The organism is Streptomyces sp. TRM49041 (assembly GCF_008271805.1).
In the GTDB taxonomy this organism is placed as follows: Bacteria; Actinomycetota; Actinomycetes; order Streptomycetales; family Streptomycetaceae; genus Streptomyces.
In genome coordinates this window covers 57,672-147,438 of the sequence record NZ_VSRY01000146.1, presented here as the reverse complement: position 1 = coordinate 147,438, position 89,767 = coordinate 57,672, and the positions used below count along the sequence as shown (strand labels likewise).

The following is an 89,767-nucleotide window of genomic DNA, read 5'->3' as shown; positions in this document are numbered from 1 at the left end:
GTACTCCAGTCGCACTTTGTGATCTGAGGGGCAGTGGAGCCTGGAGGTCATGCGAGGGCGGCAAGGCGTTTCTTGTAGTGGTGCCAGCGGGAGCGGGCTTGGTGGCGGCGTCGCCAGGCGGACCATTGCAGGTGGAAGGCCATGCGGCGGGCCGCGAGGGTGGTGGGCAGGTCCCGCAGAAGGGCTGTGAAGAGCTGGAACAGGCGGCGGGCCTCCGGGACGGTCAGGGCGATCTGGCCGAAGTCCTCGGGTGGTTCAGCCTCGCCGTCGGCGGGCAGGACCGGGGCCGGGTGCACGCGCCGGTCCAGGCTGGAGATCACGGCGAGCAGGGCGAGCGCGGCCATGGCGAGCACGATGTGCCGGCGCCAGGAGCGGTAGCGCCGGGCCTGGGTGTGGTCCAGTCCGACCGCGTCCTTCCCGTCGGCGAAGTCTTCTTCCACCGCCCATCTGATTCCGGCGATCTTGACCAGGCCGGGCAGGGCCATCGACCGGCCCTCGGGCACATACGCGTAGAAGAAGGCCAGGTCGGTGGGGTCGGCGAGGGAGCGTCGGACCAGCAGATGATGCCGGGGGCTGCTGGTGGCGACCTGGGCCCAGTCGTAGACACGCGGGCCCTTGGCGCCCTGTCCGCACGAGATCCGGTTCCACGCCCGCTTGGGGATCTTCTTCGCCGCGAGCAGGTCGGCCCGGATCGGTCCGACGCTGGTGGGCACCTGGAAGTTGACGCCGACGGCGAAGACGTAGCCGATGCCCTGCTCCTCGAAGAAGCCCCGCAGCTTGGTGCTGCGGCCGTAGACCTCGTCCCCGGCTGCCCAGTCGATGACCAGCCCCGCGGCCACCGCGCGGCGGGCCTGTTCCAGGGCGATCGCGGTCTTGGTGTGGAAGGTGAAGTCCCGTCCCAGTCCCGCGCGTTCGCATCGGTCGGGGTCCTTGGTCCAGTGCTCCTGGACGTACAGGTCGCCGTCGATCAGGCAGTGCCCCAGGGCGCTGGCGTAGGTGCAGTACACCGCGACCACGGCGTTGCTGACCTGCCCGGTCGTGCCGGTGTACTGGCGGCCGACGCCGGCGGTGACGCTGCCCTTCTTCTCCTGGCCGGTCTCGTCGAAGACCAGCACCGCGCCGGGCGCGGCCAGGTGGCGCACGGCGAAGCGCCGCACCGCGTCGCGGGCGGCCTCCTCGTCCCACACCGCCTGGTAGAGCAGGCGTTGCATCCCGAACGCGCGCGCCGCTCCGGCCTGCTCGGACAGGGTCCAGCAGTTCTTGCGTGGCAGATCGGCCAGCAGGCCGCGCACGTACGCCGCAGCGTGCGCCCGCGGCTCACGGCGGGCGAACAGCGGTGCCAGTTCGGCGGCGAGCTCGTCGAACTTCTCCTGGAACAGCGAGGGATCTATGCTGACGGCAGAGGCCCCCTGATCTTCATGTTGCGTCACAACACCATGATCAACAGGGGGCCTCGCCCATGCCCCGGCGCCCCCACGTCACCCGTCGCCCCGTCAGATCACGAAGTGCGACTGGAGTACCGGGCCAGCCCATCTCCGGTGAACGCGCCCACACGCTTACGGCCTGGCTCCCCCCCAGACTGAGACAGAAGACACATGCGGTCCTGTTATCGGGCCGCCGTATCGCGCAGGAGGCCACCAACCGTAACCAGCTGGCCGGTAACGCCACTTGGTTCCCTTGAGTTTGTCGGGAGCCCTTGTTCAGGGTAGCCAACAGCCAGCAAGCGGTGTCGAGTTTATGTTTAGTCCCGCACCCACGGATCGCAATCCACGGCCGAGTCTATAACTGAGTCTGATGTTCCACCTACGCCGCAGGTGCTCCAGCTTTCTGATGAGTTCGGTACCCACTTCCGGAATTGCCTAGCGATCCAAAGCGCGGACGCGGCAACCCGCACACCCAAGCCTCCGACAAGAAAACCACGATGGGCCACCTCACCACCAGGCCACAGCCGCTCGGAGCCATCGACCGAGCAACGAGTACCCTGACCCGGCGAGAGGTCAAATCGGCGATAGATAGGGAAAAGGATTTGCTTGACTTCACAGAACTCCCAAAGGATGGCGAAGGGTTCGAACTGCTCGTGCGTGACGTGGCTATGCTCTTGGGCTTCAAGGCACGCTGGTCCGGCAGGGGTCCTGACGGAGGACGGGATCTCCTCCTTGAGGAACCAGGATCCCCACTTCTGGGCGGGAAAATCCGCTATTGGCTCGTCTCTTGCAAGCACATGGCGCACGCCAACGGAGGCATGGGCAGATCCGTCGGACTCGATGACATAGGAGCGGACGGCGGCATCATTGACGCGGTGACTCAGCATCAAGCCCAGGGATACCTGTTGGCCTGCTCCACACAGCCGTCCAGCGCCGTGGTCACACGTCTGGAAGCCATCGAGCGGAACAAGGGCATCCCTGTGCATGTCTGGGACAGCGCCGATATAGAACGCGCCCTTGATACCGAGAAGGGATGGCCCATCGCTCAGCGCTTCCTACCGAAGAGCGCGGGAGGTTGGCGAATCATCAACACCGGCGAATCTAACGAGTTCACCGGAGTGACTCGGGGCTACTACATCAAGTTCGCGAATCGCGATGGCAGTCGCCTACATACATCAATCATGGACGACTGCTTTGACCTCATCGAGTCCGTACAACTCCCCGAGAGGGATGAGCTACGGCCGCGGGCGGTCTACTACGACGACAGGTACACGCGACTCTACTGGCAGCTCGACTATCTCCATGAACGTCTTGCCGACGATCCCGCTATCTCGGAGCCCTCAATGCGACGTTATGCAAAGCACCTTGTGAAAGTCTTCGACCAATCCGACACAATGATGGGTGTAGACATCGACTTCCTCATCAGAGCGCGCAGCGTGTCACGTCACAGTGATTCGTATGACCCAGACCACTACACCTTCTACAAGAAAGTACGCCCCGAACCATTTGGCCCATGGGGCTATTGACGAGCGCGTGCATGGCTGGAGGGGGCGCGTCGACGAGCCCCCAGGCGCACTCCCGTTGACAGGTACCAGAAGCCCACCGGCCATCCGTTGAGCAGGGCCCTGATCTCTACCAAGGCCAGGGATGGGACGGCCGCAAGACAGAGGCCGCACTGATCAGAGCGCTGCGGCCGACCCGAGGCGGGGCGTACACCTGGGGCGTTGAGCATCAGCTCTGGGTACATGCGGCAGTGGGACCTCCTCGCCGGAGCACAGCGGTCGGCACAGCGCGGCTCGAGCTGCCCCTCTCCCATGGCTCGCTGAGGAACTGAGCAGGTGAGACTTCACTTTTGACCGACCCTCTTGCCAGCCGGGCCGGCGGAGTGGGGAGACGTCCGCTGGGCGGCGCGCGTGGTTGCCTAGCCGTCGCTTTGCCCTGGGAGAAGTTCAGCAATCGACCAGGAGAGCGCTGTGAGGTCGGCGACGGCCCGGGGAAGCCGCGGATAGCGGTCCAGTTGGCGCATCTTCTGCATCAGGGCGAAGCCGTCCTCCGCCGTGACGAACCCCGCCTTCACAGCCAGCTGCATCATGTCGAGCGTCTCCGCTGTCATGATGCCCTGTCCGGTTGCATACTCCAGCGCGGATTTGTCGTCCGATATCCACCATGCACCGGAGAACTGGGGCCAATTTTGGATGATATGACAGGTCACAGCCTCGCCAAGGTGCTGCTGTTGCCTGTCGGCCTGGCCACCGAACACGGCCGTGCGGAGGTGCTGGACGTTCTGCACGTCGTCCGGGCCAGCGACTCGGATTGCTTTGCCAAGCCAGCCCTGCTGTCTCAGGTCGTGCAGGGGAGGAAGCTGTTGCGCCGACTTACGAGCCTCGCGTGCCACAGCCTCGGTCCACCTGCCGCGGCCGTCCAGGACCGCGCGCAGCAGATCGAGCCGTTCGACGGCGGCGAAGTTGCACAAGACGGTGTTGTCCGGGAACAGGAAGTCGGTCATACGGCACCGCCGTTGTCCCGTTCGGACGCAAGCTGGTCTCTGAGGTCGTCGACGCCGACGCCGAGCAGCGATGCGTACGGACGCAAGGTCGTCTTGCCGGCCTCATAGGCAGCGCGTGTGTCGCGTACAAGGAGTCCAGGGAGCCTCTTCCCCTCCGAGGCCGCAACTCGCCGGTCGAGTTCCTCTTCACGACCGGCGACGATCGCGGCCTCGCGGACGGTCATGCGCTTGTAGTAGTCACAAGCGCCGGCGTCGATCACACGCAGATTGAGCAGTCTGTAGGCCAGGGTCTCAGGGCTGACCATGAAGTCACAGCACAGCGTGCCAAAACCTTCCCGGGTCAGCCTCGCGGCGCCGACCGCTGCGCGCAGGGTTTGCTCGGGCAGTAGGAAGACGGAGGCGAAGGCGTTCGCTCGCTGCTCGCTCGGATCGTTCTTCTGGGCCCGGTCGAAGATATCGCGATCGAGGTGGACGTCTTGGTCGTCGTCGGCGAAGAGGTGCCCGAGCTCATGGGCGAGGGTGAAGCGCTGACGTGCCGGGTTGGATGCCGTACTCAGGAGGATGAGCTTGGCTCCTTGGCCCATGGCAGCGAGGCCGTCAAAGCCGGAACCCAGCTGCGCGACAGCAACATCGGCTCCGAAGACCACCTCGATCAGGTCCGGCAGGCTGCCCTGGGTCACTGATCGCCCCTGGCGCTCCAGCACCCTCAGAGCTGATTTCGCCAGTGCCTCGCCCTGGGCGGCGTAGCTATTGCGGGAACGCGGTGGCGGGGAGACGGGCCGCCAGGGCTGCGGATAGCCGAGCCTGTCCAGATCGGCGCGCCGGGCAACGTAGTCCCGGGCGGCTGCCAGGGCTTCGGCTGCCTTTCCCGTGGTGGTTCTCGCTGCCACGGCTAGCGGGGGTTCGGCTCCGGTGAGCAGCCAGTCCATGGAGACGTGGAATTCATCGGCAATGACCGCGAGGTCGACGGCTGAGAAGGGGCTCGTGCCGCTGAGGCACTCAGTGAGCTGCTCGGCGTCGAGGTCGACCTGGTCGGCGAAGTCGTGGAGGCTCAAGCCCGATTGGTCGATCAGGCTTCTCACGCGATCGGAGATGCTGGACACTCGTGGACAGTAGTCCGCCGTCTGCGCAGTTCACAAGCCGCATCGTGGGCGATCTCCCAGGTCGGAGCGGGAACCGGCTACGACTCGGTGCAGGAGTTGTGACGGTCTGGCCCTATCTGACCCTTACCTGCTCATACAGGGTGCCTTCCGCCTCGCTCATCTCCCGCTCGACGGTGTCGGTGAGCGTTGGGTTGTCGATGAGGACACCGAATTCGACGTTGTTGTTCTCCGCGCTCCACGAGAAGTTGGCGCTGGTCACGAGGAGTAGGTGGTGGTCGATGGCGAGGAATTTGGCGTGGTTGCGGACCTGGGTTCCGTCGAAGGTCTTGGTCCGCCACACCGCGGCGGGTCTCAGGTGCTCGGCGACCTCCGTGGTGGTGGGTGCCCGGTACGCCGCTCTGTCGTCTGCGGCCCTGGTATCCACGTAGACGCGTACGGCGACCTCGGACCGCTGGGCGGCCTTCCGCAGGGCGGTCCACAGGCCGGAGGTGCGCTGGAAGTTGAAGGTGGAGCAGGTCACTGTGTGGCGCGCGTTGTCTACGAGGTAGGAGACGGAGGTGGTGAGCGGCCCGCTCTGGACGAGGTGCCCGGGCATGGTCCACAGGGGAGTGAGCGTCGTGGGCAGCGTGCGCGCTCCCTCTACGGCGCGCAGGAGCGGGATGAGCTGGAGTGCTGCTCCTGGTCCGGTGACGACCGCTTGCAGCAGGGTGCGGACCTCTGCCCGGTGGCCGACGGCGATCACCTTGAGCGCGGTGGTGAGCGTGTCGCCGTCGGCGAGTCGGTCGGCGACGCCTTTGGCCTCGGTTCTGGTGAGAAGCTGACCGAGGCGTCGGGCGGCGTCGGATTCACTCATGGGCCGAGAAGTACCCGAAGTTGCTCCCGGGCAGGTCGATGAGGAAGCGGCGGTCGAGGAAGCGGTTGGCGCGCTCGCAGGAGGTTTCCGAGGCCATGACGCAGCAGTGGCATGCGGCGCCGTGGAGGAAGTCCTCGGGCGTCTGGGGGGTGCGCATGGAGCAGATGGGGTCGGAGGAGCAGCGGCGGGCCTTGTGGAGGGCGCCGGCGACGACTCGTTGGAGCCGGGTGGGTTCGCTGAGCTGGACCAGGCCGCCGAGGGTGCCGTCGCTGTCGGACGCGGTGGTGCAGATGAGAAGTCCGGCCGCGGGCTCGCGCCCTTCGGCGGTGGGCCACGCATATAGGCGTTCACTGAGGCTGGCGGCGGAGTAGCCGCAGGTGAGGGCGAGTTCGCGGATCAGGATGTGGGCGAAGGTGTGGACGAGCCAGTAGCGCGGTGGCTTGAGCCGGCTGTCGGGGTTGACATGGACTGCTGTCTCGGAGAACCGTCGCTCGAAGTTCCTGTGGTGCGCGGCTCGGTGTGCCTGCCAGAGGTCGGTGTCCAGGATGCGCGTCTCCCAGGCCGCAACGCGGTCTTCGTCGAGCTGGAGGAAGATGCCTTCGCCGCGGTCCTCGGTCGCCACCGTCCATGTCGGGCGGGGCGTACGTGTCAGGGGCGCCAGGCGGCGCGGGAGGTCTCCGACACGGTCCATGTCGTCGATCCGCGTGAAGCCGACGAGCGCGTTGACCTTGCGGAGCTTCTCGACGGCCAGGACGCGGGTGATCTCGGGCTGGAGCTCCTCGCCTCGTTGGCGAGTGGCCAGGGTAAGGCCGCTCTTGGGGTCTTCGACCCGGGTTCCGAGGATATCCGGCAACAGGTAGCGCCATTCGGGCACCAGCAGGTCGACCGGGTCCCAGTCGCGGATCTGCTCTTCCTGTTCCTCTGGCGTGGCCGGTGGGGCGCAGGCGGCTTCGACGGCCGCTTCCAGCTCGTGGTCGGACAGGCCGGTGACATCCACCCGGTCGTCGAGCAGGTCCCGGATCATGTCGAGGTGCTGCCGGTACTTGTGCAGCTTGTCGGCGAGTGTGGTGCGGATCCGGTCGGCGAGATCGCTGGCCTTCTCCTGCTGGGATTCGGGCATCACGATGATCGACTGGGTTGCGGGGAACCACAGGTTGGAAGCGCCGACCAGCATGAGCTTCGTGTCAATCCCGCAGCCCCTGGGCTCGAAGGCATCCAGGTGTGGGTGCCGGCCTCGGCACTTGGGCAGCTTGTCCTTGCCGCTCTCGCTCTGGGCCTCGTTCATCGGTCGCCGCATGTCGCAGGCCGCGCATTCGATGACGGCTGATGCACCCTTGCCTGCCGTCCGGTCGACCATCTTCAGCGGCGGGACCTCGGCCTGGCTGCACGGCTGTCCGTGGTGCACCCACAGCTCATACGGGAACTCGTCCAGGTGCCCGTCGGCGCACGCCAGTAGATATCGGGCGGGGACCGCGGTGCGTCGCATCGGCTTACGGCTGCGGTTCCCGGACCGCCCAGTGCACTTGGTGTGCTCGAAGGTGGCCAGGTCCGTACGGAACGGGTGGGTGTTCTTGTAGTCGAACTGGGAGAGCATCCCGAGCATGTCGCAGCCGGTGCACCGCAGCCACTGAGGGAACACGCGCGCCGGCACACCGAGGTCGTTGCCCTCGGCGGAGCGGCTGTTCTTCTTCGGCTGCCAGGGGTGCGGACGCAGCTGCACATCGGGCGAGCGCAGCATCATCCGGACGACTTCCCGCAGCCGCGGCGCGTGGATCGTCGGCGGCAAGGAGTCGCGTCGACGCCAGATCCGTTCCCAGTCGTCCAGGCCGGTGGGCATGACCGTGAACTGCGGCAGATCCATGATCGACCCAGGGCCGTAGGTGTAGAGCAGGGAGGAGGGGCGGGCCGAGCCGACCTTGGCACGGTTGTGCTTGGCCTGCTTCTCGGCTTCCTCCTCCAGGTCGCCGAGCGGGTCGACGGCCTTCGTCGCGTCGTAGAGGAAACGCGTCTCCTCGGTCATGACTTCTCCTCCGGCATCACCCACTGGGGCGCGTTGACAGGTGCGATGTACACCAGTCGTTCCTTGATCGGGCTCACCAGGAGGTTGATCTCCGGCTGTACCTCACGCATCGAGTTGGCCACGATGAACGGCGGCGCGTCGCGGGTGTCGATACGGGACTTGGCGTTCTCCGCGCTCATGATGAGCGCGTCGTGCCGACTGTCGTCCACGACCTTCTCGTAGACCAGCGCCTTGCGCAGCTCCTCGAGGTGTTTGCGGCGCTTGCCCCACTGATCCAACCGGTTCTCCAGACGCTGCCGGGCCCGCTGGGCCGCGTCCTCGTCCCCGGCAGAGGCGACCCGGCGCACCAGGGCCTCGATGAGCTCCACGGCGAAGTGCCGTTCGGACTCGATCCGGGCCGCGCCGTCCTCCGGTGACAGCCCACGGGTACGTACGGCCTGCAGTACGCGGGCCGCGCTGACGAGCACGCCGTCGAGGCCGCGCTCCAGAGAGGTCACCGAGAACGGCGTCACGGACAGCGCCTCAACCTGGGCGTAGAACGTCTCGTGGTAGTGCCGGAACGCCTCGAAGTGGGCGAGGTCGCGGGGCCTCGCCCAGTTGCCGAGGGAGACGACCAGGCCGGGCCGGTCCCCGTCGCGGCCGACTCGGGAGGATGCCTGGATGTACTCGGCCGTGTTCTTCGGCTGGCCGACCACCAGCATCAGTCCGAGCCGGGTCACGTCGACGCCGACCTGGAGCATGGAGGTCGCCAGGACCACGTCGTACGGGTTCACCTCCCGTTCGGGCGCGCGAGCCTTCGCCTCCCGCAGGGCGCGCCGGTTCCGCTTGCCGGCGGTGGAGTCGAAGCCGGGGTCGAACGGCAACGCCATCTGGTCCAGAGTGGAGGTGATCTCGGCGCTGGACACCCGTGAGGTCAGCTCGGCCACGTTCAGCGTCCCGAACTCGGCGCCGGTCCGGCGGGGCAGTTTGGACCAAGGGCGGCCCTTCGCCAGCGCGGTCTGGATGTCGTCGCCCATGTAACGGGCCATACCGGCCAGTTCACGGGTCGCGCTGAAGTAGCCGACCAGGGTCATGTACGGGTCGGCCGCCTTGCCCGAGCGGTCGATCAGCAGTTGCCCACCCGCCATGAGGACCTCGGCGACGCGGATCTCCGCCGTGGTCAGACGCACGCCGGTCGTGCTGATCCCGACGTAGCGTCGGCCCGGCGCGGTCTCGGAGGCTTCGATCTCCTTGGAGAAGAAGGTGTTGCCGGCGTCCAGCACCTGGGGCGGGAAGATGGTGACGTCCCGCCCGTACAGGGCCCGCACCTGCTCGGGCGCGTTGCGGGCGGTCGCCGTGGAGGCGACCAGCAGCGGTCGGGCTCGGCCTCCGTCCTTGGTGCGCCAGTCGGTCATCAGGTCAATGGCCACTTCGAACAGGCCCACCGTCGTGCCGAGCGCCCCGGTAATCAGGTGCAGTTCGTCCTGAATGATCAAGTCCGGGGGGCGCAGCCGGGTCGCCGGGTGCACGGCGGCGGCCGGTAGACCGTCCTTGCGCGGATGCTTGCTGCCATCCTTGATGTCGCAGTGCGCATAGTCCGGGTGCACCAGGCCGTGGCGCTCGCAGCGCCGCGAGACATACCCGAACAGTGACGCCGCCTCGCCCTCGCGCGCGAGGCGGGCGAACTTGTCGACTGTGGCGATTACGAAGGCAGGAGCGAGCCGGTAGATCTCTTCATCGACGGTCAGGACCGGCAGTCCTTCGGGGACCTCGCCGCCGTCGGAGAACGGGCACTCGGCCAGCTCGTCGCCGCAGTACACGTACACCCGGCGCCGGGCCCCGTCTGCCCGCACGTCCCGGGCCTCGATCCGGGTGCCGCACCACGGGCAGCGCTGGATCTGCAGGACCGTGAGCCGGTAGCCGCGGCCCTGATTGGCCTTCTGTAGCTGCTCGGCCGCCTCGTCGTACCGCTTCGGGCTCACATCCGTACCGACCCAGAGTCCGATACGGAACGGCTCGTCGCCCCAGGTCGCCGGGTCCGCCATCCGGGCCCGCTCCGCCGCGCACACCAGCGTGGTGGCACGCTGGAACTGCTGGGCGGTCAGCAGCCGCAGCGTGTACCGCATCAGCACGGCCACACCTGAGTGGCCGTCCAGAGGCCCGTCGAACGCATCCACTACACCCTGCCGGCGCCGAATAGCGAAGGTGTAGGCGGCCAGGCCCAGGTATGCCTCCGTCTTGCCACCACCGGTGGGGAAGAAGAGCAGCTGCGCCTTGGCCAGATCACCGGAACGCTTCTCGGCCGCCGGGTCCGACAGCAGCGGCAGCTGCATCAGGACGAAGGCGAGCTGGAAGGTACGCCAGGAGTGCGCACCGGGTCCCTGCTCCAGGACGGCGTCGCGGGCTTCATGGAGGCTCTGCCGGCTGTCCTCGGACTGGTTCGCGCGCCTCTGAGCGACCTGGGACTGGATACGCTGGTCGGCCATCACGCGGTTCATGAACCGGAAGCAGAGCAGTGCCTCCTCGTCGGCCAGAAGGTACTTCAGTCCCTCCGCGAGCTGCCGCTGCACCTTGCGTGCTTCCTCGACCGCGTCGAGACCCTCCTGGCGGAGGTGCTCGGGCAGCGCTTTGGCGCGCTCCTCCTCCCCATCCAGCCAGGAACGGTAGCCCTCAACGATGGGCAGAAGGCCGGCACGCAGCTCGTCGGGGGTGGCCTCCTCCAGCTTGCGCATGTCGAGCAGGGCCGCGGCGATCTCCTCGGCCGCCGTCTGCGGCGTCTCGCAGGTCGGCAGCCACGTCGTCCACACGCTGCTGGCCTTGCGTGCGTCCTTGGCCACTTCCCAGTCCACCGAGCAGGTCCGCCCGACCGCGAACTCCAGCCGGTTGCGGTACTGGAGCCGCAGGCGACGCAGCTCGTCGTCCGGCTCCTCGCGGGTGTCCAGCAGGACGTCGTTAACCGGCAGGAATACCGCCACTCCGCCCGCCGCCGAGACTTCCAGCTTGGTCTGATAGAGCCATGCCTCCACCGGGATCTTGCGGGGCGTCTCCCGGTCGTTGCACAACGCGATCTCGATCAGACGGCACCCGCGCTCGGCGTCGTCATAGCGGTCCACGCGCAGCACGATCTTGTCCTTCAGCACGAACGTGGTCGTGCGGGAGGGCGTGAGGTCGGCGACTGTGATCGTGGTGCTGATCTCGTGCGGTTTGCGCTGGTAGCGGCGAAGATTCGAGACGGGCTCCCCGCCCTCCCCCTTCTTCTCTTTCACCGGCTCGTACGTGCCCCACGAGGCGGTCACGGTGAACGCGTCGAGGTCGTTCGGGACCTGACAGCGCAGGCCCATGGACGCCGGGATCATCAGCCCGCGCTTCTGCGGCTGGTCCTCGACCTCGTCCTCATCCGCGCCCGCGCTGCTCTCGTCCACCGCAGTCACGGGCACGCCCCGGCTCTCGGCGGCGTCCACAGCGTCACCGACATCGCTCGCGGCGTCGCCGGAGTCCGTCTGGGTGGGGTTGTCCTGGCCGACGGTGAGCCGGACCGGGGCGATCCGGCCCACCAGGTACGCCGAGTCCGGCACACCCTCGAGGATCTCCTCGGGGCCGCCGGCCGGGCCGAGAAGCTCACGCTCCAGGACGTCGACGAGGTTCTCGCGGACAGTCCAGGAGCGCTCGTCGGGGTCGAGGGCGAGACCGTACACCTGGTCCTGCGGGGCCGCGGGCTGCTGCGGCTGCTGTGCGCGTCCGGTGGTCACTCGTCGCCCTCTTCCTTGTCGCCTTCGCTCTCGCCATCCGTGAGCACGACACCCCGCTGCATCGCGGCACGACGATGATTCTCCTCCAACAACCGGTCCAGAATCTCCACACGGGCAGTCGGGCTCACCGTCCAGCGCTCCATCTGACGGTAGGTGTGGAAGCCATGGTCGAGCGGGACACCGTCCCAACCGTAGGCAGCCATAACAGCCTGGTCCAGCTCGACGTGAATCTCACGGAGACGGGCAACGTCAGCGTCTGCGGAATCAGCAACATCGGGATCGTTGACCAGGTTGTAGAGCCTGGTCAGACTGAGATCCCGACGGAGCATGATCTCGCGGCGCTCGGTATCAAGAGTGCGTCCCATGCCGGTGACGTAGTCCGTGCGCTTGGGACGGGGGAAGGTATCAAACACGTCCGAAGGGGTGTATCGAAAACGAGTCTCCAAGGTTGAGCCGTACTTGACCGCCCATGTCTGATGCAGCGACGAAGACAGCACCGCTTGATCGGCGTACGAGTCGCAGGCGAAAACAACGACTTGCTCGCTGGGGACATTCCCTGCCCGAATCCGCAGCGGCATTACCGACTTGCTGACACGCGCGACCGCCAGCACTTCGTCTAGGTCGGTGATGGCCTCCCGCATCGCAGGGCGCTTCTCGCCAAACTGCCACCAGTAGTCCCTGTAGACCTTGCGGTTGTTCTTGGCCCTCTCCAGCTTCACCTGTTCCAGGATCCGCTGATACGGCAGCTCGTACGCCTTGGCTGCCTCCTCCGACCGGTCGTTGAAGTCGATGACCCATCGCGGAGCCGAGCTGTCCGGGCGGGAGTTGAGGTCTTCACCGTTGAGATACGGGAACAGCACGTCCTCGTTTCGCGGGTCGGCCTCAATCCACCTCGCCGCCTCCTCGGGCTCCAATACGAAGCCCATGCCCAGAACGATGCACCCTTGGAAGGCAACGCCGTCGTTCTCCGCCAGCCGCGCAGGGTCGCCGTCCACACGACCGCCCGGCTCCAGCAGCGTAGAGATCCGCTCCGCCTTGATCCCGTCCGCGATCCGAGGTACCGCCGCGTCCACCGCACCGCGGCTGCCCCACACTGCCGCGTACTCCAGGTTGGCGCTGGCCGCTGGCCAGGAACGGCTCTGGATCGACTGGGTGATCGTGAAACCCTTCGCGGCCAGCTGGCCGAGGCCAACCTGTCGGGTGTCTCCCTGGGCGACCGTATTCGTCGCGATCAGGCCAAGCCCGCCTCGTCGCGAGAGAAGTTCGTAGGCGCGCAGGAAGAAGTACGCCACAAGGTCGGCGCTGCCTTTTCGTCCGCCCGCGAGGGTGTGGACGAACCAGTCGCGGACGTTGGTGCCCATCGTCCCGGTGAGCTTCTGCCCGCCCAGGAACGGCGGGTTGCCGATGATCGCGTCGAACCCGCCGCGCGCCATGATGTCCGGCACGGCGAGGATCCAGTGCAGCGGTTTCCAACTCGCATAGTCCGTGGTGACCGTGGGGGTAAGTCCAGACTCGAGGATGGAGTCGAGCATCGTTCGGTCCGGCTCGTCGCCCCCGACGGGGTAGGCGAGCTCGACCGCGATGCGCAGGTTCTCGTATGACTCTCGCAGCTGCTTGCCTGGTTTGCCGCCCCACTTCAGCCCGGCGCCGATTACGGCGTCGGCTACATCGGCGAGTTGTTCGGTGATCTTCTGATACTCCCGCCACTGGCGCCGCTTGGTAGCGGCGGAGCGCTGCGGGTCGCTGTCGTTCACCTCTGTGGCCAGCTGGCGGCGCAGGCGGGCGGCTTTGTCCAGGATGGCGTCGACGTCGAGGGCGAACATGCTGATCCGCTCGTCGGCTGCCTCGGGCCTGATGTGAAGGTCGCGCAGCTGGCGTGCGCTGGTCAGGCCGAGCAGTGCGTTGCCGTGGAGCACCTTGTCATCGACGAAGGAGAACGGCAGCTTGGGGTCGAGGGAGACCAGCCACAGTGACAGCTTGCACATCTCCACGGCCATGCCGTTGATGTCCGCGCCGTACAGGCAGGTGGCCACGACCGTCCTTATGGCGTGGACCTGGAGCTCATGCGGAGTCCGTCCGTACGCCACACCCTCGCGCTGCCACGCCTCGACCAGCCGGTCGGCCAGGTAGCGGGCCGCGGCGACCAGGAAGGCACCCGACCCACACGCGATGTCGGCGATCCTCAGATCCAGGATCTCGTCGGAGGAGATTGGCTGCCACGCGTCCTGGTCGGCCGTCTGGTGCGGGCCGGGCGAATAGACGAGCGGTTCAAGGGCGTGCTGTACGACCTCCTCAGCGAGCGAGCGCGGTGTGTAGTGCGCGCCGGCCGAGGCCCGTGAAGGGGTTTCCACCAGGAGGACACCGCCGGGCTCGACCACGAGGGGCCGGTTGCGCAGGTCGCGGCGGATGATGCTGAGGAAGGGGCGCAGCCGATCGCGCAGGTTCGGGTCGTCGGTGAGGTCGTGCAGGGCAATGTCGGCGTCGTCGAGTGTGTCGCCCGTCTTGAGGGCCTTGGTCAGGGCGGCCTTGCTGGATGGCTTGGCTGCCGGCTGGTTCTGCTTGACCCAGGTCAGGATCGCGTCGGTGAGGGCGGCTTCCGTGCGCTTGGTCTCGGCAAGGGTTTCGAGGGCGGTGAGGGGGATCTCCGGTTCGGAGCCGGCGCTGCCGGTGAGGCCGACGACGACCTCGTCCACGTTCTCGCAGGAGTAGCCGAGTAGGCCCTCGTAGATGTAGCCGATCTGTTCGACGTCGATGTCGCGGAAGGAGATCCTGCGGGCGCCGCCGGTCAGCTGGGCGATCTGGACGGCGCGCAGCACTTCGAGCATGACGCGGTCACTGACCATGATGGCCAGCGAGCCCTGGGAATTGCGCGCGGCGAGGAAAGGGAAGCGGGCGGGGTCAAAGAGGGATCCGCCGTATTCGGGCAGGCGCAGGTCCTCGAAGGTGGCTCCTCGGTAGAGGGCCTGGGAGGTGGCCAGGAGGCGGTGCCAGGTGAGGGAGGTGGCGTCGAGGGCCTGGTCGCCTTCCTCCTTCTGCCGGGCGTCGAGCTGGTCGAGTTCGTCGCTGACGCCGTAGCCCATCGCGAAGAGCTGGTTCTCGGGGAGCAGGCCGCGTTCCTCGGCGAAGAGGAGGAAGACGACGCGCATCATGACGGTGACGGCGGCCTCGTAGACCTCGCCGCGCCGTGTCGGCAGGGGGTCGGGCTCTCCGCGGCGTACCGCGTCCAGGCCGCCTTCGGAGAGGGCTTGGACGATGAGTTCGACGGCGCGGCGGACCTGGGTACCGAGTGCTTCGGTAATCTTCTCGGCTGCCGTGACCGATTCGCCGAACAGCTCGGTGAGCCGGTCCTGGGGCTTGCCGCCGATCAGGCGTTTGCGCTGGAGGAGCTCGATGAAGGCGTTGCGGGCCTGGGGTTCTTCGATCCAGGTCTGGGCGTCCACGATGCCGGAGGCGACCATGGTCTGCGGGCGGGCGCTGACGATCGCCCACCAGCGGCCGTCGGTGACCACACCGATGGTCACGCCGGAGGTGCGCAGCAGCTCTTCCATGCGGTCGATGGGGCTGGCGGACCAGCCGTCGGTGAGCGGGTCGCGCAGGGAGTCGACCGGGTCGGTGACCAGGACGAGGGCCCCGACGGTCTCGCCGTGGAGGAGGGCACCGTCGGGGCGGACGGTGACGGTGTAGTCGGGTGAGCGCACCTCGGCGTTTGTCGGGGCGGGGACGGTGTAGGAGGTGGCCCAGCGCAGGCCCTGGCGCAGGACGAGGTCCACCCAGCTGTCGCGGGCCTCGCGGTACAGATCGAGGGCGGCCTCGTCGTCCTGGTGGGTGTCCCAGTGCTCCCATGCCTTCTCGAAGGCGGGCTTGGCGTCCTTGAGGGTTGCGAGCGCGCGGGCGTCGGGCTGGGGAATGCCCTGGGGCCAGGCCCTCTCAAGCGCGGGGACCGCGAGGAACGGGCCGTCGGAGTCGACCAGTTCGAGCCAGGCGCGGTGCAGGTCGGCGGTGGTCGGGGCGTACTTCCTGCTCATGCCTCAACCGCTCCGTTCTTCGCGTCTTCGGGGGTCAGGGCGAACACGACGGCGGCGGCCGACACGTACGGCCGGATGTCGCTGTAGCGCTCGCGGATCGAGGCGATCTCGCGTGCTTCCTCGTCGCCCAGGCTCTCCAGGCGCTCGTTCATGTGGTGCAGGTCCCGGCGGCGTTGCTTCTGTTGGTCGTCGGTGAACAGAAGCTCCTCCTCCTGGGCCCGGATTGCCTGCTCCAACCGGTCGCGGGACTCCAGCAGGTTGACCCGGAACGCGCCGAAGATCTCGCGGGCGCGTGCGATGTCGGTCTCCTGGCGCCGCTTGAGTGATTCGGTGACCTTCTCCTGGCGGCTCTCGCTCTTGCGTTCCATCGCCTTCAGCAGCCGGGTGCGCAGCCGCGCGCTGTCGTCCTGCCACAGGGTGGCGAGGTGGGCGCGTACCTGGTCATCGGCCAGGACCAGGTCCTCGGAGTCGAGGGTCTCGTCGAGAACCTGCTCGACTTTGGACTCGGCGAGCGCCTGGCCGCGCAGCCGGATGCCGGTGAGGAAGACCTCTTCGTGCAGGCGCAGGCCGCCGCGGCCGACGAGTACGAGCCGGGATACGGCCGCGACGCAGGACTCGGGCAGGCCAGGTGTGACGACGGCGGTCACGCGGTTGACGGGCGCGTCCACGCTGAACAGGGCGCCGCGCAGGGTACGGGTGGCGCGCTGCATGAGGGCGTGGCCGAGGTGGATGTGCACGAGGTCCGTGCGTCCCCGGGCCGCCTTGTCGTCGAAGGTGATCGGCCGCGGAACGCCCGGTTCGAGACGGGTATCCAGGCCGCGGAGCGCCGGCTGCCAGGAGCGGCCCAGCCTCGGAACCTCGAACACCTGAGCATCGGTGTCCTCGTCACCGATCTCCACCAGCGGTGGCTGGGCATCCAGGGTGAGCGCGGTGTCCACGACACGGCGCGCGTTGGCCGGCGTCAGGTGCATGATCACTTTGCGCTCTTCGTATGTGTCGGTCAGCTCGGTGAGCTGTCGGTTCAGCTCGACTCCTCCGGCCAGCGCCTCGTTCATGGCCTCGTCGCCGTCGTCCGGTGCGGTGGGACGCGGCTTGCGTGCGATGCCCGTCGGGCTGAAGTGTTCTTGCACCTCGGCGTCGATGACCTGGTTCACCTGCCCCAGATCCTGGGTTGCCGTCCCGACCTTCCTCGCGATGATCGCCATGAACTCCATGTCGGCCGCGTAGGTCGAGGAGGAGGCCAACGGCTTGAAGTGGTAGATCTCGGGGTTCTTTGTCTGTCCGTACCGGTCGATGCGGCCGATCCGCTGCTCCAGGCGGGAGGGGTTGAACGGGATGTCGAAGTTCACCAGGCGATGGCAGTGCGACTGCAAGTCGATGCCCTCCCCCGCGGAGTCCGTGGCGAGCAGCACCCGCACCGGGTGCTTGTCGGGGCTCTCCGTGAACCGTGCACGGATCAGCTCGCGCTGCTCGACCGGGGTCGATCCCTGGATCGTCTCCAGTACGTCCTTGTAGCCACGCTGCCGCAGAACACCGGCGATCCAGTCGAGTGTGGCGGCGTACTCGGTGAACACCACGACCCGCTCGTTCGACCAGGTCCGGCCATCGGGACGGCAGTGCGCGTCGAGGAAGGCCACCAGGGCCTCCAGTCGGGAGTCCGGCTTGTGCTCGTAGCCGAGCCCCCAGTCGACCAGCGAGGCGGCCTCGCTGATGATCGCAGCGGTCAGCGGGTCCGCGCCCTTGGAGTGCCGCAGCGCGGTGAACTCGGGGTGCTCGGCCTCGCCTTCCTCCTCGTCGGACTGACCGCTTCCGAGGACTTCGGTGTAGTAGTCGTCCTCGTCCATCCCCAGCTGCCGGTCGCCGACCGCCGCTCCCTCGTACAGTTCGAGGGTCCGGGCGAACGACCACGGGCTGGAAAGGAAGCGCTTCTTCAGCAGCATCGCGACGATGTCGCCGCCCTTTCCCTTGCCCTTGGCTCGGGCAGCCTCTGCCAGCAGCCGCGCCAGCCGCTCGAACTGCTCCTGCTCCTCCTCGGACGGCGTGAACGGAATCGTCTTCAGCTTGCGCGGCTTGAAGCCCTTATCCGGCAGCTCGCTCTTCAGACGCCGGACGCGGACCTCCTTCAGCGCCTTCTGGTCGATGGCGGCGCCACGGGTGAATCGTCGGCTGTCGATCATCTCCAGGAGGGCGGTGAACGACTCCGAGTAGCCGTTGTGCGGCGTGGCGCTCAGGAACAGCCGGTGCTCGCACGCCTCCGCCAGCTTCTTCGTGGCAGTCGTGCGGTGACTGTCCACCGCGTACCCGCGCTGTCCCGGTGCCGTCGTCGGGCTGGCCGGCGCCACGTGGTGCGCCTCGTCGACCACCAGCACGTCGAAGGCGAACCGACGGGCGCTCGATGTCTTGCGGACATCGGCAAGGACGTCGCGCAGCAGGCGCTGGGCCCGCAGTGACGGCAGCCACGACATGCTCACGATCACGCGCGGGAACAGGCGGAAGGGGTTCGCGTTCAGCCCGTGGCTGCGCCGTACCTTCGCCATCAGCTCGCTGTTGACGATCACGAAGTCCAGGCCGAACTTCTCCCGCATCTCGTCCTGCCACTTCAGCGACAGGCTCGGCGGGCAGACGATGACCACGGTCCGGGCCCGGTGGCGCAGCAGCAGCTCCTGTACGACCAGGCCCGCCTCGATGGTCTTGCCCAGACCAACGTCGTCGGCGAGCAGGAGGTTCGTGCGGGAGGACTGCAGCGCGCGGCGAAGCGGCTCGAGCTGGTACGCCTCGACGTTCGCACCGCTGCGGAAGGGCGCCTGGTAGGAGTTCGCGTCCGCCGACGTCACCGCGCCCCAGCGCACCGCGTCCACGAAAGCGGCCAGCGTGTTCGGGTCATCGAACGCGTCCGGCCGCACCGCCTCCGGCAGGCCCTGGTCGGGCTGCAGCGTGTGCCCGACCTCAAGCTCCCAGACCACGGTCAGCTCCTGGCCAAGCCGGTCCTCATCCAGTGACTGGAGACTCACGACGTGGGCGAGACCTGGAACTCCCTCATCAGCGGGGCTCCGCGGCAGACCCTGCCGGCGGACATCCGACACTGCCCAGGTCGAGCCCCGAACCTTCACCACCTGCCCCGGTTCCGGAACCGGCGGCAGCGCCACAGTCCGCTCGGTGCCACCCTCTGCGCCCTGCGGATACTCCGTAGCGGTCGCCACCTGACGAGACTCCTTCATCGACGCAATCCCAACCAGACATCGCGATCACCCTAGATGATCAATTCCAAGTCAGTGGTCGTAGGCGGTCAGTGAGCGTAGGACGGGCTGTCCGGTGTGGTCGTTGTGCCAGATCGCGGCGGTCAGCGCGAGGATGCGCTGCATGACGCGGGCGATCACGCCGCCCGTTGTGCGGCCTCGGTGCTGTTCGAGGTCGAGCTGTCCCTTGAAGGTCTCGTTGACCGACTCGATGACCTGCCGCAATGGTTTGAACAGGGCTCCGCCGGGCCGCTGCCGTTCGCCCTTGCGGGCCGGCCGCAGCAACTGGATGTGCAGCTGGGTAAGTTCGCGTTCGAAGTCGCGGCCGAAGTAGTTCTTGTCGCCGATCAGTGTCTGGCCGGGCCGGCCAGCGACGAGGTGCGGTTCGGCCGCGAGCAGGTCCAGCAGGGTTTCGCGTTCGTCGGCCTTGGCCCCGGTCAGGACGAACGCGACGGGCAGGCCCTGGAGGGTGCACACCAGGTGCAGGCGCAGGCCCCAGAAGAAGCGGCTGTGACTGGCGCAGTACCCGTACTCGGCCCATCCAGCCAGGTCGGAGCGTTTCACGGTCTCCCGCGAGCGTCCGCACTCCACCGGCGTGGAGTCCACGATCCACACGTCATCACTCCATACCGAGGTGTCGGCGGCCAGCAGCCGGGTGACCCGCCGCAGCAGCGCGGCGGCCTTGCGCAGGCGCTTGTTGTAGCCGGACTGCTGCGGCAGGTACGGGAAGAGGTGCCGCAGGTGACCGCGGGCGTGGCGGAGCCACCTGGCCTCGGAGGTGAAGCCGAGCATGGCCTGCATCATCGCCAGCGTGACCAGCTCCGCGTCGGTGAGCTGCGGGGCGAGCCCGACGGCCGGACGCCATGGCGCCAGATGCGGAGACGCTTTCAGCAGGTCGTCGGTCTTCACATAGAGTGCCGTCGCGAGGGTGTCCAGGTTGTTCGTCACAAAGCGATCTTGGGTGCCCTCGTTTTCGTCTCCGTCGGCACCCCTTGACCTTGATCATCCGGTGAGTCTTGTCCCACCACCGGTACGCAGAAAGGACCGTGGCATGTCCAGCGACCGTCTCATGCGCATCCGCAGCGCCGAGTTCCAGGCCATGGCCGAGAGGGTCCTGCAAGTTACCGAGCTCACCTCCCGCCTGAACGTCCTGCCTTTCGAAGACGAAGCGGGCAAGGCGGAACTGCTCGAGCAGATCCTTGGCAAGCCAGTGCCGCCGAGAGTCACGATCTATCCGCCCTTCTACACGGACCATGGCCTGAACCTCGACCTCGCCGAGCGCGTCTTCATCAACCAGAACTGCACGTTCCTGGACTATGCCGGGATCCGGCTCGGCGAGCGCGTGATGATCGGACCGAAGGTCACGTTCATCACCAGCGGCCACCCGGTTGATCCCGAGGAGCGGCGGCTGCACCTCACCGGCGCACCCATCGACGTGGCGGAGAATGTGTGGATCGGTGCCGGTGCCACGATCCTGCCCGGCGTCAGCATTGGCCGTGACGCCGTGGTTGCCGCTGGCGCGGTCGTGGCCGATGACGTTCCGCCGGCAAGCTTGGTGACCGGTAGTAAGGCAACCGTGCACCGAAAGTGGTGACGGTCTCTTCGGGGCCACGCCGAGCCTAACTGCGGGCAGCCATAACCACATCGGAAGCCTGGAGTCTTCCCCCGAAGCAACTGACTCCAGTCCAAGGTGCAAGAGCCCCTCCGCTCGCCCCCCGACCCCCTTGGAATTGATCATCTAGGGCGCGTCGCGCGACAGCGAGATGACTTAGGGAGATCACCGACGCACCAGTATCCTCGAAACCGAGGTATGGCCGCTTGGACTCCCCTAGATCGCCCGCCCTGACGGTGGACATCCGTGCCGCGGCGGTCCAGGACCACCGCTACGCCCCCGTGACAACTGCCCAGCACAACGTTGCCCACTCCGAAAGCCCGAGGGACAGAGACTGGGCTTACCCCGCATTGTGGACACTTCTGAGAAGCGGATCTTCGGGTCCGTGGAAAGGATGTCCTCATGGGTACTGCGAGGTACTCGGAGGAGTTCAAGCGGGACGCGGTCGCGCTGGTGGAGTCCAGTGGGCGGCGCATCCCGTCGGTGGCGCGGGAGCTGGGTGTCAACCCGGAGTCGCTGCGCCAGTGGGTCGCGCGCTCGCGAGCGGAAGCGGCCACGTCTGGGGCGGGCGGTGAGGGCCCGTTGAACCCGGCGGAGCGCGAGGAACTGCGGCGCCTGCGCAAGCAGGTGCGCGAGCTGGAGAAGGAGATCTTGAGGAAGGCAGCCGCGTATTTTGCCAAGGAGATGGGTCGATGACCGGCCGCTGGCGGTTCATCTCCGACCACCGTGACCTGTACGGGCTACAGCGGCTGTGCCGGGTGCTGGACGTGTCAGCGTCCGGCTTCTACCGGTGGATCTCCGCGGCAGCCGTCCGGGCCGCCCGGAAGGCCGCCGACGAGGACCTGGGTGCGCGGATCGAGCAGATCCACGGAGAGTCGAGGCGCCTACGGCGTCCCCAGGATAACGCGGCGGGTAGGAATCTCATCTCGGGGAGCCGCGCAACCGCGTCCCTGACCAGGGCGCGGTCCCGATCGGTGACTTGGCGATCGCCAGGCAGGAGTCCTGCGACAGCCTCCCACCGTCCTGCGGGTGTGCCCAAACCCTCCCGACCCGGGCCCGGTCGGCCACCCGGCTCGAAAAACCGCAGGCCAGCACCACGGCATGAACCCGGGAAGACCGTGAAGCGAGCCGAAACCCTCACCGAACACGTCCGCCTGAGACAGCAGCGAGGTTAAAGATCAAGCCAATGCCTCACGAACTGCAGCTGCCGTGACCGAAAATTATGTTGACTGGTTCGCGGCGGCCTGCAAGCGTGATCATCATCGGCCGGGGAATCGCGGAGATGGACCAACCCAAAACTCTTGGGCAGCCTTAGGGGGACCTTTGGAGCGGCAGGATGGATTCCTGCCGCCCAAGGCTGCTCTTGTTCACGCCATTGGAGGGGTGCCCTGACTGCCCACATGACTGACGCGGTGCTCGCAGAATCATCGAGGGAGATTCTCGAGCAGTGTCCGACACCGACGTCCACCACCGGTCTTGTGATTCGGAGATCCGACCAGCGGATGTTCGAAGGTCAAGCCGAGTCGGCCATTGACGTCCGGAAGTCGCTCCACGTGGAGGAGGTTCCGTTGCCGGACCTCGCGGCCGACGAGGTGTTGGTCGCCGTCATGGCGTCGGCGATCAATTACAACACCGTCTGGTCCGCTATGTTTCGGCCGATCCCCACATTCCGGTTTCTTGATAAACTTGCTAAAGGAAATCCCGACTTCGCCCGCCATGCAACCGACCAGCATGTTCTGGGTTCGGATGCGGCCGGAGTCGTCGTTCGAGTAGGGCCGTCCGTTCGTCATTGGCGCGTCGGCGATCACGTCGTTGTAGGCACCCTGCATACGGATGAACAGGATCCGATCACGCAATGGGACGGGATGCTTTCCACGTCTCAGCGCGCCTGGGGATTCGAGACGAATTTCGGCGGCCTCGCCCACTACGCGATCGTCAAGGCGACTCAACTGCTCCCCAAACCCGCTCACCTCACCTGGGAAGAGGCGGCCTGCAACACCCTGTGCCTGATGACGTCGTACCGGATGCTGATCAGCGATCGCGGTGCCCGGGTCAAGATCGGTGACTTGGTGCTGGTGTGGGGTGCGACCGGCGGTCTGGGGGCTTACGCGACCCAGTTGGCGAAGGCGGCCGGCTGCCAGGTGGTCGGCGTCGTCAGCAGCGCGTCGAAGGTGGAACTTGCGCGGTCGATCGGATGCGACCTCGTCATCAACCGCTACGACGCGCCCGGTGCCGACGGGCTCTCGTCCCTTGAGGGTTGGCGGTGGCTGGGCAGCCGAATACGGGACCACTTCGGCGAGGACCCACACTGCGTCTTCGAGCACGTGGGCCGGCCGACCTTCGGTGCCTCCGTCTACCTCGCTCGTCGCGGCGGCACAGTCGTCACCTGCGGTTCGAGCCACGGCTACGTGCATGAGTTCGACAATCGTCACCTGTGGATGAATCTGAAACGGATTATCGGAAGTCATGGTGCCAACTACCAGGAGGCAGCCGAGGCGAACCGACTGGTGCAAATGGGCCGGATCATGCCGGCTCTCTCCGAGGTGCATCCGTTGACCGAGTCGGCGGAAGCAGTCCACCGGGTGCATCGAAACGTCCACATCGGCAAGGTCGGGGTGCTGTGCCTGGCCCCCAGTGAAGGCATGGGCGTCACAGACCCCGAGCTTCGGGCCAGCATCCCGGCGGAGCGGCTCCGCCTTTTCCGCAGCGACGGTCCGACCGTCAAAGGCGCATGACGATGTCTTTTGTGGACCTGATCGTGGAGACAATCGAACAGTGTCCGGACGTCGTCGCCGTGCGGGACTCGAAGCGGGCACTCACGTTCCGTCAGCTCGGCGGGCTGAGCGCGGCCCTCGCCGGGTCCATTCAGGACACCGCCGGATCCTACGAGCCCGTCGTGATCGACGTGCCGCGCTCGGTGGGCATGGTGGTCGCGAGCCTCGCCGTGCTGCGATCGGGGCGAGGGTGCGTCCCTGTTGACCGCACCCAACCGACGCGGCGGACCGAGACGATCCTCGCGAACACCGGTGCGCGCTATGCGATCCGCGAAGCGGAGCCGGCCGACGGCGGTGCCCTGGAGTTCGACGTCACCCCGCTCCCCGCCGCGGGCCACCGGTCCAACGACCGCGCGGACGAGCTGGCGTATGTACTCCACACCACCGGATCGACCGGAGAGCCCAAGGGCGTGGCGATGGGACGCGGGCCCCTGTCGGGTCTCGTGGATTGGCATGTCCGCACCGAGGGCAGCTCCACCGCCCCGCACACAGCGCAGTTCGCGGCCGCCACGTTCGATGTCGCCTGGCAGGAGATCCTCACCAGCCTGGCCCTCGGCGGCACGCTGCACATCGTCCCCGACGACGTGCGGCGGGACCCCGCCCGCCTGCTCGACCATCTCGCCGTCGTCGGCATCACCCGCGTGTTCCTCCCCACGGCCATCCTGCAGGCGGTGGCGAATCGCGGCCGGAGCGGACCAAGGCTCACCGCGCTCCAGCACGTCTTCGTGGCCGGTTCACAGCTTCGTATCACGCCCGAGATCCGCGCATGGTTCGCCCACCTCGGGAGCGCTCGGCTGCACAACCACTACGGGCCTACGGAGACCCACGTCGTCACCAGCCACACGCTTGGCCAGAACGCGTCACAGTGGCCCGACCTGCCGCCGATCGGCCAACCACTCCCCCACGTCTCGGTGCGCATCGCCGACGCCGACAACACCAACCCGCGGGCCGACGAGTCGGGCGAGGCGGGGGAGCTGTTGCTGGGCGGGGACTGCCTGTCGTACGGCTACCGGAACCGTCCCGAGCTGACCGCCGAGCACTTCATCGAACGTGACGGCCGACGGTGGTACCGCACCGGGGACCTCGCCCGTCACCGCGACGGCGAGCTGTGGTACCTGGGCCGTATCGATCGCCAGGTGAAGATCGACGGGCACCGCGTGGAGCCGGGCGAGGTGGAAGCGCTCCTCGCGCGCCACCCCGACGTCAGTGACGTGCACGTGGCCGTCTCCAACGACGGGCAGGGCCGGCCGCGACTCGTGGCGTATGTGGTGTCGGAGTCGATACCGACAGTTCCCCCGCCGGAGGACGACCGTCCGACGAGTGGGCAAGGCGGGCGGAGTGGGCAAGTGCTGGGTGTACGGGAGGCGGATCCACCGTGGAGGGACTTCCTCGCCCCGCTGCTACCAGGACCCTCCGTTCCATCGCTCTGGATCCGGGTTGACACGATTCCCTTGAATGCGCACGGCAAGGTGGACGCCGCGCGGCTCCCGGACGTCGCGCGCGACCGCCCGTCGCTGTCGGTCACGTACTCGGCCCCCAGGACGTCGTCGGAGCGACTCATCGCAGGCATCTGGGAGACCCAGCTCGATGTGGTCGGGATCGGCCGTGACGACAACTTCTTCGACCTGGGTGGCTCCTCGCTGCTCGCCGCCGCAGTGGTCGGCGACATCTCGGCCGCCCTGGGCATCGAGCTCCCGCTCGTCGAGGCGTACGCGCACCCGACCGTGCGAACCCTGGCCCAGCACCTGGACTCCCGCGATCTGCCGGTCACCGCTCCCGTGCGGCGACGTGTGCGGCGCCCGACCGGTGACGGCGCCGACATGCCAGTGGCCATCGTGGGCCTCGCCTGCCGGTTCCCTGATGCCAGCACTCCGGCGAGGTTTTGGTCCAACCTGGTGACCGGCCGGGAAAGCATCACCCGCCACGGCGACGGCCCGGACGAGCGTGGTCGCACGCGCGCGGCGGGCATCCTGCGTGACATCGAGCTGTTCGACGCCGGCTTCTTTGGCATGTCTGGTGAGCAGGCGCGGCAGCTGGACCCGCAACACCGACTCTTCCTGGAATGCTGTGCCGAGGCGTTGGAGGATGCCGCTTGCGTACCGCGGCCGGATCTGTCGGTGGGCGTCTACGGCGGCTCTGGCCCGAGCACCTACTTGCTGAACAACCTGTTGCCTGGGCAGGGGGTCCGATCGCTGACGTCCTCCGTGGAGGATTTCAGCCTGCTGATGGCCAACGACAAGGAGTTCATGGCCGGGCGGGCGTCGTATGCGCTCGACCTGCGCGGCCCAAGCCTGAATGTGAACGCGGCCTGCGCCACCTCGCTCTACGCCCTGCACGCCGCGACCCAAGCCCTGCGGTCCGGCACCTGCGATGTCGCACTGGCCGGTGCGGCGTCGATCTCGGTGCCGCAGATGTTCGGTTATCTGTACCAGGAGTCCATGCCGTTCTCGCCGGACGGCCATTGCCGGGTGTTCGACCGCGACTGCGCCGGCACGGTGTTCGGCAACGGCGTCGGTGTGATCGCCCTCAAGCCGCTGGACGCCGCGCTCGCAGCCGGTGACGACATCTACGCGGTCGTCCGCGGCAGTGGGATCTCCAACGACGGCGCACAGAAGGTCGGCATGACCGCGCCCAGTGTGGCCGGGCAGGAGCGGGCGATCCGGATGGCGCTGGACGCGGCCGCGATCGCCCCCTCGACGATCCGGTACGTCGAAGCGCACGGCACGGCCACCCCGGTCGGCGACGCCATCGAGATCGAGGCGCTGCGGCGCGCCTACGGGCCGCTGCCCGTAGGCTCGTGCGGCATCGGCTCCGTCAAGGGCAATCTCGGACACCTCGGATGGGCATCGGGTATGGCGGGTCTGCTCAAGGCGGTGCTCATGCTCCGGCACGGACAGGTCCCGCCGACCCTGCATTTCCAGCAGCCGAACCCGGAGCTCAGTCTCGGGAACAGTCCTTTCACTGTCGTCGACCGGCTCAGCCCGCTTCCGACGGAGGACGGCGTCACCCGGCTGGGGGTCAGCGCCTTCGGTATCGGTGGGTTCAACGCCCATGTGATCCTCGAACAGGCACCGGAGCGGACGGCGCGTGAGGAGGAGCAGCGCCGGTGGTACGTACTCCCGTTCAGCGCCAGGTCCGACGCCGCACGCGGCCGCGTCCTGGAAGCCTGGCGTGACGACGCGCTCAACTCCGTTGCCGTGCCTGACACCGCCAGAACTCTCGGCACGGGCCGACGCCACCACGCTTGGCGCACGGCTGCCGTGGTGGCCGCCGACGAGGCCATCGCCGACGGGCTCAGCCGGGTCGGCGGGGACCACGCGGCAAGTCCGCGTCCAGGCACCGGATCGGTCGTCGGGCTCTTCGCCGGACACGGCGTCGAGCGCCGCGGGACGGGGCAGGAGCTCTATGACACCGAGCCCGTCTTCCGCACGGTGCTCGACAGCTTCGACACCGTGACGAAGGCCGAGCTGGGCACGACCGTAAGCAGCCTGCTGTATTCCCCCGACAACCGAGATCTGCCGATCGACGACCCGGTCGAGGTGCACGCGCTCACCTTTGCCGTCCAGTTCGCGCTGTTCCGGCTCATGGAGTCCAAGGGCGTGCGGTTCGACGTGCTCCTGGGACACAGCATGGGGCAGTACGTGGCCGCTTGCGCGGCGGGTGTGTTCTCGGCCGAAGAAGGCATGTACGTCGCCATCGAGCGGGGCCGGGCGATCCAGGACACCGCGGCGGACGGGACCATGATGACCGTGGTCGCGGATGCCGCGACGGTGATGCGGCTGATCGAAGCGACCGACTCCCAGGTGGACATCGCGGTCGTCAACAGCGACCGCAACACGGTGGTTTCGGGCCTTGCGGAGGACCTCGACGGGTTCGGGGCCGCCGCGGCCTCGGCCGGACTCGAGGTACGTTCACTCGGCTCGCTGCGAGCCGGTCACTCTCGGTGGATGCGACCGGCGGCCGACCGCCTGCTTCACGCGTTCGGCCGGATCTCACTCAATCCGGCCACCCGTACGGTCATCTGCAACACGACCGGCGACATAGCTGGTGACGACATCGCGACGCCGGCCTATTGGGCACGGCATCTGTGCGAGACCGTACAGTTCGGGCCCGGGCTCGCCCGGGCCGGGGAACTCGGTGCCGGCTCGTTCTTCGAGCTGAGCGGCTCCTCCGGCCTGCTGTCGCTCGCGCACACCGTGCTTCCCGACCATCCCGGCCCCTTCGTCCCCGTTGTGCGCGCGCGCCATGACGCGTCGCGCAGCCTGGCTCAGGCGCTGGCCTCGGCGTACGAGGCTGGCCTGGACCTCGACTGGGACGCCGTCAACGGCGACGGGGGTCGTCCGGCACACCTGCCCACCTACCCGTTCGAGCGACGCCACCACTGGACTGGGCCGTCGGCCGTCTGGTCGGGCGACTACGGCGTCGAAGACGCGGGCCGGGCGCCGATCCACGAGGTCCGTTGGCTGCCGCATCCCCTGCCGGATTCCCGTCCACCCCTCGCCGCGGGGCAGGCCGTCGCCGTCGGCCCCGATGGCCCCTGGAGCGCCACGGTCCGTGCCGCTCTGTCGGCCGAGAACGACTTCTCCGAGGGGCGCGACATCGTGGTCCTCTTCGAGGAGGACGACCTGGACAGCGGAGTCGACCCGGTCGAGGCCCTGCGTCCGTGCATCACGCGCGTGCTCGATGTGGTGCGGGGCGCGATCTCGGATCCCGTCGGCGACCCGCCGAGGCTCTGGCTCGTGACCAGGGGTTCACAACGAGTCTCCGCCGATGACAGGGTGGCCCCCCTGAACCGTGCGGTATGGGGTCTGGGCCGGGTGGTTGCCCTGGAGCAGCCCCAGCTCCGCACGGTCCTTGTCGATCTCCCGGCGGCTTCTGCCGCGGCCGATCTCGACATGCTCCGTTCGTGCCTCGCCAGTGGTACGGCGGAGCGCGAACTGGCCATCCGCCAGGGCACTCTGCTGACCGCGCGCCTGGCCGCCGCCGCGCCACAGGATCATCCACCGGCGATGCTCCGCGCGGACCGGACCTATCTCATCGTCGGCGGCTTGACCGGCTTCGGACTCTGGACTGCCCAGGTCCTCGCGGACAGCGGAGCCCGGCATCTGTTGCTGGTCGGCCGTCGCCCACCCGGTGAACGCGCCGAGGAGCGCATCGCGGAGCTGCGCGCGGCTGGTGTTTCCGTCGAGACGGAATCGGTTGACGTGTGCGACGAGGATGCCGTGGACGGGCTCTTCGCCGACCGTCGGGCCACTCGTCCGATCGGTGGCATTGTGCACAGTGCGGGGATCCTCGACGACTCCCTCGTGGACAAGGCGTCCTGGACCACAGTGGCCCCGGTGCTAACAGCGAAGGTACGTGGAGCGTGGAATCTGCACCGGTCCGCTCTGCGGCATCAGGCACCTCTGTCCTTCTTCGCCATGTACTCGTCAGCTACTGCGGTGCACGGCAACTACGGGCAGGCCGCGTACGCTGCCGCCAACGCGTTTCTCGACGGCCTGGCCCAGCTGCGTTCGGCCATTGGCCTGCCCGGTGTGTCGTTCAACTGGGGCGTACTCAAGAACGCCGGGCACGTCAGTGATGACGCCGAACTCATGGCGGCACTACGGCAGCGCGGCCTCGGTACGGTCGACGCCGGCGTGGCCGAGGCGGTGCTGCGCCGCCACCTGTGCGCCGACACAGCCGAGGTGCTGGTCCTGCCGAATGACTGGGAGGTGTTCCTCGACGCCCACGATTTGAATGACGCCTCGTTCTACGCCGAGCTCAGTGCGACCGCGTCACCAGTGCGAGCTCCACGTCCGCAGACATCGCTACGGGCACAGCTCGATGGGGCGCCTCTCACTGAACGCACGGAGCTGCTCGCGCGCGCCATCGCGGCCATGATTGAGCGATACATCGATCTGCCGACCGCACTCGGACCGGACGACCCGATCGCAGATCTCGGTCTGGACTCACTGTCGATGATCCAGCTGCGGAACACCCTGCAGAGCGCGCTCCAGATGCCGTTGCCGCCACGCCTGCTTCTGACCCACCCCACCATCGCCGGCATCACCGAGTCCCTGCTGGCTCGCCTGGACGATCTCTCCACCGAGGAGTCACCGGAGATCAGGCCCGCGCTCTCCCTGGAGCAGCGTCGCTGGCTCAGTCTGACCCGCGGGGCCGGCTATGGATTGCGGGTCGTGCCGGCGATCTTCCACGACCGGCTCGACCGGGCCGCGCTGCGCGTCGCCCTGCACACGGTCGTCGACCGGCACGAATTGCTGCGGCAGTACTACCCGGAGGCGAACTCGATCACGGTGCTGTCGGCCGACGAGGTGCTGCCGCCTGAGGACGACCTCTTCCGGGACCTCTCGACCATGGACGAGGAGGACTGCGCCGAGGCTGTCGCTGGCGAGCTGCGGCAACTCCGCGAGGAGATACCCGATCCGGTCGAGCATCCGTCGTGGCGGGTTCGTTGCCTCAATCTGCCGGATGACCGGTTCATGGTGGCCGTGGCCGGCCAACACCTGGAGTTCGACGGATCCGGGCTGTCGGTATTCGTCGGTGAACTGCGCCAGGTCTATCGTGAGGTCCGGGACGGCGGAGCAGTACCCGACCTCGGCCGGACGGTCCAGTACGCGACGTACACGCGGGCTCAGGCCGACTACCTCGCCGACTCGATCGAACGGGAGAGGCCCTACTTCGCCGGGCTGTTCGCCGGCGTGCCGGGCCGGACCCGGCTGCCCGGCGCCGACCAGGGCGGTACGACCGAGGCGCACCCTTCGCTGCGGTACACACCCAGCGAACCACTGGCGAACATGGACGACATCCGGGGCGTGGCGAAGGAACTGGAGGTCACTCCGTTCTCGGTCGTCCTGAGCACCTACGCGGCACTCATGGCGGAGGTCGTCGGCGCGCCCGCGGTGTGCGTGTCCATGATCCGCAGTTCTCGCTTCGACGAGCGGTACGCCGGCACGATCGGGCCCTTCACCATGCCGTTCCCGGTGCCGATCCACGTCCAGGGCTGGGGCGCCCGCGAGCTGGTCCAGCAGGTCGACGACACGCTGGCGACCCTCTCCACCCATCCGCAGTACCCCGCCACGGACCTGCTGACCACGGCCCGGGCGTTCACCGGGCTGCCGCTGGACACCTACTTCAGTGACGTCGGCATCAACTTCACCAGCTACCGCCGCGAGGAGCAGACGGGCACGCCACGCGTCGACCTCGTCGAGGTGCTCGGCGAGGTCGAGCACCCGCTCCTGCGCCGCTACGACTTCGGCTCGCTGCGCCGCATTCCCGGGCTTCACCTCGTGGTGGCGGAACAGGGGCCGGATCTGGTCGTCAACTACTGGTACCACGCGCACCGCTTCGCTGAGGCGACGGTGGCGACCTGGGCCGACCGTCATCGGGCCCTCATGGCGTCTCTGCTGGCCGCCGACACACGGGAGTCAATCAATGTCGCGGTCGACTGATCTGTACACCAGGCGGGCCGAGTCGTACGCAATCGGCCGTCCGGAATATCCACCGGACGCGCTGATGCCGCTGACGGCAATCGTGGGTGTCGCTCCACCCGCGGAGATCGCCGACATCGGTTCCGGGACGGGCATCCTGACCGGCAGCCTGCTCGGCCTCGGGTACCACGTGTACGCGGTCGAACCCAACGAGGCCATGCGGTTGGTGGCCGACCGCGTACATCTCGGCCACCGGGGTTACCGCTCGGTCGCGGCGGCCGCGGAACGTACCGGGCTGCCGGACCAGTCGGTCGACGCGATCACCGTGGGGCAGTCGCTGCACTGGTTCGACCTCGCGCAGGTACGGGTGGAGTTCGCCCGGATCCTGCGGCCTGGGGGCGGGCTTCTGGCTTTGTGGAACGAGATGCGATGCCGCAACTGCGCGTTCTGCCAGGCGCTCGAAGGCGTGCTGATCAGCCTGCTGCCCGCCTACGCGGCGGCCAGGGCACAGGCACCGGACCCCGTTGAGCTGGTGACCGCAGCCATGCCGCCCGGCACCTCGATACACCCGTCCCACCTCCGGCACGAGCAGCACGTGACAGAGGAGGGGCTCTGGCACCGGATCCACTCCACGTCCTATGCCCCGGAACGCGGCGACCCGTTGGCGGAACAGCTCAGGCATGCGCTGGCGGTGCTGTTCCGTGAGCACGCCGCCGACGGGCTGGTGACCCTCCACTACACGACTACGGTCATCACCGCGGTGCCGCCCGGTTCGAAGGGAGTGCGGCCGTGATCACGATCCGCCCGCTGACGGCCCACGGCCTCGGAGCTGTGGTGACCGATGTCGATGTGGCCCACCCGCTCGATGAGCCCACGTTGGACCTGCTCGTCGAGACTCTCTACACGGCCGGCGTGGTCCTGCTGCCCGGCCAACGGCTGACTCCCGAGTCGATGCGGGCGTTCGCCGAGGCCCTGGGGGTGCCGGAATCCGTGCGCCCGGCCGAGCATCGGCTTCCCGGCATGGAGCACATCCGGCTCCAGTCCACCATCGCGGGCAGCGGGGTGGACGGTGGCGGCATGTACTGGCACGCCGATGGTTCCTGGCAGCCGGTCCCCACTGCGGCGACGCTGCTCGGTTGCATCGTCGCGCCGGAGTGCGGCGGGACAACCAGCTTCGTCGATGGACGTGCCGTCCATCGCGCTCTGGCACCGGAACTCCAAGTAGAAGTCGGTGCCTTGGCGGGCTTCTATCCGGTGCGCGAGACCATGGCCGCCGATCACATGGCGTCCGGCATCGACGACCCCGACATGTTGGCGTCGTTGAAGGACGTCCATCACCCGCTTGTCCGCACGCACCCGGCGACGGGTGAGGCCGCGCTGATCCTGAACCAGATGATGCTGGCGAAAATCGCTGACTACGACCGGGATCGCGGTGCGGCACTCTTGGACGAGCTCTACGCGACCGTCGAGAGTACCGCCTTCACTTACGTCCACGAATGGACCGACGGTGACCTGCTCGTGTGGGACAACCGGATCGTCATGCACCGTGCCCAGCCGGTTCCGCCGGAGGCGACGAAGGTCACGTGGCGGATCACCTTGCATTCAATCGAGCGAACCGTCGCCGCGGGCGGCACCGGGAAGGGAGCATAAATGGAAACGAGCGAGCTGCTGGATGCCGACACGCTGAGCCGGTTCAAGCAGGACGGCTTCGTCAAAGTCAGCAACGTGTTCCCTGTGGAGCTGGTCAGCCGACTGCGCGACGCGCTAGTGGCGGAGCGCACCGCGTACAACGCCGGGGAGCGAGACGGTGATCCCCGCTATACCTTCGCGCGGACATCCTCCGTCCAGGTGATCTCGAACCTGTGGCGGATCATCGACGAGTTCGCCGACCTGTCGGTCCACGCCAAGCTGGCCGAGATCGCCGGTCGGCTCATGGGGATGGACCGCGTGCGGCTGTACCACGACTCGATGCTCTACAAGGACTCCGAGAACAGGGCCGTCCCGTGGCACCAGGACGAGTACTTCGCCCTCCTCGAACGGGTGGTCACCGCCTGGGTGGCACTCGCCCCGGTGCGCCGTGAGGACGGTGCGGTCATCTACGCCCGTGGCTCCCACCAGGACGGCCTGTTCAACAAGCAGGGCATGTCGGACGAGGAGGTAGCCGAACTCCTCCAGGAAAAGGGGTACGAGTTCTGCTGCCCGGACATGTCCCCTGGTGATGTCCTGTTCCACACGGGAACGCTCTTCCACCGGTCCGATCGCAATGAGACCCAGGACCCGCGCTACGCGTTCACCGCGTTCTTCTGCGAGGACGGTCAGCGGTTGCGGGCGCAGCCGTTCGGTATCGACCTCGTGGACCTGGTCTACTTCCCGGGTCGGGAAATCGGCGACCTGGCGGACTCGCGGTACAATCCTTTGGTCTATAAGCGGGGGGTCGAATGACCACGATTCGCGAGCTGCCGATATTCGATAACGACTTCAAGGCCGATCCGTTCCCGTTCTACGACGAGCTCCGGGCCTCCGGGTCGCTTGCCCAGGTGCGGCTCCCCACCGGGGTTGTGTGCTGGTTGCTGGTCGACTACACGCACGTCCGGGCGCTCATCAATGATGATCGTCTCTCGAAGAACTCCCGGTTCGCCGGGCCGAGCTGGCATTCCGTGCACATCAACCGGGATGGTGAGACGTCAAGGCCGGTCCTGGAGCACCTGCTGACGGTGGACGCGCCGGAGCACACCCGGCTGCGTGCCCTTGTCGCGCCCGACTTCCGGCCGCGTCGGCTGGCCACGCTGCGGCCCATGGTGGAGGCCGTCGTGTCCGAGGCGCTCGATCGCCTGGACCCGGACACGACGGTCGACTTCGCCACCGAGTTCGCCGCGCTCGTGCCCCTGATCGTCATTTGCGAACTGTTGGGGGTCCCCGTAGCGGACCGGCAGCGGTTCCGTCGCTGGGCCGAGCTCCTCATGTCCGCGGACGAGACGGAGCAGGCGCTCATCCCGGGCGCGGCGCGGGAGCTGTCCGACTACCTGCTCGCCCTGGCGGACGAGCGGCGGGCCGCCCCGGACGGCTCCCTGTTCTGCCGGCTCGTCCAGGCTCGCGACCGGGGCGAGATGACGGACCGGGAGCTGACCGCGATGGGGTTCATCCTGCTGGTCGCGGGCCATGAGACCACCGCCGGCCTGCTCTCGGCCGGTCTGTTGGCTCTGCACGAGACGCCCGGGGCATGGCAACGCCTCTGCGACGCACCGCAGGACACCCCTCGCATCGTCGAGGAGCTGCTCCGGTTCTGCTCCCCGATTGAGGTGGCGACACCGAGGTTCGCCCGCGAGGACATAGAGGTGGGGACGCAGACCATCAAGGCCGGTGACACCGTCTTCCTGAGTCTGGCTGCCGCGAACCGCGACGGCAGCCGGTTCGACCAGCCCCACGACGTCATCGTGGACCGGGCGGGAGGTGGTCACCTCGCGTTCGGCCTGGGCCCCCACTTCTGCCTGGGCGCGGGTCTCGCGAGACTGGAGGGGGAGGTGGCGTTCGCCGCCCTCAGTAAACGCTTCCCCGACCTCGCGCCTGTCGGTGGCCAGGAGACACTGATGTGGTCGCCCGGACTACTTCTCCGCGGTCTCAAGACACTCCCGGTGCGGCTTCGTCCAGCCCTGGACCGGCCATGACCGGGCGCGTCCATGGTTCCGTCCACACCGGATTCGCGGCGGTTCGGGATGTTCTGAGCGAGCACCTCTCCGCCGGCCTGGACTTGGGCTTCGGCTTCTCTGCCTACCACCGCGGCGAAGTCGTCGCCGATCTATGGGGCGGGCATGTCGACGTGGACCGGCGACTGGACTGGCTTCCGACCACGCTGCTGCCGCTCACATCGATCACGAAGACGGTGCTGACCACCACGTTGTGGCGGCTGGCAGAGCTGGGTGACGTGGACATCGAAGCGCCTGTGAGCAGCTACTGGCGAGAGTTCGGCGCCAACGGGAAGGCCGACATCACGGTGGCCACCGTGATGTCGCACCGGGCCGGAATCCCCGCGTTTCCGGATCCGATCACTCTGGCTGACGAGCTTGAGTGGTGGCCCGTCGTCCGGAAGATCCAGAATCTGACTCCCTTGTGGAAGCCGGGGGAGGCTCACGGATACCACGCCATCGTGCTTGGTTTCCTGACCAGTGAGCTCATCCGGCGGGTCACCGGGGCGCCGGCGAGCGCGGCTGTCCGTACACATGTCATCGACCCTCTCGGCATCGACCTGCACATGTCACTGAGCTCGGATGACACACGGCGTCTCGCCGAGGTGCTACCCCCGTCCGACGACCAGGTGCCCGAGGTGGTGCCCGCAGGGCAGCGCGAGTATGTTGCCGGCTTCGTCGATCAGGACTCCCTGCTGTACCGGGCAACATTCGGCTCCACCGCCATGACCTTCGAGGACATGAACAACCCGGCGTATCACAGCACGGAGCGCCCGGCCGCCTACGGCACCGCGCACGCGGTCGCGAAGATGTTCGCCGCCCTCGTATCGGACATCCCCGAGGGTCGGCTGCTCAGCCCGCGGTCTGTGCGGATGGCGGCGTTGGAGCGCTCGTCGGGAATGGACGAGGTCTTCCGCCTCCCCACCCGCTGGGCCGGCGGCTTCATGCTTCCCGGCGGTCCACTGTGGCCAGATTTCGGGCGCCCCGCCTTCGGGCACATCGGCTCCACCGGCGCACTGGCCTTCGCCGACCCGGAGTACGAGTTCTCCTTCGCGTTCCTGCCCAACAAGATGAAGAGCGTGTACGAGGTGCCGGACCGCCGCGCACAAGCGCTGATCCGTACTTGCTACGCGGCGCTCGAGGGGATGTGAAACAAGGGAAGCGATCCGCCCTCAAGTCATCTACCCGACTGCCGGGCGGCCGTGTTCGCCCCCGACGGTCACTGGGCTCATTTCCATCGGAACCGATATGCGCACTGAAAGATGCAAAGGCAAGCCGGACCAATCTCTGCCAGTACAACATCTTGCGGCCGTAGTGGTTTGACCTCGCGGCTATCGCTCCCCTCGGGAATCAGCCCGACATGTCCATATATCGACGCCCTGCACTTTTTCAATTATGAACGTGATGTCAGGGATTGGAGCTGGCCGCATCGCCATCACGGCCGACGCGGTCAGCACGCCGGCATGGGAGAGAGGGCAGCGTTCTGTGGTCAGGGCTGTGGGTGCCGAGCGGGCAGCGCACCAGGAGGTTGCCGACCAGTCTCGCCATTGTCATGCCGACTTTAGTGCCCATCGCAGTCAATCCAGCCCAGTAAATACGCGCGCTATCCTACGTTCGCCGACTCCCCTTATTTAGGCGTCGTCTCCAGCGCGTTCGCCGTAACGCGGCGGGTGCCCCACCATCGATCAGCTACAATCTCACCTCATGGCGAGCGTACTTACACCTCAGGCAGAGGACTTTCCCCGCTGGTACCAGGACGTCGTGGCAAAAGCCGAGCTAGCCGAGCCGGGTCCGGTGCGGGGGACGCAGGTCATCCGGCCGGTTGGGTATGCGATCTGGGAGCGGATGGTCTCCGAGATGGACGCTCGCATCAAGGCGGCCGGCGCCGAGAACGCGTCCTTCCCGCTGTTGATCCCGGAGTCGTACCTGCGCCGTGAGGCCGAGCACGTGGAAGGCTTCGCGCCCGAACTGGCAGTGGTGACCGTCGGCGGCGGCAAGCAGCTCGACGAGCCGGTCGTGATCCGGCCAACCAGCGAGACGGTCATCGGTGAGTCCATGGCCAAGTGGATCCAGTCCTACCGAGACCTTCCACTGCTGCTGAATCAGTGGGCAAACGTGCTTCGCTGGGAGATGCGGACCCGACTGTTCCTGCGGAGCGCGGAATTCCTCTGGCAGGAGGGTCATACCGCCCACGCCACCGAGGCCGACGCGCGCGCGTACGCCCGCCGGATCCTGCACGAGGCGTACGAGGACTTCATGGTGCAGGTGCTCGCGATCCCGGTCCGGGTCGGACTCAAGACAGCCCGGGAGCGGTTCGCCGGCGCGACACGCACCTATACCTGCGAAGCGATGATGCGCGACGGCAAGGCCCTGCAGATGGGCACATCGCACGAGCTCGGCCAGAACTTCGCCAAGGCTTTCGACATCGATTACCTGTCCTCCGAGGGTCGCCAGGAGCACTGCTGGACCACGTCCTGGGGCACGTCCACCCGGATGGTCGGCGGCCTCATTATGTGCCACGGCGACGACAACGGGCTGCGGGTGCCGCCGAGACTGGCTCCAGTCCAGGCGTATGTGACCGTCGTCAAGGACGGCGACGGCGTAATGGCCGAAGCGATGAAGCTACGGGACGCCCTGCGCGACGCCGGAGTCCGGGTCGGTTTCGACGACCGCGTCGATGTGTCGTTCGGCCGACGCGCGGTGCAGGCAGAGCTCCGCGGCTACCCCGTGCGTATCGAGCTCGGTCCGCGTGACCTGAAGGCTGGCAACGTGGTGCTGGTGCGGCGCGTGGACGGGACCAAGACGCCCACGCCGCTGGCCGAAGCCGTGTCGGCGGTGCTCGAAGCGCTCGAGGCCGACCAGGCGGCGCTCTTGGAGGAGGCGACCCGCCGCACCGAGGAGCGGACCGCCGATGTCACCACGCTCGAAGCGGCCATCGAGGCGGCTGGGGACGGGTTCGCCCGGGTGCCCTGGGTCAAGGTCGGCGCGGACGGGGAAGCGAGGGCGAACGAGGTGGGGGTGTCCGTGCGTTGCCTGACGAGGGCGGATGGCTCCGTGCCCGACAGCGACGACGAAGCGGACCTGGTCGCCTACCTCGCCCGATCGTATTAGCACCACCACATGGCCCCGCAGGAGCATCGCCTACGCCACTGCTCCTGCGGGCTGTTGAGTCGGCCTGAAGCGCGGTTCCGGTGTTGCCACCGGCCCGTTTCTCCAGGCCGGTCTCCGAAACGACGCGTCAACAGCGATCCCCTGTAAGGGGACTGCGCTCAGTCTCCCTGATCCCCACCTGACGCCTCACGAGTGCAGGTGGGCACCCTCCGGCACACCGAGCTCATCAAAGTCGTGCACGGCGAGCTGCCGAAGCCTGTCGGCCACGGCGTAGGCGAGAGTCGTCTTGCCCGAGCAACTGGACCCGGTGAGCTTGATCAGCATCGCTCCAGAGTGCCAGCGCCCCTACACCGTTCTCCACCAAAAAACGTACTCTTCGCTGGGTTCTCGCCTCCGGTGTGGGTCAATTGTGCAGCGAGACGACGCTCGTGATGGCGTCATGCAGCGCCTGGAGGTCTTCCAGAGACTCAAGAACCACGTCGGCCCCGGCATCTCTCAGGACGGGAGCCGGGGTCTTCCCTGAGGCAACTGCGGCGACCGCGGCACCGCCTTCGAGGCCCGTACGCACGTCCTCAAGGGAGTCACCGATGATGACGGTGTTGGAGCGGGTGAAGGTCGCCCCGTGCTTCGCCTGGGCGCGCTTCTGCGCGATGGCGACGAGCGCCGGCCTATGGTGGTCGTCGGAGGCGTATCCGCCGATTTCGGCGTCGACGTAGCCTCCGAGGTCGAAGGCCGCGAGCTTCAGCAGGGCGTTCGGCTTGAGGTTGCCCGTGACGACGGTCGGTACGCGATCGGGGCGGTCGTGGACCGATCGCAGCGCCTCCATAGCGCCGGGCATGAGGACGCCGTGTTCGCGCAGGTCTTCCGTATGAGCGGTAAGGCGTTGGGGGACGAGGTTCACCATCTGCGGCAGCAGCTCGGGGAGGTCGTCCTCTGAGACGCCGTTGTCCAGGAGGAGGGATCGAATCGCGAGGGGCATCGTGACGCCGGTGCCGCGGGCCGGGAGGTGCTCGGCGCGGCGACCGACGACCTCGGCGAAGGCTTCACGGTAGACCTGCCGGTCGATGTCACCGACGTACAGCAACGTACGGTCGATATCCCACAGGATCAGAACCTGCTCCGCCTCGGTCACGTTCAGCTCCTCGTTCCCATCACAGCGGCAGCCCGCTCCTGTAGGTCCCGAGCGTATGCGGTGTGATTCACCGGCTGCAGCTCGGCCAGCATGCTCTGGATGTGATCGTTCAGCCGGGCGGACTGGAGCTGCTCGGCAAGGTCGAGTGCTTCATGCGCCGTGACGCATCCGGCGTCGACGTCACCTTCCCGGATGTGAGCCGACGCGGCGCGGGTGAGGAACAGGCCACGGGTGCGCTGATCAGCTGGGTTGAGTGCCTTCCGCGCCAGGGTGAAGCTGACCACCGCCTTGTCAGGCTCGCCTAGGTCGAGATAGCAGCTACCGGACTGTCCGTGGATCTCGCCCGCGTTGATCCAGTACAGCCAGTCCGGGTCGTGCTCAGATCGGCCTTGGACACAGAGGTCCGCGGCCTGATCGAGCGCGGCGATCACCGCTTGCTGCTCGCCGAGCTTCGCATGCCCGCGTGCCTGTCGGGTCAGCAGCATGGCCTCCAGAGCCGGGGCCCCGAGGTTCTTGATCTTCTCGCGGGCGGCCTGTGCCGCGATCACCGCGTTACGCGGGGCACCGGTGGAGTAGCCATGGATGGCCATGTAGGAGAGGGCACCAGCTCCCAGTCGGATGTCACCGGAAGCCTTGGCGGCGCGGAGCGCGGCGAGCAGGTATCCAGGGGTGCCGTCGTGATCTCCGGAGTCGAAGGTGAACCAACCTGTCTGGGTGGCGGTGTCGGCGATGATCGCCGCGAGCCGTCGGCCCGTTGCTTCGTCGTATGAAGCCTGTTGGACGAGGCGCTTGAGAAACGCGAGGTGCGCGTCGCCGAGTTCGGCGAGGGTGCCGCTGCCGGTGCTCGCGTCCATGGCCCGCAGGCTGTCTGTGGTCTGCTGCAGGCTGTCGAGCAGCCCGTTGGTTAGCCGGCTTCCTTGTGCCGCTCGTGCAAGCGGCTCGGCTTCGGCGGTGCCCCATTGGTGTACGAAGGCGGTGAGCGCGACACCGCTCACCGTGAGGAATTGACGGCGGTCCATCTCGCTGCCTCCAACCGCGGTGCCTAGTGCCGCCACCATACGGGCCGCGGTCCATGGCAGGACCGGGTCCAGGTCGCCAGCGGACGGCTGTGAGAGCGCGGGTGCTGCGCGCGGAAGCGGGAGCGGTACGAGTTCGGCGGGTACACCGAAGCCGGCCAGGAACTCGACAATCTTGTCGATATTGGTGAGGCGTCGGCTGCCCGACTCGAGCATGGATAAGAACGCCTGGCTGAGTCCGGTGAGTTGTGCAACGTCCTCTTGCCGTAGGGAGCCCCGCTGGCGGACCAGGCGGCTGGTTCGGCCGAAGTCCCAGGCCGCGAGGGCCTGGCGGACATCGGGATCGCGCCATACGCGTTGCGGCACGGTCGGGGTGTGGCGTTCGAAGGAGTGCGCGCGGAGGCATGCAGAGCACAGGGAATCGGAGTTGTACTGACTCAGCTGGCAGCCGCACCGATCGCAGCGCCTCGGCACCTGCTGAAGCACCTCTTGCCTCCCCGTTGTAGCGAGAGCGTGCAGGATTCAACTCCCGCTGGCTGACTCGGAATCACTCCAGTGATATCACCCGGGGAATGTGTGGACTGGTGGTTCGGCGATCAGTCTGTAAGTCCCGCAGTCCGCACCTCAGGCGAACAGCCTGAGAGTGTGACCATTCGGACGCGTCTGAGTGCTTCGGACTACAGGGGAATGCGTACTCGTCGCTCTCTCTTCCATCGGAGTCCAAGGTGTCCTCGGCCTTACACGCGGGTTCGGCAGGGAACCCGTCGCCGTCGCTCATCAGCCTGTACGTGTGGCCGCTGAGGCCGCCTCGGGCCGTCGGAGCGGATGTCTCGTTGGGGGTGTCACGTGGCCGTTAGCATCTCCGCCGTCGTGCTCCTGGGCCTCCTCGTCTTCATCTTCGTCAAGAAGGCCGGGTTGAACGTGGCTCACGCCATCGTGTGTGTCTTGTTCGGGTTCTTTCTGGCCGGGAGTTCCGCCGCACCCAGCATCGGGGACGGCGTTCAGAACGTGATTCAGCTGATCGGCAGGATCAGCTTTTAGACCGGCCGTCGGTGCGCAGGCGAGGTAGACGCTCCCCTCCCTCTGCCCCTGCGCCCCGACGGTCCTTCCCCTTTCTGCCCCCTTGACCCGAGGACTTTGATGACGCCGATACCGGAGGCTGTGGCTGTGGGTACGGCAACCGCTGCTGTGATCGCCGGACCGCTCCTGCTGTACGCGCGTCGCCTGGTGCAGGAGTTGCGCGGCGAGCGGGATGCCGCGGTGCAGGACTACGGCCGACTCGCGGCACATCAGCAGCTACTCGAAGAGGAGATGGGGCATCTGGTGTCCGTTCGGCTGCCTGCCCTGTTGGGCAGCCAGCCAGGCGGCGAAGTGCCTGGGCTACGGCATTCGGCACTGGCGTCCACGGCGTTCGTCGCACAGCACCAGGCGGTTCTCGCCCGGGTGGCTGCGGCGGTGAACGGTGAGCGGGCGCAGGCTGATTCTGCGCGTGCGGCGTTCTTGGTGATGGCGGACCGGATCCAGGTGATGGCGCTCGCTCAGCAGCAGGATCTGGATGAGTTGGAGCAGAGCGCGGAGGACCCGCACCTGATGGCGGGGCTGATGCGGGCCGATCATGCTGCGGCTCAGTTGGCACGGCAGGCGCAGACGATGACGGTGCTGTGCGGGGCGTGGCCGGGTCGGCAGTGGCCGTCCGCGGTCTCCCTGCTGGATGTGGTGCGTGGTGCCCAGTCGCGGATCTTGGAGTACCAGCGGGTGCAGGTCCAGGGTTCCCGTGAGCTGGTGGTGGAGGCGTCGGTGGTGGAGGCGCTGATCCATGCGGTGGCGGAACTGTTGGACAACGCAACGCGGTATTCGCCTCCCACCGTGGCGGTGCTGGTGGCGATCCGTCCGGTGCACAGCGGCGCGGTCATCGAGATCGACGACGGCGGGCTGGGGATGACCGAGCAGGCCCTGGCGGAGACTCAGGTGCGGCTGCGTGGTGAGCGGAGTACCGAGGGCCGAGGGCTGGGAGACAGTCCGCAGTTGGGCCTGGCGGCGGTCGGGCGGCTGGCGCGGCGGTACCGGTTCTCGGTGAGGCTGGACTCGCCGTCGGCCTACGGAGGGGTGCGGGCGGTGGTGCTCGTGCCGTCCGCGCTGCTCGCCGAGGCGCCGCAGGCCCCGTCCACTCCGGCCCCTCCCCGCGCGCCTGCCCTTCGGCGCGTCCCGGCCCCGCAGCTCGACGGCATTCCATCGCGTGTCGAGGGGGCGGCTGTGTCCGCGGAGGGGCTGCCGCAGCGGCGCAGCCGCCGCAGTCTGGCCGCCGCCCCGACTGTGGCTTCCGGCCCGGCTGCGGTCGCACCCGCTCGGTCGCCCGAGGAAGCGGCGGCGTTGATGAGCAGTCTGCAGGCCGGTACCCGCTTGGGCCGCAAACAGGCCGTGCAAGGCGGCCACAACAACTTCGAGGAAGGCGAACGGCGTTGAAGACGAACGGGAACTTCGAATGGATGCTGGGCGACATCCTGCGGGTGCCGGCCGTGCGGCACGCGCTGGTGATCTCCCGCGACGGTATGTCGCTGGGATCTTCGGCTGACCTGGAAGCCGATGACGCCGACCGGCTGTCCGCCGTGTGCTCGGGGCTGCAGTCACTCGGTCACGAGGCGGCCGCTCAGTTGGTCGGCGTCGGCAGCAGTACCCGGCAGGTGATGGTGGAGTTCGACGGCGGCTTCTTGTTCCTCGTGGCCGCCGGTCCCGGTGCCGCGCTTGCTGTGGCGACGAGCGATGAGGTGGATGCCGGGCTGGTGGCCCGGGAGATGCAGCAGCTCGTGGTGCGCATCGGTGAACACCTGACGAGCCCGCCCCGAGCGGACACGACCACCCGGTGACCGGGTCGGCGGGAGCTGGACCGGTCCGCCCTTACGTGATCACCGGCGGCCGGGTCGAGCCGACCCGCAACACGCTGGCCCTGGAGACTCTCGTCGCCGCGATCAGCGACAGCCCCGAGCAAGGGCTGGGGCCGGAGGCCATGGTGATCCTCTCCCTGTGCCAGGGGCTGCTGTCGGTCGCAGAGGTCGCGGCCCACCTGCGCCAGCCGATCACCGTGGTGAAGGTGCTCCTCGCCGACCTGATTGATGCCGGCCTGATCCTGGCCCGTCCCCCCATTCCTGTAGCTGACCACCCGGACAAGGCGCTGCTGAGAGAGGTACTCGATGGACTCCGCCGACTCTGACGGCCGCTACCTGGCGGACACCATCAGCACGGCCGTCAAGATCGTCATCGCCGGGCCACTGGGGGTGGGCAAGACCACGCTGATCGGCTCCCTGAGCGAGATCACCCCGCTGCGCACCGAAGAGGCGATGACTCAGGCCGGTCACGGCGTGGACGAACGGGTGGCCGGCAAGGCCACGACCACCGTGGCGATGGACTTCGGTCGGATCACCCTGAACGAGCGCCGTGTGCTGTATCTGTTCGGGACGCCCGGACAGCCCCGCTTCTTCCCGATGTGGCAGCACCTCGTGCACGGCGCGCTGGGAGCACTGGCGCTGGTCGACACTCGCCGCCTGGACGCGAGCTTCGACGTTCTCGGCCACCTCGAGGACCTCGGTGTGCCGTTCGCCGTGGCCGTCAACAGCTTTCCCTCGGCCCCAAACCATCCGCCCGAGGTGCTGCGAAAGGTCCTGGATCTACTGCCGCAGACGCCGGTGATGGTCTGTGACGCCCGCGACCGGGACTCCAGCGCGCAGGCCCTGATCACGCTGGTCGACCACCTGCACACGACCGCACCGGAGACACCCCAATGACTTTCCCCAACACGCCTACGCCGCCACGAGGTTGCCCCGCCCATGCAGCGCCGACAGCCCTGTACGGGGACATGCTGACTGGCGATACACACCCGCTGTACGAAGAGCTACGCCGCGTTCACGGGCCGCTCGCGCCGATCGAGCTGGAGCCCGGAGTGCCCGGCTGGCTCGTAATCGGCTACCGAGAGCTGCTGGAAGTCACCCGCAACGAGGAGTGCTTCTCCCACGACTCGCGCCGCTGGCGGGCCCTGCACGACGGCCGGGTGCGTCCCGATTCGCCGCTGATGCCGATGATGGGCTACCGGCCCACCCTCCTGCACACCGACGGCCCCACCCACCGGCGCTTCTCGGCCGCGGTCACGGACAGCCTCGCCCACATCGACCTGCACCAGCTTCGCCGTACCGTCGCTCAGCTCGCGAACTATCTGATCGACGCGATCGCCCCGGGCGGGCACGCCGACCTAGTCACTGACTATGCCCAGCAGTTACCGCTGTGGGTCGCCTCCCGGCTGCTCGGCCTCCCCGACGAAGTGGCGCCGCAGCTGATCGCCGCGATCAAGGGCCTGGTGGACAGCGGCGCGGACGCCCAGAGCGCAAACCAGACCTTGCAGCGGATCCTCGGCGACCTCGTCAAGGACCGCACCATGCGCCGGGGCGACGATCTTCCGTCCTGGCTGCTGGACCATCCCGTCCAGCTGTCCGTACCGGAAGTGATGCACCACCTCGTGGTGATCATCGTCGCGGGCAACGGGCCCGCCGCGAACTGGACCGCGAACACCATCCGGCTGCTGCTGCTCGACACCCGGTTCCGCTCGAACCTGACCGGCGGCCGACGCACCATCGACGCAGCCCTGGACGAGGTGCTGTGGCGTGACACCCCGGTGCAGAACTTCCCCGCCCGCTACGCCACCCGCGACCTGCACTTCGGCGGCCAGCACATCCGCTCGGGCGACGTCCTCATCCTCGGTCTGGCCGCAGCCAACCACGATCCCGCCGTCCAGGCTCCCGGCGGGCAGATCGTTCCCGGCAACCGCTCCCATGTCTCCTTCAGTGCCGGCCCGCACACCTGCCCCGCCCGTAACCCGGCCCGGGTGATCGCCCACACCGCCGTCGACACCCTCATCCACCGCCTTCCCGACCTCCAACTCGCTGTGCATCCGGAGGCGCTGAGGTATCGGCCTTCACCGTGGTCGCGGGCGCTGTCTGCCCTGCCCGTGCGCTTCACCCCCGCCCTGCCTGCTCCCGCTGCCTCTGGAGGATCTTCATGGACACCCGAGCCCACACCCCGCTCGTACGCCTCGATGTGACAGCCTCCGATCTTCATGGCGAGATCGAAAGGCTGCGCGCCATCGGCCCGGTGGTCCGCGTGGAGCTTCCCGACGGCATACCGGCCTGGGTGATCACCCGGCATCAGATCCTCCAGGACCTCCTGGTCGATCCGCGCGTCGCCAAGGACGCGAAGCACTGGGCCGCGCTCACGCAGGACGCTGTGCCCGAAGGCTGGCCGCTGATCGACTTCGTCACCAACCCCGGCATGACCACCGCCGACGGTGACGACCACCGCCGCCTGCGTGCCCTGGTCACCCAGGTCTTCACCCCTCGCCGCATCGCTGCGATGCGGCCCCGCATTGAGGCGATCACCCGCCTCCTGCTCGACGACCTCACGACCCATGCGCCCGGCCCCGTCGACCTGCGCCGTCGCTTCGCCTACCCGCTGCCGATGCGGGTGATCGGCGACCTCCTTGGTGTCCCTTCTGAGCGGCACGACGAGTTCCGCTCCCTGTCCGCCAGCCTGACCAGCAGCACCACCTCCTCCGAGAAAACCCTGGCCACCCGACGCCAACTGCACGCCCTGCTCACCGACCTCGTGACGGCCAAACGCGCCACGCCCGGCGACGACCTCACCAGCGACCTGATCGCCGCGCGGGAGGATGACGACCGGCTCACGGAGGCCGAGCTCATCGGCACCCTCGTCCTGATCCTGGTAGCCGGCCACGGCACCACCCTCAATCTGATCACCAACGCGGTACGGGCCCTTCTCACCCGCCCGGATCAGCTCGCCGCGGTCACCGGCGGGCACCAGTCGTGGGCCGCGGTCGTCGAGGAGACCCTGCGCTGGGACTCCCCGGTCGGCCACTTCCCGCTCCGCTACGCCACCGACGACATCCGTATCGGCGACGTGGTGATCCCTCGCGGCGAGGCGATCCTGGCCTCCTACGCGGCAGCCGGACGCGACCCTCATCACCACGGCCCCACCGCCGACGAGTTCGACGTCACCCGGCCGCCGGCCCGACACCTGTCGTTCGGGCACGGACCGCACTACTGCATCGGCGCCGCCCTGGCACGACTCGAAGCCGAGGTCGCCCTCCCGGCCCTCTTCGACCGCTTCCCCCGACTCGCTCTCACCACCCCGCCGGAGGAACTGGTGCCCTTGCCGTCCTTCGTCAGCAACAGCGTTCAGACCCTGCCGGTCACCTTGGGCAGCGTGTAGAAGAGCGGCTGCCGCAGCGGACCGTCCGTGGCGGCCGCGTTGTCAGTGGCTCCTGGCATCCTGCACACCTCCAGACATAACCCTGTGCACAAGCAAGATCACTCAGGGTGCGGGGGTTGTTGTCACGCACAGAAAGGCACACCACTGTGAAGACCCTGCCAGCGACCTTCCGTCGCCTGCTGGCCTCGGTGACCGACATGTACACCGTCGTCGCCGAGCATCCCCGTGCCGACAATGTCCGCGCCTCGGTGTGGGAGATCGAAGGCCCCGACGGATCAAGGTGGTTCGCCAAGCAGCACGCGGGCCCCAAGCTCCATCGCCGCGAGGTGAACGCCTACCAGAAGTGGACGGGAGCCCTCGGCCCGGACCGCGCTCCCGCCCTCGTCGCCTCCGACAGTGAGTCGCGAACAGTTCTCGTCACCGCCGTCCCCGGGCGCAGCCTGGACAGGCTGCGCCTGCCGGCCGAGCAGGAGCGGGAGGCGTACCGGCAGGCTGGTCTCCTGCTGGCCCGGCAGCACGCCGCGGACACCGGCAAGCCTCCCACGGACACGGTGGAAGAGGACTGGGACACCGTGCTCGCCAAACTTCTGGCGGGCGCCGCGCGCTACGTGACCGCGGACGACGTCACACTGCTGCGTTCCCTGGCCCAGCAGGCTCCCACCGGCCTGGCGAACGTGGTGGCGCACGGGGACTACATGCCGAAGAACTGGATGTGGGAGCAGAGCGAACAGCGGCTGCGCGTCATCGACTTCGAGCGGACCCAGCTCGAAGCCGCTGCCCGCCGGGACCTGAGCAGATTGCACTACCGGATCTTGCACCACCGGCCCGACCTGGCTGCCGCCTTCTACAGCGGGTACAGGCGGCCGCTCTCCCGTGAGGAGGAACGAGCGCGAGCGGCATACGCCGTGCTGGACGCACTGGACGGCGTGCGCTGCGGCGTCGACCATCACGACATCGACCTGGTCGACGAGGCTCACACCATGATCGCGAACCTGCGGGCGGAGTCCACCCGCCGCTCCCTGGGGTGGTAGCCGACATGCAGGAGGAAGCCGCGCTCGGCGACGAGATCCTGGCCAAGGTGCTCTCCGACCGCTACGGCGTCGACATTGCCGAGGCCACGCTGGTACCGATGGGTACCGAGACCATCAACAGGCGTGTGGCCCTGACCGATGGGCGCCGTGTCTTCGTCAAGCAGTACCAAGCCGCCGCGGACCTGGAGCACGCCCAGGCGGCTTGGGACATGTCGGAGTTCTGCCGCGCCGCCCAAGTGCCCGTACCCCGGCTCTGGCCCAACCGAGACGGGGGCGTCCTCACTCGGTTCGAGGATGTGGCCTGGGTGGTGACCGACGAGGCACCTGGACGGGTCGCGACCGTGCCGTTGACCGTGCCCCGTGCCCAGCACATCGGCTTGATGCTCGGCCGCATGCACCGCGCCCTGGCCTCCTACACGCCGCCCGCACGCGTCCGCCAGACCCGGTGGCGCACTGCGGATGTCGAAACGGTCGCTGCCGCGGCCGAAACCGTGCTCGCCCGTGCGGCCGCACAGCACGACCCCCGCCTCGATCAGCTTCAGGTCGAGCTCGCGCAGCGCCATGACGACCTTCGCACTCACACGGCCCGGCTGCGGGCCGGACTCCCCGACACCCTGGTGGCCCAGGCCACGCACGCCGACTTCACCCGCACCAACCTCCTGACCCAGGAAGATGTGGTCACTGCGATCCTGGACTTTCAGGGGGAAACCTGCCTGCTGGCCTGGGAGCTGGGACGGGCCGCCTTCGACCCGCGGACCGTGGCGAACAGCCCGTCCTGGATGCTGTGCGCCCTGCGCATGATCGAGGCATACCGCGTGGAGAACCCCGACCTGCCACTCGCCGACCTACGGGCCAGCGCCCGCATCGCGCTGCTGTACATGCTGTTCAGCCTCTACGGCGCCACCACCGCCGAGTACGGACTTCCCGCCGAAGCAGAAGCCGACCTGCAGCGGTACTGGGCCGAGCGCCAGGTCACCATCCGCCGTCTCCTCAACAACCTCGACGACCTCGAGACGGCTCTCAGAACGATCGGGCAGGGGTGGTGAGAGTGTCCGTGGCGAACGCTTCCAAGAACCAGAATGGGCTTCCCAACTGCCCAGCGTTCCGGGAGACCCCGTTCGTGGTCATCGACTTCGAGGGCACTACCCCCAAGGGGTTCTCTCCGGAGCCGATCGAAGTCGCGGCGCTGGGTGTCCAGCAGGAGCCCGGGCGCGGTCCGGTGCGCAGTGGCATTGCGTTCCAGTCCCTGATCCGGCCGCCCGCCCGGGTGTGCAAATCCAGCCGCGCCCGCGAGGTCGTCGCATCCAAGGAGATCGGTAGCGGCGCTGCATCCCGGGGCGTGGCCGAACAGTGGGATGCGGCGCGATATTGTCCTACTCGTCACCGTGCCACGCCCGTCCAGCCGGTCAGCGGCCGGCGCGCATAGAGACGATGATGTCCTTGTCCGCGTTGCGGGTGATGAAGAGGCCGGAACCGTCCGGTGTGGTCAGGTAGGGGATTTCCGTGCCGACGCTGAGAACCTTCGGGTCCCCGGTGACGGTCCGGAGGTTGAGCTGGGCCGGGACCGGTTCGGTGTCGCTGCCGATCGAGTCGTCGCGGACTGCGCCGTACGCGGTGCCGTCGTCGCGGATGGAGGCCAGGACGATGGTCTTGCGGTTCCCGTCTCCCTCCAGGCACATGCCCCGCTTGGTCTGCAGGTCGAACGCGAGCGGTCCGGCGGCCAAGTAGCGTCCGTCGGGTGAGGCGATGACGGGGAAGTCGCGATTGGAGCTGGTCTCGTCGGGGATCTCGTAATCGCAGACGACTTGGGCTGTGAGTGTGCCGGTGCGCAGATCGTGCACGGACCACACGGCGTTGTCGTCACGGCCATACTTCCCGCCGGTGTTCCAGCCGGCCAGGAGATGTCCTCTTGCGGCTGCGTAGACGGTGCCGTTCCAGGAGTCGAGGATGCCGGTGGTGGCGTCGACCTGCTTGGGCCGGATGGAGTCGCTGAACCACTGGCCGGGGATGCCGAAGCCTCCGCCGCCCATGCCGACCAGCGGACCGTCGGACGTGGCGGCAATGACGCGGCTGCTGTTGCAGGCGACCGCCTGCTCGCACTGCGGCAGGAGCTTGTTGGCGTCCTCGTAGGCAGTCGTCTTGCCCGTGGCGACATCCACCGCGGCCGACGAGCGCGGGAACGCACCGTCCTCTCCCCAGGCCACGAGCAGCCTGCCGCCGGATGTCTGCACGCGGATCTCGCCGGGGTCCGCGGAGACGGGGACGTCGATCTCCCGCACCGGCTTGACCGCGGACCCGGAAGCGCCGGCCGGGTAGAGGGCCAGGCGTACCACCTCGACGCCCTGGTGGAGTTCGTCCTTGCCTCGCATGCCGTGGGCGTACGCGACGACGTAGCGCTGGCCGTCCTGCTCGAAGCCCATCACGTCGGGGATCTCGGCGGCTTCGCCGGCGGCGTCATCGCCCTCGGCGCCCTCGACGGGTGTGGGCGGGTTCCACGGCGCCGACCTCCAGGCGACCTTGCCGCTGTTGCCCGACCGCGCGGTGACCGTGTAGCCGTTGGAGGCCACCTGCATCACCGCGACCGTCTGCGTGCCCGGAACTGTCGTCACCGGCAGGGTCGTCACCGACTCCGGCACCCACGACAGCTTCTCGTCCCAGCCCTTCGCCGCGTCGTAGGCCGCCGGTACGCTCAGCTTGACGAGCGGCTCGGAGCGATCAAGCGGGCCCGGACCGGGGTGCTTGGACGAGCCGGAGTCCGAAGCGGAGCCCGAACAGCCAGTCAACACCGTCAGCACCAGTGCCCCGGCCACCGCCGTACGCGCTCGCATGATCCGCCGCCCCCTCGTCCTTGCCATGATCCGGTCAGGTCCGAACCCTAGCAACGCGCCTCGAGCGTTCCGGCCCTCCAGCCCCGCCGGGCGTTTGATCAGGCCAGCTTCTGTCCACGCTGGCCGAATACACCACTTGCAGCTCTGGGCGAGCCATCGGAAGGGGCCCCACACCACCGGGTCCAGGTGGGCGGGGAAGGCGAGCTGTACTTCGAGGTGTTCGGTCGGCAGGCGTACGGCGCGCTGGAACCAGCGGCCCCACTTGTCGTCGCCGACGCTGTAGGCGTACTGAATCCACACCGACTCACCCGGGTAGAGGGGGAAGCGGCCCTGGTCGTTGTCGAACAGCAGCCAGATCTCCTTGAACGCGTCCCGGTCGTGCTTTGCCTCCCACCGCATCGCCTCCCCCCGGCAGGTGGCGGTCAGCGCCAATTCCTCCCAGGTCAGCGGGTGTTCGCGGTAGTGGGCGTTGGAGCGTTCCGGCTCGCCGGGATAGCGGTCCACCGAGATCCGGATCAAGTAGCGGGTGACCGGCTCGCTGCCGGTGTTCCGCAACCGGCGCCGCATGGTCAGCCGGTAGCTGGTCCCGTCGTACTCAAGACGGGCCTGTGGACACCTCACCCACCGCTTCCTGCACGGCGACCCCAGGAAGACCGTCCTCGTGCGTCCGGGACCGCTGTGGCCTCCGGCAACCACCGGGCCCCCGGGCACAAGCCCGACCCAGCCGCGCTGGCGTGTGTGCACCACTTCAAGTGGCGTTCGGGCGTCCTGGACGATCTGAAGCGCCGGGTGGAACGGTTCTCCACCGGCCAGTGGGCCGAGCACACACCTGCCGTGAGGGATGAGGCATCCCGCCTGCTGGAACATGTCGGCCGGCACCGCGGGCGCATCGACGTCGCCGACCCGCGCCTGGCCTTCCGCCGCGTCGCCCTGGACCGCCTGCCCGCCGGTTGGGCCGCCGAGGCGCGCACGATCGCCGCCCACTGGCGCCCGCCGACCTGGGCCGATTCCCGCTGCTAGCCGGGCCGGATCAGCGAGAATGAGCCCCGTACGCGCCGTCGATGAAGGAGCGAGGAAGACGTGAGCGGTCCGCTGGCCGTACTGCTGGTCGGGATCACAGGCTCTGGCAAGACCGTGCTCGCCCAGGCCCTCGCCGGGCGCGGCTTCGTCCGCCTGTCCGTCGACGAGGAGGTCCACCGGCTGCACGGCCGGTACGGCGTCGACTACCCCGAGCACGAGTACTTCGAGCGCGAACGCCCCGTCGTCGACGCCGTACGCGGCCAGCTCATCAAGCACCTGGCCGCCGGCCGCAACGTGGTCCTGGACCACGGCCTGTGGCTGCGCTCCAACCGTGAGGAGCGGAGGAAGACTGTGTCGGCCGCGGGCGGGCGCCCGCTGCTGGTTTACCTGCCCGTCACCAAGGCCGAACTGCTGCGGCGCCTGGAGGCGCGCACCCAGCGGGATGACGCCAACGCGCTCACCGTCAGTCCCCAGGCGCTGGAGGACTTCTTCGCACGCTTCGAACCCCCGGCCGACGACGAAGCAGCCCTTGTGTACACCGGCGACGTGGACGCGGTGTACACCCCCGCCCGCTGATCAGGCTCCGGCCACCCAGAGGGGCGCGCGACGGCCCCTTCCGGGCGTCCGGCCTGTTCACCGCGTCCACTCGTACTCGTCGTCCGTCTCATCCTCGGTAAGGACGTCCACCCATCGTCATCGCCGTGCAAACCGGGTGGCACGAGCAAGCGATGGCCGCGCTCGACGAGGACGGTCTCCGGCTCCAGGGCGCCCAGCCTCCTCTTGTCCGCTGAGGTGCTGTGGTGTTGCCCCGTCCGGCGGCTGACCACCATGGACGGGGGCGGTAATGAAGGGCCGCTGTGCACCGTGCGAGAGAAAGTGACCGTGCGACGCCGCCCTTCCCTCTGCGCCTCTAAAGGCGACCCCGCCCCGACCGGAGCGAACCTCGTAGGCACAGGCGGACCGATCTCACCTCAGCAGCATTCAAAGATCCATTAAGGCATCGCCACCAATTGCGATCTTGGAATCCAGATTCTGAGACAATAACACCCGGGTGACCTTCACAACACGCCCATCTGCATGGATCATGCTTTCCTCCTTGTACGATCTGTGGCCAGGGCGTGTCGGCCTACCACCGCATGCCTCAAGCACAAGCTCCTGGCTACTGGCACCCCGCGTATGTATCGGGATGGGGCTGACAGCGAACACCTCAGTGGAGCGACCATGCGTTGGCGTAGAGACCGTTCACGGCGCGCACTCGTGAAGGAATGCGAGAGACTGCTCGCCAATCTCCCTATCCCCGCTCCCTTCAGCGTCGAGGCGCTGGTGCGGAATATGGAGGGCGCGTTGGGTCGCCAGATTCGGCTAGTGCCACTGGACGATCCCGACGGTGGCCTGGGCACAGCATGCGGTCTGCGGGTCAAAGCGCCGGAGTTCACGATCATCCTCTATCGCCGCCGTTCAACTCGCAATCAGACCGAGCACATAATCCTCCATGAGCTCGCGCACGAATGGATGAACCACGGGACGTCCCTGACGGATGCCGAGATCGAGCAGTACGTCCCTGAGCGCATTCGCCAGGAAGTCCTTCGGCGTTTCCCGTCGACCCTCGTCCAAGGGCGCGTGAATTTTGGCAGCCCCGAGGAAAAGCAGGCCGAGCTTTCAGCCTCTTTGATAAAGCGGCTAGCACGCCGTCAGTCGTTTACGGGAGATGACATGGTCAGCCTCCTGGAGCATTCACTTTCTCACCCAGTCGCCGCCCCACCGCGGCGCCGAATCTAATCGCGATCCGACTGGCGACCGCCGAGGCACGGTTCCCGGCACTACGACTTCCGCCACATAGAGCAGCCCACCTGGCAATCAATACTGCGGTCAGCCGAATTTCCGGTTCGGCAAACGCGCAGCCGGCGTAAATACCCACTGGATCCGTGTTCGACTACATTAAATACCTCACTGCGGCCGTGATGACCGTCATCGCCGTATGGCGATTCCCTGCAGTTCGGTACGGTGATGCTCACCGCCGCGCGCTCTGGGGCGGCTATGCGGGATTCGCCGTAGCTCTGTGGCTCTACACGCCAGCAGCAATGGACGCGGTGGATCGCATTCCCATCGTGGACCTGAGCGCCCTACTCAGGCACTTCGCCAGTACTGCAGCAATCATCGCGTCCCTAACCTACGTCGCCACCAGCTACGGGAAGAGCTCGGAGACAGTCGTCCCCCGGCACGTGGCGGTCTCCCGCTGGATCGCCCGCGCGTCATATAAAACGGGGGCGATAGGCGTCATTCTGCTCACGGTCCTATTTTTTACCGTGGTGGACCGGGACACGCCGAGCCAAAACTTCCTCATCGACCACGCTGGGCAATGGGGGGTCGCGGTCTACATGACCGTGTTCTACTTCTTCCCGCTCATCACGACCGCGGTTTGCGGCTACCAGTGGACAAGGGCGGCGCGACAGGCCGAGTGCAGAAGCATGCGTATTGGGCTGCGCTTGATGGGGATTTCGATGTGGATGGGCCTTACCCATACGGTGGCCCGTATCACCATCGTTTGGGCTACCGTCGCATTCCCTCTAAGTCCTTCCACAGTGCATCTCCTTGTAGACGCAACATCGATATGGATGAACCTGCTCTTCCTGATCGTGGCCGTAGGCGCGAGCATTCCTACCACCCGCGCGGCGGCGGCTCGATGGAAGACCTTGCGCACCCTTTACAGGACTTACCCGCTCTGGTTTGACCTGGTGACGGCTTTTCCCGGCACGAGCCTGTATCCACCAGGACGGCGCCTCGCGGAACTCATGCACATCCGCGTCCCCATTGATGTTCGCCTGGACCGATGGACTCAGGATATTGCTGACGCTTGCGAGAAACTGCGATATTACGCTCCACGAGACTTGATGTTCGCCGCCGAGGACATCACTGCCTCGCTCCCCGATCCTGAGCCGGCTGCGGAAGCGTACTGGCTTAAGGCCGCGCTCCAGGCAGCTGACACCGTGCCAGCCAATCCGCACGCGGCTGGCAGTTTGAGAGCCAAACCGTTCGTTGACACCGATAGTGAAGCGGCGTGGCTAGCACGAGTCAGCACGGCCTACTCGCATATCACCGCAGATCAAGCTCGGGAGCTTCTCCTGCACTCCACAGAGGCGGAATCCGAACCAGGTCGAAAGCCCTGATTTCTCGGTTCGGACGCATTGCCCGGCATGTGTAACCGGGCGACATGGCGATCTTGAATGCGTGCTGCTACTGCAAGTGAGATTTGGCACCATCTGCTGCATGAAGTGGGCTGGTACCGTGGGTCATGCGGACTGATAGGTCTTGCTCCGCCCCCGTAAGTGCACCCTGGCCTGCGACGCACAGCTACTCCCGTCGCCACATGTAGCCGGGCCGTGACGCTATCCGGTCTGGATGGGCGTCCGAAATCTCAGCAATCTGGAGTTCTCGCATGTCCAACCGCCGCACCGGCCTCATCCTCGATTTCGGAGGCGTTCTCACGACTCCGCTGTTGCCCGCAGTGCTCGCCTTCGAGCAGCGTGAGGGTCTTCCGCAGGGCGCCTGCCTCACGGCCCTGTACAAGGATGAGGAGGGCGTCCGGATCACCAGTGATCTTGAGCGCGGAGCGGTCTCCCAGACCGAGTGGAACGAGTTCGCCGGCAAGATGCTGGGCGTGCCGGCTGACAACCTGATGGGCCGCATCTTCGGCGACCTCCGCCCCGAGCCGCTGATGATCAATGCGGCTGCCGCAGCGAGGCGAGCCGGGATCAAGGTGGGCATCCTGTCCAACTCCGTGGGCTTGACGCCTTGGGACCTGTACGACGGCTTCGAGCTTGAGCGGCTGTACGACGTCGTGGTGATCTCCGAGCAGCACCTGCTGCGCAAGCCTGACCCCGAGCTCTTCGAGATCACGCTCAAGCTCATGGACCTGCCGGCCGAGGAGTGCGTCTTCGTCGACGACACCGAGGGATATGTCCGGGCAGCGGAGCAGCTCGGCCTCGCCGGGGTTCACAACCAGGACCCCCGGAAGACGGTAGCCACTCTCTCCGAGCTGCTCGGCGTGGACCTCACTGCCTCTTAGCCCGGCGCCGGCCGCTCGGCGGTCCGATCGGTCTCGATGTCGGAGCTGAGCATTTGGAGCGCCGGGATCGGGAACAGCGAAGGGACTACGGCGATTGCCCCCAGTAAGGGGCATCGCCGTAGTCCCTTCGCTGTTGTCGGCCATTGACGCGGCCGCGAGATAGCTCGCATTGGGCTGGTCCGCGCGCGGTCAACGGCCCGTACCCGACGCCGAGCCGGCCGAGCGGAAAACGCCTGAGACACCAAGCCCGCGAGGAGTGTTCGCCGGGGGCGTCACTCCCCGTCCTACACCTCTGGCAGCTTGTGCTTCAGCTCTCCGACGAGCTCGTTGATATGGGCCATCATTTCGGCAGACAGGCCCGCGCTGTTGCCGCGGGCAGCCAGGCCGAGGATCTGCCCTCGGTGAATCGAGCCGAGGAAGCGGAGTGCCTCCAGGAATTCGCGGGCCGCAGGGTTGACCTCGGCATCGTCCTGGAAGAGGGCCGCGTCGACCTGGAGGGCCTGGGCAAGGCCGGCACGCACCACATCGGAAGCCTCCGTTGTGGCACCCGTGCGAAGGGCGGCGATGTCGTCGGCCGTGACGGCCTCCACGCCCGCATGCTCATTTACCAGCCGCGCGATTTCCTCATCAGAGGGCGCTTCCTGACCAACGTACCCGTGCTGCAGGAGATAGTTGATCTTCTCCCCGACCGTGCGAGGTGCGGACGCCTGCTCGTCACGCGAGCCCCCGGGGTGAAGCCCGAACGAGCAGTCCTGGGCAGCCAGCAATTCCTCTTTGGACACCTTGTACGCCTGTGCGAGCGGCAGCACGTAAGCATCACTGAGCCGGCGCCGGCCCGATTCGGCGTTCTTCACCGGCACGCGGCTCGCGCCGATGACCGCGGCGGCCTGCGCAACGCTGAGGCCAGCGTCGCACCGCAGGAGCTGCAGGTCCGGCGGACCGTCGTGGGGGAAAAGAACATCAAGCGACTCACCGAGCGCCGCTGCAATTAGGGGAAGCTTCTCGCCCTTGGGGAAGTCCTGGCCGCTCTCCCATCGAGCGACCGTGGGGGCGCTGACGCCCACCATCTCGCCCAATTCCTGCTGAAGGAGGTCCTTTCCCCGCCTGACAGCACGTACGCGGCTGCCGTCGAACTGACGTGGCACATGAACTCCTGCAGGGTGACGATCGGGCCGGTGGGGGCGTCCTCTAGAGCAACTGTAACCCAGACTTGATACATCCACGCAACTGACGTACGTTTCCGTATCGCACCTGCTGGCCGACTCCAGCTCCCCATGGTGCCAGCCCCAGGAAGGACCCCCCATGCATGCTGCGTCGCCGTCGCCGCCTGCGCAACGCGCCGCAGGATTCGGTACCCAGCCGCTGCCGGCGACTGGACCGGGGATTCGGTCCTGGCCCCGCGTAGCAACCCCAGGCGCGGGTGCTGCCTGATGGCTCGCAGCCGTCCAGTCCAGTGCCGAATACCTGGCAAAGTGGACAAAAGCGGCCAATCTTACAAAGGTCTTACATGGCGTAAATGGGGGCGTGGGGGATGCACGTACGCGAGCTGTAGGCGTACGACACGCAAGCGCACCCTCAATCACCCGGCGGACGGCGTGTGCGGGAGAACAAGAAGATGCCAAACCCCGAGAGCGGCGACTCTCAGGCGGACACGGCATGAGCCGGCACTTCCGGGCAAGCGCAAGAGCGGGACTCTCCGTCACTCTCTGCAACCAGTACAGAGTTTAAGGACCAACTCTGGATCTTGACACGGGTCCGTGCGTATGTTCGTCGTCCCCCGGGCGCCCTGCCCGGCACCACAAACGTAAGGAGAGCAGCAGCATCGGCCTGTAGGTCCGCATACAGCGACGGCGTCCGAGAGCGGAACTCCCGGACGCCGAACGCTAAATGGCATGTCCGCCCCGGCAAGGGCGGAGGTTGCCCACCATCACCACGCTGAGTCCTTCCGAGGGGCGCATCAGCGTGGCAACACTGCAACGAGGAGTATCGCATGCCTCCTGCCCTGCGCAAAAGGCCCTTCCGCCTGGCCTTCGCGGCAGCCACGTCCGACTCGGCGCCTCTGTGCCCCGAGCTGGAGCCCACCATCCCGGCCTCGGCGAACCGCCGGCCCCGCCCCGCCACCGGGAGCGGCCGATGAGCAGCGACGCCCGCGAGTGGGTGTGGGAGCACAGCGCCAGCCGCGGAACCGCGCGCCTGGTCCTGCTGTCGATCGCCGACCGGGTGGCCGACGAGCAGTGCGTCTCCTGGGCCTCGCTGTCCAGCCTGGCCAAGCGCACGCGCGCCTCCGTCTCCACGGTGCGCGAAGCCATCGACCGGCTGGTCGACGCCGACGAGCTGGAGCAGCTCGACGACCTCACCGGCCCGCAGCGCAGCACGGTCTACCGCCTGCCCCTCGCCGCGAAGGCCGTGGCCCAAGCCAAGCGGGAGCTGGAGGAGGACGGCGACCAGGCGCCGACGGACGATCCGGAGGAGGGCCTGACACTGCGGCTCTCGGTCCTGCGGCGGTACGGAATCCGTCCTCGTGAGGTGCCGGGATCCCCCGCCAGGGTGCGGAAACCGGCAGTAGCGGAAACCGGCAGGTCCCGACGGAAACCGGCACCTCGGCGTACCGGAAACCGGCACAGCGGTGTACCGGAAACCGGCATACAGAACCGTAGTGAACCGGATTTGAACCGGAGGTACAGCAGTGGTGCTGCCGTCATCTCCGCTGCCGAGTGGCAGGTCGACCCAGCCACCCACACCTGGGCCCGACAGCAGGGACACCTCGATCGCCTCGGCGAACAGGGCCTGCAGGCGGCCGACGCGAAGTGGCGGGCCCACCGGGCCGACTTCAAGCTGCGGCCAGCTGCTGCCTGGGCTGCCGACTGGCGCTCCTGGATCGCCCGAGAGCACGCACCCAGCCGCCCGAGCCTCTACGCCGTGCCCGGCGGAGCTTCCGCAGCGCCGGGTGGCATGACGCGGGCCGAGGCCCACACGGCCGCCCTTCTCGCCGCCCTCGACGAGCCGACCGGAACGGAGGGCTGACCATGGACCGTCGCGAAATCGCAGCCCTGCTGGCCTACATCGGCCGACTCGACCCCCGCACCATCCGCACCGACCAGGGCGAGGCCCGCGACCAGCTCGCCCAGTGGCACGAGCTGCTCGGCGACGTGCCGATGGCCACCCCGCACGGCTGGGACGCCCGCGTCGCCGCCCGCCAACACATCCGCACCTCGCCGTACCAGATCCTGCCCGCGGACGTGGCCCGTCCCTGGGAGAGCTACCGGCGAGACCGCCTGGCGAGGCACTCCGACCCCACGCCGTCCGTCGACCCGAACGACCAGGCCGCTTGGACCGCCGAGCTGGTCGGCGCCCGCCGCGCCGTCGCCGCCGGCATCGCGCAGCCCGCGCAGGCCCGGGCGATCACCAGTGGTCGCGACGGCATCGATCCGAGGCTGAAGGCGCGTCTGCGGGAGATCGGCTCCTGCATACCGCCCGCCGCCCGAGCCGCCCTCGCGCCCTACCGGCCAGCCCGAGCCGCGCGCGAGGCCGCCGTCGCCCAGGGGCAGCCGGACGCCCTGAGCGTCCGCTGCGAGTGGTGCCTGGCCCAGCCCGGTGAGCCGTGCCGTCGCCGAAGGGTCGGCCCCGACGGTGGAGCCCGCGGAACTGCCCCGCGTGCCACCCCGCACCCCGGCCGCCTCGACCTCGCCGCCGCACAGCAGCCCCAGCAGACCGAACAGGTCCGCCAGCCCGCGATGGCCTGACCGGCGCGCAAGGCCGGTGCATCCCATCCGGTGCACCGCCACCACACCACCGTCCCGCCTCGGCTGCGGCGCACCTCCCTGCGCCGCAGCCGGCACCCGACGCCGCGTCCGCCCCAGCGCCGGCCCCGCCCGGCCAACGCGGCAGCACATCGGAGACCCCCTTGCGCCACATCACCACCCACGACGCGCCACCCACCGGCCTGCGCGGCATCGGCGACACCAGCTGGCAAAGCCGCGGTGTGTGCCACGGCATGGACCCCGAGGACGCCGACGCCGTGTTCTTCCCCCTCCCCCGGGACCACGATGCCATCGCCGAGGCGAAGGAGCTGTGCGGCTGGTGCCCGGTACGCCGCGACTGCCTCAACTATGCCCTGGAGAACGTCCTCAAGGAGGGCATCTGGGGCGGGCTCACCGAAGCCGAGCGGCGCCCCTGGCACGACGGGCTGCCCCAGCGCCTCGACTACAGCCGCGTAATCGCCTTCTTCAACGGACGCGACGTGCACCTGACCGAGGCCGAGCGCCAGGTCGTCATCGACCACGCCTACGTCCGCGGCTGGCGACCCGCCCGGCTCGCATCCGCGCTGCAGATCAGCCACAAGCACGCCCGGGACCTGCTCCGGCAGGCCGCCAACAAGGTCTTCGACCGCGACCGCACCTACGGCGTGCCCCGGCCAAAGAAGAAGCGGAAGAAGGCCACCCCGACCGCAGGCGGCCCCGCGCCCGCCAAGCCCGGTACACGGCAGCCGGTGACCCGTCCGGTGGCCTCGACCTCGGTGCACGCCCCTCTCGGAAAGGCAGCATGACCCACCCCGTCCTGTCCCTCGGTGCCGCTACGGACCTGCCTCTCATCCTCGCGATCGGCGTGCCCGCCGCCCTCGTCCTGATGCTGACCGCTTGGGCGATCCGGCGCCGGGACACCCGCCCGCAGAAACGTCTCGGCAGCCCGGCGGTCAAGGTCGCCGCGCTCGCCGCGCTCGGCTGCACCGCCTACAGCGCGGACACGAGCTGGCGCTTCGCCGCCGACTACCTCGACATGGCCGGCACCGCTGAACGCGTCGCCATGTTCGCCGCAGCCGAACTCGCTCTCTTCGCGACCGCGCTGATGGCCCGGCAGAATCTGGCCACCCAGGGGGCACCCGGCCTGCCCGGCACGCTGGTCTGGGTGATCACCGGAGTGCAGGTGATCCCCGCCTTCGCCGAGAGCGGCCCTGTGGGCGGCACCGTCCGCGCCTTCGTCGGCCCGATCATGGCGGCGATGCTGTGGCACCTCGCCATGGGCATCGAACTGCGCCTGCGTACCCCGGGCGCCGCGTCCCGAGGGTTGATCGCCACCTTGGGGCGGGAGGTGCGCGAACGCCTGCTGTCCCGCCTGGGCATCGCAGCCCGAGACCGCGACGCCGCGCAGATCACCCGCGACCGGGCTACCACCTGCGCTGTCGCCCTCGCCGCCCGCCTCGCGGAGCGCACGCCCGAGCAGCAGCAGAGCTGGCGCGGCCGACGCCTCACCCGGCGGCTGTCGAAGGCCCTCGGCAGGGCATCGGTCGGCACCGACCCCCTCCAGCGCGCGCAGCTGCTCGACCAGCTCGCCGCCCGTCGGCACGCCCTCGCGCTCGCCACGGTCCCGCTTCCGTCTCCCTGGTCCCCGCCACATGGCAGTGCCACGGCTGCCACGGTCCCCTCGCCGCAGGCGCCGAACGCGGCGGTTCCCTCAACCGGTCCCCGCCGTCCCGCCGAACTGATCGGGGACCGGGGACCGCGTGAGGAGGGGGGACTGGTCCCCGGGACCAGGGAACAGGACGCGGGGACCGAGGGCGGGGACGCGGGGACCGAGCCCGCTGGGGACCGGGGACCGGAGGGCACCACGTCGGGGACCGAGCCCACCGGGGACCGGGGACCGGAGGGCACCACGTCGGGGACCGAGCCCACCGGGGACCGGGGACACAAGGTCCCCCTCCGCCGGAAACCGACTACGAAGGCCAAGGGCAAGGGGAAGCGAAGTGGCCGGTCTGGAGGCCCACAAACGCAGCGTCCGCCGCGCGAGCCGGAGCAGTCGGTGGACCAGCTCGTCCAGCAAGTCCGCCCTCACGTCCCCGAGCTGCTCGCGCGGGACGGCAACGAGTCCGTCACCCGGGTTCAGCTGCGGGAGATCCTGCGGCGCGAGGGCCTCCGGGGCGGCCGGAACGACCGGCTGAGCCTCGTCCTCCAGCAGCTGCGGAGCGACGACACCACGAAGACAAGGAGCACCGCCCGATGAAGACCTGCCACCAGTTCAACACCGTCCGTGCGGAGTACCAGCGGGAGATCGGCTACATGATCGCCCACTCCAAACGGCACGAGGGCAGGCCGGCGGCAAAGTCCAGCGCTAAGCAGGCTGCATCGACGAAGCAGCGGATGGCCCGGGCGCTCAACAGCCACGTCGCGCGCTGCCCCGAGTGCGGCTGAACCGGTAAAACCCCAGCTCAACGCCCTACCCGCAAACAGGTGGTCCGGCTCCCTCGCCGGGCCACCGCCCCGCTCCAGGAGACAGGCCGTGATACCGCGTCCCCCTCGCTCGTCCGAGCCCACGATCGCCGAGGCCGGCGCCTGGGCGGACGTCCTGGTCCGCCGACGCCTCCTGCACGCCGCAGTCCTCGCCCCGACCGGCCAGTGGCTCGTCCAGTTCCAGCCCGACGAACCCGTCCGCGTCCTCAACGGGCCGGCCGACGTCGTCGAGCTGGCCGCCACCATCCAGCACCGCACCCGCTCAACGAGGCCCGAATCCCGATGACGAACCCGATCCAGAACGGCAACACCCCGGAACCTGCTCATGACCTCAACTTGATCTCGGGGCGAGCAAGTTGGGGCGGAAGTAGTACTTCCGCCAAGCCCGCCCCTGAAGGGGCGGGAGAGGACCTGCACCGGGGGGCGCAGGTCCTGGGGGCTTCGACCGAGGGCGGATCGAAGCCGGAGGAGGAGCGCAAGCCGAATCGTCGACCTCGTGAGCGTCCTGCCCGTCAGCGTCCTCGTCAGCCGCCTGAAAAGAAGCGCCGCCACCTGCGTACGACCCGCTTCAACGACGCCGAGTTTGCCCTGATCGTTTCCGCTGCCGCCCAGTGCAACCTGACCGTCGGCGGCTTCCTCGCCCGTGCTGCGCTTGCTGCGGCCCGAGATCTCGACCGAACGAATGCCGAGATCGCCACCGAACGCGATGTTCTGACTGCCCTGTTCGACAGCCGGCGCAAGCTCGGCTGGGCCGGCAGCAACCTCAATCAGGTGACGAAGGCCCTCAACGCCGGTGCCGATGCGGCCCTCCCTCAGCTGGAGGCAAGCCTCGCGGCCGTGCGGCGGGCCGCCGACGCGGTGCACGCCGCCGCGACCGCGGTCCTCGAACAGCAGCAGGCAGCATGATCCCGAGCGTCAACCCGCCCGGCGAGCGGACCATCGGCCTGCTCGCCTACCTCTACGGCCCCGGCAAGCGTGAGGAACACGTTGACCCCCACCTCGTGGCCTCCTTCGACGGCATGGCCCCCGACCCCGGCCGCGACCCGAACGCCACACTGAAGGCCCTCCAGCAGCTCCTGGACCAGCCCGTCCAGGCGCTGCCGTCGCACGCCCGGCCTGCCAAGCACGTGTGGCACACCTCCGTCCGCACCGCCCCCGGCGACCGGACCCTGTCGGACGAAGAGTGGGCCGAGGTCGCCCGCCGGATCGTCGCCGCCACCGGCATCGACCCCGGCGACGGAGAGCCCGGTTGCCGCTGGGCCGCCGTACGGCACGCGGAGGACCACATCCACATCGTCGCCACCCTCGTGACCGAGGACGGCCGACGCCCTGACGACTACCGTTCGGGCGCCCGTGCCCAGGCCGAGGCCCGGCTCATCGAGAAGGAACTCGGTCTCCACCAGGTCGCCCCCGGCGACGGCACGGCTGCTCAGCTGCCCACCAGCGCCGAGCGACACAAGGCCGAGCGCCAGGGCCGCGAGCGCACTGCCCGCGAAGAACTGCGCGAGACCGTACGACGTGCCGTGGCCGGCGCGAGGAGCGAGGAGGAGTTCTTCGACCGGCTCGCCGGCGCCGGCCTCCTGATCCGTAAGCGCGCCGCGCCGTCGGGGGACCTCCTCGGATACAAGGTGGCCCTGCCCGACGACCGGAACAAGGACGGCGAGCCGGTGTTCTACCCCGGCGCGCGACTCGCTCCCGACCTCTCACTGCCTCGCATCCGGGAGCGCTGGTCCGGCGGTACCCAGAACAACCCCGCTCCTCGGCAGGGGGATGCAGTCCGTACGGGGCCGGGCACTCCGGCCGCTGCCCGCCGCAGGACGGCATCGGCCGCGTGGCAGGCCATGCTCGTCATCGAGCACGGCGACGACGCGGTCGCCGCCGCCCACATCGCCGCGGCCGGTGAAGTCCTGGACGCCCTCGCGAAGACGTCCGCCGCCCACACCCGCCGCGAACTGCGCGACGCCGCAACGGCCTTCGAACGGGCCTCGCGCTCCCACGTCCGCGCCGTACGCGGACACGACCGGGCCCTGCGGCAGGCCGCCCGCGACCTCGTCCACGGCGGCCCGGCCCTCGGCCGCGGTGAGGACGGCGCGAGCACCGCGATGGCCATCGACATGCTGTTCTTCCTGATCACCGCCGCCGTGCACTGGCACGCGAGGAAGGGCCACGCGCAGCAGGCCGCCGCCGCCCGCCAGGCCGCCGAGCACCTGCGCTCCGCCTACCAGGAGGCCGCCGCCCAGCCTCTCGGTGTGCTCTACCAGCGGGGCCGGCGTCTGAATCGGCCCCTGCTCCAGCGGCAGACGGTGGTGCTGCGCGAGGCGCTGCCCGGGCTGGCCGAGCAGATCCTCGCCGAGCCCGGCTGGTACGCCTTGGCCGCGACGATCGCAGACGCCGAAGCCGCCGGTCACGACCCGGCCACCCTCCTGACCGGCGCGGTCGAGCGTCGCGAACTCGGCACCGCGGACTCTGTGAGCGATGTGCTGGTGTGGCGGATGCGGCGGATGGCCGACCTGCCCGCCGACGCATCGGAACTGCCTGCGAACGGCACGACAGGTGGCCAGTCCACATCGCGCAGGGCGGCATCCCGGCCCTCTGCACATGACCGCCGTCGCGGCGGAGAGGGCGCGTCCGGCAAGACCCGGTAAACGGGCGCGGAGCTGGGCGATCGACGAGGGCGCGCCAGCCGCGGCGTGCCGAGGAAACGGCTCCTGACCTCCTGGAAGGTGACTGTTGACTTTGTGAATTGAGGCCGTCCCGGCCATAAGGCACGATCATGACGCGAGCAGGTAAGGCAAGGGAGGACGTCAGGGTGTTTCACCGGATACGCCGCCGGGCGGCGGAGCCCAGCGAGGCGCAACGCCGATTCTTCGAGCTGTCGGCGCGGCTGCAGGACCAGGTCCCACCCGGGATCGGGGGGCCGCTGGCCGAGCCGGATCACAGCGAGCCGGCCGCCGTGATGGACGACTTCCTTCCGCCGGAACTACGGGTGCCCAGCCACGACCAGCTCGACGGCCGCATGATGCCCTGGGCGCAGCCGCTCGTCCTCGACGGCGAGATGGTCGCCTGCGCCGCGTGCGGCGCGTACCGGGACTGGCTCATCCTCTCCACCCACGACCGGATCTGGCTGCGCTGCCGGGCCGGCCACCAGCAGCAGGAGATGCGCCTCGACACCGCCTGGTACAACCGGAGCGCCGGGCCGGCGGACGCGACGCACGCCACGTTCGAGGACTGCCTGCGCCACCTCGGCCACTGACCCCCACCCCTACAACCCCACCGGGCCCCCGGGTCCGCACTGACCACCCGTCGCCTAGCACCAAGGGGTCAGTTCCGTCATGCGCGTTCGCGTCACCACCACCGCCCTCGGTATCACCGCCGCTCTCCTCGCCGTGCCCGCCTGCTCCACCGGCACGAAGCCCGACACCGCACCCTCCGCCCGTACCGGGAAGCCGGCCGACGCCGCCCAGAGGACTGCCATGCTCTCTTCGGCCGCGCTGGAGACGCGCCTGCTCGACGAGGGCGACCTCGGCAGCGGCTACCTGCGCAAGCCGGAGCCTCCCGCCCAGCACGACGACGTCACCGTCATCGGCTGCCCGGCCCTGAGCGAGCTGGGCGGCAGCGCGGCCACCGGCGGCGCGCTCACCTTCCCGCGCAAGGCTAAGGCCAGCTTCACCTACGCCGGCAGCAGCAGCTCCGAGATCTCCGAGGAGCTGTACAGCGACAGCGCGAACAAGCTGTCCGACGGCATCGGCCGGATCTTCGACGCCATGACCGGCTGCCCCACCTATCAGGTCGTCGCGGGCGGCACCGCGATCGACATGGCCTCGGAGAAGCTGCCCGCGCCCCACCAGCTCGGGGACGAGCAGTGGAGTCAACTCCTGACTTTCTCCGCTGGAAGGCGAAGCACCGTGGTGAAGCAGACCGCGATCCGCGACGGCAGTCTGCTGCTGATCGTCTCGGGCTCCCCGGCCCTCGTCGACCGTCACCTTGAGAAGGCTCTCGCCAAGGCGGAAAGAGTCGGCTGACCGGCCTGGACATGCTGCTGCCCCCGACCGTCGCGGTCGGGGGCAGCAGCGCGTTGCGCGTACGAGCGTTCCCTACCCGAGAAAAGAAGCCCGGCCTCCCATTCGGGAGAGGCCGGGCTGGTGCACGTCGGGGAAAGGGGACCGCAGAGCGCTAGATGGCCGGCGCGCGTAGGAGCCGCTCCCGGGTGGCCTCGGGCAGCACCCGGCGCAGGACCGGCGCGGTCGAGCTGAGGGAGGCGGCGAAGGCCGCGACGAGATCGTGCGGGACGCTGGCACCGAAGGACACCGCCCACAGGCACGGTGCGCCGAGCGCGGGCTCGGCCCACGCCTGCCACCCAGCCGGTCCCACTTCGTCGGCCGCGGTGGTCAGGGCGCGCGGGTCGGCGTCCTGGATGAGGGGCGGCACCTCGCCGAGGCTGATGTGCGAGGTGAACGTCGGGTCTGTCGCCGCCGCCTGGGGCTGGTCGATGTCGCGGAGCCAGCCGTGCGCAGCGACGGCGTCGAGGACCAGCTCGGGGCCGGCGATCGGCACGGCGGGCTGGTCGCGAGCATCCAGCGCGACGAGGAAGTCGGCCACGGACTCGCCGGGGACGTCGGGGGTGAAGTACGCCGACCACTGAGCGAGCGGGCTGCTCTTGTCGGCGCGGGCGGAGATCTGCCAGGCGATCGGCAGATCCCCCAGGTGGAACGGTTCGTCCGCCAGGCTCCACTGGGCCCACCGGAGGGTGTCGGGGCTGATGTGCAGGACGGTGCTGCGCAGGACCTGGCGGTCCTCGTCCGCTTCGTCCGGCTCGTGGCGACCGCGGACGATCGTCAGGCTCGTCCAGCCCAGGCCGGCGAGCGTGTCGGCGACGGTGTCGTAGAGGCGCTTGTCGTCACCGGCCAGGTGCCGGGGCCCGACCCAGAACGCGGGCTGGCCGCCGGGCGGGGTGGACGGGTCGAGCGAGAAGTCGGGATACAGGGGCGCCTCCAAAGGCTCGGTGCGGTTCTACTTGCCGCCGGCAGTTCGGCGGGGGCGGCGCGGTGGTGCCTGAACGGGGCCCTGCCAGGAAAGGGCGACGGCGACCTCGGGCGGCAGATGGCCGAGCTGTGTGTCCTCGTCCCGCCCCTCTGCGAGGTAGACAACGGTCCGGCCGGTCTCGTCCACGGACTGCACGACCTGCGCGAGGCGATGTGCCATGGGAAAGAACGGATTCATGGCCTGGCGGACCGGAGCGCTCCGGTCACAGGCGGACAGCAGGTCGATGAGCTCGTCAACGGTCATCTCCGGACGCGTCACGAACAGCCTCCTTGTGTGGGGAAAACGGTGAGTGGTGGTTACGGCCTGCCATCGGGAGTCGGCGAGCCGCCCTCGGGTGAGGTCTTCGGCCGCCCCTGCGGTGTCACACCCGCCGTGAGGTCTCCAGCACGCGTGCCACTGCAGCGGCGACGATGTCGGCCGGCGTCTCTGTGTCGAAGGACACGTGGTAGCCGCGCACCTTGGCTGTGCCGGTGACGGCGATCTTCCATCCTTCGCCATCGGTGCCGGGACGACCGAGCGGGAACCAGCCCATGTAGAACCGGCCGTCCTTACTGCTGACGTGCACGTCCGCACGGTCGTCCACGATGAGGTTGAAGTCCTCCGCGGAGAACTGGTCCATGACGAGCGTGGGCTGGCCGGGACCGAGCTGCCACTCGCGTAGCCGCAGGGCTTCGATGGTGGTGGAGAAACCGGGTCCAACGGGAGCCATGGTCACGGGCAATCACCTCTTTGACCTGGGGTTTCTTGCAAGGTCGTCTACGTTGACATGGTCTCGCCCGCGTTGGCCAGTCTTTCCGCGCTCTTTGCTGTCTGCCCCCGGCGAACTGTTGTCCCTCGGGGTCAGCGGGGTAGTGGACGTTTGGGCTGTACCGGAGGCGGCTTCTTGTGTTGCGGCTAAGGAAGCTAGGAGGCGCCGGCCCTCTTCGGAGGGTGGGCCTCGTGAGGGCTGCGGCCGGCCTCCGTGCGCAGGATGGCCACGCTGACGCCGCCTTCACCACCGGCACCGCCCTCGTCATCGACGGAGGCCAGACCGCCTGACCCACCCAAAGAGCTGCGACGTTGGGGTGACGCGGCGGCGCGTCACCTCGGGGACCAGGGGACCTGCCGCAGTCGCTGTGGTCAAATCCGGAGCGGTGGGCCCGGCGGGGTCCCTGCCCTGTGCTCGACCCGACGTCGAGCACGCCGTGGAGAAGCCAACTCGGCCGGCACCGCTGCATGGTCCGCATGTTCCTCGTGGCTCTCCGCCGCGCGCTGTGTCGGGACGGCTCCGCGGTGTTGAGGGGTACCGAGTCATGAAGACAACCGCCGTCGAACGTCGCGTCGAACTGCTGCGTCTGTACACCGGCATGCCCTGGCAGTCCGCCCGGCGCCGGGTCGAGGCCGCCGCGCCTGACTCCCTGCTGATCCCTCAGCCTGACGCCGACCAGCTGCTGATGGAGGCCCGCGTGATGGCCGCACTGGCCTGGCGTCGGATCACCACGCTGCACCCCTGGGGTATCGAATACGTCGACCCGCGCCCGGACCGCCTTCTGATCCGATTCGAGGCTGACCCGGTCGATCGGCGCGACCCGGAGGAGACCCAGGCCCTGGACCTGGCCGAGGCGCTGCTGCCGCGCGCCGACGAGTACGGCGACATCAAGGGGGTGCCAGGGGCTCGTACCCACGTCGAGCGCGGGCAGGTGGTGCTGCGCGTGCTGGACACGTCCGCCTCCGTCACCCTGCTGGGTCTGGACCCCGATGAGTGGCTGCGTGCGGTCGACGTCCAGGACCGGCAGATGGGCGTCTACGGCATGACGCCGTGCCACCGCGACCTGCCGGCCCGGTGGCACCCGGCCGAGCGTCCCTACCGGCGGCCGGGCCGCCGGGGCACCGCGGCGTCGGCCTGGCTGACCAGCGGGCTGCTGCGCCGGGTCGGCCTGATCCGCACCCTAGGGACGCCGCTGGCCGTGACCGGCTGGCTTGGCCACCACGAACGCGGCGGTGGCGAACGCTGGATCATCGACCCCACTTTCGCGGAAGGTTCCGGCGCCGCCGGCCACCGGCGGCTGATGGCGCTGCTCGCGGCGCCCGGCTGGGGCCTGCCCCTCGCCTCCGTGGACGAGCACTGCAGCTGCCATCTGCCGCCCGGTTACAGCGATCAGTGCACCACCGTCGTCGCCGGCCTAGCCGAGCGGCCCGGGGTGCTGGAGGTGCGCGCCATCCAGCGTCGCGGCGACCGCTTGAAGCGGATCCAGGAGCACCGCCCGGAGATCTACGCTGCCCAGCAGCAGCTTGCCGTCTCCGTGCCCGCCTGGGTCAACCGCTGGCTCGAGCGCGGTGGATCTCCTGTTTCAGACGTACTGGTCGCGCCGTCACCAACCTTCGCTGACAATCACTGACAGATCATGAGTCACAGCCGATGTGACTGAGCACGCTAGTTGGCCACCTGAGCATCAGGCTGGGGGCGTCGCGCACATAGGCCGGGAACTACCCAGGTCACTCACCGGGTGTTCGTCATGTAGGCAGACCGCTACAAGATCAGCGACCTGTGGGTCGATTGGGGCCTGGGCGTCGCTGGTGGGCAGGCCAGCCGCCGTCCTCACGCATGGGCGACATGTGCCTTTGGGAGCGAAGTACGAAGCTCCGGGTACTTCATGCATACGCACCCGAGCAGAATGACGTCCGATGCCAGCTTCCCGCTTAGGGCATCCAGCTTTCGATCCAGCCTGTCTTCCCAGTACAGGGTTCGCATCTGCCGTTGCTCATCAAGCCCTGGCTCGGCAGCGGCAAGATCATGAGCTCCCGGCAGTACCTCTGCAGCCCAGCCCTCCACATCGGAGCCCAGCCCATCCTCCGGTGCGCGATCGACCGCCTGACTCGCCAAGCCGGTGAACGTGGTGCGGTGCGCGCGGGCGACACCTTCGACAGCGCGGAACACCGCAGGAGGCCAGAGCACAGCGCGGGTGACCAGGGAGGATGGCTGCCATCCCTCAGGACTTGTCATAGGTGCCTCCTCACGTGGTGAAGCCGAGCCTACTCGCGCTTTGCTCGCCACAGTAAGCATGGAGTATCCGGTCTGACAGGAGCCCCAAGCAACCAAGCGAGGGGAACCCTGGCCCCTGCTCGTAGCCAGCCAGCATCGGCAGGTGAAGGTACGGGTGCATTCCCTTGAGCTCCAGGTGCTCTCCGATGCATGAGCCAAGCGATTGCGGTGTGGCCGCTGGCCTCGGATCGCCTGGCTTGGCGTCGGCAGGGGTGATCGCGTTCTGAATCCGTTGGCGAGCGCCATCACCAAGCAATGAGAGCCACCACATATCGTCAAAACCCATCGCGACGACCGCGAAGTCGACCCTCTCGATAACCCTCTCCCGCTTCGTCTCCGGATCAATCACCCTTATGCAGGGCACTCCGTCGTCAATGAGGATTTCATCAACTTCACCAGCGATTGTCGTCAGATTCTCGGCCTGATTTATGCCACTTTTCGCAAGAAGTGAAAAAACGCCATTTGACGTATGCCGCAGAAATCTCTTTCGACTCCCGTCCTCCAGTTGCACCCAATTCGCAGGATTTGAGTAGTGGCGATTCTCGTCGAAACTCTCACCTCGGCTATACAGTACACCCCACGGGGCAAACACCTTTATTTGGCATTTTGGGAACTCGCTAAGGAGAGATAGGATCATCGAAGCCGAGGCCCCACCATCGCCGATCACCCCAATTACGCCACCCGAGCTCTTTATATCCTCTCTCAGTTGGTCACCTATGGCGTTGCCACGCCAGAAGTTCTGAGCATCCGTCACAACGCCAGGCCAGCCGCCCTCTAGCTTCGGCATCCTTGCAGCTCCTGGCCCCGTGACGACTATCCCATCACAGCGGTGCTTCTCGGCCCCGACCGACACTTGCCATCTATCGTCGAGAAGCTCGACGTGAGTGACTTCCCCGCGGATGATGACCTCCGCTGCAATCCGCTCCTTGATTTTCTCGGCAGCCCAACGAAGATATTCTGACCATACCGATAGTCGGGGTGCTGGGAGTCCGCGGTCTACCCAATCGGCGAATCGATGGGTGCGGTGTCCACTGTCGTCCACAAGGAACGCCTGCCAACTGTATTTGAGCATAGCGCGGTTCACGTTGGCGTTATGCGAACCCCATACGGTGGAGCGATAAGGGAACCCAAGGTCCTTGAGTGGGGATGTGGCCAGGGCGTGACTGCCATCGGTGTACCCATGCTCACCTGACCAGTAGGCTCCCGCCCCGCCCTTTTCGATGAGGGAGACCTTCGGGGCAGCTTCGCCGAGCTGCAGCTGGCCGAGTTCGGCAGCTTTCGCCGCCAATGCTATTCCTTTTGGGCCCGCTCCAATGACGATCAGTTTCTTATCGGGCACCATACCCTCCGGACTGCGTCGGGTGGGCTCGGAACTTCCCTACTAGACTTTATTTTGCCCGGTGCACGATGGACTGTCTTGTTGAAGGCAGGTGCTCGTGCGCACTAAATGCCGGGCCGTCGAGAGCCAGCCAGACCGGCTGGAGCAGATTTCACAACGGGCGGCGGGCGTCGCGAGCAACGTCTGGACCGCCCCGCCGCCCGCCGACGCTCACTTCGATCAGGGGGCAGGGTTGCGCGGGCCGGCGCTGAGCGGCGGGTTTTGGCGATCTCCCGGTCACGACCGCAGTACTGCGGTGAACTGACCTCGTGGAGTCCCGGAACGGTGGTGCGGTACGCGAAATCGGGCCGGTGTGGTCGCACGCCTGCGCTCTCGACGAGCTGTTCCTGCCGTACGCGGTACCCGAGGAGGCCGTCGGCCGGCTCGACGATGCGCCGGACTGGCTGCGTACGTGGACGACGGTCTGGAAGGCGGGCAAGGCCGACGTCATTGTGCCCGTACGAGACCTCGCGGACGCGCCGACGGCGTTGTCCGTGCCGGTACGCCAGTTCTCCTGGCGAGCTGGGCAGAGGCACCGGCCGGGGCTGGAGTTCCTGGTCTCTACGGGTCGACAGCACGGGTTCAAGAGCCTGGCGGAGCGTCGTCTGCTGCTGGCCCTGGACTTCGCTGGCGGGGTGGTCGAGGTGCTGTCGCAGCCATTCCGCCTGCGGTTCTTCCAAGCCGACGGCGCGGACTCGCAGCCTACGTCTGGGCCCGCGTCACCCACCGCGAGCACCTGTTCGCACCCGCACCAGCCGAGGTCCGCGACGACGCCGACCTGAAGACGGCCTGGCGAAGGGACACCACCACCGTGTTCAGCCTCCTCAAGCGGGCTCAGCGCTATCCCCGCTACCTCATGCTCAAGGAGCTGCTCGACGCCCACTCCGACCGGCTCGCCGAGAGCTTGGACTGCCAGCGCTCAACCGGCCAAGAACAACGCTCACTGGCCAACTACAACGCTCAGTCACAGCCGATCCCTGCGCGCTCTACCTGCACAGATGCGACAGAAATCGAACACGTGATGCAATAACCGTATGCGATGCTCTGCTTTCCCCGAGGACCTGATCGCCGCGCAGTCTGCCTGGCAGCGGACCTATCGGAGCCTCGCTGACCCGGCCCACCGTGGGCGGACGACGGTGCTGCGTCGGCGCCTGCTGGAACTATCGGCGCAAGTGTGGTGGCACCCCTACTGGCATGAGGCGGGAACCGGGCAGCGGGTGGCGCTGCGCACGGCGGCGCGGGAGCTGGAAGCCGGGGCCGGGTAGGTGGACGGCCCGAGCGGTGGCCGGCGTACGGCCGGATCCATTCCGGCCGAGATATCGCTGAGCCTGCCGGACGGGCAAACCGTTCGGGTCCGTCTCCACGAACGGCGGGAAGTTCCTGGTCCCTTTCCATGGCGCTATCTCCTTGGAGTCCCTTCCTGGGTCGCGCGCCCGGACGGGGTCGAAGCCGCCGAGTACACGGTCTGGGTGACCGATCGGCAGCTGACGCCCATCGAGGGAGTGGATCTGTCCGGCGTGCCGACGCGTCGTCTGCCAGGTCCGCCGCCGCGGCCGGCCCCCGGCTGGGTGGTCCGTCCCGCCCCTGAGCGCCGGGGGCGGACGGTCGTGCATGACGCCATGTGGCTGGAGGCCGTGAACGCGCTGATGCGGGACGGGGCGCGCGCCTGCACAGACTGCGACGCCTCCGCCGTTCTCATTCCGGCGCTCGAACTCGGTCAGGAGCACGGATAGCGGCATGGGCCGGCGCGCACGACGGCGCTGGTGCCGGGCGCCGACCGAGCAGGCGCCGGAACCACCCGGTCGCTCCCGCCTGATAGCGGACAACGGTGTCCGGGCGCAGCGCCCGCACCCATAGAGGAGCACCGATCACGATTCGGTGTGCGTTGGCCATGCCCAACTCGCCGTCGAGATTCCACCGGGCGTCGTCCAGGACCACGTCGGCGTAGATCTCAGCACACCAGTGGGCCTGGCGGTCGTGTCCCAGGGTGTACCCGCGGGTCCACGGTTGGCCCTCGTGTTCTTGGCCTGGTCGCTGACCTTGCTGAACCGCGATCTTCAGGGCTTCCACGGCACGGGACTGGTCGTCGTCCCACTGCCAGGTGTTCTCGGTGCCCCGGCTGCGCAGCAGTTCCTCGATGGCGGGGGCGGCGGACGAGACCCAGCCAGCGTCGAGCGCGTCGCCGGGGCGGAAGCCTTCGACGTGTTCCATGCTGCCGAAGAGGACGACGTCCACCGGTCGTCCCTCCGCGCAACGGGTGCGGATGTGGCAGAGCACGGCCTCGTTCGCGGCGTAGTTCCCGACGAACTCGGCGAACTCCACATGGCCGGTGCCCTGGGCGTAGGGGACGGAGGGAGGGCCGTCGAAGGTGGAGGCGGCGAGGGGCCCGAGCTTGCGCAGGAGTCGCTGTGCGATCCGCAAGCGGTTCCTGGCGCGGTGGGCCTCACCGATCTGGAGTTGGGTCATGGGGACGCTCAGGGTGAACGACCACTGCCAGCGGCGTTCCAGGGCAAGACCGATCTCCTCGGCGACAGCGCGGACCCGGCGGTCGGACCAGTACAGGTACCGTCCGATGTCGCCACCTCGTGTCACGAAGCTTCCTCCGCTCTCGCACGCCTTCACCTTTGGCCGACTGTAGGGGCTCCGCCGGGCGGTGTGGCGGTCTTACCGAAGGTGGACCCAGTGGGCACGCGGCGGTAGACGAGAGCAGGCCCCCGGGATGACGTCCCGGGGGCCTGCTGGTGGCGGGGTGATCTTCGGCTAGTTGGTCTGGCTGGTGTCGTCCGGCTCGGGCTCGGCCGGCGTACGACGGCGGGTGACGACCAGGGCGACGGCGCCCGCGGCGACGAGGAGACCCGCGCCGCCGGCAATCCACGGGGTGGCGTCGGCGCCGGTGTGGGCGAGGGAGCCGGCCGGAGCCTTCGGCGTCGTGTTGTCGTTCGGCCCGGCCGCTGCGGTGGGCGAGGAGACGGCGTCCGGCGTGCTGGTGCCCGTCGGGGAAGGCTTTGTCCCGCCGGTCCCGCTGCCGCTCGGCTTGTCCGCAGGTGTGGACGGGGTGCCGGTGGGCTCGTGCGTCGGCTTATCCGACGGGTCGGGCTTCGGAGTGGTGGCGGTCTTGGCGTTGGCGACGGTCACGGTGACCGGCGCGCCGGGGCCTGCGGTGAACGTCTTCGACGGCTTGTAGAGGTCGTAGTCGGCGGGGGCCTTCACCTGCTTCACCCAGAAGTCGGTCTTCCGGCTGGTCACGGGCAGCTCTCCGGTGGCTGTGCCCTGCGACCCGGTGGTGAGGGTGAGCAGGGTCTCACTGCCCGTTCCGATGTTCACGGTGGAGCCGGGCAGCAGCTTTCCGGTCTTGTCGTCCTTGGCCTGGAGGAGGACCTTGGCGGCCTTGAACGGGTCGGTGATCGTCAGCGGTGTGGTCGCGCCGGGGGTGACGATGACGTCCTGGTCGGCGACGACCTCGTGGAGCGGACTGCCGGAGGACGTCTCCTTCAGCCGGTACACACCGGGGGCAAGGTCGGGGAAGGTCAGCTTGCCCTGCGCGTCGGTCTGCCCACGTCCGGCCTCCTTGCCGGTGGAGTCGAGCAGGAGGAACTCGGCGCCGGGGAGGACGTCCCCGGCCGCGTCCTTCTTGGTGATCGCGATGCTGCCCGCATCCGGGGCCGGTGTGTCGGCGGGAGCAGCGGAGGCCGAGGGCGTCGGCTCGGACGACTGGGCGGTCGCGGCCGGCGCCCAGGTGAGGGTGCCGGTCACCGCGGCGGCGACGGCAGCGGATCGGACGGCGCCACGGACGAAACGAGCATGCACGGGAAGAGGGTCTCCTTGATCAGGTGGTGGGGAGTTCATCGGGTCCGGCCAGCGACCGGAGGCGCGGGCGGGCGGGCGGGTGAGCAGACTTAAGGTTCAGCGGGCGCGGCCACCACTGCGAAAGGCTGGCGGGGCGGGAGCCTTATGGGCGGTCCTGCCAGCAACGCGGCTCGGCGCGGACGCGGTCCACGCGCCGGGGAACCAGACGGCGGTGTACCGCTCGATCGCATCGCGCAGGCCGGTGGTGACGGCGCCCTCCCACGGTGGCTGACCGGGGCGGTGGTACTTGTCGAACGTGCCGTACTGCTTGGTGCCGCTCCGGGTGTTGTGGGCTTCGTCGCGACGGTGGAATGTGCCGTGGTCCTCGAAGCTGAGTGCCACCGCATCGATCTCGCCCCGGTCCGCGTGGAGGACCGCCAGGCGCAGGCCGCCGTAGGTGTCCGCGTGGATGGTTCCGGTGAAGGTGATCCCCAGCCGCAGCGGTGCGCCCGGGGTGGGGGTTGCGTAGTAGGTGTTGCCCACGACGGTGCTGTCGTGGAACGGGAGGCACAGTTCGGCGAAGAACTCGGGGGCCTGCAGGGACAAGAAGGGGCTCCGGTCGAGGTCGCTATCGGCGTGGGCCGGGCAAGGCCGGGCGGCTGGTGGTGCTCCAGCGCGGGACGCTGGAAGCGGGGAGCGCGGCCGGGCGGCGTGATGCGGCAGCCCGTTGGACGTCCAGTGGGGTGGGGGCCGGTGGCTCGGGCGGGAGGATGGGAGTGAGCTGGGCCATGCCCTTGATGTAGCTGAGCGTGTCCTGACGCCAACGGGGCAGCGGGGCCGGGTCGGAGACGCACTGCGTTACGGCGGTGAGCAGGGCGACGGGGGTGTCGGTGCTGGCGGTGGCGTACCAGACGGGCCGGTCGATGGACTTGCCGGCCCACAGCTGCCAGCGGGCGTCGCGGGTGGTCAGCTCGGCTTCCGGATCGAGGTCGCCGGTGGTGAACTCCAGACCGGCGAGCCCGTCCGGGGACTGGACCGCGAAGACGCCCCAGCGCGGACGGTCGATCTCCCAGCGCTGCTTCAGGAGGGGCACGACGGCGAGGAAGGGATCGTGCTCGTCGCTCCCGGCGACCGGCCTGGTGAGGTAGGCGGTCGGCCCCTGTTCGTACGCCGTGGCGAGAGCTGTGGTGAAGGCGGCCACGAACTCGGTGGGGAAGCGGTCGTTGAAACAAACACCCCACATCGGCGTGCCGAACGGGTCACGGTAGGCGTTGATCCGCCAGAGCCCATCGTCCTCGCCTTCGGGCAGGTAGCCCAGGCGTACGCGCCGGTCGGGGGCGCTCACATAGACGTTGCCGTCCTCGTCGTGCTGGAGGTCCCAGCCGAGGTCGAGGAGCGGGGCGAGGGCAGGGTCGCCGATCCCGGTGGTGGAGGCAAGGTAGCGCGGGGAGACGTAGACGTCTCCGTCGATGTCGTGGCGCGCGTCGGGCTGGTGGCTCATCGTTCCGCCCGCGTGGTCACGGTGATCTCTTCGGCGGCGGTGTCGAGGCGCTCGTTGACCTCGGCGGTGTCGCGGCCCATGACGATGTAGAACCCGGCGCGGGCTGTGAACAGGTCACCCTCGGGTGGAAGGAGGAGCAGGTCGCCGACCTGTCGCATCCATTGCACCTGCCGCAGCCACGGAGTGTGGGCGGCGTACGGCTGGTTGACCTGCCGCTCCGTGAGCATGCCGGAGGCGGCCGGGTAGAGCATGCGGATGCCTGCGGCCTGGCGGCGGGTACGCGTGAGGTCCGGGGTTCGGCCGCAGGCGAGGTCGGCGGCGGCCTTCGGCAGGTCGATGCCGGTGGCGAGGCGAACGAGGTGACCGATCATGTCGCCGCCGATCCTGGCGTTGACCTCGATCAGCCGAGGCCGGCCGCCGACCAGGCGCATCTCGACGTGTTGCACGCCGTCGGTGATCCCCATGGCTTTGACCGCGGCGGCGGCCACCGGGGCGAGCTGTTCGAGGAGCGGGTCGGTGGCATCGACGGTGTGTCCGGTCTCGTAGAAGTACGGGGCGGGCCCGAGGCTCTTGCGGGTCACGGCGACGGCGGTCGTCTCACCGCGGTGGGTGACGCACTCGACGGAGACCTCGGGGCCGTCGAGGTACTCCTCGACCAGGACACCGGTGTCCTCGCGGCTCTGGCTCGCTCCGGCGGAGGCGAACTCGAATGCGGCGGGCAGTTCTTCGGAATGGTCGATGCGGATCACGCCGATGCTGCCGGCGGATGCGGCGGGCTTGATGACGGCGGGGAAGCCGATGGTCGCCGTCGCCCGTTCAGCCTCCAGCAGGGTGCGGGCCTTCATCGAGGCGGCCGACGGCACCCCGTGGCGGGCGAACAGCGTGCGGGCGGTGGCCTTGTTGCGGCAGGCCCGCATCACCTCGACCAAGTTCGCGGGCAGACCGAGCGCACGGGCAAGGCGGGCGGTGGGCACGAGGTGCCACTCCTGCCAGGTGACAACGCCGGCGAGTTCGTGGCGTGCCGCCAGAGCCCGGCCCGCGGCGAGCAGCGCGGCGTCGTCATGAAGGTCGACGACGGCGTGGTCGACGATGTACGGCTTCTCCCACGACGGCTCGGTGCCCGTCAGCAGGACGACGTCGTACGCGACGGCCGCCTGCTCAAGGCAGTAGCCGCGATAGGTCTCATCGCCGGGAGCGACGACGAGCACGAGGGGGCGAGCGGACAAGGAAGCAGTTCTCCGGATCGTTGGACGGCAGTACGGGAAGGCGGGCTGTCAGTCGGCACGGCGGCGGCGTAGCTCGAACGCGCTGGCCCAGTGGGGATGCGCGGCAATGAGCCGCCTGGCGTACAGGGCGGTGAAGTTGTTGTTCAGCCCGGGCACGCCGTACGGGAGTTGTCGGCGCAGGTCCTCGAAGAGGTCCTTGAGGCTGATGCGCGTGGCGCCGGCGGCAAGGCGACGGGCGGCCATGCGCTCCAGCGCGCGGTAGACGTGCGGGTTCTGTGCGTCGAAGGCGTGGAACTGCTCGGTGATGGTGCGACCGCTCGTACGGTTCGCCCTGGAGCAGGCAGCGGGCATGGGGAAGTTCTCCACAGGCTGGGGAAGCGCAACGGGTCAGGTGCGCAGGGCGGGGTCGGTGCGCAGGCGGGCGAAGGCCGGGATCAGTCCGAGGGCCTGCAGGACGGCGCACGCGGTGATGACGTGGCCGAGCGCGTCGGGCGGGGTGATCGCGGTGAGCACGCCGGCGACGGGGAAGGGCAGCAGGAGGATGAGGATGGTCGCCGAGAGGGTGCTGCCGAACTTCTCCGGCGGGATCAGGCGGGAGCGCAGCGTACGCAGGACGACCGTCATGCCGCCCTCTGCGGCCATCAGGACCGCGACCAGGACCAGGTAGGACAGGTAGTCGGGGGCCTGTGCGGCGGCGAGGGTGGCGAGCGAGGCGAAGGCGGCGCAGGCGGCGCCGACCGGCCACAGGCCCAGGCGGTCGATCGCGAACCGGCAGAGCGTGACGCTGAGGAGCGTCGCTCCGGCAGCGGCGGACCAGACCAGGCCGACAGCGGTGGCCGACTGCCCGTAGTGGTGGATGACGATCACCGGACCGGCCGCCTGGAGGAAGCCGATGGCGAGGTTGGACAGGGTCAGGCCGGTCACGAGCCAGCCGAGCGCGGGCAGAGACCGAATGGTCCGCCACCCGGTGAGCAGCCTCGCACTCGTGTGGCCCTTCGCTGCTCGGGCCGGGGGGATCGGCGACGGCGGTGTGCGCAGGGCGAGCAGCGCGGCGAGCAGCGAGAACACCGTGATCACCGCGAGCATCTGCCACGGTCCGGCGAGCAGCAGCAGACCTGCCAGTGCCGGGCCGGCCAGGGTGGCGGTCTGGTCGATCCCGAGCAGCACGGCCTGAACACGGTGGGCCCGCCCACCCGCTCGGCGGCCGGCGGCGGCGCCCGCGGTCTCGGCCGCGATGTAACTGAACTCGGTGAGCACGCCCGTGGTGGCCGCGAGGGCCATCACCGTCACGCTCGCCACAGCGCCGGACGGGTGGAGGTACAGAAGGATCGCGCCGACGGCTACGACCAGCGCGCGGCCGAGGGAGGCGAGGAAGAAGACGACCGATGCCCCGCGCCGGTCAACAATCCCGCCTGCCCACCCGAACGCTGCCAACCTGGGCACCCACTCCAGGGCGAACGCCAGGCCCGTCAACGCCGCGGAGCGCGTGGTGACCAGCACCAGGAGCGGGATCCCGTAGGTGGACATGGCGAACGCGAGGGCATCCACGGTGCGCGGCAGGTAGATGCTGCGCAGCAGTCCCCCGGTGTGCTGGGCGTGCCGGGGGGTGACGCCTTCGCTCACGCGACCGGCTCTGGTTCAAGGAGCACAGTGACCTGCGGGTTGGCCTTCAGCCACTGGACCAGCAGAGCGCGCGGGTGGGCCAGACCCGCCTCGGCCTCGGCGCAGGGTGTGCCCTCGCCTGCTGGGCGTGCGGAGCCGTCAGCTCGGTCGGCGAGGAGCGCGGTGGCGAGCAGGCTGAGGGAGTGCTGGAGGCGGGTGGTGAAGTCGCAGACAGGGGTGGGGTAGGCGTGGCGCCGGGCCCAGCGGGCGGTGGCGTCGTAGAAGTCGGCCAGCTCCGAGCCAGCCTCGGTGAGGGCAAGGCCGGCACCCGGTGCGACCCGGACGAGACCGTGCACGCGGGCAACGTGGGTGGTCCGGCGAAGGTGGTGCGAAGAGAGGTCGGGAAGGGTGCCGGCGAGCCTTCTCGGCGGGATCGGCCCGTTGTCGTCGATCTCGCTGATCAGCCGGATCAGGCCCGGCGAGGACAGCAGGGCGAAGGCGTTGCGCAGTTCGGCCGGAGTGAAGGAGGCGGTCATCGGCGCGGACCTCCCGCCGTCAGCGCCGCCTTCGGGCGGGCGGTCGCGGTGTGCGAGAACAGGTCGCGGGTCTGCCACGTCGGGTGAAAGGCCCCCGCAACACGGGCAGCCGACGAAGCTGATGGAGCGGGCAGGGACACATTGCTGACCCACGGCTTCGGCGGGGGTGCGGCCCCCGGGCGCCCCCAGACCGGGTGCTGGGCGGCATGGGTGAGCGGCTGTCCGGAGGACCACGCGGACAGCGCGCCGAGGACGGGCCCCAGGCCGTCGCCCGCCACGGACAGGCGGTAGGGCTGGCCTATGCCCTCGGTGTCGACCAGACCGTCGGCCACGAGCTGCCGCAGCGGCGGGTAGATGTTGGTCCAGTCGCTGCTGGGCATGATGATCCTGGCCAGGGCCCGGCCGCTGACCTCTGCACGGGACTTCAGCACCCACAGGATGGCGGCGGCGTGCCGCCGGGTGAGCAGGGTGAGGCTGTCCTCGATCTGCTCGATCGCGGGCAGCGGGCGGTCCGCCTTCTCCAGGTGCTCCTCGGCCCAGGTGACGATCGTCGGCAGCACCGGCAGAAGGGCTGCGCCGCGGTCGGTGTGCCCGTAGGTGACGTGCCGCGAGGTGTGTTCGGTGCGCTGGACGAGGCCGGCGTCGCACAGCGACTTGAGCTTGGGGTGGAGCTGGCCGTTCTGCAGCCAGGACACCTTGGCCGCCAGCTCGCTGTACCGGAGCGGCGGACCGGAGAGTGCCAGCAGGATCCGCACGTTCCATCGCGGAGTGATCATGGCGAGCGCCTCGGTGACCCGCGCGATGTCAGCGTCGGTTTCAGGGGGCAGACCGGTGATGGCCAAGGGAGGAACTCCTGGGTGAGTGAAGGGGGATGCCCGCGGGTCAGCGGCTTCGTGCAGGGCTCGCGGCCGGGACGGGCGGGGCGGATACAGCTGGCGCGGTGGCCGGGGGCGATGCAGGCGCGGGGACGCGGGCAAGGCTCTGGAGAACGGCGGAGACCGACTTGGCCTGGACGTCGCGGACTGCGACCGCTTCGGCGAGCCGGCGGGCGCCGTCGAGAAGGTGGGAGACCTCGTGTCCACCGATCTGCCGCTCGGGATGGATGAGCTGGGCGAGGCGGTCGCGGTGGAAGTCGATGCTGCGCTCGGCGAGGGTGAGGTCGTCGTGCATGCCGAGCAGGGCGGAGAGCATGCCGGGCGGCTGGTCCTGGGCGTGGGCTTCGAGCTCGGCGAGCGGTGCGCCGTACAGGTCCTCGATCCGTCCGGCTATCTCGGTGGACGTCGAGTAGGGCAAGCGGGGGCTTTCACGGTCGGCGGGCCCTCGCCGCCCCGGCACGCGCGGGTGCCGGAGCGGCGAGGGACGGGGGCAGGACGGCGGCGACCACGGGCTGCGCCGTACGGACGGGGCGGGGCTGATGATCGGGCGGAGGCATGGTGCGCAGCAGCTCGCCGAGCGCGGCGCGGTAGCCGTCGCGGGCATCGAGCGCCGCCTCCAGCCACTGCGCGTCGAAGCGGAGGTCAGCGGCTGACAGCTCGCCCATGTCCCGGTCGGGTGCCATTGCCTCGTGCACGCGGTCGCGGACCCGGGCGACCTGCTCCTCGGCCAGGGCGAGGAAGGAGCGCAGTTCCAGGGCGCGGGTCAGCGCGGGAGGGGCATCGGGCCCGGTAGCCGTCGTGTACAGCTCGACGACCGGGGCGCCGAAGACCTCCTGCAGCCGGCCGTCCACGGTGCTGGACTTGAGCCGGACGCTCACAGGACGCCCCTTCCCGCTCGCGACACCGACGCCGGCGCAACCGCGGGGCGGCGCGGAGCGCTGGTTGGCACCGCCGGGCCCTTGCGGACTCCGCGGTTGAGACGGGCAAGGCGTTCGGCAGCGAGGTCCTTCTTGCCCGGAGCGTCCGGATCGAGGAGCCACCGCACGACCAGGGCCCGGCCGTCGCGTGCCGTGACGGCCGCGTTGACGCGCTGGGCGAGGTCCATCGTCGGGTCGTCGACCTCACCGGGCTGCGTTTCCAGCGCGGCGAGGAGGTCATCCTCCGCTCGGTCGAGCACAGCCTGGGAGTCGACGAGAAGGCCGTGCCACTTGACGACCTCGGTGGCGTCAGGATTCGCGGTCGGCTTGAGGGCGACTGCGGCCCTCAACTGATCCATGCCCATTCCGAAGCGGGTTTCGATCCGCTCGGTGAGCACACCCACGACATCCTCAGTGCCATCGGGTATGTCGTCGGACAAGGGGAACTCCTTCCGGAAGGCGACACCTGGAACTTCAGCGGCAGGGAATTGACGATCGGTCGGGCAACTCGGCTATGAGTAGGCGAGTTGCTGCTGCGGGGCTGTCAGCTGAGGCACATGCGAACGTCGCGGTAGACGTACGTGCCGGAGACCCAGCCCTTTACGCCGGTCGTCCTGTCCGTGATGTAGAGCCAGTTACCGCTCTTCTTGTGCACGGTGAACTTGTGACTGCGGTACAGCACTCCGACCGCGGTGGACTTCGTGGTGGCCTTGGACCGGATGGTCACGGCCTTCGTGTGCACCTCATACGGGAGCGGCGGGAGAGATGAGCAGCTGCTCGTCGGGACGGCAGTTGCCGCGGTGGCGACGGGGGCCGCACTCGCGGTGGTGGCGGACAGCATCGGCAGAGCGAGTGCGCCGAGCATCGCGGCGGATATGGCAATTCGGGTGGAGCGCATGCGGAAGAAACCTCCATGAGGCATAGGGATTTCGTGGGAAGGTGCCGCGGGTTTGTCCCGGCGGCTGTATAAGAGTCCGGAGAATCGCCGGTTTGGCTAACCGGCGATCGTCGGCTATGTTTCGCCGCGCCGGTCGGCCTCGGCATTCAGCGTGAACGGCCGGGCGGGCGTGGAGCGGGGGCCTTCGGCATGGCAGCCGGGCGGGTGAATGACGCTGCCGGCCGGACCGGCGGGAGGGGGCCGGCCTCGCCTGTGAGCCGGTCGTCGCACCACTGAAGGGCCTCTTCGACCGTGGCGAAGCCGCCCTCTCGCAGGGTGTGGGTCCACGCGTCGGTGTCGACTTCCTCGACCACGACGCGGAACGGGGAGGGGGCTCGCTCGTCGAGAGCGCGCAGTGCCACGACGGTGACCATGTCGTCCGGGTCGTCGCGGGTGTAGGAGTAGCCCATCGCGTAGTGGTCGCCGTCGCCTGCGAGGCGTTGCTCCAAGGCCCGCGTCGCCTCGTCCGCCGGCGGCGGGCCCAGTTCGGGGTTGAGGCCGATGGCATCGGCTGGGCAGCCGCGGTGGATCAGCCAGGACTGCGCCATCGCGGGCAGCGGCAACAGCTCCTTCTCGAAGTCGAACGTCCGCTTTTCCTGATCCCGTTGCAGGTGCACGGCGACGTACTGCGGCATGCCGGGGTGCCCGTAGGTGGCGGTGCGGTCGAACAGGACGTAGTAGCTGTGCACGCCGTTGGCGGTGTGGTGTTCGGCGAGGGGGACAAGCATTTCGGACCGCACTTCAACCTGACGGTAGAAGTCGAGGTGCATCTGCTCGTCGGCGTCGAGTTCGTCCACGTCGAAATCGACTTCGGGGATGGCCTTCCGGGCGGGTGCCGGTTCGCTGGGGGACAACAAGGGCCTTTCGGGGAGTTCAGCGCCGCCGTGCTGGGTGGACGGCCAGGCCCCGGGGCGGGCCAAGGGCTTCGGGGCTTGGGTGGTGGGTGGCCGGCGCGCGACGAACAAGGCGGCGCGGCCGGCATCGGTCAGTGCGACGGGTTGGCCGGCGTGTATCGGGTGGCGGGTATCCCGGGAGACCAGGCCGGCATCCTCCAGCGGCTGTAGCTCGGCGTAGGGGATGCGGGTGCCGGAGGCAGTGGTCACAGACAGCCGGCCGGTCAGGAGGTGCTCGTGGAGCTTGGCGCCGCCGGCGATGGCGAGCAGCGCCGCCTGGTCCGCAGTCGACAGCGGCTTGTCGCTGGGCGCCGAGGCCGTTGTGGCGGCGCGCTCGATGGGGTCCAAGGCGTTGATCACCTTCCGTACGGCGGCGTCGCGTACGGTGGCGGCTTCCTCCATCTGGTCCACGGTGCGGTCGATGCGCGCGAGTAGAGCGCTGTCGACGGGAAACTCGCCGCTGGACAGGCGGTGGAGGAGTACGCGGTAGAAGGTCACGCCGGTCTTGGCGCGGGCCAGCTCGCGGTGCCGGTCGACAAGGCAGGCATGCGCCTCGTCGAGGACGCCGCGGTCGCGGTATGCCCACAGGGTGTCGACGTCCTGGCCGGTAACGGCTTCGATGCGATGGTCGAGAGGGGACGCCGCACGCCGGACTGCTGCCGGCGCGGGGTCAGGAGGCATAGGCGGGGCTCCGTCGTTCAGCGGGCGCGATGGTGCGCGGGGTTCTGCGCGGGACGGGGAAGGCCCGGCAGCGCGGAGGGAAGCGGAGCGGGGCGCGGTGCGGGGCTGCGGGTCGCCAGCTGCGGGGAGCGCGAGCGTGCCGCGTGGGTGCGGGCGCTCAGCGGCCGGCGGTTCATCCCCAGACGGCGGCCGACCTCGTCGTAGACGTCGTTGCCCGCGCGCGGCCGGACCGCGACCACGTGGATCTCCCGCTGGTGCGTGGACTCCGCCGGCGCCGGGCGGACGCCGTAGACGACGCGCCAGTCCTTCCGGGAGTCCACAAACAGCTTGCGGTAGCCCTCCAAGTCGCCCGTGAGCCGGAGCCCGAAACGCTGCGCGTTCACCACTTCCTGCAGATAGGCGAGGGTGAGATCGCGGATGTCGCTGGGCGCCTGGAGGAGATCGGTCAGGGCTCGAGGGTCGAAGCTCAGACCGAAAGCCGGTTGCTGCCCCCCGTTCACGACGTCGGCTCGTCCGGCTCAGGGGGCCCGGCCGCCTCCGCCGCGCCCGCCGCCGCCCTCTCCGTACGCGCTGACGGCGGCGGGCCGGGAAGGATCCGGTGCGCGGGACGCTCAGGGGAGGTCATGCAGGCAGACAGCGGACCGCCCGGTGCACGGATCGCCGCGACGGCATGGGTGAGGAAGTCCCGATGCCACACGAACAACCCGGACAGGCCGGCTTCGGGATCCTTGTGCTGCTGGTATGCGAGCCACAGGGCGTGAAGCCATGCAACGACGTCGTCGTGCTCCTGCCACTGCAGACACCAGGGTGCCGCGGTGGTGACCTCCGCCCCGTAGACCGGGAGGAAGAAGTCGTCGACCCAGTCGGACAAGGCGTCCAGCTCGTCCTCGCGCTCCTCCCCGCCCAGTTCCAGAATCGGGCGAGGCTCCGGCGGCGCAGCCGGAGGCGGTCCACCGAGCCCCGGCATGCCGAACGCCGCGAACGGTGATCCACCCGGCGATGGTGCGGAGGCGAGATGGTCGAGCTGCTGGGCCTGCTGCGCCGACTGCTCCATCAGCCTGCGGACACTGGCCTCGATTCCCTCCAGATGGGGGTCCGGAATACGCACCGGCTCCAACTCCCCACGGTCCGAGGGTTCTACGGATTCAGACATGGAACGCGGGGCCTCCTACGAGGGGCGGGAACAGGGAAATCGGAAGCATCGGTGAGCGGACCGGTCGACGGACTGCTCGCGCCGCGGCGGGATGCCACCCAGGATTGGAAATGGCGTCGGAATTCGCCTGGAGTGCGTGGCGGCTGGCCTCAGACGGACAGGACCACGTCGTCCTGGGTGAGGGTTTCGCGGACCGTCTCGGTGAGCCGGTCGGCTGCGATGGACGCGTAGTGCTCGGTCTTCTCCACGCCGATGAAGTCGCGGCCCTCCAGCAGGGCGGCGACGCCCGTGGAGCCGGAGCCGGCGCAGAAGTCGAGCACCGTGCCGCCTTCAGGGCTGATCTTGACGAGCTCGCGCATCACGGAGACCGGCTTCTGCGTGATGTGCTGGCGCTTTGCCCCCGAGGGCTGCGAGGCACTGTAGAGGCCGGGCAGGTAGACCGGGTTGCGGGAGCCGTCGATCGCACCCTTGGAGGCCCACACGATGAACTCGCAGTTCTGTGTGAACCGGCCCTTCTGGGGCCTGGCCTGCGGCTTGTGCCACGCCAGCACGCCGCGCCAGAGCCAGCCGGCTGCCTGAATCGCGTCCGTCGTGGTGGGGAGCTGCCGCCAGTCGGTGAACAGCAGCGCCGTGCCACCTGTGCGGGTGAGGCGGTGAGCTTCGGTCATGATCTGCGTCAGCCAGAAGCCGTAGCTGCGCTGGTCCATGTTCTCGCCGGTGAAGTCGGCGAGATCGTTCTTGGCGTCGGCGGAGGTGTACTTCTGCTTCGCCGAGCGGGTGGTGCGCTCCTTCGCAGTTCGACCGCCCGAGTTGTACGGCGGGTCGGTGATGACGGAGTCAACGCAGTCGTCCGGCAGGCCGGCGAGGACGCTGAGAGCGTCGCCCTGGTGCAGGGAAAAAGGCAAAGAGGGCCCCAATTCGGGTGTGGAAGCGTGGAGGGAGATTCCCGTCTCGCATACGACTCCTCGCGGGCCGGAATTGGGCATGGAGAAGCCCAGGGCCGCATACCGAGGAGGGCGAGGGGGGTCCAAAAACTGTAGGGGTGAATGCGCCGACGACCAAGAAGTCCGGTGCTGAGGTGCCGGATTCCGGCACCTCGTGCCGACTTTTTGGTCAGCCGCCGATCCGGGCCTACTGTTTTTGAACGCCCGGCGCACACCGCCGCTGGCTACTCCCCACCACGCCTCACGGAGGTACCCCCTGCCCCGGCACACCTAGCTCACGGCACGGCCACGCGGAACGAGCGGCAACTCATCCGCGCTGGCCACCCCGATCGCCCACCCCGGCTGCCGCGCCCTTCCACCCGCCCCGCGCACGCGGCACGCCGGACACCGCACCCCGAAGGACACGTTCATGACGCCCTGCTCTCCACCCATGCCCGAAACCGCTGACGTACGAGCGGTCCGCGCCGGTTGAAGGCGGTCGCCGCCGGCATCGGCGTCGTCTTCCTCTCCCCACTCCTGCTCGCCGGAACGGCCATGATGATGGCCTCCTCCGCCGAAGCCGTGCAGACCTCCGGATCTTTCAGCGGCTGCCTGACCGATATCGACTCCGACGAGGTCGCCAAGCACGTCACCGACATCCTCGACGGGGCGTCCGGCAAGGACGTCCACATCGAGGGCCTGGATCTGCCCGCCGAGCAAGTCCCCCACGCGCGGACCATCGTGGCCACCGGCATCAGCCTCGACGTGCCCAAGAAGGGCCAGATCATCGCGCTCGCCACAGCGATGCAGGAGTCGCGGCTGCGCAACCTCAACTACGGAGACCGGGACAGCCTCGGCTTGTTCCAGCAACGCCCTTCTCAGGGATGGGGCACCGCCCAGCAGATCCGCGATCCCGTCTACGCGAGCGAGCGCTTCTACAAGGCTCTACTCAAGGTGGACGGCTGGCAGCAGATGACCGTCACCCAGGCCGCACAAGCGGTCCAGGCGTCCGGCTACCCGGACGCGTACGCGCAGTGGGAAGAGCTGTCCACAGCGCTGCAGGAAGCCATCGCCAAGACCTTCCCGAGCACCGGCAAGGACAAGGACGACAAGGAGCCGGACAACGAGTCCGTCACCGGCACCACCGGCTGTGCTCCGTCCAAGGACGGATCCGGCTTCGGCCGCATCCCCGAGGGGAGCGTCCCGAAGGGATACAAGATCCCCAAGGATGCCGACCCCAAGGCCCGTAAAGCCCTCAACTGGGCGATGCACCAGCTCGGTACGCAGTACCAGTGGGGCGGCAGCTGCACCGACGCGCACGGCCCCGATCCGATGGGCCGCTGCGACTGCAGCTCGCTGATGCAGCAGGCGTACGCCCACGCCGGCATCACACTCACCCGCACCACGTACACGCAGGTCAACGAAGGCAAGGCTGTCTCCCCCAGCCACCTCCAGCCCGGTGACCTGATCTTCAGCCGCGGCACCGCGAGCCGCCCCGAGCATGTCGGCATGTACATGGGCGAGGGCCTCGTGATCGAGGCACCGCGCACATCGAAACCGGTCCGGATCACCCCGATCAAGGACTGGGACATCCTCGCCGCCCGCCGCGTCCTCTGACGCCGCTCCCGCCCGGACACCGCTCCGGGCAGGCCACCGCTGCGGCCACTTCCCGCGCCCCAAGCGCGCCCCCCTCCGCTTCCCCCCTTTCCCGCCGGCCCCTCGCCTGGCCTGCGTTCGCAAGGAGCCTCGCCACACCTATGCCCCTCCCTCTCGCAGACCGCGTCATCCAGCTCGCCTTCGACCCCGGCATCACCCCCGCGGGAGGCGGCCTGCCCGGCCTCGCCGTGCTGAAGAACGTCGTCAACTCGATCAACATGTTCGGGATCATCGCCGTCGTCGGCGCTCTCGCCGTCTCCCTCGGGGTGTGGGCCTGGGGCCACCACACCGGTGGCCACCAGGCCGAGGCCAACGGCAAGAAGGGCGCCGTCGTCGCCGCGGGCGCCGCTCTCGGCCTGGGCGCCGCGAACGGAATCGTCGCGTTCTTCTCGGCTCTCGGCTCGCAGGTCCACTGATGCAGAAACGATTCCCTTCCAATTCCCTGTCCTCGTACGGCATCGGCTGGTCGGCCAACAAGCGGATCGCGATCGTCGCTCTGGTCGTCACCGTCCTGCTCGCAACCGCCGCCACCGTCGCCTGGCTGAGCGGGAACGGCAACGACCGCCAGGGTCCGGACCACGCCACCCCCGCGCCGGCAAGCAGCCCGTCCTCCTCCGAGGCCGCCCCGAAGCCCACCGCCGGATCGGGGTCGGTGCCCAAGCCCCCGCAGATCGCCGAGCCGGTCGCCTACGCCAAGGCGGTGGCCCAGATGCTGTGGTCCTACGACACCCGCAACACCAGCCGCGACCAGCAGCTCGCCGGCATGCACGCCTGGATGACCAAGGAGACCAAGTACGCCGACTGGGCGTCCGTCTCCGGCCAAGTCCCTGATCCGGTCCTCTGGTCGCGGATGGCCGACCAGGACCAGCACGCCACCGCCAGCGTCACCGAAGGCCACTACCCCGGCGCGTTCAAGCAGGCCCTCGCCGAGGACCCCTCCGCGATCACCAAGGCATACATCTACGTCGTCACCGTCAACGGCAAGCAGCAGATCGCCTGGAAGAAGGGCGGCGGCGGAGCCGAAGAACGCGCCGTGACCCTGGCCGTGCAGTGCCGGCCCAACCACGACTGCGCCCTGGCCGCCATCGCTCCGAGCGTCACGCAGTGACCCGCGCCTGACACAAGAAAGGAGGAGCAACTCCCCGTGGGTTTCTGCGATTTCCCCCTGGCAGACAAGCTGTGCGCTGTCGGCGACGCGGTCGACTTCGCCTCAGATCCCGGCAAGGCCATCGGCGACTGGATGGCGAAGTCGGCAGGCGAACTGGCAGCCGCCGCTGCCGACCTGGCGGCCAAGGCCGTCAACACCACCACGAAGGTCGACCTGAACGCCGGCTGGTTCCGCGACAACTACGAGATGCTGCTGCCGCTGGGCCTGGTCCTGCTGGTCGCGACGTTCTGCGCGCAGCTCGTCCGGGCCGCCGTCAGACGCGACGGTCAAGCCCTCACACAAGCATTCACCGGCACCATGAGCGGCGTTCTCTTCGCCTTCTGCGCCATCGCCTTCACCACGGTCGCCGTCGAGGTGGTCGACGCGATCTCCGACGGCCTGTTCAAGGCCGCGAAGCTCGACATCGAGACGGCCGTGCGCCGCATCGTCAAGGTCAGCCAGATCGGCGCCCTGGCCGGACTGGGCTGGCTCGTCCCGGTGGTCGCCGGCCTCGGCGCCGCCATCGGCGCCTTCCTCTACTGGTGCGTGATGATGGTCCGCAAGGTCGGCATCCTCGTCATGGTCACCCTGGCGATCTTCGCCAGCGCCGGCGGCGGCTGGGAAGTCGCACGCCGCTGGCGCAAGGGCTGGATCGAAGCCACCGCCACCCTCGTGGTCTCCAAGCTCCTGATGACCGTGATCTTCGTGCTCGGCATCGCCGCCATGGGCAAGACCGAGGCCAAGGACGGCATCGGCGCCCTCGCCGACGTCATGTCCGGCATCGTGATCATGGTCCTGGTGCTGCTGTGCCCGTACGCGGTCTTCAAATTCGTGCACTGGGCGGCCGACGGAACCGACGGCGAGTCCATCCACCGCGCCGGCGGCGCGGGAGCCCAGATCGCCAAGGCACACGCCGAAAAGGCCGCCCGCAAGGCCGCCGCGGCAGCCGCTACCGCCGGAACCGGCGGCGCGGCAGCCGGAGCAGGCGCCGCGCCGCAAGGCCCCGACGCCGCAGGCGGAGGTGGCTTCCCCGGTGACATCGCCTCCCACTCGACCGGCGCAGGCGGTGGCAAGGAAGACGCGCAAGGCGGCGGCACGGGCGTCTCGCCCGGTGGCGATGCCATCAAGTCCGGCCTGGAGAAGGCCGTCCAGCCCCCGCCGACGAGCGTCTCCGACGACACCAGTAGCCAGGTGGGCGGCAGCCCAGGCCCAGGGGCGTCCGGACCGAGCGCCGCGTCCGGACAAGGCGCCGCGTCCGAGCAGGGCGGCGGATGGCAGTCCGCTCCCCCCACCACGACCCCACCGCCCCAGGGCGCACCGCCCACCTCCGACTCACAGAACGCCACGACCAGCGGAACGGCTGGGCCGCCCCCGCCCCCGGCCGGCCTCTGATCCTCTG

81 protein-coding genes and 1 pseudogene are annotated in these 89,767 nt (G+C 68.5%); 46 read left to right on the top strand and 36 right to left on the bottom strand.

Annotation, left to right across the window (positions count from 1 at the left end):
• Positions 1-47 precede the first annotated feature (47 nt).
• Positions 48-1,430, bottom strand: coding sequence for an IS701 family transposase (locus tag FVS66_RS20955; RefSeq protein WP_149180870.1), 1,383 nt, complete (start codon positions 1,428-1,430; stop codon positions 48-50).
• 491 nt (positions 1,431-1,921) lie between these two features.
• Between FVS66_RS20955 and FVS66_RS20950 the strand changes: the two genes are divergently transcribed.
• Entirely contained in the window at positions 1,922-2,950 is a 1,029-nt protein-coding gene (locus FVS66_RS20950; RefSeq protein ID WP_149182712.1) for a restriction endonuclease, read from the top strand.
• A 395-nt stretch (positions 2,951-3,345) separates the two neighbouring features.
• Here FVS66_RS20950 and FVS66_RS20945 read toward each other — a convergent pair whose 3' ends face one another.
• From FVS66_RS20945 to FVS66_RS20910, 8 genes are all read right to left on the bottom strand, one after another.
• Positions 3,346-3,930: a hypothetical protein gene (locus FVS66_RS20945; protein ID WP_149182711.1), complete on the bottom strand. Its 585-nt coding sequence runs from the start codon at positions 3,928-3,930 to the stop codon at positions 3,346-3,348.
• Positions 3,927-5,033 carry an XRE family transcriptional regulator gene (locus tag FVS66_RS20940; RefSeq protein WP_222946965.1) on the bottom strand — a complete coding sequence of 369 codons (1,107 nt, stop codon included), beginning with the start codon at positions 5,031-5,033 and terminating at the stop codon, positions 3,927-3,929. The genes FVS66_RS20945 and FVS66_RS20940 overlap by 4 nt, the downstream gene beginning before the upstream one ends.
• Positions 5,034-5,145: 112 nt before the next feature.
• Positions 5,146-5,886, bottom strand: coding sequence for a DISARM system phospholipase D-like protein DrmC (gene drmC, locus FVS66_RS20935; RefSeq protein WP_149182710.1), 741 nt, complete (start codon positions 5,884-5,886; stop codon positions 5,146-5,148).
• On the bottom strand, positions 5,879-7,906 hold the full coding sequence (drmB, locus tag FVS66_RS20930) for a DUF1998 domain-containing protein (RefSeq protein WP_149182709.1): 2,028 nt from the start codon (positions 7,904-7,906) through the stop codon (positions 5,879-5,881). Before drmB ends, drmC begins: the two co-directional genes overlap by 8 nt.
• Positions 7,903-11,634, bottom strand: a complete 3,732-nt coding sequence (gene drmA / locus FVS66_RS20925) for a DISARM system helicase DrmA (protein ID WP_149182708.1) — start codon at positions 11,632-11,634, stop codon at positions 7,903-7,905. Before drmA ends, drmB begins: the two co-directional genes overlap by 4 nt.
• Positions 11,631-15,659, bottom strand: coding sequence for an Eco57I restriction-modification methylase domain-containing protein (locus tag FVS66_RS20920; protein WP_149182707.1), 4,029 nt, complete (start codon positions 15,657-15,659; stop codon positions 11,631-11,633). The genes drmA and FVS66_RS20920 overlap by 4 nt, the downstream gene beginning before the upstream one ends.
• Positions 15,656-18,877, bottom strand: coding sequence for a DISARM system SNF2-like helicase DrmD (gene drmD, locus FVS66_RS20915; RefSeq protein WP_149182706.1), 3,222 nt, complete (start codon positions 18,875-18,877; stop codon positions 15,656-15,658). The genes FVS66_RS20920 and drmD overlap by 4 nt, the downstream gene beginning before the upstream one ends.
• Before the next feature lie 51 nt (positions 18,878-18,928).
• Positions 18,929-19,843, bottom strand: a complete 915-nt coding sequence (locus tag FVS66_RS20910) for an IS982 family transposase (RefSeq protein WP_149182705.1) — start codon at positions 19,841-19,843, stop codon at positions 18,929-18,931.
• 103 nt (positions 19,844-19,946) lie between these two features.
• Here FVS66_RS20910 and FVS66_RS20905 point away from each other — a divergent pair, with 103 nt between their 5' ends.
• From FVS66_RS20905 to proS, 11 genes and pseudogenes are all read left to right on the top strand, one after another.
• A complete protein-coding gene (locus FVS66_RS20905; RefSeq protein ID WP_187645631.1) occupies positions 19,947-20,489 on the top strand; it encodes a DapH/DapD/GlmU-related protein in 543 nt (180 codons plus the stop codon).
• A gap of 420 nt (positions 20,490-20,909) precedes the next feature.
• Positions 20,910-21,203 (top strand): transposase, encoded by a 294-nt coding sequence (locus FVS66_RS20900; protein WP_149182704.1) that lies wholly within the window; start codon positions 20,910-20,912, stop codon positions 21,201-21,203.
• A 326-nt stretch (positions 21,204-21,529) separates the two neighbouring features.
• Positions 21,530-21,682 (top strand): annotated as a pseudogene (locus FVS66_RS36605) (transposase); the annotation flags it as partial.
• A gap of 225 nt (positions 21,683-21,907) precedes the next feature.
• A complete protein-coding gene (gene ccrA / locus FVS66_RS20890) occupies positions 21,908-23,242 on the top strand; it encodes a crotonyl-CoA carboxylase/reductase (RefSeq protein ID WP_149182702.1) in 1,335 nt (444 codons plus the stop codon).
• Positions 23,239-30,732: a type I polyketide synthase gene (locus FVS66_RS20885; RefSeq protein WP_149182701.1), complete on the top strand. Its 7,494-nt coding sequence runs from the start codon at positions 23,239-23,241 to the stop codon at positions 30,730-30,732. The genes ccrA and FVS66_RS20885 overlap by 4 nt, the downstream gene beginning before the upstream one ends.
• Positions 30,733-30,796: 64 nt before the next feature.
• Positions 30,797-31,504 (top strand): class I SAM-dependent methyltransferase, encoded by a 708-nt coding sequence (locus tag FVS66_RS20880; protein ID WP_187645630.1) that lies wholly within the window; start codon positions 30,797-30,799, stop codon positions 31,502-31,504.
• Positions 31,501-32,361, top strand: coding sequence for a TauD/TfdA family dioxygenase (locus tag FVS66_RS20875; protein ID WP_149182699.1), 861 nt, complete (start codon positions 31,501-31,503; stop codon positions 32,359-32,361). Before FVS66_RS20880 ends, FVS66_RS20875 begins: the two co-directional genes overlap by 4 nt.
• The gene (locus tag FVS66_RS20870; protein ID WP_149182698.1) at positions 32,362-33,153 is read left to right on the top strand and encodes a phytanoyl-CoA dioxygenase family protein; all 792 of its coding nucleotides are present in this window, start codon (positions 32,362-32,364) and stop codon (positions 33,151-33,153) included.
• Positions 33,150-34,376, top strand: a complete 1,227-nt coding sequence (locus tag FVS66_RS20865; protein WP_149182697.1) for a cytochrome P450 — start codon at positions 33,150-33,152, stop codon at positions 34,374-34,376. Before FVS66_RS20870 ends, FVS66_RS20865 begins: the two co-directional genes overlap by 4 nt.
• Positions 34,373-35,545 (top strand): serine hydrolase domain-containing protein, encoded by a 1,173-nt coding sequence (locus FVS66_RS20860; protein WP_149182696.1) that lies wholly within the window; start codon positions 34,373-34,375, stop codon positions 35,543-35,545. Before FVS66_RS20865 ends, FVS66_RS20860 begins: the two co-directional genes overlap by 4 nt.
• A gap of 553 nt (positions 35,546-36,098) precedes the next feature.
• A complete protein-coding gene (proS, locus tag FVS66_RS20855) occupies positions 36,099-37,505 on the top strand; it encodes a proline--tRNA ligase (RefSeq protein WP_149182695.1) in 1,407 nt (468 codons plus the stop codon).
• Positions 37,506-37,691: 186 nt separating this feature from the next.
• Here proS and FVS66_RS35160 read toward each other — a convergent pair whose 3' ends face one another.
• The 3 genes from FVS66_RS35160 to FVS66_RS20845 all read right to left on the bottom strand — a co-directional run bounded on the left by FVS66_RS35160 (position 37,692) and on the right by FVS66_RS20845 (position 40,019).
• Complete coding sequence (locus FVS66_RS35160; protein ID WP_187645635.1) at positions 37,692-37,829, bottom strand: hypothetical protein; 138 nt, start codon at positions 37,827-37,829, stop codon at positions 37,692-37,694.
• A 79-nt stretch (positions 37,830-37,908) separates the two neighbouring features.
• Positions 37,909-38,637, bottom strand: coding sequence for a haloacid dehalogenase-like hydrolase (locus FVS66_RS20850; protein ID WP_149182694.1), 729 nt, complete (start codon positions 38,635-38,637; stop codon positions 37,909-37,911).
• 2 nt (positions 38,638-38,639) lie between these two features.
• Positions 38,640-40,019, bottom strand: a complete 1,380-nt coding sequence (locus FVS66_RS20845; RefSeq protein WP_187645629.1) for a helix-turn-helix transcriptional regulator — start codon at positions 40,017-40,019, stop codon at positions 38,640-38,642.
• Between the two features lie 480 nt (positions 40,020-40,499).
• On the opposite strand from FVS66_RS20845, the gene FVS66_RS20840 reads away from it, so the two are divergent.
• From FVS66_RS20840 to FVS66_RS20795, 10 genes are all read left to right on the top strand, one after another.
• Positions 40,500-40,694, top strand: coding sequence for a hypothetical protein (locus FVS66_RS20840; RefSeq protein WP_149182692.1), 195 nt, complete (start codon positions 40,500-40,502; stop codon positions 40,692-40,694).
• A gap of 99 nt (positions 40,695-40,793) precedes the next feature.
• Positions 40,794-42,116 carry an ATP-binding protein gene (locus FVS66_RS20835; protein WP_149182691.1) on the top strand — a complete coding sequence of 441 codons (1,323 nt, stop codon included), beginning with the start codon at positions 40,794-40,796 and terminating at the stop codon, positions 42,114-42,116.
• Complete coding sequence (locus tag FVS66_RS20830; protein ID WP_399225947.1) at positions 42,113-42,517, top strand: roadblock/LC7 domain-containing protein; 405 nt, start codon at positions 42,113-42,115, stop codon at positions 42,515-42,517. Before FVS66_RS20835 ends, FVS66_RS20830 begins: the two co-directional genes overlap by 4 nt.
• Positions 42,514-42,861, top strand: a complete 348-nt coding sequence (locus FVS66_RS20825; protein ID WP_149182690.1) for a DUF742 domain-containing protein — start codon at positions 42,514-42,516, stop codon at positions 42,859-42,861. The genes FVS66_RS20830 and FVS66_RS20825 overlap by 4 nt, the downstream gene beginning before the upstream one ends.
• Positions 42,842-43,432: an ATP/GTP-binding protein gene (locus FVS66_RS20820; protein WP_149182689.1), complete on the top strand. Its 591-nt coding sequence runs from the start codon at positions 42,842-42,844 to the stop codon at positions 43,430-43,432. Before FVS66_RS20825 ends, FVS66_RS20820 begins: the two co-directional genes overlap by 20 nt.
• Before the next feature lie 71 nt (positions 43,433-43,503).
• A complete protein-coding gene (locus FVS66_RS20815) occupies positions 43,504-44,739 on the top strand; it encodes a cytochrome P450 (RefSeq protein ID WP_187645628.1) in 1,236 nt (411 codons plus the stop codon).
• On the top strand, positions 44,697-45,923 hold the full coding sequence (locus tag FVS66_RS20810; RefSeq protein ID WP_149182688.1) for a cytochrome P450: 1,227 nt from the start codon (positions 44,697-44,699) through the stop codon (positions 45,921-45,923). Before FVS66_RS20815 ends, FVS66_RS20810 begins: the two co-directional genes overlap by 43 nt.
• Before the next feature lie 146 nt (positions 45,924-46,069).
• Entirely contained in the window at positions 46,070-46,954 is an 885-nt protein-coding gene (locus FVS66_RS20805) for an aminoglycoside phosphotransferase family protein (protein ID WP_149182687.1), read from the top strand.
• Between the two features lie 5 nt (positions 46,955-46,959).
• Positions 46,960-48,000, top strand: a complete 1,041-nt coding sequence (locus FVS66_RS20800) for a phosphotransferase (RefSeq protein WP_149182686.1) — start codon at positions 46,960-46,962, stop codon at positions 47,998-48,000.
• 8 nt (positions 48,001-48,008) lie between these two features.
• Positions 48,009-48,380: a hypothetical protein gene (locus FVS66_RS20795; protein WP_149182685.1), complete on the top strand. Its 372-nt coding sequence runs from the start codon at positions 48,009-48,011 to the stop codon at positions 48,378-48,380.
• On the opposite strand, the gene FVS66_RS36145 is transcribed toward FVS66_RS20795, so the two are convergent.
• On the bottom strand, positions 48,361-50,403 hold the full coding sequence (locus FVS66_RS36145; RefSeq protein WP_262387114.1) for a hypothetical protein: 2,043 nt from the start codon (positions 50,401-50,403) through the stop codon (positions 48,361-48,363). The two genes, FVS66_RS20795 and FVS66_RS36145, sit on opposite strands and share 20 nt — an antisense overlap.
• A gap of 57 nt (positions 50,404-50,460) precedes the next feature.
• On the opposite strand from FVS66_RS36145, the gene FVS66_RS20785 reads away from it, so the two are divergent.
• From FVS66_RS20785 to FVS66_RS20765, 5 genes are all read left to right on the top strand, one after another.
• Positions 50,461-50,802: a hypothetical protein gene (locus FVS66_RS20785; RefSeq protein ID WP_262387113.1), complete on the top strand. Its 342-nt coding sequence runs from the start codon at positions 50,461-50,463 to the stop codon at positions 50,800-50,802.
• Positions 50,803-50,862: 60 nt separating this feature from the next.
• Positions 50,863-51,378, top strand: a complete 516-nt coding sequence (locus FVS66_RS20780) for an ATP-binding protein (RefSeq protein WP_222946963.1) — start codon at positions 50,863-50,865, stop codon at positions 51,376-51,378.
• 681 nt (positions 51,379-52,059) lie between these two features.
• On the top strand, positions 52,060-52,581 hold the full coding sequence (locus FVS66_RS20775) for a hypothetical protein (RefSeq protein ID WP_149182684.1): 522 nt from the start codon (positions 52,060-52,062) through the stop codon (positions 52,579-52,581).
• A gap of 146 nt (positions 52,582-52,727) precedes the next feature.
• Positions 52,728-53,969, top strand: coding sequence for an MAB_1171c family putative transporter (locus tag FVS66_RS20770; protein WP_149182683.1), 1,242 nt, complete (start codon positions 52,728-52,730; stop codon positions 53,967-53,969).
• Positions 53,970-54,238: 269 nt separating this feature from the next.
• Positions 54,239-54,868, top strand: a complete 630-nt coding sequence (locus tag FVS66_RS20765) for an HAD-IA family hydrolase (RefSeq protein WP_149182682.1) — start codon at positions 54,239-54,241, stop codon at positions 54,866-54,868.
• Between the two features lie 284 nt (positions 54,869-55,152).
• Here FVS66_RS20765 and FVS66_RS20760 read toward each other — a convergent pair whose 3' ends face one another.
• On the bottom strand, positions 55,153-56,013 hold the full coding sequence (locus FVS66_RS20760; RefSeq protein ID WP_262387112.1) for a helix-turn-helix transcriptional regulator: 861 nt from the start codon (positions 56,011-56,013) through the stop codon (positions 55,153-55,155).
• Positions 56,014-56,858: 845 nt separating this feature from the next.
• Here FVS66_RS20760 and FVS66_RS35155 point away from each other — a divergent pair.
• The 11 genes from FVS66_RS35155 (at position 56,859) to FVS66_RS20710 (ending at position 65,114) form a co-directional block, all read left to right on the top strand.
• Positions 56,859-57,005, top strand: coding sequence for a hypothetical protein (locus FVS66_RS35155; RefSeq protein ID WP_187645627.1), 147 nt, complete (start codon positions 56,859-56,861; stop codon positions 57,003-57,005).
• On the top strand, positions 57,002-57,892 hold the full coding sequence (locus FVS66_RS20755; RefSeq protein WP_149182680.1) for a helix-turn-helix domain-containing protein: 891 nt from the start codon (positions 57,002-57,004) through the stop codon (positions 57,890-57,892). Before FVS66_RS35155 ends, FVS66_RS20755 begins: the two co-directional genes overlap by 4 nt.
• A gap of 2 nt (positions 57,893-57,894) precedes the next feature.
• Positions 57,895-58,611, top strand: coding sequence for a hypothetical protein (locus FVS66_RS20750; protein ID WP_149182679.1), 717 nt, complete (start codon positions 57,895-57,897; stop codon positions 58,609-58,611).
• A gap of 161 nt (positions 58,612-58,772) precedes the next feature.
• Positions 58,773-59,414 (top strand): WhiB family transcriptional regulator, encoded by a 642-nt coding sequence (locus tag FVS66_RS20745; protein WP_149182678.1) that lies wholly within the window; start codon positions 58,773-58,775, stop codon positions 59,412-59,414.
• Positions 59,411-60,865, top strand: coding sequence for a hypothetical protein (locus FVS66_RS20740; protein ID WP_149182677.1), 1,455 nt, complete (start codon positions 59,411-59,413; stop codon positions 60,863-60,865). The genes FVS66_RS20745 and FVS66_RS20740 overlap by 4 nt, the downstream gene beginning before the upstream one ends.
• Complete coding sequence (locus FVS66_RS20735; RefSeq protein ID WP_149182676.1) at positions 60,862-61,053, top strand: hypothetical protein; 192 nt, start codon at positions 60,862-60,864, stop codon at positions 61,051-61,053. Before FVS66_RS20740 ends, FVS66_RS20735 begins: the two co-directional genes overlap by 4 nt.
• Positions 61,054-61,141: 88 nt before the next feature.
• On the top strand, positions 61,142-61,378 hold the full coding sequence (locus FVS66_RS20730) for a hypothetical protein (protein ID WP_149182675.1): 237 nt from the start codon (positions 61,142-61,144) through the stop codon (positions 61,376-61,378).
• A complete protein-coding gene (locus tag FVS66_RS36140) occupies positions 61,375-61,998 on the top strand; it encodes a hypothetical protein (protein ID WP_262387111.1) in 624 nt (207 codons plus the stop codon). The genes FVS66_RS20730 and FVS66_RS36140 overlap by 4 nt, the downstream gene beginning before the upstream one ends.
• Entirely contained in the window at positions 61,995-63,737 is a 1,743-nt protein-coding gene (locus FVS66_RS20720; RefSeq protein WP_149182674.1) for a relaxase/mobilization nuclease domain-containing protein, read from the top strand. Before FVS66_RS36140 ends, FVS66_RS20720 begins: the two co-directional genes overlap by 4 nt.
• A 164-nt stretch (positions 63,738-63,901) precedes the next feature.
• The gene (locus FVS66_RS20715) at positions 63,902-64,345 is read left to right on the top strand and encodes a hypothetical protein (protein WP_187645626.1); all 444 of its coding nucleotides are present in this window, start codon (positions 63,902-63,904) and stop codon (positions 64,343-64,345) included.
• Positions 64,346-64,424: 79 nt separating this feature from the next.
• Positions 64,425-65,114, top strand: coding sequence for a hypothetical protein (locus FVS66_RS20710; RefSeq protein ID WP_149182672.1), 690 nt, complete (start codon positions 64,425-64,427; stop codon positions 65,112-65,114).
• A 151-nt stretch (positions 65,115-65,265) separates the two neighbouring features.
• Here FVS66_RS20710 and FVS66_RS20705 read toward each other — a convergent pair whose 3' ends face one another.
• The 3 genes from FVS66_RS20705 to FVS66_RS20695 all read right to left on the bottom strand — a co-directional run bounded on the left by FVS66_RS20705 (position 65,266) and on the right by FVS66_RS20695 (position 66,850).
• The gene (locus tag FVS66_RS20705) at positions 65,266-66,087 is read right to left on the bottom strand and encodes a DUF317 domain-containing protein (protein ID WP_149182671.1); all 822 of its coding nucleotides are present in this window, start codon (positions 66,085-66,087) and stop codon (positions 65,266-65,268) included.
• Positions 66,088-66,102: 15 nt separating this feature from the next.
• Positions 66,103-66,393 carry a hypothetical protein gene (locus FVS66_RS20700; RefSeq protein WP_149182670.1) on the bottom strand — a complete coding sequence of 97 codons (291 nt, stop codon included), beginning with the start codon at positions 66,391-66,393 and terminating at the stop codon, positions 66,103-66,105.
• 103 nt (positions 66,394-66,496) lie between these two features.
• Positions 66,497-66,850, bottom strand: coding sequence for a DUF317 domain-containing protein (locus tag FVS66_RS20695; protein WP_149182669.1), 354 nt, complete (start codon positions 66,848-66,850; stop codon positions 66,497-66,499).
• Between the two features lie 577 nt (positions 66,851-67,427).
• Here FVS66_RS20695 and FVS66_RS20690 point away from each other — a divergent pair.
• Positions 67,428-68,513 (top strand): hypothetical protein, encoded by a 1,086-nt coding sequence (locus tag FVS66_RS20690; RefSeq protein ID WP_149182668.1) that lies wholly within the window; start codon positions 67,428-67,430, stop codon positions 68,511-68,513.
• A 200-nt stretch (positions 68,514-68,713) separates the two neighbouring features.
• On the opposite strand, the gene FVS66_RS20685 is transcribed toward FVS66_RS20690, so the two are convergent.
• The gene (locus FVS66_RS20685) at positions 68,714-69,118 is read right to left on the bottom strand and encodes a hypothetical protein (RefSeq protein ID WP_149182667.1); all 405 of its coding nucleotides are present in this window, start codon (positions 69,116-69,118) and stop codon (positions 68,714-68,716) included.
• Positions 69,119-69,128: 10 nt separating this feature from the next.
• Positions 69,129-70,499, bottom strand: a complete 1,371-nt coding sequence (locus FVS66_RS20680) for a SidA/IucD/PvdA family monooxygenase (protein ID WP_149182666.1) — start codon at positions 70,497-70,499, stop codon at positions 69,129-69,131.
• A 305-nt stretch (positions 70,500-70,804) separates the two neighbouring features.
• On the opposite strand from FVS66_RS20680, the gene FVS66_RS35150 reads away from it, so the two are divergent.
• The 3 genes from FVS66_RS35150 to FVS66_RS20665 are packed head-to-tail and all read left to right on the top strand — an operon-like array spanning position 70,805 to position 71,800.
• Positions 70,805-71,317 carry a hypothetical protein gene (locus FVS66_RS35150; RefSeq protein ID WP_187645625.1) on the top strand — a complete coding sequence of 171 codons (513 nt, stop codon included), beginning with the start codon at positions 70,805-70,807 and terminating at the stop codon, positions 71,315-71,317.
• A gap of 29 nt (positions 71,318-71,346) precedes the next feature.
• Positions 71,347-71,565 (top strand): hypothetical protein, encoded by a 219-nt coding sequence (locus FVS66_RS20670; RefSeq protein ID WP_149182665.1) that lies wholly within the window; start codon positions 71,347-71,349, stop codon positions 71,563-71,565.
• Positions 71,566-71,569: 4 nt separating this feature from the next.
• Positions 71,570-71,800 carry a hypothetical protein gene (locus FVS66_RS20665; RefSeq protein WP_149182664.1) on the top strand — a complete coding sequence of 77 codons (231 nt, stop codon included), beginning with the start codon at positions 71,570-71,572 and terminating at the stop codon, positions 71,798-71,800.
• Positions 71,801-72,230: 430 nt separating this feature from the next.
• On the opposite strand, the gene FVS66_RS20660 is transcribed toward FVS66_RS20665, so the two are convergent.
• From FVS66_RS20660 to FVS66_RS20575, 17 genes are all read right to left on the bottom strand, one after another.
• Positions 72,231-73,127 carry a DUF7019 family protein gene (locus FVS66_RS20660; protein ID WP_149182663.1) on the bottom strand — a complete coding sequence of 299 codons (897 nt, stop codon included), beginning with the start codon at positions 73,125-73,127 and terminating at the stop codon, positions 72,231-72,233.
• 168 nt (positions 73,128-73,295) lie between these two features.
• Entirely contained in the window at positions 73,296-74,342 is a 1,047-nt protein-coding gene (locus tag FVS66_RS20655) for a SpaA isopeptide-forming pilin-related protein (RefSeq protein ID WP_149182662.1), read from the bottom strand.
• A gap of 96 nt (positions 74,343-74,438) precedes the next feature.
• Positions 74,439-74,927: a hypothetical protein gene (locus FVS66_RS20650; protein WP_149182661.1), complete on the bottom strand. Its 489-nt coding sequence runs from the start codon at positions 74,925-74,927 to the stop codon at positions 74,439-74,441.
• Between the two features lie 22 nt (positions 74,928-74,949).
• Positions 74,950-75,822 carry a DUF317 domain-containing protein gene (locus FVS66_RS20645; RefSeq protein WP_149182660.1) on the bottom strand — a complete coding sequence of 291 codons (873 nt, stop codon included), beginning with the start codon at positions 75,820-75,822 and terminating at the stop codon, positions 74,950-74,952.
• A complete protein-coding gene (locus FVS66_RS20640; RefSeq protein WP_262387110.1) occupies positions 75,819-77,048 on the bottom strand; it encodes an ATP-grasp domain-containing protein in 1,230 nt (409 codons plus the stop codon). The genes FVS66_RS20645 and FVS66_RS20640 overlap by 4 nt, the downstream gene beginning before the upstream one ends.
• A 48-nt stretch (positions 77,049-77,096) precedes the next feature.
• Positions 77,097-77,399 (bottom strand): hypothetical protein, encoded by a 303-nt coding sequence (locus tag FVS66_RS20635; RefSeq protein WP_149182659.1) that lies wholly within the window; start codon positions 77,397-77,399, stop codon positions 77,097-77,099.
• 36 nt (positions 77,400-77,435) lie between these two features.
• Positions 77,436-78,671 (bottom strand): MFS transporter, encoded by a 1,236-nt coding sequence (locus FVS66_RS20630; protein ID WP_149182658.1) that lies wholly within the window; start codon positions 78,669-78,671, stop codon positions 77,436-77,438.
• Entirely contained in the window at positions 78,668-79,186 is a 519-nt protein-coding gene (locus FVS66_RS20625) for a regulator (protein ID WP_149182657.1), read from the bottom strand. The genes FVS66_RS20630 and FVS66_RS20625 overlap by 4 nt, the downstream gene beginning before the upstream one ends.
• Positions 79,183-80,028, bottom strand: coding sequence for a winged helix-turn-helix transcriptional regulator (locus FVS66_RS20620; RefSeq protein ID WP_149182656.1), 846 nt, complete (start codon positions 80,026-80,028; stop codon positions 79,183-79,185). Before FVS66_RS20620 ends, FVS66_RS20625 begins: the two co-directional genes overlap by 4 nt.
• Positions 80,029-80,068: 40 nt before the next feature.
• Positions 80,069-80,479 (bottom strand): hypothetical protein, encoded by a 411-nt coding sequence (locus FVS66_RS20615; protein WP_149182655.1) that lies wholly within the window; start codon positions 80,477-80,479, stop codon positions 80,069-80,071.
• Positions 80,480-80,489: 10 nt separating this feature from the next.
• Positions 80,490-80,939, bottom strand: coding sequence for a hypothetical protein (locus tag FVS66_RS20610; protein WP_149182654.1), 450 nt, complete (start codon positions 80,937-80,939; stop codon positions 80,490-80,492).
• On the bottom strand, positions 80,936-81,418 hold the full coding sequence (locus FVS66_RS20605; RefSeq protein ID WP_149182653.1) for a hypothetical protein: 483 nt from the start codon (positions 81,416-81,418) through the stop codon (positions 80,936-80,938). The genes FVS66_RS20610 and FVS66_RS20605 overlap by 4 nt, the downstream gene beginning before the upstream one ends.
• Positions 81,419-81,522: 104 nt before the next feature.
• On the bottom strand, positions 81,523-81,843 hold the full coding sequence (locus tag FVS66_RS20600) for an SH3 domain-containing protein (protein ID WP_149182722.1): 321 nt from the start codon (positions 81,841-81,843) through the stop codon (positions 81,523-81,525).
• Positions 81,844-82,022: 179 nt separating this feature from the next.
• The gene (locus FVS66_RS20595; RefSeq protein WP_149182721.1) at positions 82,023-82,772 is read right to left on the bottom strand and encodes a hypothetical protein; all 750 of its coding nucleotides are present in this window, start codon (positions 82,770-82,772) and stop codon (positions 82,023-82,025) included.
• A 734-nt stretch (positions 82,773-83,506) separates the two neighbouring features.
• The gene (locus FVS66_RS20585; RefSeq protein WP_149182652.1) at positions 83,507-83,989 is read right to left on the bottom strand and encodes a hypothetical protein; all 483 of its coding nucleotides are present in this window, start codon (positions 83,987-83,989) and stop codon (positions 83,507-83,509) included.
• Positions 83,986-84,543: a DUF4913 domain-containing protein gene (locus tag FVS66_RS20580; protein WP_187645634.1), complete on the bottom strand. Its 558-nt coding sequence runs from the start codon at positions 84,541-84,543 to the stop codon at positions 83,986-83,988. Before FVS66_RS20580 ends, FVS66_RS20585 begins: the two co-directional genes overlap by 4 nt.
• 248 nt (positions 84,544-84,791) lie before the next feature.
• Positions 84,792-85,547, bottom strand: coding sequence for a site-specific DNA-methyltransferase (locus FVS66_RS20575; RefSeq protein ID WP_149182650.1), 756 nt, complete (start codon positions 85,545-85,547; stop codon positions 84,792-84,794).
• A gap of 507 nt (positions 85,548-86,054) precedes the next feature.
• Here FVS66_RS20575 and FVS66_RS20570 point away from each other — a divergent pair.
• The 4 genes from FVS66_RS20570 to FVS66_RS20555 all read left to right on the top strand — a co-directional run bounded on the left by FVS66_RS20570 (position 86,055) and on the right by FVS66_RS20555 (position 89,760).
• A complete protein-coding gene (locus FVS66_RS20570) occupies positions 86,055-87,182 on the top strand; it encodes a C40 family peptidase (RefSeq protein WP_149182649.1) in 1,128 nt (375 codons plus the stop codon).
• Positions 87,183-87,322: 140 nt separating this feature from the next.
• Positions 87,323-87,637: a DUF6112 family protein gene (locus FVS66_RS20565; RefSeq protein ID WP_064068923.1), complete on the top strand. Its 315-nt coding sequence runs from the start codon at positions 87,323-87,325 to the stop codon at positions 87,635-87,637.
• Positions 87,637-88,329, top strand: a complete 693-nt coding sequence (locus tag FVS66_RS20560; protein WP_149182648.1) for a hypothetical protein — start codon at positions 87,637-87,639, stop codon at positions 88,327-88,329. The genes FVS66_RS20565 and FVS66_RS20560 overlap by 1 nt, the downstream gene beginning before the upstream one ends.
• 36 nt (positions 88,330-88,365) lie before the next feature.
• Positions 88,366-89,760 carry an ATP-binding protein gene (locus tag FVS66_RS20555; protein ID WP_149182647.1) on the top strand — a complete coding sequence of 465 codons (1,395 nt, stop codon included), beginning with the start codon at positions 88,366-88,368 and terminating at the stop codon, positions 89,758-89,760.
• The last annotated feature ends 7 nt before the right edge of the window (positions 89,761-89,767 follow it).

Bases quoted from the DNA above. Each gene is read 5' to 3' on its own strand.
- FVS66_RS20950 (WP_149182712.1), top strand. From the start codon at position 1,922: ATGGGCCACCTCACCACCAGGCCACAGCCGCTCGGAGCCATCGACCGA.
- FVS66_RS20945 (WP_149182711.1), bottom strand. From the start codon at position 3,930: ATGACCGACTTCCTGTTCCCGGACAACACCGTCTTGTGCAACTTCGCC.
- drmC (WP_149182710.1), bottom strand. From the start codon at position 5,886: ATGAGTGAATCCGACGCCGCCCGACGCCTCGGTCAGCTTCTCACCAGA.
- drmB (WP_149182709.1), bottom strand. From the start codon at position 7,906: ATGACCGAGGAGACGCGTTTCCTCTACGACGCGACGAAGGCCGTCGAC.
- FVS66_RS20920 (WP_149182707.1), bottom strand. From the start codon at position 15,659: ATGAGCAGGAAGTACGCCCCGACCACCGCCGACCTGCACCGCGCCTGG.
- drmD (WP_149182706.1), bottom strand. From the start codon at position 18,877: ATGAAGGAGTCTCGTCAGGTGGCGACCGCTACGGAGTATCCGCAGGGC.
- FVS66_RS20905 (WP_187645631.1), top strand. From the start codon at position 19,947: ATGTCCAGCGACCGTCTCATGCGCATCCGCAGCGCCGAGTTCCAGGCC.
- FVS66_RS20900 (WP_149182704.1), top strand. From the start codon at position 20,910: ATGGGTACTGCGAGGTACTCGGAGGAGTTCAAGCGGGACGCGGTCGCG.
- ccrA (WP_149182702.1), top strand. From the start codon at position 21,908: ATGACTGACGCGGTGCTCGCAGAATCATCGAGGGAGATTCTCGAGCAG.
- FVS66_RS20885 (WP_149182701.1), top strand. From the start codon at position 23,239: ATGACGATGTCTTTTGTGGACCTGATCGTGGAGACAATCGAACAGTGT.
- FVS66_RS20880 (WP_187645630.1), top strand. From the start codon at position 30,797: ATGCCGCTGACGGCAATCGTGGGTGTCGCTCCACCCGCGGAGATCGCC.
- FVS66_RS20870 (WP_149182698.1), top strand. From the start codon at position 32,362: ATGGAAACGAGCGAGCTGCTGGATGCCGACACGCTGAGCCGGTTCAAG.
- FVS66_RS20865 (WP_149182697.1), top strand. From the start codon at position 33,150: ATGACCACGATTCGCGAGCTGCCGATATTCGATAACGACTTCAAGGCC.
- FVS66_RS20860 (WP_149182696.1), top strand. From the start codon at position 34,373: ATGACCGGGCGCGTCCATGGTTCCGTCCACACCGGATTCGCGGCGGTT.
- proS (WP_149182695.1), top strand. From the start codon at position 36,099: ATGGCGAGCGTACTTACACCTCAGGCAGAGGACTTTCCCCGCTGGTAC.
- FVS66_RS35160 (WP_187645635.1), bottom strand. From the start codon at position 37,829: ATGCTGATCAAGCTCACCGGGTCCAGTTGCTCGGGCAAGACGACTCTC.
- FVS66_RS20835 (WP_149182691.1), top strand. From the start codon at position 40,794: ATGACGCCGATACCGGAGGCTGTGGCTGTGGGTACGGCAACCGCTGCT.
- FVS66_RS20820 (WP_149182689.1), top strand. From the start codon at position 42,842: ATGGACTCCGCCGACTCTGACGGCCGCTACCTGGCGGACACCATCAGC.
- FVS66_RS20815 (WP_187645628.1), top strand. From the start codon at position 43,504: ATGCTGACTGGCGATACACACCCGCTGTACGAAGAGCTACGCCGCGTT.
- FVS66_RS20810 (WP_149182688.1), top strand. From the start codon at position 44,697: ATGGACACCCGAGCCCACACCCCGCTCGTACGCCTCGATGTGACAGCC.
- FVS66_RS20800 (WP_149182686.1), top strand. From the start codon at position 46,960: ATGCAGGAGGAAGCCGCGCTCGGCGACGAGATCCTGGCCAAGGTGCTC.
- FVS66_RS20765 (WP_149182682.1), top strand. From the start codon at position 54,239: ATGTCCAACCGCCGCACCGGCCTCATCCTCGATTTCGGAGGCGTTCTC.
- FVS66_RS35155 (WP_187645627.1), top strand. From the start codon at position 56,859: ATGCCTCCTGCCCTGCGCAAAAGGCCCTTCCGCCTGGCCTTCGCGGCA.
- FVS66_RS20755 (WP_149182680.1), top strand. From the start codon at position 57,002: ATGAGCAGCGACGCCCGCGAGTGGGTGTGGGAGCACAGCGCCAGCCGC.
- FVS66_RS20750 (WP_149182679.1), top strand. From the start codon at position 57,895: ATGGACCGTCGCGAAATCGCAGCCCTGCTGGCCTACATCGGCCGACTC.
- FVS66_RS20740 (WP_149182677.1), top strand. From the start codon at position 59,411: ATGACCCACCCCGTCCTGTCCCTCGGTGCCGCTACGGACCTGCCTCTC.
- FVS66_RS20735 (WP_149182676.1), top strand. From the start codon at position 60,862: ATGAAGACCTGCCACCAGTTCAACACCGTCCGTGCGGAGTACCAGCGG.
- FVS66_RS36140 (WP_262387111.1), top strand. From the start codon at position 61,375: ATGACGAACCCGATCCAGAACGGCAACACCCCGGAACCTGCTCATGAC.
- FVS66_RS20720 (WP_149182674.1), top strand. From the start codon at position 61,995: ATGATCCCGAGCGTCAACCCGCCCGGCGAGCGGACCATCGGCCTGCTC.
- FVS66_RS20710 (WP_149182672.1), top strand. From the start codon at position 64,425: ATGCGCGTTCGCGTCACCACCACCGCCCTCGGTATCACCGCCGCTCTC.
- FVS66_RS20690 (WP_149182668.1), top strand. From the start codon at position 67,428: ATGAAGACAACCGCCGTCGAACGTCGCGTCGAACTGCTGCGTCTGTAC.
- FVS66_RS20685 (WP_149182667.1), bottom strand. From the start codon at position 69,118: ATGACAAGTCCTGAGGGATGGCAGCCATCCTCCCTGGTCACCCGCGCT.
- FVS66_RS20680 (WP_149182666.1), bottom strand. From the start codon at position 70,499: ATGGTGCCCGATAAGAAACTGATCGTCATTGGAGCGGGCCCAAAAGGA.
- FVS66_RS20665 (WP_149182664.1), top strand. From the start codon at position 71,570: ATGCGATGCTCTGCTTTCCCCGAGGACCTGATCGCCGCGCAGTCTGCC.
- FVS66_RS20645 (WP_149182660.1), bottom strand. From the start codon at position 75,822: ATGAGCCACCAGCCCGACGCGCGCCACGACATCGACGGAGACGTCTAC.
- FVS66_RS20635 (WP_149182659.1), bottom strand. From the start codon at position 77,399: ATGCCCGCTGCCTGCTCCAGGGCGAACCGTACGAGCGGTCGCACCATC.
- FVS66_RS20625 (WP_149182657.1), bottom strand. From the start codon at position 79,186: ATGACCGCCTCCTTCACTCCGGCCGAACTGCGCAACGCCTTCGCCCTG.
- FVS66_RS20600 (WP_149182722.1), bottom strand. From the start codon at position 81,843: ATGCTCGGCGCACTCGCTCTGCCGATGCTGTCCGCCACCACCGCGAGT.
- FVS66_RS20580 (WP_187645634.1), bottom strand. From the start codon at position 84,543: ATGGAGCAGTCGGCGCAGCAGGCCCAGCAGCTCGACCATCTCGCCTCC.
- FVS66_RS20565 (WP_064068923.1), top strand. From the start codon at position 87,323: ATGCCCCTCCCTCTCGCAGACCGCGTCATCCAGCTCGCCTTCGACCCC.
- FVS66_RS20560 (WP_149182648.1), top strand. From the start codon at position 87,637: ATGCAGAAACGATTCCCTTCCAATTCCCTGTCCTCGTACGGCATCGGC.